This is a genomic window from Lysinibacillus sp. CTST325 (assembly GCF_054665055.1).
The window spans coordinates 1-115,343 of record NZ_BAAFHO010000007.1 but is presented as its reverse complement, the minus strand read 5'-3'; the positions used below and the strand labels follow the sequence as shown (position 1 = coordinate 115,343).

The 115,343-nt window shown below is 35.9% G+C and carries 112 protein-coding genes, 4 pseudogenes and 2 riboswitches (1 of these 118 running past the window's edge); of the genes and pseudogenes, 85 read left to right on the top strand and 31 right to left on the bottom strand.

Annotated elements, in window-relative coordinates; translation table 11 throughout:
* Positions 1-601 carry the 3' portion of a quinone oxidoreductase family protein gene (locus ACYQ73_RS16785; RefSeq protein WP_460013545.1) on the top strand. Its footprint begins 410 nt before the window's first position, so 601 of the gene's 1,011 nt are visible here — the last part of the coding sequence; its start codon lies beyond the left edge, outside the window; it ends in the stop codon at positions 599-601.
* 326 nt (positions 602-927) lie between these two features.
* On the opposite strand, the gene ACYQ73_RS16780 is transcribed toward ACYQ73_RS16785, so the two are convergent.
* Both ACYQ73_RS16780 and ACYQ73_RS16775 read right to left on the bottom strand, forming a co-directional pair.
* Positions 928-1,044 (bottom strand): YjcZ family sporulation protein, encoded by a 117-nt coding sequence (locus tag ACYQ73_RS16780; protein ID WP_460013544.1) that lies wholly within the window; start codon positions 1,042-1,044, stop codon positions 928-930.
* A gap of 287 nt (positions 1,045-1,331) precedes the next feature.
* On the bottom strand, positions 1,332-1,436 hold the full coding sequence (locus ACYQ73_RS16775) for a YjcZ family sporulation protein (protein ID WP_460013543.1): 105 nt from the start codon (positions 1,434-1,436) through the stop codon (positions 1,332-1,334).
* A 613-nt stretch (positions 1,437-2,049) separates the two neighbouring features.
* Between ACYQ73_RS16775 and ACYQ73_RS16770 the strand changes: the two genes are divergently transcribed.
* Together ACYQ73_RS16770 and ACYQ73_RS16765 are read left to right on the top strand one after the other, a co-directional pair.
* Complete coding sequence (locus tag ACYQ73_RS16770; RefSeq protein ID WP_460013542.1) at positions 2,050-2,547, top strand: S4 domain-containing protein; 498 nt, start codon at positions 2,050-2,052, stop codon at positions 2,545-2,547.
* Positions 2,548-3,098: 551 nt separating this feature from the next.
* A complete protein-coding gene (locus ACYQ73_RS16765) occupies positions 3,099-3,995 on the top strand; it encodes a hypothetical protein (RefSeq protein ID WP_460013541.1) in 897 nt (298 codons plus the stop codon).
* A 1,004-nt stretch (positions 3,996-4,999) separates the two neighbouring features.
* On the opposite strand, the gene ACYQ73_RS16760 is transcribed toward ACYQ73_RS16765, so the two are convergent.
* The gene (locus tag ACYQ73_RS16760; RefSeq protein ID WP_460013540.1) at positions 5,000-5,533 is read right to left on the bottom strand and encodes a CotG/ExsB N-terminal domain-containing protein; all 534 of its coding nucleotides are present in this window, start codon (positions 5,531-5,533) and stop codon (positions 5,000-5,002) included.
* A 235-nt stretch (positions 5,534-5,768) separates the two neighbouring features.
* Here ACYQ73_RS16760 and ACYQ73_RS16755 point away from each other — a divergent pair, with 235 nt between their 5' ends.
* On the top strand, positions 5,769-6,860 hold the full coding sequence (locus tag ACYQ73_RS16755; RefSeq protein WP_460013539.1) for a CotH kinase family protein: 1,092 nt from the start codon (positions 5,769-5,771) through the stop codon (positions 6,858-6,860).
* Positions 6,861-7,129: 269 nt separating this feature from the next.
* On the opposite strand, the pseudogene ACYQ73_RS16750 reads toward ACYQ73_RS16755, so the two are convergent.
* Positions 7,130-7,557: pseudogene (locus tag ACYQ73_RS16750) on the bottom strand (IS1595 family transposase); the annotation flags it as partial.
* 348 nt (positions 7,558-7,905) lie between these two features.
* Here ACYQ73_RS16750 and ACYQ73_RS16745 point away from each other — a divergent pair.
* The 6 genes from ACYQ73_RS16745 (at position 7,906) to ACYQ73_RS16720 (ending at position 14,855) form a co-directional block, all read left to right on the top strand.
* The gene (locus ACYQ73_RS16745; protein WP_460013538.1) at positions 7,906-8,577 is read left to right on the top strand and encodes a lipoprotein BA_5634 family protein; all 672 of its coding nucleotides are present in this window, start codon (positions 7,906-7,908) and stop codon (positions 8,575-8,577) included.
* 96 nt (positions 8,578-8,673) lie between these two features.
* The gene (locus ACYQ73_RS16740) at positions 8,674-9,381 is read left to right on the top strand and encodes an ABC transporter ATP-binding protein (RefSeq protein ID WP_460013537.1); all 708 of its coding nucleotides are present in this window, start codon (positions 8,674-8,676) and stop codon (positions 9,379-9,381) included.
* 2 nt (positions 9,382-9,383) lie between these two features.
* Entirely contained in the window at positions 9,384-11,363 is a 1,980-nt protein-coding gene (locus ACYQ73_RS16735) for an ABC transporter permease (protein WP_460013536.1), read from the top strand.
* An 85-nt stretch (positions 11,364-11,448) separates the two neighbouring features.
* Positions 11,449-12,147, top strand: coding sequence for a response regulator transcription factor (locus ACYQ73_RS16730; protein ID WP_460013535.1), 699 nt, complete (start codon positions 11,449-11,451; stop codon positions 12,145-12,147).
* Between the two features lies 1 nt (position 12,148).
* Entirely contained in the window at positions 12,149-13,387 is a 1,239-nt protein-coding gene (locus ACYQ73_RS16725; protein WP_460013534.1) for a HAMP domain-containing sensor histidine kinase, read from the top strand.
* Positions 13,388-14,039: 652 nt separating this feature from the next.
* Complete coding sequence (locus tag ACYQ73_RS16720; protein ID WP_460013533.1) at positions 14,040-14,855, top strand: DUF418 domain-containing protein; 816 nt, start codon at positions 14,040-14,042, stop codon at positions 14,853-14,855.
* 96 nt (positions 14,856-14,951) lie between these two features.
* Here ACYQ73_RS16720 and ACYQ73_RS16715 read toward each other — a convergent pair whose 3' ends face one another.
* The 3 genes from ACYQ73_RS16715 to ACYQ73_RS16705 form a co-directional block, all read right to left on the bottom strand.
* Positions 14,952-15,338, bottom strand: a complete 387-nt coding sequence (locus ACYQ73_RS16715) for a DUF3021 family protein (protein WP_460013532.1) — start codon at positions 15,336-15,338, stop codon at positions 14,952-14,954.
* 15 nt (positions 15,339-15,353) lie between these two features.
* Positions 15,354-15,869 (bottom strand): hypothetical protein, encoded by a 516-nt coding sequence (locus tag ACYQ73_RS16710; RefSeq protein WP_460013531.1) that lies wholly within the window; start codon positions 15,867-15,869, stop codon positions 15,354-15,356.
* Between the two features lie 81 nt (positions 15,870-15,950).
* Positions 15,951-16,418, bottom strand: coding sequence for a LytTR family DNA-binding domain-containing protein (locus tag ACYQ73_RS16705; protein WP_460013530.1), 468 nt, complete (start codon positions 16,416-16,418; stop codon positions 15,951-15,953).
* A 277-nt stretch (positions 16,419-16,695) separates the two neighbouring features.
* On the opposite strand from ACYQ73_RS16705, the gene ACYQ73_RS16700 reads away from it, so the two are divergent.
* Genes ACYQ73_RS16700 through ACYQ73_RS16685 form a run of 4 tightly spaced genes read left to right on the top strand, consistent with a single transcriptional unit; the run spans position 16,696 to position 19,062 of the window.
* Entirely contained in the window at positions 16,696-17,343 is a 648-nt protein-coding gene (locus tag ACYQ73_RS16700) for a copper amine oxidase N-terminal domain-containing protein (protein WP_460013529.1), read from the top strand.
* 11 nt (positions 17,344-17,354) lie between these two features.
* The gene (locus ACYQ73_RS16695; protein WP_460013528.1) at positions 17,355-17,597 is read left to right on the top strand and encodes a hypothetical protein; all 243 of its coding nucleotides are present in this window, start codon (positions 17,355-17,357) and stop codon (positions 17,595-17,597) included.
* Positions 17,572-18,507, top strand: coding sequence for an FAD:protein FMN transferase (locus tag ACYQ73_RS16690; RefSeq protein ID WP_460013527.1), 936 nt, complete (start codon positions 17,572-17,574; stop codon positions 18,505-18,507). The genes ACYQ73_RS16695 and ACYQ73_RS16690 overlap by 26 nt, the downstream gene beginning before the upstream one ends.
* Positions 18,508-19,062, top strand: a complete 555-nt coding sequence (locus tag ACYQ73_RS16685) for a ferric reductase-like transmembrane domain-containing protein (protein WP_460013526.1) — start codon at positions 18,508-18,510, stop codon at positions 19,060-19,062. It begins immediately after the preceding gene.
* 42 nt (positions 19,063-19,104) lie between these two features.
* Here ACYQ73_RS16685 and ACYQ73_RS16680 read toward each other — a convergent pair whose 3' ends face one another.
* A complete protein-coding gene (locus ACYQ73_RS16680) occupies positions 19,105-20,235 on the bottom strand; it encodes a sensor histidine kinase (RefSeq protein ID WP_460013525.1) in 1,131 nt (376 codons plus the stop codon).
* 104 nt (positions 20,236-20,339) lie between these two features.
* Positions 20,340-21,011, bottom strand: coding sequence for a response regulator transcription factor (locus ACYQ73_RS16675; RefSeq protein ID WP_460013524.1), 672 nt, complete (start codon positions 21,009-21,011; stop codon positions 20,340-20,342).
* A 165-nt stretch (positions 21,012-21,176) separates the two neighbouring features.
* Between ACYQ73_RS16675 and ACYQ73_RS16670 the strand changes: the two genes are divergently transcribed.
* Positions 21,177-22,067 (top strand): DMT family transporter, encoded by an 891-nt coding sequence (locus ACYQ73_RS16670; protein WP_460013523.1) that lies wholly within the window; start codon positions 21,177-21,179, stop codon positions 22,065-22,067.
* Positions 22,068-22,103: 36 nt separating this feature from the next.
* On the opposite strand, the gene ACYQ73_RS16665 is transcribed toward ACYQ73_RS16670, so the two are convergent.
* Positions 22,104-22,790, bottom strand: a complete 687-nt coding sequence (locus tag ACYQ73_RS16665; protein ID WP_460013522.1) for an ArsR/SmtB family transcription factor — start codon at positions 22,788-22,790, stop codon at positions 22,104-22,106.
* Between the two features lie 90 nt (positions 22,791-22,880).
* On the opposite strand from ACYQ73_RS16665, the gene ACYQ73_RS16660 reads away from it, so the two are divergent.
* The 5 genes from ACYQ73_RS16660 (at position 22,881) to ACYQ73_RS16640 (ending at position 26,042) form a co-directional block, all read left to right on the top strand.
* Positions 22,881-23,189, top strand: coding sequence for an antibiotic biosynthesis monooxygenase family protein (locus ACYQ73_RS16660; RefSeq protein WP_460013521.1), 309 nt, complete (start codon positions 22,881-22,883; stop codon positions 23,187-23,189).
* A 171-nt stretch (positions 23,190-23,360) separates the two neighbouring features.
* Positions 23,361-24,467, top strand: a complete 1,107-nt coding sequence (locus ACYQ73_RS16655) for a PA2928 family protein (protein WP_460013520.1) — start codon at positions 23,361-23,363, stop codon at positions 24,465-24,467.
* A gap of 138 nt (positions 24,468-24,605) precedes the next feature.
* Positions 24,606-24,923 (top strand): PadR family transcriptional regulator, encoded by a 318-nt coding sequence (locus ACYQ73_RS16650; protein WP_460013519.1) that lies wholly within the window; start codon positions 24,606-24,608, stop codon positions 24,921-24,923.
* Entirely contained in the window at positions 24,923-25,468 is a 546-nt protein-coding gene (locus tag ACYQ73_RS16645) for a DUF2812 domain-containing protein (protein ID WP_460013518.1), read from the top strand. The genes ACYQ73_RS16650 and ACYQ73_RS16645 overlap by 1 nt, the downstream gene beginning before the upstream one ends.
* A gap of 415 nt (positions 25,469-25,883) precedes the next feature.
* Positions 25,884-26,042 carry a DUF3951 domain-containing protein gene (locus tag ACYQ73_RS16640; protein WP_460013517.1) on the top strand — a complete coding sequence of 53 codons (159 nt, stop codon included), beginning with the start codon at positions 25,884-25,886 and terminating at the stop codon, positions 26,040-26,042.
* Between the two features lie 916 nt (positions 26,043-26,958).
* On the opposite strand, the gene ACYQ73_RS16635 is transcribed toward ACYQ73_RS16640, so the two are convergent.
* The 4 genes from ACYQ73_RS16635 to crcB form a co-directional block, all read right to left on the bottom strand.
* Positions 26,959-28,239: a Na+/H+ antiporter NhaC family protein gene (locus ACYQ73_RS16635; protein ID WP_460013516.1), complete on the bottom strand. Its 1,281-nt coding sequence runs from the start codon at positions 28,237-28,239 to the stop codon at positions 26,959-26,961.
* A 109-nt stretch (positions 28,240-28,348) separates the two neighbouring features.
* Positions 28,349-28,456: riboswitch (SAM riboswitch) on the bottom strand.
* 186 nt (positions 28,457-28,642) lie between these two features.
* Positions 28,643-28,990 (bottom strand): hypothetical protein, encoded by a 348-nt coding sequence (locus ACYQ73_RS16630; protein WP_460013515.1) that lies wholly within the window; start codon positions 28,988-28,990, stop codon positions 28,643-28,645.
* Between the two features lie 30 nt (positions 28,991-29,020).
* Positions 29,021-29,350, bottom strand: a complete 330-nt coding sequence (locus ACYQ73_RS16625) for a fluoride efflux transporter FluC (RefSeq protein WP_460013514.1) — start codon at positions 29,348-29,350, stop codon at positions 29,021-29,023.
* Positions 29,347-29,709 carry a fluoride efflux transporter CrcB gene (gene crcB / locus ACYQ73_RS16620; RefSeq protein ID WP_460013513.1) on the bottom strand — a complete coding sequence of 121 codons (363 nt, stop codon included), beginning with the start codon at positions 29,707-29,709 and terminating at the stop codon, positions 29,347-29,349. Before crcB ends, ACYQ73_RS16625 begins: the two co-directional genes overlap by 4 nt.
* Before the next feature lie 1,711 nt (positions 29,710-31,420).
* On the opposite strand from crcB, the gene ACYQ73_RS16615 reads away from it, so the two are divergent.
* Together ACYQ73_RS16615 and ACYQ73_RS16610 are read left to right on the top strand one after the other, a co-directional pair.
* The gene (locus ACYQ73_RS16615) at positions 31,421-33,163 is read left to right on the top strand and encodes an ABC transporter ATP-binding protein (RefSeq protein WP_460013512.1); all 1,743 of its coding nucleotides are present in this window, start codon (positions 31,421-31,423) and stop codon (positions 33,161-33,163) included.
* Complete coding sequence (locus ACYQ73_RS16610) at positions 33,160-34,893, top strand: ABC transporter ATP-binding protein (RefSeq protein WP_460013511.1); 1,734 nt, start codon at positions 33,160-33,162, stop codon at positions 34,891-34,893. Before ACYQ73_RS16615 ends, ACYQ73_RS16610 begins: the two co-directional genes overlap by 4 nt.
* 57 nt (positions 34,894-34,950) lie before the next feature.
* Here ACYQ73_RS16610 and ACYQ73_RS16605 read toward each other — a convergent pair whose 3' ends face one another.
* A complete protein-coding gene (locus ACYQ73_RS16605; RefSeq protein WP_460013510.1) occupies positions 34,951-35,322 on the bottom strand; it encodes a hypothetical protein in 372 nt (123 codons plus the stop codon).
* A gap of 174 nt (positions 35,323-35,496) precedes the next feature.
* On the opposite strand from ACYQ73_RS16605, the gene dacB reads away from it, so the two are divergent.
* Both dacB and ACYQ73_RS16595 read left to right on the top strand, forming a co-directional pair.
* Positions 35,497-36,930, top strand: a complete 1,434-nt coding sequence (gene dacB, locus ACYQ73_RS16600) for a D-alanyl-D-alanine carboxypeptidase/D-alanyl-D-alanine endopeptidase (protein WP_460013509.1) — start codon at positions 35,497-35,499, stop codon at positions 36,928-36,930.
* Between the two features lie 262 nt (positions 36,931-37,192).
* Positions 37,193-38,032, top strand: coding sequence for an MBL fold metallo-hydrolase (locus ACYQ73_RS16595; protein WP_460013508.1), 840 nt, complete (start codon positions 37,193-37,195; stop codon positions 38,030-38,032).
* Between the two features lie 560 nt (positions 38,033-38,592).
* On the opposite strand, the gene ACYQ73_RS16590 is transcribed toward ACYQ73_RS16595, so the two are convergent.
* Together ACYQ73_RS16590 and ACYQ73_RS16585 are read right to left on the bottom strand one after the other, a co-directional pair.
* Complete coding sequence (locus tag ACYQ73_RS16590; protein ID WP_460013507.1) at positions 38,593-39,174, bottom strand: hypothetical protein; 582 nt, start codon at positions 39,172-39,174, stop codon at positions 38,593-38,595.
* Positions 39,175-39,290: 116 nt separating this feature from the next.
* On the bottom strand, positions 39,291-39,980 hold the full coding sequence (locus tag ACYQ73_RS16585; protein ID WP_460013646.1) for a hypothetical protein: 690 nt from the start codon (positions 39,978-39,980) through the stop codon (positions 39,291-39,293).
* A gap of 469 nt (positions 39,981-40,449) precedes the next feature.
* On the opposite strand from ACYQ73_RS16585, the gene ACYQ73_RS16580 reads away from it, so the two are divergent.
* The 3 genes from ACYQ73_RS16580 (at position 40,450) to lepB (ending at position 42,958) form a co-directional block, all read left to right on the top strand.
* On the top strand, positions 40,450-41,385 hold the full coding sequence (locus tag ACYQ73_RS16580; RefSeq protein ID WP_460013506.1) for an LCP family glycopolymer transferase: 936 nt from the start codon (positions 40,450-40,452) through the stop codon (positions 41,383-41,385).
* A 495-nt stretch (positions 41,386-41,880) separates the two neighbouring features.
* Complete coding sequence (locus ACYQ73_RS16575; RefSeq protein ID WP_460013505.1) at positions 41,881-42,009, top strand: hypothetical protein; 129 nt, start codon at positions 41,881-41,883, stop codon at positions 42,007-42,009.
* Positions 42,010-42,400: 391 nt separating this feature from the next.
* The gene (gene lepB, locus ACYQ73_RS16570) at positions 42,401-42,958 is read left to right on the top strand and encodes a signal peptidase I (RefSeq protein ID WP_460013504.1); all 558 of its coding nucleotides are present in this window, start codon (positions 42,401-42,403) and stop codon (positions 42,956-42,958) included.
* Between the two features lie 166 nt (positions 42,959-43,124).
* Here lepB and ACYQ73_RS16565 read toward each other — a convergent pair.
* Both ACYQ73_RS16565 and ACYQ73_RS16560 read right to left on the bottom strand, forming a co-directional pair.
* Positions 43,125-43,331, bottom strand: a pseudogene (locus ACYQ73_RS16565) (transposase); the annotation flags it as partial.
* Positions 43,321-43,533 (bottom strand): annotated as a pseudogene (locus ACYQ73_RS16560) (IS5/IS1182 family transposase); the annotation flags it as partial. The pseudogenes ACYQ73_RS16565 and ACYQ73_RS16560, both read right to left, overlap by 11 nt.
* Positions 43,534-44,258: 725 nt before the next feature.
* Positions 44,259-44,358: riboswitch (purine riboswitch) on the top strand.
* A gap of 66 nt (positions 44,359-44,424) precedes the next feature.
* Here ACYQ73_RS16560 and ACYQ73_RS16555 point away from each other — a divergent pair.
* From ACYQ73_RS16555 to ACYQ73_RS16545, 3 genes are all read left to right on the top strand, one after another.
* A complete protein-coding gene (locus ACYQ73_RS16555; protein WP_460013503.1) occupies positions 44,425-45,615 on the top strand; it encodes an MFS transporter in 1,191 nt (396 codons plus the stop codon).
* A gap of 294 nt (positions 45,616-45,909) precedes the next feature.
* On the top strand, positions 45,910-46,194 hold the full coding sequence (locus ACYQ73_RS16550; protein WP_460013502.1) for a hypothetical protein: 285 nt from the start codon (positions 45,910-45,912) through the stop codon (positions 46,192-46,194).
* 488 nt (positions 46,195-46,682) lie between these two features.
* A complete protein-coding gene (locus tag ACYQ73_RS16545) occupies positions 46,683-49,289 on the top strand; it encodes a cation-translocating P-type ATPase (protein ID WP_460013501.1) in 2,607 nt (868 codons plus the stop codon).
* 347 nt (positions 49,290-49,636) lie between these two features.
* Here ACYQ73_RS16545 and ACYQ73_RS16540 read toward each other — a convergent pair whose 3' ends face one another.
* The 4 genes from ACYQ73_RS16540 to ACYQ73_RS16525 form a co-directional block, all read right to left on the bottom strand.
* The gene (locus ACYQ73_RS16540) at positions 49,637-50,122 is read right to left on the bottom strand and encodes a DUF3231 family protein (RefSeq protein ID WP_460013500.1); all 486 of its coding nucleotides are present in this window, start codon (positions 50,120-50,122) and stop codon (positions 49,637-49,639) included.
* A gap of 71 nt (positions 50,123-50,193) precedes the next feature.
* Positions 50,194-50,418 carry a hypothetical protein gene (locus ACYQ73_RS16535; RefSeq protein ID WP_460013499.1) on the bottom strand — a complete coding sequence of 75 codons (225 nt, stop codon included), beginning with the start codon at positions 50,416-50,418 and terminating at the stop codon, positions 50,194-50,196.
* Between the two features lie 99 nt (positions 50,419-50,517).
* Positions 50,518-50,805 carry a hypothetical protein gene (locus ACYQ73_RS16530; protein ID WP_274069030.1) on the bottom strand — a complete coding sequence of 96 codons (288 nt, stop codon included), beginning with the start codon at positions 50,803-50,805 and terminating at the stop codon, positions 50,518-50,520.
* A 151-nt stretch (positions 50,806-50,956) separates the two neighbouring features.
* Complete coding sequence (locus tag ACYQ73_RS16525) at positions 50,957-51,658, bottom strand: cupin domain-containing protein (RefSeq protein WP_460013643.1); 702 nt, start codon at positions 51,656-51,658, stop codon at positions 50,957-50,959.
* 533 nt (positions 51,659-52,191) lie between these two features.
* Between ACYQ73_RS16525 and ACYQ73_RS16520 the strand changes: the two genes are divergently transcribed.
* The 16 genes from ACYQ73_RS16520 (at position 52,192) to ACYQ73_RS16445 (ending at position 66,942) form a co-directional block, all read left to right on the top strand.
* Entirely contained in the window at positions 52,192-52,551 is a 360-nt protein-coding gene (locus ACYQ73_RS16520) for a BlaI/MecI/CopY family transcriptional regulator (RefSeq protein ID WP_049664645.1), read from the top strand.
* Positions 52,552-52,562: 11 nt separating this feature from the next.
* Positions 52,563-53,774, top strand: coding sequence for a M56 family metallopeptidase (locus tag ACYQ73_RS16515; protein ID WP_460013498.1), 1,212 nt, complete (start codon positions 52,563-52,565; stop codon positions 53,772-53,774).
* Between the two features lie 345 nt (positions 53,775-54,119).
* On the top strand, positions 54,120-54,341 hold the full coding sequence (locus ACYQ73_RS16510) for a transcriptional regulator (protein WP_460013497.1): 222 nt from the start codon (positions 54,120-54,122) through the stop codon (positions 54,339-54,341).
* 231 nt (positions 54,342-54,572) lie between these two features.
* Positions 54,573-55,364, top strand: a complete 792-nt coding sequence (locus ACYQ73_RS16505) for a nicotianamine synthase family protein (protein ID WP_460013496.1) — start codon at positions 54,573-54,575, stop codon at positions 55,362-55,364.
* Positions 55,365-55,385: 21 nt separating this feature from the next.
* Complete coding sequence (locus tag ACYQ73_RS16500) at positions 55,386-56,693, top strand: opine metallophore biosynthesis dehydrogenase (RefSeq protein ID WP_460013495.1); 1,308 nt, start codon at positions 55,386-55,388, stop codon at positions 56,691-56,693.
* A gap of 274 nt (positions 56,694-56,967) precedes the next feature.
* Positions 56,968-57,798, top strand: a complete 831-nt coding sequence (locus ACYQ73_RS16495) for a helix-turn-helix domain-containing protein (RefSeq protein WP_460013494.1) — start codon at positions 56,968-56,970, stop codon at positions 57,796-57,798.
* Between the two features lie 303 nt (positions 57,799-58,101).
* Positions 58,102-59,463 carry an NtaA/DmoA family FMN-dependent monooxygenase gene (locus ACYQ73_RS16490; protein WP_460013642.1) on the top strand — a complete coding sequence of 454 codons (1,362 nt, stop codon included), beginning with the start codon at positions 58,102-58,104 and terminating at the stop codon, positions 59,461-59,463.
* Positions 59,456-60,451 carry an ABC transporter substrate-binding protein gene (locus ACYQ73_RS16485; protein ID WP_460013493.1) on the top strand — a complete coding sequence of 332 codons (996 nt, stop codon included), beginning with the start codon at positions 59,456-59,458 and terminating at the stop codon, positions 60,449-60,451. Before ACYQ73_RS16490 ends, ACYQ73_RS16485 begins: the two co-directional genes overlap by 8 nt.
* 747 nt (positions 60,452-61,198) lie before the next feature.
* The gene (locus ACYQ73_RS16480) at positions 61,199-61,420 is read left to right on the top strand and encodes a transcriptional regulator (RefSeq protein WP_460013492.1); all 222 of its coding nucleotides are present in this window, start codon (positions 61,199-61,201) and stop codon (positions 61,418-61,420) included.
* Positions 61,417-62,676 carry a Y-family DNA polymerase gene (locus ACYQ73_RS16475; protein WP_460013491.1) on the top strand — a complete coding sequence of 420 codons (1,260 nt, stop codon included), beginning with the start codon at positions 61,417-61,419 and terminating at the stop codon, positions 62,674-62,676. Before ACYQ73_RS16480 ends, ACYQ73_RS16475 begins: the two co-directional genes overlap by 4 nt.
* A 13-nt stretch (positions 62,677-62,689) precedes the next feature.
* Positions 62,690-63,022, top strand: coding sequence for a YolD-like family protein (locus ACYQ73_RS16470; RefSeq protein ID WP_460013490.1), 333 nt, complete (start codon positions 62,690-62,692; stop codon positions 63,020-63,022).
* Entirely contained in the window at positions 63,015-63,362 is a 348-nt protein-coding gene (locus tag ACYQ73_RS16465; RefSeq protein ID WP_460013489.1) for an aconitate hydratase, read from the top strand. The genes ACYQ73_RS16470 and ACYQ73_RS16465 overlap by 8 nt, the downstream gene beginning before the upstream one ends.
* Before the next feature lie 727 nt (positions 63,363-64,089).
* Complete coding sequence (gene tlp / locus ACYQ73_RS16460) at positions 64,090-64,326, top strand: small acid-soluble spore protein Tlp (protein WP_460013488.1); 237 nt, start codon at positions 64,090-64,092, stop codon at positions 64,324-64,326.
* 616 nt (positions 64,327-64,942) lie between these two features.
* Positions 64,943-65,149 (top strand): hypothetical protein, encoded by a 207-nt coding sequence (locus ACYQ73_RS16455; RefSeq protein ID WP_460013487.1) that lies wholly within the window; start codon positions 64,943-64,945, stop codon positions 65,147-65,149.
* Between the two features lie 28 nt (positions 65,150-65,177).
* Positions 65,178-66,338, top strand: a complete 1,161-nt coding sequence (locus ACYQ73_RS16450) for a PD-(D/E)XK nuclease family protein (RefSeq protein ID WP_460013486.1) — start codon at positions 65,178-65,180, stop codon at positions 66,336-66,338.
* A 340-nt stretch (positions 66,339-66,678) separates the two neighbouring features.
* Positions 66,679-66,942, top strand: a complete 264-nt coding sequence (locus tag ACYQ73_RS16445; protein ID WP_402870515.1) for a hypothetical protein — start codon at positions 66,679-66,681, stop codon at positions 66,940-66,942.
* A 134-nt stretch (positions 66,943-67,076) separates the two neighbouring features.
* Here the strand turns inward: ACYQ73_RS16445 and ACYQ73_RS16440 are convergent, their stop codons facing one another.
* Positions 67,077-67,232, bottom strand: coding sequence for a hypothetical protein (locus ACYQ73_RS16440; RefSeq protein WP_166672163.1), 156 nt, complete (start codon positions 67,230-67,232; stop codon positions 67,077-67,079).
* A gap of 680 nt (positions 67,233-67,912) precedes the next feature.
* Between ACYQ73_RS16440 and speD the strand changes: the two genes are divergently transcribed.
* On the top strand, positions 67,913-69,421 hold the full coding sequence (gene speD / locus ACYQ73_RS16435; protein ID WP_460013485.1) for an adenosylmethionine decarboxylase: 1,509 nt from the start codon (positions 67,913-67,915) through the stop codon (positions 69,419-69,421).
* Positions 69,422-69,709: 288 nt separating this feature from the next.
* Here speD and ACYQ73_RS16430 read toward each other — a convergent pair whose 3' ends face one another.
* Entirely contained in the window at positions 69,710-70,186 is a 477-nt protein-coding gene (locus ACYQ73_RS16430; RefSeq protein WP_460013484.1) for a GNAT family N-acetyltransferase, read from the bottom strand.
* A gap of 145 nt (positions 70,187-70,331) precedes the next feature.
* Here ACYQ73_RS16430 and ACYQ73_RS16425 point away from each other — a divergent pair, with 145 nt between their 5' ends.
* The 3 genes from ACYQ73_RS16425 to ACYQ73_RS16415 all read left to right on the top strand — a co-directional run bounded on the left by ACYQ73_RS16425 (position 70,332) and on the right by ACYQ73_RS16415 (position 72,286).
* Positions 70,332-70,751 (top strand): GNAT family N-acetyltransferase, encoded by a 420-nt coding sequence (locus ACYQ73_RS16425; RefSeq protein WP_460013483.1) that lies wholly within the window; start codon positions 70,332-70,334, stop codon positions 70,749-70,751.
* Between the two features lie 410 nt (positions 70,752-71,161).
* Positions 71,162-71,500: a DUF4870 domain-containing protein gene (locus tag ACYQ73_RS16420; protein ID WP_370081126.1), complete on the top strand. Its 339-nt coding sequence runs from the start codon at positions 71,162-71,164 to the stop codon at positions 71,498-71,500.
* Between the two features lie 12 nt (positions 71,501-71,512).
* The gene (locus ACYQ73_RS16415) at positions 71,513-72,286 is read left to right on the top strand and encodes a MerR family transcriptional regulator (protein WP_460013482.1); all 774 of its coding nucleotides are present in this window, start codon (positions 71,513-71,515) and stop codon (positions 72,284-72,286) included.
* Between the two features lie 113 nt (positions 72,287-72,399).
* Here ACYQ73_RS16415 and ACYQ73_RS16410 read toward each other — a convergent pair whose 3' ends face one another.
* Positions 72,400-72,717: a hypothetical protein gene (locus ACYQ73_RS16410; RefSeq protein WP_460013481.1), complete on the bottom strand. Its 318-nt coding sequence runs from the start codon at positions 72,715-72,717 to the stop codon at positions 72,400-72,402.
* A gap of 332 nt (positions 72,718-73,049) precedes the next feature.
* Between ACYQ73_RS16410 and ACYQ73_RS16405 the strand changes: the two genes are divergently transcribed.
* The 4 genes from ACYQ73_RS16405 to ACYQ73_RS16390 all read left to right on the top strand — a co-directional run bounded on the left by ACYQ73_RS16405 (position 73,050) and on the right by ACYQ73_RS16390 (position 76,652).
* On the top strand, positions 73,050-73,634 hold the full coding sequence (locus ACYQ73_RS16405) for a hypothetical protein (protein WP_460013480.1): 585 nt from the start codon (positions 73,050-73,052) through the stop codon (positions 73,632-73,634).
* A gap of 269 nt (positions 73,635-73,903) precedes the next feature.
* Positions 73,904-74,965 carry a suppressor of fused domain protein gene (locus tag ACYQ73_RS16400; RefSeq protein WP_460013479.1) on the top strand — a complete coding sequence of 354 codons (1,062 nt, stop codon included), beginning with the start codon at positions 73,904-73,906 and terminating at the stop codon, positions 74,963-74,965.
* Positions 74,966-75,225: 260 nt separating this feature from the next.
* Positions 75,226-76,074, top strand: coding sequence for a metallophosphoesterase family protein (locus ACYQ73_RS16395; protein ID WP_460013478.1), 849 nt, complete (start codon positions 75,226-75,228; stop codon positions 76,072-76,074).
* 107 nt (positions 76,075-76,181) lie between these two features.
* The gene (locus ACYQ73_RS16390; RefSeq protein ID WP_460013477.1) at positions 76,182-76,652 is read left to right on the top strand and encodes a DUF4259 domain-containing protein; all 471 of its coding nucleotides are present in this window, start codon (positions 76,182-76,184) and stop codon (positions 76,650-76,652) included.
* 79 nt (positions 76,653-76,731) lie between these two features.
* On the opposite strand, the gene ACYQ73_RS16385 is transcribed toward ACYQ73_RS16390, so the two are convergent.
* Positions 76,732-77,427 carry a hypothetical protein gene (locus tag ACYQ73_RS16385; RefSeq protein WP_460013476.1) on the bottom strand — a complete coding sequence of 232 codons (696 nt, stop codon included), beginning with the start codon at positions 77,425-77,427 and terminating at the stop codon, positions 76,732-76,734.
* 73 nt (positions 77,428-77,500) lie between these two features.
* Here ACYQ73_RS16385 and ACYQ73_RS16380 point away from each other — a divergent pair, with 73 nt between their 5' ends.
* A complete protein-coding gene (locus tag ACYQ73_RS16380) occupies positions 77,501-77,953 on the top strand; it encodes a hypothetical protein (protein ID WP_460013475.1) in 453 nt (150 codons plus the stop codon).
* A 50-nt stretch (positions 77,954-78,003) separates the two neighbouring features.
* Here the strand turns inward: ACYQ73_RS16380 and ACYQ73_RS16375 are convergent, their stop codons facing one another.
* Entirely contained in the window at positions 78,004-79,155 is a 1,152-nt protein-coding gene (locus ACYQ73_RS16375) for an immunity 26/phosphotriesterase HocA family protein (RefSeq protein ID WP_460013474.1), read from the bottom strand.
* Positions 79,156-79,454: 299 nt separating this feature from the next.
* Between ACYQ73_RS16375 and ACYQ73_RS16370 the strand changes: the two genes are divergently transcribed.
* The 16 genes from ACYQ73_RS16370 to ACYQ73_RS16295 all read left to right on the top strand — a co-directional run bounded on the left by ACYQ73_RS16370 (position 79,455) and on the right by ACYQ73_RS16295 (position 98,572).
* The gene (locus tag ACYQ73_RS16370; protein WP_460013473.1) at positions 79,455-79,889 is read left to right on the top strand and encodes a GNAT family N-acetyltransferase; all 435 of its coding nucleotides are present in this window, start codon (positions 79,455-79,457) and stop codon (positions 79,887-79,889) included.
* Between the two features lie 10 nt (positions 79,890-79,899).
* On the top strand, positions 79,900-80,379 hold the full coding sequence (locus ACYQ73_RS16365) for a nucleoside 2-deoxyribosyltransferase (RefSeq protein WP_460013472.1): 480 nt from the start codon (positions 79,900-79,902) through the stop codon (positions 80,377-80,379).
* Between the two features lie 12 nt (positions 80,380-80,391).
* Positions 80,392-80,709: a YbjQ family protein gene (locus ACYQ73_RS16360; protein WP_460013471.1), complete on the top strand. Its 318-nt coding sequence runs from the start codon at positions 80,392-80,394 to the stop codon at positions 80,707-80,709.
* 638 nt (positions 80,710-81,347) lie between these two features.
* Positions 81,348-82,325 carry a helix-turn-helix transcriptional regulator gene (locus ACYQ73_RS16355; protein WP_460013470.1) on the top strand — a complete coding sequence of 326 codons (978 nt, stop codon included), beginning with the start codon at positions 81,348-81,350 and terminating at the stop codon, positions 82,323-82,325.
* A 168-nt stretch (positions 82,326-82,493) separates the two neighbouring features.
* Complete coding sequence (locus tag ACYQ73_RS16350; protein WP_460013469.1) at positions 82,494-84,182, top strand: AAA family ATPase; 1,689 nt, start codon at positions 82,494-82,496, stop codon at positions 84,180-84,182.
* A gap of 790 nt (positions 84,183-84,972) precedes the next feature.
* Positions 84,973-85,506, top strand: coding sequence for a TetR/AcrR family transcriptional regulator (locus ACYQ73_RS16345; protein ID WP_460013468.1), 534 nt, complete (start codon positions 84,973-84,975; stop codon positions 85,504-85,506).
* Between the two features lie 225 nt (positions 85,507-85,731).
* A complete protein-coding gene (locus ACYQ73_RS16340; protein WP_460013467.1) occupies positions 85,732-86,154 on the top strand; it encodes a DUF3995 domain-containing protein in 423 nt (140 codons plus the stop codon).
* A 657-nt stretch (positions 86,155-86,811) separates the two neighbouring features.
* Positions 86,812-87,621, top strand: a complete 810-nt coding sequence (locus ACYQ73_RS16335; protein WP_460013466.1) for a CPBP family intramembrane glutamic endopeptidase — start codon at positions 86,812-86,814, stop codon at positions 87,619-87,621.
* An 81-nt stretch (positions 87,622-87,702) separates the two neighbouring features.
* Positions 87,703-89,964, top strand: coding sequence for a sensor histidine kinase (locus ACYQ73_RS16330; protein WP_460013465.1), 2,262 nt, complete (start codon positions 87,703-87,705; stop codon positions 89,962-89,964).
* Positions 89,930-90,553 carry a response regulator transcription factor gene (locus ACYQ73_RS16325; RefSeq protein ID WP_460013464.1) on the top strand — a complete coding sequence of 208 codons (624 nt, stop codon included), beginning with the start codon at positions 89,930-89,932 and terminating at the stop codon, positions 90,551-90,553. The genes ACYQ73_RS16330 and ACYQ73_RS16325 overlap by 35 nt, the downstream gene beginning before the upstream one ends.
* A 306-nt stretch (positions 90,554-90,859) precedes the next feature.
* Positions 90,860-91,573 (top strand): response regulator transcription factor, encoded by a 714-nt coding sequence (locus ACYQ73_RS16320; protein ID WP_460013463.1) that lies wholly within the window; start codon positions 90,860-90,862, stop codon positions 91,571-91,573.
* A complete protein-coding gene (locus ACYQ73_RS16315; RefSeq protein ID WP_460013462.1) occupies positions 91,570-92,730 on the top strand; it encodes a sensor histidine kinase in 1,161 nt (386 codons plus the stop codon). Before ACYQ73_RS16320 ends, ACYQ73_RS16315 begins: the two co-directional genes overlap by 4 nt.
* Before the next feature lie 383 nt (positions 92,731-93,113).
* Positions 93,114-95,117 carry an alpha/beta hydrolase gene (locus ACYQ73_RS16310; RefSeq protein ID WP_460013461.1) on the top strand — a complete coding sequence of 668 codons (2,004 nt, stop codon included), beginning with the start codon at positions 93,114-93,116 and terminating at the stop codon, positions 95,115-95,117.
* A gap of 44 nt (positions 95,118-95,161) precedes the next feature.
* Positions 95,162-95,773: a histidine phosphatase family protein gene (locus ACYQ73_RS16305; protein WP_460013460.1), complete on the top strand. Its 612-nt coding sequence runs from the start codon at positions 95,162-95,164 to the stop codon at positions 95,771-95,773.
* Positions 95,774-95,993: 220 nt separating this feature from the next.
* Positions 95,994-96,833, top strand: coding sequence for a D-alanyl-D-alanine carboxypeptidase family protein (locus ACYQ73_RS16300; protein ID WP_460013459.1), 840 nt, complete (start codon positions 95,994-95,996; stop codon positions 96,831-96,833).
* Between the two features lie 470 nt (positions 96,834-97,303).
* Positions 97,304-98,572 carry a polysaccharide deacetylase family protein gene (locus tag ACYQ73_RS16295; RefSeq protein ID WP_460013458.1) on the top strand — a complete coding sequence of 423 codons (1,269 nt, stop codon included), beginning with the start codon at positions 97,304-97,306 and terminating at the stop codon, positions 98,570-98,572.
* 61 nt (positions 98,573-98,633) lie between these two features.
* Here the strand turns inward: ACYQ73_RS16295 and gltS are convergent, their stop codons facing one another.
* Entirely contained in the window at positions 98,634-99,818 is a 1,185-nt protein-coding gene (gene gltS / locus ACYQ73_RS16290) for a sodium/glutamate symporter (protein WP_460013457.1), read from the bottom strand.
* A 5-nt stretch (positions 99,819-99,823) separates the two neighbouring features.
* Positions 99,824-100,780 (bottom strand): formimidoylglutamase, encoded by a 957-nt coding sequence (hutG, locus tag ACYQ73_RS16285; RefSeq protein ID WP_460013456.1) that lies wholly within the window; start codon positions 100,778-100,780, stop codon positions 99,824-99,826.
* Between the two features lie 140 nt (positions 100,781-100,920).
* On the opposite strand from hutG, the gene ACYQ73_RS16280 reads away from it, so the two are divergent.
* The 10 genes and pseudogenes from ACYQ73_RS16280 (at position 100,921) to ACYQ73_RS16235 (ending at position 110,657) form a co-directional block, all read left to right on the top strand.
* Positions 100,921-101,808: a LysR family transcriptional regulator gene (locus ACYQ73_RS16280; protein ID WP_460013455.1), complete on the top strand. Its 888-nt coding sequence runs from the start codon at positions 100,921-100,923 to the stop codon at positions 101,806-101,808.
* A 1,099-nt stretch (positions 101,809-102,907) separates the two neighbouring features.
* Positions 102,908-104,143 carry an acyl-CoA dehydrogenase family protein gene (locus ACYQ73_RS16275; protein WP_460013454.1) on the top strand — a complete coding sequence of 412 codons (1,236 nt, stop codon included), beginning with the start codon at positions 102,908-102,910 and terminating at the stop codon, positions 104,141-104,143.
* Complete coding sequence (locus tag ACYQ73_RS16270) at positions 104,140-104,916, top strand: SDR family oxidoreductase (protein WP_460013453.1); 777 nt, start codon at positions 104,140-104,142, stop codon at positions 104,914-104,916. Before ACYQ73_RS16275 ends, ACYQ73_RS16270 begins: the two co-directional genes overlap by 4 nt.
* A gap of 12 nt (positions 104,917-104,928) precedes the next feature.
* Positions 104,929-105,972 carry a phosphotransferase family protein gene (locus ACYQ73_RS16265; protein ID WP_460013452.1) on the top strand — a complete coding sequence of 348 codons (1,044 nt, stop codon included), beginning with the start codon at positions 104,929-104,931 and terminating at the stop codon, positions 105,970-105,972.
* 144 nt (positions 105,973-106,116) lie between these two features.
* Positions 106,117-106,788: a CPBP family intramembrane glutamic endopeptidase gene (locus ACYQ73_RS16260; protein WP_460013451.1), complete on the top strand. Its 672-nt coding sequence runs from the start codon at positions 106,117-106,119 to the stop codon at positions 106,786-106,788.
* Positions 106,789-106,956: 168 nt separating this feature from the next.
* Positions 106,957-107,028: pseudogene (locus tag ACYQ73_RS16255) on the top strand (DUF2441 domain-containing protein); the annotation flags it as partial.
* Positions 107,029-107,562: 534 nt separating this feature from the next.
* Complete coding sequence (locus ACYQ73_RS16250) at positions 107,563-107,952, top strand: GntR family transcriptional regulator (protein ID WP_460013450.1); 390 nt, start codon at positions 107,563-107,565, stop codon at positions 107,950-107,952.
* A complete protein-coding gene (locus ACYQ73_RS16245; RefSeq protein WP_460013449.1) occupies positions 107,949-108,638 on the top strand; it encodes an ABC transporter ATP-binding protein in 690 nt (229 codons plus the stop codon). Before ACYQ73_RS16250 ends, ACYQ73_RS16245 begins: the two co-directional genes overlap by 4 nt.
* Positions 108,635-109,462, top strand: a complete 828-nt coding sequence (locus tag ACYQ73_RS16240; RefSeq protein ID WP_460013448.1) for a hypothetical protein — start codon at positions 108,635-108,637, stop codon at positions 109,460-109,462. Before ACYQ73_RS16245 ends, ACYQ73_RS16240 begins: the two co-directional genes overlap by 4 nt.
* A 13-nt stretch (positions 109,463-109,475) precedes the next feature.
* Positions 109,476-110,657 carry a hypothetical protein gene (locus ACYQ73_RS16235; protein WP_460013447.1) on the top strand — a complete coding sequence of 394 codons (1,182 nt, stop codon included), beginning with the start codon at positions 109,476-109,478 and terminating at the stop codon, positions 110,655-110,657.
* A gap of 510 nt (positions 110,658-111,167) precedes the next feature.
* Here the strand turns inward: ACYQ73_RS16235 and ACYQ73_RS16230 are convergent.
* Positions 111,168-112,037, bottom strand: a complete 870-nt coding sequence (locus ACYQ73_RS16230) for an SDR family oxidoreductase (RefSeq protein ID WP_460013446.1) — start codon at positions 112,035-112,037, stop codon at positions 111,168-111,170.
* Positions 112,038-112,181: 144 nt separating this feature from the next.
* On the opposite strand from ACYQ73_RS16230, the gene ACYQ73_RS16225 reads away from it, so the two are divergent.
* From ACYQ73_RS16225 to ACYQ73_RS16210, 4 genes are all read left to right on the top strand, one after another.
* Positions 112,182-112,565, top strand: coding sequence for a winged helix-turn-helix transcriptional regulator (locus ACYQ73_RS16225; protein ID WP_460013445.1), 384 nt, complete (start codon positions 112,182-112,184; stop codon positions 112,563-112,565).
* Between the two features lie 544 nt (positions 112,566-113,109).
* Complete coding sequence (locus ACYQ73_RS16220; protein WP_460013444.1) at positions 113,110-113,499, top strand: VOC family protein; 390 nt, start codon at positions 113,110-113,112, stop codon at positions 113,497-113,499.
* A 117-nt stretch (positions 113,500-113,616) separates the two neighbouring features.
* The gene (locus tag ACYQ73_RS16215) at positions 113,617-114,486 is read left to right on the top strand and encodes an alpha/beta fold hydrolase (protein ID WP_460013443.1); all 870 of its coding nucleotides are present in this window, start codon (positions 113,617-113,619) and stop codon (positions 114,484-114,486) included.
* Positions 114,487-114,588: 102 nt separating this feature from the next.
* Entirely contained in the window at positions 114,589-115,221 is a 633-nt protein-coding gene (locus ACYQ73_RS16210; protein WP_460013442.1) for an alpha/beta hydrolase family protein, read from the top strand.
* The last annotated feature ends 122 nt before the right edge of the window (positions 115,222-115,343 follow it).

Sequence of the window (115,343 nt, the reverse complement as noted above, 5' to 3'; positions counted from 1 at the left end):
ACAGGGATTTTTAGCCTATGCCTTTACACATAAAGCTTATCCTATTCAAGGGGGAGAATGGTGTTTAGTTCAAGCAGCAGCTGGGGGACTTGGTAGTTTAATATGCCAAATGACAAAGCTCCGAGGAGGAAAAGTAATTGGGGTAACATCAAAAGAAGAAAAGGCGAAATTTGTGCTTGAAGCTGGTGCGGATATCGTTTTGATTTCCACCAAAGAGAACATTCCTGAGAAAGTTAGAGAAATAACAAATGGAGAGGGTGTTCGTGTGGTATATGATGGGGTTGGCAAGGATACCTTTGAATCAAATTTGAATAGTCTTGGTTTAGGAGGTTATCTAGTGATGTATGGTCAGTCAAGTGGATATGTTCCGCCATTTGATATAATGAAACTCCAAGAAAAAGGGTCTCTATTTTTAACAAGAACAAATGGACTTCCGTATATGAAATATTGGCCCGAATATATGGAGAATTTCCAAAAGTGGGTAGAGAATGATAGTATTTCGATAAAAATAGACCATGTGTATCCCTTAAAAGATGTAGCCAAGGCGCATTCTAGAATGGAGGATAGAAACTCGATTGGAAGAATTTTGTTGAAGCCTTAAGTAATTGATAACGAAAAAAGGAATTCCATTTAATCAACAATTATTTATCACATTGTGAATTTAAAAGAGTGATCCTTGCAAATAATTATTTTATTAAAGAAAAGTCGTTTCGTTATTAGAGAAGCGGCTTTTTACTGTAGCTAATCTAGCATATCAATGATGTGGCTTTTTAAGATGCCTTTGAAAGTTGAGTATGACATAGATAGAGGAAATATTAAAAGGGCCACCGGAGGATTGTGACCCTGTTGAGATTTGGAGGGAAGGATAATTTTAAGTTTAAGTTTGTATTAACCTAATAGTTATGAGCATAAGAGGCGGTATTGGTATTAATATGTTCTCATGAAACTAGCGCCGACAATAATTAGAAGAATGAATAGAACAACAATTAACGCAAATGCTGAACCAGTGCCATAACCACTACCACTACCATAATATCCAGACATAGTTACTCCCCCCCCTTTCTATAATTTATTATATGTATCGTTGTCAATAAGAACTGCGATATTTATCTTAGGACGCCCTAGTAAAATGTTAATAAAAAGGTATTCATTATCAAGAACAATGTTAGGCGCTAACTATAGTCACATAAAACTAGTGTGGCTTTTTATTATGTCTAGGGGGATGAGTAAGAAGGGTCACCGGAGGATAATGACCCTGAGTATTTGAAGGTGTAAGGTTAAATTTAGTATTACCTTACAATAGTTATGAGCATAAGAGGCGGTATTGGGTATTAATAGACTCTCATGAAACTAGTGCCGACAATAATTAGAAGAATGAATAGAACAACAATTAACGCAAATGCTGATCCTGTACCATAACCACTACCACAAGACATAATTATAACCCTCCTTTCTTTAATTTATATTATGCATAGTATTCGAAAGCGATATTGATAATTATCTAGTTGATGTTTATGTATTTTTAGAAAAAAATGATGAAGATTTGGAAATAGCAGAAGGTTGGTGATAAGTTCGTTAACAAAGATGACTGTAATAACATTGTGAACTAAAAAAGAGCAGAGGGATAGATTTGTATCTGAATTCAAATTATCTGTTGCAGGTTAAAATTTAAAGGAGCACTTTAGTAAAAGTGATCCTAGAATAAGGAGGAGTTATGTTCATTTGCTATATCCTATTTTTCAATGTTGTGAACAAAAAAGGTTGACTAAAGGAAAATAATGAAGAGCTCTGCACCAATCATGGTGGGCTTTCCTGTTCGGAAAATCTGTAATGATAAATAAATTGGAAAGCAATATCCTCAAATTTTTTTCAAGGGGGTAGTGTGCCCATTTTTCTCATTACGAAGGAACCGAGCAACCCTGTAGTCTCAATGCGTCAGGAGGTCCTTGTGTAGGATCTCCTTTTTTATTTATACAATAAATTTTACATTGTACTGCGAGATATCCAATTAGATGCTTGCGTACCTTTATCTTAAGAGGTGAAGGATTAATGTTAAATATTACATTCCGCTGGAAGCTTTCTCAAATACCAGAACGAACTGTCAAGAAGCACTGCAAAATGTGTGGGAAATTATCTATTTTTACGGATACAAATGTACGAAGGCATAATGCAAATGGAAAAAATATATACCAATATGCAATTTATAAATGTGAGAAAAATCATACGTGGAACAAAAAGTTAGCAATTTATAAAACGTTCTCAAAGCATGTTGCTGAAGTTGAGGAACAGAACGAAGCATCTTCAATATTATCAACGATTCCGATAATCTGCTTAGTAGAACAAGGAATAAAGGTGATACACATTGTATTAGATGATGTGATTGGAAAACATCGAATTGATAAAGTGCTTGCAATCCAAATTGAGAATTGGAGTCGTTCACAGATCATAAAGAAAATTGTAAATGGAACGATTCAATTAAATGGTCAAATCATTAAACCTAGTGCTAAATTGTCAAAGGGTGAACGCATTTCTATTTTTATTGACTAAATAATGTACTTTCAAGGTCGCAACATGTGAAGGGAGACATTCCTTACACGGTTGCGACCTTTTACTAACTGATCTGCATCGTTGAGGCTTCGCTTCCGCACAAAAAACATCTGTTGCTGTCGCTGCGTTAGCACTACGCTTTCGCACAAAAAACATCTGTTGCTGTCGCTACGTTAGCACTACGCTTTCGCACAAAAAACATCTGCAGGCCTAAGCATAAAGCCGATTCCGGTCGCAATTATGTCGAGGGATTATCGATTTCCCTTAAAATGGTTTTTTTGAAAAATGATGAAACTTATTGTGGTAATTCTCGTCTATTAACCGAATCATCATTTTAGGAGGAAATATGTGGATAACAAAATAATCTAACAACTCAGTATTTTATGGATTAATTGATGATAAAGCTGCTCTTAGTGGCTTGAAAATAAACGATACTTGGTAAGCCTAGTTTTCTTACCGCAAAGGATAAGGATTACAATATGGTCAAAAGTCTAAAATATCAAAAAGTTTCAGTTGATTAAGGATAGGGAAAAATAAAGGGGGCTAATGCCATGAAAAAAATACTATTCACTTTCATGCTTTTAAGTTTCAGTATAGTAAGTGCATGCTCTGATAAAGAAGGGCCTGGGCCTAACAATTCTCAAGAGGCGCAACAATATAACATGCCGAACAAGTCACATGAAGAACAACCATCTAATACGCCGAATAAATCACAAGAAGAACAACAACCTAACGTGCCAAACAAGCCACAAGATGAAGAACGTCAATCACAAGAAAATCAGCAGAAACCCAAAACAAATACGGGAGACACAGTAGCATCTAATACACAGGCTGGGGCATTAAAAAATATTAAGGACCAGCTTAAAACTAATTTACCTATAATTTTACCAAAAGGGTTTCCGATAACAAATGGTACATTTTTAACTGCAACAACGAAGAAAGAAGCTAATCAAGTTGAAGTACTATTCTTTGAAAGTAAAGAGGTTTTGCCAATCAATGATAAGAAGCTTAAAAATTCACAGACAGCTATGATTATTGCAAGACTAGTAGTAAAGCAATATCCGAATGCTAAAGAAGCAAATGAGCAAATTTCATATCAGAACTTTAGTCAAAATGGTGGTCAAAAGGTTGATCTTGGCTATAACATTAAAGGTTATCAGGATGCTGGAGCGGGTTCGTTATGGACTGGTTGGAATGAGGGAAGATGGGCATTGGCGACACATACACGAACAGACAATCCAGAAGCAGGTGTAAAGCTTGCTAAACAGGCAGTCCAATTTTTAGAAACACATATGCTTCCTATTCCAAAACAAAATGGTTTTGCGCACTTAGATGTTTATAAATCAGGAAATACAATTGTTTGGCAGGACGAAAAACTTGTCTATACGCTTGATTCAATCAAAGAGCCTCTAAAAGCACTTGAAATTGCCGCAGGTTTTTATCATTAATAAAATTCTAAATTTGGTTCTAGATAAATTCGCAAAGACAGACGTTATGTAATAAAACTTTTTTATTTATGTTAAGCGCCTGAGGTTGAATCGACTCAGGCTCTTTTGTTGAGTATTGCCTAGAGCAACTTGCAAAAAGTACATTACACGTCATTGCAGTAGTGGTATTGCATGATTAAGTTAAGGTTTCGCCACATCAGAACGTATGCTGCAACATATGCTAATCCAATATATATATAACATGAAGTAGTTTATTAAAGAATGTGTATGTAAGGAATAAAGCCCACATTAGCCATCCATAAAGCGCAAAAATAAGCACTTCACAACAGAAAAAGTTCTTTCATGGGAGTTTAAGTGTAATAGTTCACAATCTTAATATTTATTTCTTCTATATGCATATCTTCTTTAGTTTTATTTATTACAGAAATACTGCCCTTTAGTTCAGGAAGAATTTTCAACTATAATCGAAATCGCATACATTTTTAGGTTACTTAACAACAGACATGGTAATGAATACTTGGTTCTAGATGCCAATTGGAGAGTAGTTATATAGGTAGCGATTTGCGGAACATTCCAAAATCATTACATGCAAACAATGCAAAGATCTCAAATATGGGTCTTAGTCTAAGTCTCTTCATTAAATAAACATATCCTTTACTAAATCCTAAGAAGGGAGGTGAAAAGTGTTAAATCCAATGCATTTTAATATAGGACATCAAATGTTTCTCAGTTTTCCTAGATACAAAGGAATAGGAGGATCCCATGAGGGTTAAATAATTCTGATAGATGTTATGTAATACACAACGATAACAATTCTTCCAGAAGAATATACATAAAAGAAGGAACCCATCCCAGCTGTCCCTTTCATTTTTCTTTCAAACTTGGACTTCGATAGGAATAACATATAAAAAGTTAACTAGTAAGAACTAGTTAACTTTTTATACAGACGCACTCAATAGTCCATTGAATAACATGAAGTGACATACTCTTCAGATAGCGAAAAATCACCAGAAGTTTTTAAAAAATAAGTCATTCCAAAAGGAGTTACTGCTCGTGCGTCGTTGGATTCGCGAAGTACGACATACCCTGCTCGTGCGTCGTTGAATTCGCGAAGTACGACGTACCCTGCTCGTGCGTCGTTGGATTCGCGAAGTACGACATACCCTGCTCGTGCGTCGTTGGATTCGCGAAGTACGACGTACCCTACTCGTGCGTCGTTGTTTTCGTGAAGTACGACGTACCCTGCTCGTGCGTTGGTGGATTCGCGAAGTACGACGTACCCTGCTCGTGCGTCGCTGGATTCGCGAAGTACGACGTACCCTGCTCGTGCGTCGCTGGATTCGCGAAGTACGACGTAATCTGCTCGTGCGTCGCTGTTTTCGTGAAGTACGACGTACCCTGCTCGTGCGCCGCTGGACTCGTGAAGTACGACGTCTCCTGCTCGTGCATCGTTCGTTACTAATAGGATCCTGGTGCATGAAGTGACCTAACCCTGAGTTGTTAGCCAATGCTACTGCATTCTGTATAAAAAGTGACATATTCCAAACCTCCTTTCATCTTTATTAGAGAAAGAAGGTAGATTCCTTTTTCAAAAAGAATCAAACCTATGCCTCTGCACATTTCTTTCCCTAATCGTAATATATGAGGTTGCACTAAAGATGTTAGAGTCAATCACATAGTTTTCGAAAGGAAAATATAAACTCTATATCTTTTTGTGGAATCTTACATTTTGTTTTAATACGAATAATTTAAAAATGAAAGGAAAGAATTCGCGTGGATAATGGCATAATAATACCTGAATATCATCTTTTTATTCATCCTTTAGATTTAAGTGAACTTCGGAAAGATATATGGTGTGACGATCCTATTGCTGCCAAGCTAACGATTAACAAAAGAAAGCATGATATTGATATCGCCTATCGTGGCTCCCATATCAGGGATTTTCGAAAAAAGTCGTATCACATTTCGTTTAATAAGCCAAGTACGTATAGAAATACCAAAGAAATTCATATCAACGCAGAATATAGAGATCCTTCTCTATTAAGAAATAAACTATCGCTCGATTTTTTCAATGAAATAGGGTGCTTATCGCCAAAGTCCCAATTTGTAAATATGAAATTGAATGGGAAAAATGAGGGGCTTTATTTGGAATTAGAATCAGTGGATGAGTATTTCCTTAAGAATCGACAACTACCGCAAGGACCAATATTCTATGCGGTTGATGGCGATGCTAACTTTTCGTTGATGAGTGATCTTGATAAAGAAATAAAGAAATCACTTAAAGCTGGCTATGAACTAAAATATGGGACAGAACAAGATGAATTTCATTTACAAAAAATGATTATTGAAATTAATACCATATCAAAGGCAGAATTTGAAAATAAAATTGTGAAATACATCAATGTTAATCAGTATCTTAGCTGGTTGGCTGGTGCTGTTTTCACCCAAAATTTTGATGGTTTTGTTCATAATTACGCATTATACCAAAATAGCGAAACAAGGCAATTCGAAGTCATCCCGTGGGATTACGATGCAACATGGGGAAGGGATGTAAACGGGAAAGTGATGGAGGAAGACTATTTACGAATCGAAGGATTTAATACGCTTACCGCAAGAATTCTCGACGTAAAAACATTTCGACGTCAATACAAAAACTTGCTAAAAGTTATTTTAAACAACCAATTTAATGTAGACTATTTGAAACCGAAAATACAAGGTATGCATAATTTAATAAGACCTTATATTCAAAAAGATCCATATAAAAAAGACGATATCCATTTATTTGATAAGGAACCAGAGTATATATTGGATTTTATTGAAGCACGGGCGAAATATATAAGAGGGAAATTAGATTCATTAGATTAAGTTATTGCATCATCTTACAAAACCCTCTTTCCATGTGATAAGGGGGTTGTTGTCCCTTGAATTAGCACACAATTATCTGTACTGTAAACTATAGTAAAATCGTTTAAGTGATGTTCTTCTTATGTGGTCATATTATTTTATTTTAGGTTTAGTTCATCAGCAAAGCGAGTTACTCGGAGATTATCTCGTGTAATAGTGAAGTCATTTTAGCTTCCTTTCTTCAACTTAGCTGCACCGTTAGTTGAATAACAGTAAACAACTGAATCCGCTTAAAAAGCATCTGATAAATGGTGCTCTTTATCTTTTCTTAATGCTTCAACAGTGAAATAGTTAGATTTTTGACAAGCTGAAATAAGCATTTGCTCTACCCGATTTTCAAATGCTAAGTTTTTATGTAACTAAAGCCACCGATACAGTAGAGGTAATTATCCAAATAATACATATCAACGCTTTGAAATTGTTCCATCCATCCTTTCAAACGGCGATGGAAGTTATTAACGTGTTGCATGTGGAATATCCCTTTTTTTACTCGGTGATTTTGATTAAGATTAACTGTTTCGTGTTTGAGGTTTTTTGCTGCTGTAAATTTTTTGTAATTGGTAGCTGTATCCGTACATAACAAAGAAGAATGGGCTATATAATCCCCGATAACCACATCAATTTCTTCTGCTTTTACACGACCTCTACCCGCCATCTTGAATTGAAATAAAGTCGTACCGTTTATAAAAATTTAATAAAACTCCATTTTGACTAAATTTTTTTCAAAATGGAGTTTTTTGCATTTGCCTTAAATAAAGGATGAAGGAAACTCTTTATCGAATAAAACGATACGAACTATGCCTTTTATGTTTGGATATTAATTATACTTTTTAGTGGCTTAAGGATGTTATTATCTACAAAAGCTCTTTCAATCTTAATTCCTTTTGCAAAATGTTTATTCTTACTAAAGAGTAAGAAAAGAGAATAAATAGTTAGACAACAGTTATTCAAATATGAAGAATATCTAGTCTATAATTTAGACATCAAGTAAATAAGGGGAAATAAAATGAAAAAAATCATTGGCTTAGTTTTAGTTATCGCCATTTTTATTGGTATAGGATTTGGAGTAAAACGTTTTATTGAAGGTCCGCCACAATCAGTCAATGGAATATTAGTTATCGGTACAGAAAAAGAAGTAAATACAGTTAAGCAGTTGTATAAAGATATAACTAAACAAACAGTTGACTACAAAATGAAGTTCATAGTAACAAAAAAAGGTGAATCAAATTTAAAGTATGCAGTTATTAACAAAACTACTGCTGAACAATTAGTTCAGAAAGGAATTATTAGGGCAAGAAAAGATCCAAACAGTGCGTCTATCATTTCAGAACCTGTTCAGGAAATTAAAGAATTATCCGGTTCACTGAATTTGTTCTATTCTTTTAGCGATGGGGTTATGGAATTTCACCAAATAGACTTGAATGGACAAATGATACCTGTACATTATGTTAAACACCAAGCATGGATCGGATATATTCCCATGGATCTTGTTATTCTAAATGACCAAACTTATGATGAATTAGCCGATTCTGAGTCTATGCTCACATTGTTTCAGTTAAATAGTGGTAGTAAATTCGATTATAAGGATAAAGAAAAGACAAACCAAGTTTTCAAAGAAATAGAGAGCGTCTATCCAAATAGCGAAGATAAAGTAAATTTTGTAGACATACAAGATTGAGTTTTAACTTATTTCAGCAATTGTCTTTTGTACCGAAAGCGAAGCGGCAGCTACAATTATGCCGAGGCATAATTGATTGAGGAGAGGATGGATCATATGGAAGTTGTACGAATGGAAAATGTAGTGAAAAGTTATGGGGAAGGTACTAACAGGGTAGATGCATTAAAAGGGATTGATCTTTCTATTCAGCAAGGTGAGTTTGTCTCAATTGTCGGTGCTTCTGGTTCTGGAAAAAGTACACTACTACATATTTTAGGTGGGTTGGATCACCCAAGTTCAGGAAAGGTGTTCATTGGGGACAGTGATATTTATAAATATACAGATGATGAGCTTTCCATATTCAGAAGAAGAAAAGTCGGGTTTATTTTTCAATTCTTTAATCTGATACCAGTTTTAAATGTCCAGGAAAATATTGCTTTACCTACATTATTAGATAGTGAATCTATAGATATGGAATATCTAAATGAAATTGTTACTATCCTGGGGCTTCAAGAACGTATGAATCACTTGCCTTCCGAGCTATCTGGAGGGCAACAGCAACGGGTTTCGATTGGTAGGGCGCTTATTAATCGTCCGCATTTGATTCTTGCTGATGAGCCCACTGGTAATTTGGATACTCGAAATACGAAAGAAGTTATGGATTTATTAAGATTCACGGCAAAAAAATACAATCAAACCATTGTAATGATTACTCACGATCTATCGATAGCATCGGCTTCAGATCGGATCATCACAATACAAGACGGTAAAATCATTTCTGATCAGCGACTGACTGAGAAAAAGTTACAGACTGGGGGACAATGATTTTGATTCATAGTTATCAGCAATTAGGTACAAGGTATTTAAAGAAGAATATGAAACGAACCATTTTGACCTTGGTTGGAATCGTACTCTCTGTAGCGTTAATTTCAACGATTGGCCTCTTTATGAAAGGATCACAACTTACCCAAATTGAGAATTCCAAGAAGTTAAGCGGAGTTTCTTTTCATGTTGGTATTTCAAATTACGATGAAGAGCTATTAAATAAAATCAAATTTAATCCTCAAATTGAATCGTTTGGTTTAATGTCTCAGGGAGACATTGTTCCAGTTGGAGATGTTTCTGTGCAAATGAATTTCGCGGATCATCACGCCTTGAAATTTTTATCCTATAGCCTTCTTGATGGCAAATTACCAACCAATGACCATGAGGCAGCTGTCGATTCCTGGGTACTTCCTTATATTAAAAAAGATCTTCAAATCGGTGATTCATTTGAACTGGATGGAAAAACATATCAACTGGTTGGTTTACTGAATAATAGAGAGTTTACACAGAAAAATAAAGAGGGACGATTATTAACATATAAAAGTGAGTTTGCTATTGGAGAAGGAAGGATATTAATTGAAATTATCGAGAAAGCAGACTTTAACGAGGTTTTAGACGAGCTTAAATCAATGACTGAAGACAATAACATTGATATTAATACTCAATTGATTCAAGCTTTGAAACCGGAATCGGATCATTCGGTTCTGGTCATTCTTGTTATTGTTGTCAGTATAGTTGTCATTTCTACAATTGTTGTCATTTATAACGCATTTCAAATCAGTGTCGTAGAGCGGATGAAGCAATTTGGCTTGTTGAGAAGCATCGGCGCTACGCGAAAGCAAATTAAACAAATTGTTATGAAAGAAGCTGTTGTGCTGGCTGTCATCGCTATACCAATTGGGATTATATGCAGTTTATTGGCACTTGCTATTCTCCAAACTATTTTCTTGATTGTATTAGAAAATGGTCAGGATATTTCGATATTCAATGTCGATTGGAAGATAATTTTAATCAGTTCTCTTCTTACCCTGATAACTGTTTTAGCGTCTAGTTATTACCCTGCTTTTTTTGCAGGCAAAATATCTCCATTGCTAGCAATCAGCAGCAGACTGTCAATTAAAAAAGAGGCAATCAAAAAACAAAAGAATACCGCTCTGAGAAAGCCTTTATCTTTTCCATTGAGCATGGCTTTGAAAAATGTAAAAAGAAATAAAAATCGTTATATGGTTACCATTTTATCAATTATTATAAGCAGTGTATTGTTTATTACTTTTTCATCGTTGATGGATATCGCATTTGCATCCAAATTTATGAATGATCCTTCCACTAAATCGGATCTTACAATCTATCTGCCAAATGACAATCAAGCATCTTCTGAGAACCTGCAAATTATAGATCAGTTAAAGTTAATTCAAAATGTATCCGAAGTTTACGAACAGGACTTAAGTTTTAAAATTGTATTGAAGGATACAGCTCAATCTCTCGCGACTGTTGAGGACATCCAGGAGACTTTTGGAAATAAACACTCCATTACAGTGGGTAATCACTTAGAAGAGAATAAAGCCAAGAAGGAATCCGTTCTCGTGACCAAAATTCTTGTCTATGCTTTTATTGTGGTCATTGCTTTAATTGGTAGTTTAAATATCCTCAATACGATTACTATAAGTATCATGATTAGACGAAAAGAACTGGCTGCACTAAAATCCATAGGCATGTCTCAAAGGGATTTGAAAAAAATGATTACCTATGAAGCACTGATTTACGGTTTTTCTGGAAGCTTGCAAGGCATTTTCTTCGGTTGTATACTTTCATATATTATTTATTTGGCTGCTTCCGGTGTCTTGAAGGTTGTGTGGACGATTCCCTATGAGGCTTGTTTCATTACGTTTGCTGCCGCTTTATTAATTAGTTATGTATCTGTTTTGTTACCATTGAGAAGAATCAAGCAAGATAATATTATAGATACGATAAGGGAAGAATAATACGAAAGGCCTGACTATTTATAGTCAGGCTATTCTGATTTGGCGGTAACTGCTAATATGGAGTGAGAGGAAGGAGAGGGTATATTTGAAAAAAATATTACTGGTTGAAGATGATGAGGCTCTTGGTTTAGCCATCGAGTTTTCATTAAGAAATGAAGGGTATGAGGTGATTAGAGCCTCTAGTGTAAAAGAAGCGAGAAACCAGTTTGATCATACTATTTTTAAGTTAGCTATATTAGATATCAACCTTCCAGATGGAAATGGCTACGATCTATGCATGCACTTTAAAAAACAAAACGATGCCATGTCTATTATTTTCTTAACCGCCCTTGACGAAGAAGCGAATGTAGTAATGGGGCTAGATATTGGTGGGGACGATTATATAACAAAACCTTTCCGAGTTAGAGAACTTATGTCGAGAGTAAGAGTGCAATTGCGTAAACAAACTAAGTTAGAAGAAGCTTCATTGATTTTAACATCTGAGAATATAAAAATTGATATGAACCAAGTCAAGGTTTATAAAAATCAAGAAATTGTCCCATTAACGAATTTAGAATATAAGCTTCTGTTAACTTTTATGCAAAATGCTTACAAAGTATTAAAAAGAGATGAAATTCTTCAGAAAATCACGGAAGATGATGAAGTTTTCTTTGATGAAAATACGTTATCTGTATATATAATGCGTTTAAGAGATAAAATCGAAGATAACCCAAAAAAACCACAGTTTATCATCACCCAAAGAGGATTAGGATATCGTTGGGATAAGGATGTGTGCAGACAGTAACATGATAAAAAATACTGAGATAAAAGGCTATATGATCGTAATGTTTGCTTTATTTTTTCTATTTGTAATCTATCAGTATATGACACATCAACTATTTTACGATCATTTAAAAAGTGATTCTATTACAACCTGGGGGGAAATTACCGCTAGATTGGTTGAACAAAATCCTGAGAATGAAGCAGAAATTATGAAAGTCTTAACAAGCAATTCTTCTGATTCCAATGAGTATCAGGAAAAAGGAAGAGAAATCTTTAGACAATATGGAGTATATGAAGATTTGGAGACAGAGCTTTTTCCACTTTTAAATAACCATATTTTTAGCCATAATCAAACAATTTTTTTAGGGTTGATTATTTTCGGTTGTCTATTGTTTTTGGCAAATTACATACAATACACTATTTTCTTCAATAAAATCAAACAACTTACTTCGACTGCCAAAAAAATAATCGAAGGGGATTACTCGGCTACAATAAATGAAAATAAAGAAGGCGATATTGCCAAACTGGTGGTTTCACTGAGTTCCATGAAAGATATTATTAGAAAAAGCATGAGTGATTTGCTTGAAGAGAAGAAGTTTTTAGGTCAAATATTACAAGACATATCCCATCAATTAAAAACACCACTTTCGACTATATCCATCTACAATGAATTGTTATTGAATGAAGACTTACCCCGTCAGCAGCAAGTTCAATTATTGCAAAATAATGAAGGTCAAATCACCAGAATGAATGTCTTGATTCAAAACTTGTTAAAAGTAGCGAAAATTGATGCTAGAGCTATTTCATTTGATAAAGAACCTTTAAACTTTGTGGAGACCATTAATGAAGTTTTGAATCGTTTGGAAACTATGATCAATGAAAAAGATTTGTCAATTGACTGGGACGAGCCGGAGGAAATAGTAGTTGTTCACGATAAATTATGGATGCAAGAAGCATTGATGAACTTGCTAAAGAATGCGATTGAGCATTCCAAACATGGTGATAAAATTACACTTCAACTCAAAGATAACCCCGTTTATACGGAGCTTGTGATTCAAGACTTCGGAGAGGGGATTGCAGTTGAGGAATTGCCGCATATCTTTAATCGATTCTACAAAGCAAGTAGTTCTAAAAAACATGATTCAACAGGAATTGGCTTGGCGTTAACAAAAGCAATTATTGAAGCGCATCAAGCTTTAATAAAAGTTGAAAGTGAGAAAAATGTTTATACAAAATTTACAATTACCTTCATCAAATTTTAGAATGTAAGAAGATGTTGATTCAAGAAGAATGAAAGTTCTTTTAAAACTGTACTTATTTTAGGGTGAAAAATAGCGGGATGTCTACTAGCGATGGCTATTTGGTTGAAATATTAAAGTTTATCTAAAACGAAAGATTCATAAAAAAAGTCATCTTTTCTAATTTAACTTGATTAGAAAGGATGACTTTTTTTGATATTTGGGAAAGCAAAATCTTAAATACATGCCTCAGTTTTTCCTGATCAAATTAAAACATAAAAGACCTTCTACAGTAATTTTACAATTTAGTAAGATTAAATGTCATATTGTAAGGGGACAGTCATTCATTTATCAAAAGATAACGTTTATGTTTAAAGTATTAAAAATAAGGAGCTGGCAAAATGAAAAAAACAGTAGCTTTTTTATGTATTAATGCTAAAAAATATAATTTTCTATTAGGGGATTCTGAATGAATAAACTAAATACGTATGCAAGAATAGACACTCTGGATTACTTACGTGGATTTGCCTTGTTGGGGGTACTTCTTGTGAATAGCTTTCAGGTTATGAGTTATTTGTCCAATTATAATGAATTACACTATGTATTTTATTCTATATTCAACAGGAAATTTTACCCTATTTTATTCTTCTTATTTGGATTTGGGTGTTATCTTTTTATGAATCGTTCCAAACAAAAAATAAACAATAGATACCTTTTGTATTTCCGCAGAATCGGTCTTTTATTTGTACTAGGACTGATTCATACATTATATGCACCGCCAGGGATTAACGATGTATTAATGGTGTATGCAGTACTTGGCCTGTTAATGGCAATATTTTTTAAAAGAAGTAAATGGAACAACTTAATAATAACGATTACACTAATAGCCTTATCTATAGTTACATCTTTTTGTCAACCGTATTATGGTGAGAGAATCATATGGCTAGAAATACTATCCGACATAAGTAAATGGTTTGCATTGATGATGCTAGGTTTTACGATGGGGCAATTTAAATTTTTTGAAAATATCCGTGGGAAATTAAAGTATATTTCGATTTTTTTAATAGTTAATATTTGTACTTATGTATTTTTATTTTATATAAAGATGTCAATTGACATTCCTCTTTCAGGAACTGAAATGCTAGAAGATTATACAGTTGCTTTTATGATGATGAGCAGTTTCCTTATTATTTTAAAATGGAATAGGGCAAAAATGATATTATCTCCATTAAAATTTTATGGACAAATGTCTTTAACAAATTATCTTGCACAAAGTGCCTTACTAATTGTATTTAGCTTCCTAATTGGTGTTACACCTATCAATTCATTAATAGTGTGCTTCATAATCCACGCTATTTTAATTACTTTTAGTATAGTATGGTTAAAGTATTTTAAAATGGGGCCCGTTGAATTGTTATTACGATGCTTCACTTATTGGGTGAAAGTTCCGAATAAGAAAAAAATCATTAAAGGAAGTTTTAATGAAGCTTAATTTACCTAATAAAAAATATGCTGAAAATTAATAACGTATAAATTCGTTTGCTGATAGGGTATTAAAGGGTCACTAGACTAAATGTGACCCAATGCTTTAAAAACTTCTTATCTGTTTTAGTAAGGTATTAAGTTCATTCGCCTCTTTTTTAGTCTTAGTAAGTGTTATGGTCCAAGCAAACAAATAGAGTAATAGAAAACCACCAAGAAAATCTATGCTTAGAAAATGATCGGACCACTTGTTATAGAAAGATATAGAGAAGACTACTAGAAACATCATGATAAAATGGATGACTAAAGCAAACAAATAGTTCATTTTTTCAATGTCAAAAATGATTGTAAAAATACCTGCACAGGCTGAGATTATGAACACACTAATAATCTCAGCTTCTGAAGAAATGAAATTTTTTCTCGATAGTAAAACTATCATATAAATAAATGCACCAGTGCCTAAACCTGAAAATAGTCTATTTTTTAATTGCAACGAAATGTCTTCCTCTCAAAATAAGATAGGTTTGTTTAATTCTTTTTGTACATAATAGGTATAAAGAATTCCCCCGAAGAAAAGTCCGATAGATAGTCCACTTATGGCAGAATAAATGATATTAAATGAAATGTCATTATAAAATGATGGCGAGATGCCTAAAGTTACATTTAAGAGATACTTCACCAAAAAATTTATTAGAATAACGATTAATGGAAGATAGCACTTCTTTCTGATGATTATTGATTCCAGTTTGAAGAACATTTGATATTTTTTGTACAACAAATAACCAATTAAAGTCCCAGGAAATATGAAAAAGAAATAGCTAATCAAACAAAATTCTAAGTGTGAAAATTGAGAAATCATTTTTTCATATCCCCATATCATAAATAGGAAAGGAACTAAAAACATTTTAGATAAATTGATTGGTCTTTCCTGGGAAATAGCGATACCTCGTTTTATTAAAATAAATAATAATACCCACACCCATAGTGGCGTTCCTAAAAGTACTTCTTTACTAATGTTATACATTCTTTATTGCCTCCTTTGATGTAATTCATAATGGCATCAAAGAGGGAATAAAGAAATACGTCTAAACATATGTGGTGAAAATCAATACATAAGTGGACTTTTGGAATATCTTGTTAGTGTCTTTTTCAAAGAAGATACATATTTTCTTGACACAATTACTTTCTCTTCATTCGATAGGATTGCTTCAAGATTACCGTTAGGTTTAACCGAAAATTTATTTAAAAAATGAATATTGATCATGATCGTTTTTGAGATTCTGATGAAGTTATTGGGAAGATCATGTTCCAATTTATATAAAGGGCTTTTAGTTTCAAAAATAGTATCATTTGTATAAATGAATATTTTTCGTTCAAGATATTCTAAATAAAATATATTGGAATAAGGAATTTTTTCTTGTTCGTTTTTTGATGTAGATTTTGCTAGTAAATAGTTGTCAGAGCTTTTTTCAAGAGTTGATGCGATATCTTGAATAAAAGATGTTACTTTGTGAATGTTAAATGTACATGATTCTTCTTTAAGTTTTTCAATAATTTTAATGTTAACCTTCATTTAAGACATATTTTCCTTTCAAAATTGTTTCTTAGTAATTTAAAGTGAATGTAAAGAGTATATCAAATGTTTCTCTGATTTTTATATAGTAGTAGGAAAGTTTTTACCAAGATAATGTATATAAAAGACTAATAAACCTATGAAATAAGCTATTTCTAAGCAGAGGAATCTGTCCGTAGAAATGGCTTTTTTGTTGTATGTAAAAATTTGTTTGAAAAATTCAGTCTTGTATCATTTTTGAAACCTACAATGAAGTCAAAGGAAAGGAGTAGTGTAGATGAAGATGAAAAAAATTAGTCTTGTTGCAGTTCTCATATTGGCAGGTTTTATAACGAATGACGTAATCGTATATGCAGATGATCACGAACATGAAGATAAAAAACATGAAAAGTATAAAGAATATAAGGACTATAAAGACGACGATGACGATGATGAGAAATATTACTATGACGATGAAGAGGAAGGTGATACTTATTACTTTCAAGACGCTGTAAGTGCAAAAGGTACTTGGAATATTTGGACACGAACAGTTGCTGCAGATAAAGAAGTGCTACCTTTTACAAACTCTCAAAAAGTCACGTTAAAGGTAGAAGGTACAAATAAGGAGCTAAGCCTTTTTATTGTACCAAAAGACGGGGAATTTTTTGTACCTGGAAAAGCTGTGGCACAGGTTCTAGGAGCAAAAGCAACCTTTTATAAAGAAAGTAAAATTTTGGATATCCAAGATGGAGCAAATGAATTAATTTACCGAGCTGGAACTAACGTTGTTTATGATAACAATGTGAAAACACCATCTCCTGCACAAGTATTTTACATGAATGAAGAATTATATGTACCTATTAGTACAATAACGAATGGCTTAGGTTATATAGCAGATTGGCAGGAAAGTAATCAAACATTTATCTGCCAACCAATTACAAATTAGGGGGGAGCATTTTGAAAGATCCAAAAAAGGCAAAATGGGTATTAGGGGCGTCAGGGATACTTCTATCTGCAGCGATATTAACCCAAATTAACAGCCCAACAGAGGCCGAAACTACACGCACAAATAATATTCAGGAAGTAGATCAGAAAAATATGACGGAAAAAGAAAAAGAACTAGTACAGCTGGATTGGACAAACTTTGAAATTACAAGTCAACCTGCTGTCAAAAGTGAGCGCAAAACGAAAAGAACTTAATGGAGTTGGTCGTGTGGATACACTAACTTTGCAATTAATGAACACTGAATTTTATATAGCTATGCCAAGTGTTCATTTCGAATGGAAAGAAAAAGCTGAGAAATGGCTACAATACGTAGCAAAAGAATGGTCAAGATTTCAATCACATAATGAATTATCACAACTTAATGATTTAGCAATTGGAGAAACGCTACGCATTAGTTCGTTACTATATGATTGTTTAATGCAAGCGGATCAATATTATCAACTTTCTAATGGTTTATTTTCACCGTATCTTAAACGCCAATTAGAACAGCATGGCTACAATCAATCTTTCCCATTTGATGCAGCTAAAAGCAAGGCATTTCAAAACAAACCTCTGATTGCAGAACAACCATTTCAATTTCTAGGCGATGAACAAGTAATGAAGGTAACACAGCAGGAAATTGATTTAGGTGGATTTGCCAAAGGGTATGCCATTGAAAAATTGGCGAATTGGCTTGAAGAAGAAGTATCTCCCGATTACGGACTAATAGACGGGGGAGGGGATATGAAAATGTGGTCATCTGGGGAAAAGACTTGGACAATCGGTGTTGCAGATGCCTTCGATATCGACAAGGAAATTAGCTCGATTAAGTTGAAAACAGGTGCCATCGCTACATCCAATCGAGTTTATCGAAGCTGGATGCAAGGAACATTGAAGAAACATCATTTATTAAACGGACAAACAGGTGAAATTGCCAATACAGAAGTCTTACAAGCTTCAGTCGTAACGTCCTCTTTATGTGATGCAGAGGTTGGTGCCAAACTGTGCTTTCTTATGGATGAGGGTGAATTGCAGCAATGGTTCGAAAATAATTGTCAACAAAGTGCCCGTTTCATTGTTAAAGAAGGGCAAGTAGCAAATTGGATGATGACGGGGGTGAAATAAATGATCATGAGTACGTGGGAATGGATTCGATTATTAGGGTTTTTAGCGTATTTCTACTTTACAATTTCCATTATATTTGGGTTGTTAAGAAAATCATCATTTGTCAAATCGCATAAAAATTTAGTTTATCATATACATCAAAATGCGGGATGGCTAGGATTAATCACCGTAATCGCGCATATGTTAGTGCTGTTAATCGACCATTATGAACCTTATAGCATAGCAGGGATTTTAATTCCGTTCTCAGCAAAATATCAGTCTCTACCATCGGCTCTTGGAACAATAGCATTTTATTTATTTTTAATGGTAATCATGACATCGGATTTATGGATTCGAACAATGAATCGCAACTTATGGAAAAAACTTCACTTTCTTGTGTTACCAGCATGGGCATTATCACTTGCTCATGGAGTGCTAATAGGAACGGATACAGAAAATACGTTGATTATTATGTTTTATGTAGTTTCTGGGGGGATTACGATGTTAGTGTTGGTAGCGAGAACAATAAGCCAGTTCATGAATAGAGTAAATATTTCAACGTCACACACTAATTAAAAGGAATCGGGGCTGTCGTTAAAAGCCCCGATTCCTTTATATTTAAATAGGGAATTCAATATGAAATGTAGTGCCTTTATCTACTTTACTAGTCGCATAAATTTTCCCATCATGCTGCTCCACTATTGCTTTTGCTATGGCAAGACCTAAACCAGTGCCATTGCGTTGACGAGCAGCATCACTTCGGTAAAATCGCTCAAACACTAAAGGCAATTCCTGTTCAGTCATACCAACGCCGCTATCAGCAACAGTAATTTTTACAGAATCTTTATTTTTTAAAAGCGTCAGTGTTATTGCTCCACTATTTGTATATCTTATCGCATTATCTAAAAGAATATAGAGCAGTTCTTGTAACTTTGAAGCATCACCAAACAGCTCGATGTTTTCTTGGATTTCAGTAGAAAACTGGATGTCAGGAGGCATAATCCTTTGGAATTTCGTGCCCACTTTTTTGAGTAAAGTTGATAACGGTATGGTTTCTTTTTGAATGGAAACCTGCTGCTGATCATGTCTTGCTAAGAACAGCAGTTTATCTATGAGTTCTTTCATGATTTCAGCCTCATCTTTTAAATCCGTAATTAATTCTTTTCCAAAAGGGCTTAATTGCTTTGCTTCCTCTACTTCTAAAATTTCAAGTGAACTATAAAAAATACTTAATGGTGTTCGTAATTCGTGGGATGCATCGGATACGAAATTTTTTTGTTTATCGAACGACCATTGAATAGGTACCATCGCTTTCCCAGCCATATAATAGGACAGCAAACCGATTAAGACCGTTGAAATACAAGTTAATAATATTAGTAAATACTTTGTCATTTGGAAAAAATGATGCTGTGACGACACCGATTTACCAACGATTATATAACCGGCTACCGTATCGTCGTTGAAAATTGGCTTTTTTAGAAGTAGAAAATGCTCTTCTTGCCATTCATAATGCTGTACGAGGTCCTCATCTGGATTTCTATTGCCAAATGCTTTTTCAATCTGATTTTTCAGTCCCTTGTAAGATTCGTCACCATGGACAAACTTATGATCCTTTGTGTAAATATAGTAAAAAAAACTGCGATTTGGATCATAGCTTAAAGTTTTAGTGTTGGCATGAACATGTTCAAAGAAATCGTGCTCTTGTCGAACATAAAAATCTTCTAATTCGTTTATTTGTTGATTTTCCATTAATTTTACGAGGGAAAAGTATAGAACAATAACGAATAGTGAAAATAGCAAAAAATAAAGTGTTGCATACAAAAAGGATAATTTTTTTTTCGTTTTATGAAACATTAGTTTTCCCTCAGTTTATAGCCAATCCCTCTAACATTTTGAATACGTGATTTGGATTGACCATCATCAATTTTTTTTCGAACAAGCTTGACTAAAGCATCTAAAGAATTATTCGAAACATCGTAATCGTAGCCCCAAATATAAATACAAATTTGTTCTCTCGTTAGTACACGACCTTTATTGATAAATAAATATTCTAACAGTAAAAATTCATTTTTTGTTAGGTCTATACTTTCATTATTGTACAAAAACACACGGGAATCTACATTCAGCTGTAATTGATCGATCTGGATGACCTGTTCTATCACTTTGTCTTTTCTTCGTAGTAATGCGCGAACTCTTGCTAACAATTCCTCTATTTTAAATGGTTTCACTATGTAATCATCTGCGCCGCTATCAAGACCTTTAATGATGTCCTCTGTGTCGTCCTTCGCTGTTAGCATTAAAATACTACCATTGAATCCAGTATTTCGTAGCTGCGGGCACACTTGAATGCCACTAAGGTGCGGCATCATCCAATCTAAAATAACAAGATCGTATTGTTCTGTAAGCGTATGGTCTAGCGCTTCCTGGCCATTCTCCGCTTCTGTCACATGGTGAAATTCTTTCTTTAAAATATGAACGATATTTCTTCTTAATCGTGCATCATCTTCTGCTAGTAATATTTTCAAGGTAGCTTCCTCCTATTTACTATATTCAACTAAGTATAAGCATAAAAAAATGAAATGAAACTGAAAAAAAGTTCCTTCCTCGACTATTTGTATTCCATACTTCGATAAGAGTTGAAGTTTTTCCTATCTATAATGTTCTTAAATATAGAAATAGGGGGACAAATAATGAATATTTATAAATTTACAGCATTGTTAGTTTTAACGACCTTTTTAATGGGATCATCGTTTGCCATTGTTAAATTGGGATTGCCTTATGCATCTCCACTGTTATTGGCTGCACTCCGATTTATACTGGCAGGGATAATGATGGCTGTCGTCGTGATAGTGTTAAAAAGACCTCATCCGACTTCAAAAGAAGGCTGGATGAAAATTTTAACGATTGGGGCATTTCAAACTGCTGGTGTAATGGGCTGTATTTTTTTAAGCTTACGGACAATTACGGCAAGTGAATCCTCTATTCTAACATTTACGAATCCGTTGCTTGTAGTCATATTTGCTACAATATTTACGAAAGCTCGTTATCGATTGTATCAATGGTGTGGTGTTTTCTTGGGGTTAATTGGTGTTACAATTACAATGGGTGTGCAAATTGAAGGAAAAATAGGCATTCTTTTTGGTATTCTTTCAGCTGTTTTTTGGGCAATTGCAACATTACTGGCTAAAAAATGGGGCGTTTTATTTGATACGTGGGTGCTATCGGCCTATCAAATGCTTTTTGGTGGTTTACTACTTTTATTGGCAAGTTTCATGTTAGAACAACCATTTTTTACTGTAAATATTCATTCAGTATTCATTTTATTATGGCTTAGCATTTTCTCGTCAATTGTTCAATTTGCCGGCTGGTACTATCTTTTACAAAATAGTGATCCTGGAAAAACGAGTGCCTTTTTGTTTTTAGCTCCTTTTTTCGGCGTGATAACAGGTTGGATACTATTAAATGAACCATTAAAACCTTCGCTAGTCGTAGGAGGGCTGTTTATTATTGCTGGTATTTACTTAGTGAACCGCAATTTTACAACGAACGCTAAAAAAATATCCGCGGAAAGTCGAGTATAGACTATCCGCGAAAAGAAGGCAGTGCACTGTGCTAGTTTAAACATCTAATTGAAAAACTTCCTTAAAGCCAGCCCTTCCTTTTTCAGTCACTTTTATGGCACGAATAGACGGGACGCGAGTCACCCAACCCAAACTTAATAAATGTGCAAGGATCCCTTGACCAAGAGCACCAGCAAGATGATACCGTCGTTCACTCCAATCTAAACATGCAGGGGAAAATGATCGACGCTTTCTTTTTAAATCAGCTAAATCAAGACCGAAATCCGTAAAAAATTGTGCACCATCAGATGTTATAAGAAACTGTTTTTCTTCCAGTTGTAAATAACCCGCGTTAACCAATGAATCTGTTAATTGAACACCTAGTTTACCAGCTAAATGGTCATAGCAAGTTCTTGCACCCTGTAATAATTTCATTTGACTAGATTGTTTTAAAGAACGTACTTCAGGGGGAGGAGAAATCGCTAAGAAAGATTCGAGTAAATGAGCAATTTCTTCGTCTGCTAATTGAAAATATCGATGACGACCTTGTTTCTCTACTTTCACAAGTTTACCATCTACTAACTTTGCAAGATGAAAGCTAGCAGTCTGGGGCTTAATGGCTGCCATATAAGCTAATTCACTGGCAGTATGAAAACGACCATCCATCATACTAGCAAGCATCGTAGCTCTTGAAGTTTCTCCAAGGAGCGAAGCAATTTCAGCCATATTTGGATTAATACTCATTTGTCACAATCCTTTCTGCATTCCATATTTCGGTTTCGTATAAGTATTTATCGTTTACAATAATACATAAAAAGGTGGGAGTAAACAGCTATGAAAACATATTATGCCGTAATTTTCACATCACAAAGAACAGACGACGATGGAGAAGGCTATGCCAAGATGGCAGAAATGATGGATGAACTAGCACAAAAGCAGCCTGGTTTTGTCCGTGTTGAAAGTGCTAGAAATGCTGAAGGGAAGGGCATTACTGTATCCTATTGGGAATCACTAGAGGCCATTCAGGCATGGAAAGAAAATTCAAAACACCTAGTAGCACAGCAATTCGGAAAAGAAAAATGGTATAAGCAATATAATGTGGAGATTTGTAAAGTCATAAAAGATTATTCTTTTATAATGTAATTAAATCGAACGCCATTTCCTATGGCAATTATCTGTAGCGAAAGTAAGTTGACGGCTACATTGTTTTTCTGCGCGAAAGCGAACGGCAGCGGTAGATGTTTTCTTTAGCGAAAGCAAAGCGACAGCTACAATTACGCTAAGGGGAAACGGTTCTGATAAGGAGGAGGAGAATTGGACAATTTTTTTCAACGGTATATAGATTCATGGCGTTTTAATGGTTGGTTTATCCACGATATCTTTTTAGGCATTGTCATTGGCGTTGGGCTTTTATTATTATTGTATGTTTTATTCAAACGCCGACTTAATCTTGCTCTTGTTATAACTTTTATCCTGTACGCTTTTTTAGGTAATCTTTTGATGATTGTTTTTGGCTTAGCTGGTCGAAGCTTCCCAATCAATTCCGAATCACCTATATATACAGATGATGCACAGAAAATTGCTGTCCAAATGGTTGGAGGATCTGAAAATAACGGTACAAGTAATGGGATTACGCAAATTATTTCACATCATCAAATTGTAGCAATTAATTTGCAAACAGGTGAAAAACAGTGGTCCAAATATTCTTCAAGTAAAGAGACACTGATTGGCAATTTTATGGGGGGACTTCTTGTTCATCATCGTGACGGTGAGTACGGGAAACTTTCATTATTAGATATGCAAACTGGAAAAGAAAAACTATCTGAAAAGGAATTTGCGAAAAAACATAAACAGTTAATAGATGTTTTAGAAAATGGTTCCCATAACATAGTCTTGTTGCAAAATAATCTTTATTTAGAGGGTGTTGATGGAAGATTTTATCGCTTTGATGGCAAAAAATTAAGCGAAGATAACAATGCCGAAAAATATCTTTCTACAAAATTTTTCATAGAATCCGATATTCCAGGTTATTTCGCTTCGCATAATCAACCGTTGGAGGATTATGGTGAGGTTCGAGAATTTAGTAGCAATGTATTAGCTGAACCTGCTATTCAAGCATACAAGAATCTAGAGCCAGCTGTATTAGATGTGGATCTGCAACAACAAACAGCTATTGTATCTTATCGACAAACGAAGCGAGAAAGTGCAGACAGTATCGTATTATCATATGACATGAAAAACCATCGCATTATTTGGGAAGAAAATATAGGTGTTGTGAACGCTGAGCAAAAAAATCCAGGTGTTCGTACATTAGAGAACTACTATGCGATTCAAGCAGGAGATGAGTTTTTATTATTAAATAAGGACACGAAAAAGGAAATGTTCAGATATCAGCTACGTTGGAATCGCCCAGTTCAGTGAAAATTAAAGAGCGTAGAATTATTTACCCCCTCCAAGTAACGACTTGTGAGGGGATTTTTTATAGAGTTGCTCTATATATCATAAAATGATATATTATTTTATGATATATCGTTTTGTGATATATTGGAGGTGTAGACAATGAAATCATTAGAGCAGTTAACAGATTCTGTTTTTTATATTATGGCTGCCTTAACGGAGCCTCGACATGGCTATGCAGTCATGAGTTTAATAGAGGAGACAACAAAGGGTACTTTCGTAGTTGGCCCAGCATCTCTTTATACAATTATTAAAAAACTATTAGCTGAACAACTTATTCAGCTACATGATGATTCGGATTCTCGGAGAAAGGTCTATGTCTTAACGGATAAAGGTCGAGAAATATTGCTCGAAGATATTGAAAGAAGAAAGGTCATGATTCAGTTGGCAGAGCAGGGACTACAAAGGGGGCAAAAATAGTGCGAAATAAGAGATATATGGCATCATATGGTTTAGCTTTTTCTGAGGAACGCGATATGAAAAAATTAAGTGAAAAAGCGGCAAAAGGGTGGCATTTAAAAAGATTTCGATGTGCTGGCTATGGGCTAGAGAAAGGTGAACCAGAAAACGTCATTTTTAGTATTGATTATCGTAAATTACCGAAGGATGAAGAAGAGGAGTATTTTGAGCTATTTGCTTGCGGTGGCTGGACACATGTTTGTTCAAGTGCAGATATGCATATTTTTAAGGCAGCTCCAGAAACTACACCCATTTATAGTGACGCTGAGTCTTCTATTGATAAATTAGCGCGTCTTGCAAAGCCTGTAAACCTAGTAGCATCCATTGCTCTTGCTTTAACGATGGTTTTGTGGGTATTTATGACATTTACCACTGGGACAATTCATCACATTGCAGAGCAAGGATTTACATATTCCTTTGTTTTTACTGTTCCAGCAGTGATGACTTCTGGTGGAGTTTACTATCATATGTGGAAAAAACTACGATTAAAATCAAAGCATATATAAAGAACGAACAGCTGAAGCTTATTAGCTGTTTTTTTATGTTGTTGAAAATTTGTATGTCAATGAAATTATGCTATTAAATAAAATGTGGGCGTTCGCCAAAATGAGGGGGTGATTTCCGTTTCAACTAGGGCGTTCGATGAGCCGCTTGGTCCAACATGATGTTTTATGTGCGAAATCGTAGTGCTACGAACACTGAATCACAGGGAAAACTTACTTAATGTCGAAGTATTATATGTAGAATATAGATATCTAATTGCTTTTAAAATTCAGGGTGTTTTAGATCGTTATATTTACAATCTGGGCATGTCCAATATTTAATGACAATATAATAGTACAGTTGCCTACATTAATTGGTAGTACATTTGCAAAGTAGGAAAACTATAACTTACTACTCGTTGAGAAAGGATAGGATGGAATGAATATTGGGAATAGCGTAACGCTTATTGTAAGTCTGATTTTTTCAAGCATTTTGGTTCGTACCATATATCGCGTTTTTGTGAAAAAGAAAGTACCTACTATGAGCTATACACCATATGATGACGCCATGAATGGGGGAGGTAAACATGACAATTAAGTGAGTGGATACAAACATCAAATAGTTGAGGTGCAGGCTTCATATAACTTATAGTATAAAATATGAGAATCTACTATTTTTTCAATAAGAAATAATAGTAGATTATTTTTATTTTATCGATGATAAGATTTGTGAAGGGAGTTTTATCCTGTATTTGGTATTATTTAATCGAGGGACAGTCAATAATTTTGTGTAATGACAATCCAATCTTTTCTTATAGATCAAAGAATGATTTTGTTTTTGGGAAGGTTAACCCTTCCAACAAATTTTCGCTTTGCGCATATCAGGACCTTACCCTGATACTTATAATTCAAACTTTGCTCGTGACTGAATTGTAACTTTTAATGAGTTTTCCGAAAGAATTCGCCTTCCTCAATTCAAATAAAAAGACACACCTTGTTAAATGTGATTTTTGTCATCTCGCTTTAAATAGTCTATCTATTATTGAATTCGTTATAGTAACAAGGCCTAATAACAATAAAAATATCCAGATAAAGTTCAAATGAAAATCTTCAACCATATAAATAAAGAGACCAACAATTACTGCAATTATTAAAGATTTATATGCTGTACTCATTCATCAAGAGCTCCTTTTTTCTTCTTACCAATTATTTTACATCAACTTCTTAGAAATTCCGAATATATGCTAAAACAATATCGGTTCAACCGAACAAGAATATTAACTTTATTAATGGTTGTGGAAGATTCGGTCCGGAATCAGTTCATGGAGTAGGAGAAGGTGCCTCTCACACCACTGTAAGTACGGTTCGGTATACGGCGGTTCAAATCAGTTAATTAACGCAGTTGTTCATAGCGAGCTTGCAGACTTGCTTCAAAAAAAATCCAATCGTTTTGATTAGTCTTTTTTCAAAACGATTGAATTATTTTAATGTACAATCAATTTAAGTGATGAAGTTTAGGCTGTCTTTTTTGCTGGGTATCCGATCAGGATAGCGATGATTCCACAGATTCCTATAAGAATTGGATAGAAAGAGTATTGTAGCATGCTCACAGGTGATATTCCTGCTACGCTTGCGGCTGCTAGGAATTGGGCCCCGTATGGTAGAATGCCTTGAATCGTACAGGAGAAAATATCTAATATACTTGCGGACTTTCTTGGCTCAATCCCATATTGTTCAGCAATATTTTTTGCAAGCGGACCAGCAATTAAAATAGCAATCGTATTATTGGCCGTAGACAAATTAGTTAAGCCCACTAGGCCAGCAATGCCAAATTCAGCACCTTTTTTCGATTTAATTCTTCGTGTTGCAAGGTGAAGTAGAAAATCAATTCCTCCGTTAAACTTAATAACTTCCACCATTCCAGCTATTAATATCGCAAGAAATGCCATTTCATACATGCCTGACATTCCTTCGCCAATCTTTTGAAAAAGACTCATTAAATGATAGCTGCCATCCGCTAGGCCAACAGCCCCGGCGAGAACAATCCCAGATGCCAGAACAAGGAAAACATTCATTCCAGCTAACGCTAAAATAATAACCAAAACATAGGGAACAATTTTTACCCAACTATAGCTTAAATGTTCAACTTGTGCCGTCTCACCCATTGTGATAACCCCTAAAATAATGCTCGTCACAATAGCTGCCGGCAACACAATCCAAAAATTCACCTTGAATTTATCCTTCATTTGTGCGCCTTGTGAACGAACGGCAGTAATTGTTGTATCTGAAATAAAGGATAAATTATCGCCAAACATCGAACCGCCAACAATCGCTGCCATTACTAAAGCCATGGAAAGGTCGATATGCTCGCTTATCCCAACTCCGATTGGCGCCAGTGCAACAATCGTCCCCACCGATGTACCCATTGATAGGGAGATAAAGCAGGCAATGATGAACAAGCCTACGACAAGCAAGTTTGGTGGAACGACCGATAAAGCAAAGTTAACAGTGGATTCCACTGCCCCCATGCCTTTTGCTACAGCTGAAAAGGCCCCAGCCAAGAGAAAAATAACAACCATCAGCATGACATTTAAATTTCCTGCGCCTTTGCAAAAAATATCAACCTTTTTCGCAAACGATTCTTTTCGATTCATCGCCAGAGCTACAGCGCCTGAAATGGAAATGGCTACAATGACAGGGAATGCGTAAAAATCACCTGTAATAACCCCTGAGCCAATAAATAAAATCAAAAAAACAACAAATGGGATCAGCGCCCATGGATTCTTTTTCTTCATGTCTACCTCCAAAAAATAAAATTGGACACGTCTATTGTCCATTCTTTTTTACGAAAAAAAGGCCACTTCTTGTAAGAACAAGAAGAGGCCTTATATCTATAAAACACTCCTCTTATCTACCAAGCCTTTGCCTGCTGGATTTGGCACAGTAACTTACATCATAAGTTCCGCTGCCGAGATTTCATCGGGCCAGTCCCTCCATCTCTCTTGATAAGAAGCAAATATATTATTTTTTTTCACAATAATAAATATTATAATAAAAAGTCGATTTTTGCAACATATTTTTAATCAAGCTTGATTAAAAAGCTATATAAATTAAGGGAATTGAACAAGTAAGAGGATTAAAGCGTATTTTTGGTTCTGCTGTTCAAAGGGGAAAAAAGAAGGCGCCCTTGAGAGGCGCCTAAAACATTTGTGGTAAAAATTCCGTCATAAAGCGTTGATTTTTACGTAGCCATATTTTTAAAATCATACGATGTGTTAGGAGGCGTTGTCTTTTTTGTGGTCTAGCCTTTGCCTCTTTTAAACTTTGTAGTAGAGTACATGTTTCTGTTGCAAATGCTTGAGGATCGACGAGGACGTCAAGCTTATAATCAATTAGCTGTGCAGCCTGTACCTTTGCAAGTAATTGTGCAAAGCGTGTATTCATTTCTGGAAAGTTTTCTTCTAGTTCTAGGTCGATTAAAGTATATAGTGTTTGTTCAATTTCAGCTTCGAGTGCTTGTAATTGTTCAATGGATGGCTGTGTCAAAAAATCACCTCAAGTTTTTCAAAAATGCTGCTACACAAGGTAAAAACCAAGAGCAGCGAAAAGTAAACCGAATAAAACTGTAGTGCCTATATAAACAATCGCTTGTCTCCATTTTTTCTGCTCAAAGAGCTGCAAACATTCAAAACCAAATGTTGAAAAGGTCGTATAGGCTCCTAAAAAACCAAGCCCTATAAAATGCCAAATCCAATCAGTTGGATGTAATGCAAATAGAAAGCCAAGCGCAAAAGAACCCGTTATATTAATAAAAAATGTTGCCCATGGGTATGTATGGACAATCAATTTTCCTAGATAAAATCTTGTTAGTGCACCCAAAAAGCCACCGATACCAATAATTATCATACGATGCGCCCCTTTGCTACCTTAAATCCTAGCCATGCAGAAGCTAAACCGCCAAAAACACTCCCTAAAATATAAATAACCACTTGTAGCCATTTACTATCCTGCAAAAGTAATAGCGTTTCTAAAGAGAATGTCGAAAAGGTTGTAAAGGCACCAAAAAAGCCAGTACCAATTCCTAAAATTATAGGCGTACGCTTTGTAAACGTTGTAAATAGCCATGCTAAACAAAAGCAACCAATTATGTTTATACAAAGTGTCGCAAATGGAAAACCACCGTTATTTGAAAGTGCTAGACCAAGGCTATATCGACAGATGGCACCCAAAAATCCGCCAATTCCAACAGCTAAAAATGATTTCAACGTAAAGACTCCTTACTAAAATGTCTATATTAAAAAGTGTATCATGAGATCCACACTTTAGATATATTTCTATAGTTATATGGATTCAAAATTTAAAATGACATGATTTTTTTTATTATATCGTCGGCTAAGATTCTTATAGTTCCTGCCACAATACTTCGTAGTTAATGTCCATATATCATCTCTTAATATGTATATAACTAACAAGGAGGCATTAATCTCAGTAGTTCTGATCGAGAAACTCTTTAGTATTCAAATACTATTACACCGCCGACTGAAAATCCGATAACGGTTACTCCATTGACGGAAAACCCGCTAACGGAAAAACCGTCACTACTAATTAATAATAAATTACTAAATAATAAATTACTAAATAATAATTATTATAGTAATAGACCTGATGCCTTTAGAAGCACACTGTAAAATTCAAAACAGTAAACGATGTTTCAGTTTGGCGTTCGTGTCTCTTATATTCAGCTTGCACCGATGGATGTTGGAGTGAGCAAAGGTGGGCGTCATTTTCACACCCTTAATGGAAAACTCGCAGGAGTTAGCTATTCTTTGATTTTATTGGGAAGATGGGCGATAAATTAAAAATGTTGGGTGATAAATTAAAGTTGGTAGATAAATTTAAAAAGTTGGTAGATAAATAAAAGAAGTTGGTAGATAAATTTAAAAAGTTGGTAGATAAATTTAAAAATTAGGGCGATAAACCTTGGAATTGTTCCGATAAATCAATAAATTGTTCCGATAAACCATAGGATTATTCCGATAAATCCAAAAAATGTTCCGATAAATTAGTTTGGACCCTATCAAACTAGCTTTGTTCGATAGAGTCTTCCAGCAATGATTCAATAACACGTTTTAATTAAAAAATAGAAGATTGTTGACTTTCACTCTTCTTGTAAATAAAGACAGTTTCTATTATTTTGTTTAACTGCGTTGGAGTAGTAATAAAGATCAACTATTTAACATATCAATCGTATTGTCTATTTGTAGGAATCAAGGATACTACTTACCGATTTTATTTCCTTCATCGTAAATAGAACTTGATTCTTTTTAACCTTAATTATGAGGCATAATTGATTATGTTTGCATACCATTCCTTTGACTTTTCAATATTTCTTACTTTTAGCTTTACGAATAAGGGCATTTGATAAAATTCATTCATGTTTCTTTCCTCCTTTAGGTTCATACAAACTAACCATAAAGGTTTACGCAGCGTGAAAGTCAATACTAGTATTTAAGGTACCCCGTTTAATTTATTCCTAGATTGTAATTTTAGCGATTCACTGCTTTAAAGCGTTAATTATTTCCTGAAAAACGTAAAAAATAACAACGAGTTAGTTGACAAATATTTCTAAAGTGTGATAATCTTCAAGAACACTATAACAATTAAGTAAAGGAGGGCATGACGATGTTAATTTTACCAGTATCATATCAAAGCACAACTGCATACATTGTCCATGTCTTCTAACTTTTTTATTTTGCGATGCAAATAAAGGGCATGGGTAACTCCTGGCCTTTTATGAAGAGACACATGCTCTTTTTTGGGTATGTGTCTTTTTTGTTGCAAAAAAGGGTTGTAGTGATCATGAAAAAGGAGTGCATGTGTATGCGAAACAAAGTACAAAAAATGATTTTCATCAAGGTATTTCTGGATAGTGGGTAGCACAGCTTTAACAGCACTAGAGAAAGAAGGTTATAACGTATGTTTGATGTTTTAAGTAAATTAAGCTGGTTTTTTAAAAAATACTGGAAGCAATATACAGTAGCCGTTACGCTATTAATGATTGCGAGTGGCTTAGAAGTTGTTCCACCGTATTTACTAGGGTCAATTATTGATATATTGACTGCTGGCGAAATGACACCAGCTCTTTTAACGAAGTATATTTTGATTTTTGTGTGTATCATGATTGGGGGTTATGTCCTTAATTTTGTGTGGCAATTCAGATTATTTGAAGGGGCTATTAACCTCGAGAAAATTTTACGTCGAAATCTTATGCAGCATTTTTTGCGTATGACACCAACGTTTTATGAGAAAAACCGTACCGGAGATTTAATGGCACGTGCGACGAATGATTTAAACGCAGTGTCGTTGACGGCTGGCTTTGGGATTATGACACTCATTGATTCCACAATTTATATGGGCTTTATTATTTTTGCTATGGGTTTTATGATTTCGTGGAAGCTTACTTTTTTTGCAATGCTGCCAGTGCCGATCATGGCCATCCTTATTCAATATTTAGGGAAAATTGTGCATGAACGCTATATGAAAGCGCAGGATGCTTTTGGAGAGCTGAATGATAGTGTTCTAGAGTCGGTTGCAGGTGTGCGAGTTGTACGGGCATACGTACAAGAAAAAAAGGACGAATCAAATTTTGCGGAAATGAGCGAGATTGTCTATGAAAAAAATATGCATACCGCAAAAATTAACGCCTTATTCGGACCGATTACAAAAGTCGGTACTGGGATTAGTTATGTTGTAGCGCTTGGCTATGGTGCTCATTTAGTAGCAACAGAGGCTATGACAGTTGGGCAGCTTGTAACGTTCAATGTTTACTTGGGGCTAGCAGTTTGGCCAATATTTGCAATTGGGGAACTTATCAATGTCATGCAGCAAGGTAACGCTTCTCTTGATCGTGTACAAGAAACGCTAAACTACGAGGCGGATGTTCGGAATATTGCGAATCCACGAACGATCGCGACACCGAATGCGATTGGCTTTGATGATTTAACATTTCAATATCCGATGAGTCAGGTGAAAAACCTCCAGGAAATTTCGCTGTCGTTGAAAAAGGGTCAAACACTTGGGATTGTTGGTAAAACAGGAGCGGGTAAAACGACCTTCCTACGACAATTATTACGTGAGTATCCAATTGGCGAGGGTCAGCTATCGATTGATGGAGTCGATATTACTTCACAAACGAAGGAGCAGTTACTCGACTGGATTGGTTATGTTCCACAGGATCATGTTCTATTCTCACGTACCATTCGTGAAAATATTTTATTTGGGAAAGAAGATGCTACACAGTCTGAATTGCAGCAGGCGGTTCGTGCAGCATACTTTGAAAAGGATTTAAAAAATTTACCAATGGGCTTAGAAACACTTGTTGGTGAAAAGGGTGTATCTCTTTCAGGTGGTCAAAAGCAACGTGTTTCAATTGCGCGTGCTCTTATTAAAGACCCTGAAATTTTAATGCTTGATGACTCGCTTTCTGCTGTAGACGCCAAAACAGAGGCAAGAATTATTGAGAATATTCAGCGAGAACGACAAGATAAAACGACAATTATTACAACGCATCGTTTATCAGGAATTCAGCACGCCGATTTAATTATCGTGCTAGATGAAGGCCAAATTGTAGAGCAGGGGACACATGAGCAGCTTCTTTCACAACAAGGATGGTATAAAGAGCAATTTGACCGTCAGCAGCTAGAAGGAGGTGCCTCATGAGTACGAGTCAACGTTTAACACGCTATGCAATGTATTTTAAAAAACCGATACTACTTGGACTATTTTTCTTAACAATCGCCGTCTTTACGGAGCTTGTTGGGCCATTTATTGCGAAGCATATCATTGATAATTACATGACAATTGGCTACATTGAATTAAAACCAATTACTTGGCTACTAGTTGTCTATTTACTTTTAGCAATAGCTACAGCTGTTTTACGCTATTTTATGTATATCTATTTACAAATGGGTGCCAACCGTGTTGTACAAAAATTACGTAAGGATGTATTTGAGCATATTCAAACATTACCAATTCAATACTTCGATAATTTACCAGCAGGGAAAATTGTAGCCCGTGTCACGAATGATACTGAGGCTGTTCGTAATTTATATGTTCAAGTACTTTCAAACTTCGTTACGAGTTTAATTTCTATTGTGGGTGTTTATATCGCACTCTTTATTTTAAATTGGAAAATGGCGTGCCTAGCATTGGCTATGGTACCAGTCGTTTATTTATGGATGATTTTATACCGTAAAGTTGCTTCGAAATATAATGATGTTATTAGAACGAAAATTGCCGATATTAACGCAATGATTAATGAATCGATTCAAGGGATGACGATTATTCAAGCATTCCGTCGTGAACAGCAAATGACGAAGGAATTTGATGACATGAATAATGAGCATTATGCATATGAACGCAAGCTGCTTTTCCTTGATTCTGCAACATCCTTTAACCTTGTTAATACATTGAGACTTCTTATGTTTACGATCTTTATTTTCTACTTTGGCACACAGTCATTTACGGCAACGGAAGTTATTTCTGCGGGGACATTATATGCCTTTGTTGATTATTTAACGCGATTATTTAATCCAATCACGAATATCGTCAATCAATTTTCTCAGCTTGAGCGCTCACTTGTTGCTGGAAAGCGTGTCTTTGAGGTGTTAGATATTAACGGGGAGCCAGTATCTGAAAAAAGTTTACCTAGATATAAAGGAAATGTGGTGTTCGAAGATGTTTCCTTTGCTTATAAAAATGATGAATACGTATTGAAAAATCTTTCATTTGAAGCGCACCAAGGTGAAACCATTGCTTTAGTAGGACATACAGGATCTGGGAAAAGTTCTATTATGAACTTATTGTTCCGTTTCTATGATCCATCTAAAGGGAAAATTACGATTGATGGAATTGATATCACTTCTGTTCCACGTCAAACAATGCGTGAACATATGGGTATTGTTCTACAGGATCCATACTTATTTACAGGTACTATTGCTTCGAACGTCAGCCTGAATAATCCAAAAATTTCACGAGAAAAAATAGAAACCTCATTAAAGGCTGTTGGTGGTGAACGTGTTTTAGCGAACTTACCAAATGGCTATGATGAGCCTGTTATTGAGAAGGGGAGCACACTGTCATCTGGACAGCGCCAGTTAATTTCCTTTGCACGTGCGCTTGCCTTTGACCCGGCTATTTTAATTTTAGATGAGGCTACTTCTAATATAGATACGGAAACAGAGGAGATTATTCAGCATGCGATGGATGTGCTGAAAAAAGGACGTACAACATTCATTATCGCTCACCGACTTTCTACTATTAAAAATGCAGATCGTATTCTTGTTTTAGATCGAGGTAAGATTGTTGAGCGTGGTACACATGATGAGCTATTAGCACAGGGCGGCATTTACGAAAAAATGTATCAAATGCAGGCGAATTCATTGCAATAATTTATTTAGAGAATGGTATAAATGAAGCCCCACTTTATGAAAAGTGGGGCTTTCTATTCAAGATTTTACATTTTTAAAGACATTGACAACAAAGAACAGCACTGAAATGGCCACTGCGATACCGCCACCAGATACAAAGAGTTCAAATAACCAGCGTGGTACATCTATATAAACCATCATCATACCGACTAAGAGGAATGGCAATCCGATATTGTAAAACCAAAATTGTGCTTTGGCTAATCCTGTCTCGGCGGCATCTTTATATACGGAATAAAGTAAGCCGATAAAACCAGTTGTTAGCCAACCTACTACACCAATATGTGCATGCGTCGACTTCCATTCGAGTTGAATTGTATAATGCATAAACAGTCCAAAGGCCATAACAATCACTAAATATAAAACTGAAATCTTTATCCATTTAGCACCCATTCATAAACAACTCCTTTCCCGAAATGACTTAGCTAGCTAATACAGTTTATTCTTGTCGAATAAAAAAGATGACAGATTATCTTTTGTAAAATAAAAAAGTGTTTTATTGTAAAATGCTAATTTTTTCCGTAGAATAAAACCATGAAAAGTAGAAATTTGCCAATTGGAGGGTCTATGAAAAAGAAAATTAAATTTTTAATAATGATTTTAATGGTCTGTTACTCGACCATCATCTTTGTTGAGAAGGCAGGTGCTAGTGAGCAAATGATGACAACAAAAGTGAATAGCATTATTGCGAAAAATTGGAAGAACAACGAGTACAGCATTACTGTACGAGATGTAGAAACAGGTAATGTGCTCTACAATAATAATGGTGAAAAAATGATACGTCCTGCTTCTACGCACAAGCTTTTAGTTAGTGCCGCTGCATTGGATTTATTAGGACCTGATTATCGCTTTGCTACGAAGACATATGTCGATGGATCAATTGAAGATGGTGTACTTTACGGTAATATTTATTTACAGGGTGGGGGAGATCCAACGCTTTTACCTAGTCATTTAGAGTCATTCGCCAATGGCCTGAAAAAAATGGGTATCTCTAAAATTACGGGTTCTTTAATCGGGGATGATACTTGGTTTGATGCAGATCGCTTACCGAAGGGTATTGTACCTCAAGAAGAGGATCAACCTTATGCTTCACGTATTTCAGCGTTAACGATTTCGCCAAATGATCAATATGATATTGCAAATGTGCAAGTGAAAGTGACGGGCTCAAAGGTTGGCACTACAGCTAATGTACAGCTTGTACCGTTTGCAAGTACTATCCCGATTGTTAACAAAACAAAAATTGTTAAAAAGGGCGAGAAAAGTACTGTGAAAATGACAAGAGAATATGGTACAGATCGAATCATTGTAACGGGTAACTTACCAGCAGGTTCACAGAAAAGTACATATGTAACTGTCTTTAATCCAACTTTATATACACTCGATGTATTTCGGGAAAAATTAGTAGCAAAAGGTATCCAAACAATGCCTCTTGAAACTGGGAAGGTACCTGAAAATGCACAGCGAGTAGGTATTTCGTATTCAAAGCCATTAACTGAGATTAACTTTAAATATTTAAAGTTAAGCATTAATGGCATGGGTGATATGTTGACAAAACAACTTGGACGAGAGCTACTCGGGGAAGGAAGCTGGTCGGCTGGCATCCAAGCAATTCGTACATATGGTAGTGATAATGGGCTTACTATGGATCAGTGGGATTTTGAAGACGGTTCAGGTTTAAGTCATCGAAATCGAGTTAATAGTATGCAAGAAAGTCTTTTATTATATAAAGTTCGAAGTAAATCCTGGTATAACTCATATTTAGATGCATTACCGCATGCAGGAAGAAAAGGCAGTCTTGTTGGTGCAACTTTAGAAAATCGTATGAAGGGCTATAGTGTATCTGCTAAAACAGGCTATATTTCTGGAACATATTCTTTGAGTGGTTATGTAAAAGGAAAAAGTGGCAAGTGGTATATCTTTAGTATTTTGACACAGGCCAATAAAACTTCAGCTATCCCGACTATTGATGAAATCGTCAAACAGTTTGCAAATGAAATGTAAGCTTAATTGCTTGAATGCGTATGTGCAAAGACGATAAAAGTAAACATCTCGGTAGTTCGCTTTTGTGATGATGAAAAAAGCTATTCTACAAAACAATAAGCTATTTTTAAGCTGAACTAATTTTTGTATTAGTTCAGCTTTTATTTATTAACGGTGTAGGTTAGTTCAATATTTATGATTTGCATTGTTCTAGAAAAAGATTAACCATAAAGATCACACATCACTCTGTTTTGTTATAATTAACAAAAAAGGGGGATATTATATGAAATTAACCATTTTAGTAGATAATAATACTTTAATTGATCGCTATTTTTTAGGGGAACCTGGGCTTTCTTTTTTTATTGAAGAAGATGATAAACGTTTCCTTTTTGATACCGGATATTCTGATGTCTTTATAAAGAATGCAGATAAAATGAGAATTGATTTAAGAAATCTCGATTATGTTGTTTTGTCGCATGGGCATGTGGACCATACATGGGGACTGACGCATTTAATTAGACTACATATGGAAGCAAAAAATGAAGAAATCCTACACAATACTCCTAAGATTATTGGACATCCATTGGTTTTTAACACTAAACTATTTGATTCTGTAGGAGAGATAGGGAGTATTTTATCTCATGAAAAGTTAAGTAGACACTTTCCGGTCCGATTAACTAAAGAACCATTATGGCTAACAGATCGACTAGTATTTCTAGGGGAAATTAAAAGAATATTTGATTTTGAAGGAAAAGATTCTATAGGGCAAGTTGTGACAGATCAAGGGAGTGTTAACGACTTCGTTTTGGATGACACAGCAATCGTTTATAAATCTTCAGAAGGGTTAGTTATTATCGTTGGATGTGCACATTCTGGGATATGTAACATTATTGAATATGCCAAAGAGGTATGTCAGGAAGAGAGAATAGTTGATATTATTGGAGGATTTCACCTATTAAATCCGACGAAAGAGCAGTTAGATAATACAGTTCGTTATATAAAAGATCTTAAACCTACTAAGCTTCATGCTTGCCATTGTACAGATTTACACTCTAAAATAGCCCTTTCGACAGTTGCTTATTTAGGAGAAGTTGGAGTAGGATTACAACTTTCATATCTATAGTTTTAACTTAGTTAGCTAATAAAAGCGCTACCATTATTCCGCTAATGAAGGCATGAGTTTGAGATACAGCTACGGAAGTCAACTTTTCTTATGAAGCTAAAAAAGCAGGTTTATTCAATTCAAAAAGAGGGCTATTATCAACTTTTAAGCAATAAAAACAATATCTGCTTTCTCACGCCTACAAACTTTCCTGTAGTTTCAAAATATTGGACAATTATCAATTTGGGCTAGAGAAATTGGTGAAATACCTATTATTTCAGATTTATTAATTAGAGATGTATAAATAAGACTATTCTCGACTTTTCGACAATCCGCACAATACGCCATCGCACATCAATCTAAGGGCTTGTGCGTAAAAACACACAAGCTCTTCTGTTATGCTTCCTTCATCACCTCAGAAGTAACAGTTAACCTAATTTGTTAACGTTTCATACCTAATCAAAATCAAATCTGTAAACACTTTACACAATACCAAACAAATGATTATATTCAGTTATTCAATTAGCGGGGAGCTTTAGTTGAACAAGACGAACACAATCTTTTTGCTATTTTACCTTAATTTATCCTTCATTATCGTAAGTGTTCCTTGTAAGATTGAGCTTTGGCATATAAGTACCTCCACCTGCTACCATTTCTTTTGTTTCAACATCATAAATTGCATATCTACCTCTAAATTCTTTGTCTGTGTCTTTAAAGGAATAAAAGAAATAAACTTGTCGATCAGGGCTAACAGTCTGATGGTAGTTAATATCTATATCAGGGTAGGGACGAAGAATATTTCCATCAATAGTTATATAATTTAATCCTTCTACCTCATTAAACAATAATTTTTTTCTAATATTTACAGATTCATCAGGCATTTCTTTAAAAAGTACAGTATCCAAATCTCTTTGCTGTTGCTGTTGCTTTGGCCTCTGCTTATATCTTTGATAAAACTCCTGATGAATAGGATACTTTAAGTCTCTTAATGCCTGGTAAAATTCATCTACTGTTTCATCAAAAATTTTTTCCTTATTTGCAGGATATAAATATTCAATTTTTTCTGAAGATGTAGTTTGTGAATAAACAGCATTTCCTAATAACATGGAAAGACTGAAAGAAAATATAAACGTATACAAACTAATTAAGAATAGATTTTTCATGTACGTTACTCCTTTTTAGAAGTAACGTACCCTAAATGTTCTTTAACTATCCTGCGCCGTTAGTAAAAAAGCGTTTCAATTTATTATAGAAACGCACCTGTTAATTTAACAATACATTATTCATTTGGATTAAATTCAATTGATTTTGCTTGATACATTTTATCCTTAAACATGTACGTAATTTGAATATCCCCAATACTCCCACCTGCTGGAGAAATTTGACCCCCAATTTTTGCAATAAGTTGTTTGTCATTTATTTCAAAGTTGATAAGATTGCCAAAGTATATATCAGGAAATAAATGATCAGGTTCAATTTTTAAAGGTTTGATATTAATTGTAAATTTCTTTTTTCCAATACTAATAGTGGCTTTGTTAGGTAATAACTCAGTCTTTACGTTTTTTATCACTATTGCAATCGGGTCATCAACAAGCACTTCAACAAGCTCCTTTTTTATTCTTTGATTATGGATATGGAAAACGTGAACTTCTCGTTCTAATATTCCAGTACCAGTACCCTTGGTCAAAATGATGATTAACTCATTTTTTCCATCTTTATTGATGTCCTCATCGATAATTTGAGGTGACCATGTAGGACTTGTTGTATTGATCCAATAAGGTCTTTTAAGGACACCACCTTGAAAAACAATTTTAAAATCTATATATACTCCATTCATCCTTTTAGCATAGAGGGTAACATCTGCTTTATCAGATTTTGTAATTTCCTCATATTCATTTATCATTGCTTTAGTTTTTGATAAAGTGGCAAAAAGAGAAATGGCAATAATTAATATAAGAACTTTTTTCATAAGACAACACCTCATATTAGTGTTCTCTATAACTGACTGTTCATTCCACGATACTGTTTTATCTTATTCTCATCAACATATCTCAGACAAAGAATTTGAGAAGTTAACTAAATATCCTATGGGCCAGCCTTATATACAATTGGATAGTGTCAGTCCTTGATAAACAATCTGGCCTGATTGTTGAACACAAGTTAAACAACACTCTTAAACTAACATGCTTCGTTAGTTGAATAACGGATAGAAAAAATAAAACATAGTGGAATCAAATAAGATTTTTTGTCATAAAGTTAGCTGACACTAAATAAATGAGGGGTATTTACAAATAAAGGAATAGAATGTCGTGCATTTAGTAAATACTAGTGTACGTCTTTTTTTCGTCCAATATGCATATAATTAGACCATATTAACTTTTTTCCAACTTAAAACGTCAAAAAGAGGGGTAAATTTTTTTGCAAGAGAGGACTTATGTATGGAAAAAAATATGAAACGCTCTAAGGAAAAAAAGAGCAAGAAGAAAATTTGGCTATGGATAGTAGGTAGTTTATTAACAATTTTTTTAATTTTTATAGGTACTGCTTATTATACAATCCAAAAAACGATGAATAAAATAAATACACCATTACTTGAAACGACAGGTGATGAAGATAAGGAACAAAAAATAGTTACGAAAAAAGACCCGTTTTCTGTGTTAATGCTTGGAGTGGATGAACGTAAAAATGATAGTGGCCGTTCAGACACGATGATAGTCATTACCGTGAATCCTGAAAAACACACGATGAAGATGCTCAGCATACCTCGAGATACTCGTACAGAAATTATTGGACATAATTCCGTCGATAAAATCAACCATGCCTATGCATTTGGGGGCGTTCCAATGGCGGTGAATACGGTAGAGCATTTTTTAAATATACCAATTGATTATTATGTGTTTATTAATATGGAGGGCTTCCTGCAAATTATCGACACGATTGGTGGAGTAACAATTGATAACGACATGGATTTAACTTATAACTCCTACCATTATCCGAAGGGTGAGATCACTTTAGACGGTGATAAGGCACTGATTTTTTCACGTATTCGTTATGAAGATCCCCGTGGTGATTTTGGTCGTCAAATTCGACAACGTCAAATTATTGAAGCGGTTCTGAAAAAAGCCTCTTCGACGTCTTCTATATTATTAAAGGCTACAGATATGCTTGATGTAGTAGGAGACAATGTCCGTATGAATTTTACAATGAAGGACTTAATCCAATTACAAAGTATTTATAAAAAAATGGATGGTAATATTGATCAGTTATCATTTAAAGAGGGAAATGGCAAAAAGATTGACCACATATGGTATTTCATCCCTGAAGAGACAGAGCTAGAAAAAATAAAATCGGAATTAAAAGCCAGTTTGCAATAAATGCTTAGGAGTGACAACTTGAGTATGATAGCTGTAAATCTTTTGACAATGAAGGGAGGGAGAACAATGAATGGGAGGACCCAGGTGCTTAGGTATACAGCTCTAAATAATTGCATGCAAAGCTATGTGCCTAAGCGTAAGGTTCAAAAAAGTCGAGTCAGTTCAGCTATGCGACATTTACAACTATGGTGTTTAAAAATTTTCATGTAAAAAATAAAAAAATCATTCAGGTAGGGTGCATGCCTAGTTGAATGGTTTTTTTACTTTTTTCAGCAGGTGTCCAAACACGCTGAAATAGAGGAACTCAGTCTAAGTACGTCGCGTCCTGTGGCATTACCGGAATGATCGACATCGTGTATGGCTTCATGTAGGCCTAAGCACAAAGCCGATTCCGTACGCATATGCCGGGGCATATTTGATTTTTTGGGTTAGATATTTGAAAAATCGGAAAATTGACGTATAATTTTATTAGAAATGGTTGAGGGAGTGATTGTGATGATTATAGGCACAATTTTATTAGCAGTTGCTTTACGTGCGGGTATTGTTTTAACAATAGACTTGTTTAATAGCAGCATCACTCTACTACACAAAGTAACCATTCATACTCGAAAAACAAAAGAATAGGATGCATCTAGGCAAAGTTATAAAGTAACTTTGTCTATTTTTGTGGCTCTCACCAAAAGTTAAGATGGCATTTGTTAATACGTATAAGCGGATTTTGGACTGACCGGATTAGTTTCTTTTGGGCCTAAGCAATCTTGGGTTGACCTGATCCGTTTTCTGTTTGACCTAAGCGTTTCCTTTTCACATGGACTGCAGCATCATAGATGAGACCCTGGAGCTCAAGAGAAGTGGATCTAACGACGCCTGTGGGAAAGCGTCTAGTTGGAACAGAAATCAACCTCACGTTATGCTGATGAGTCATTTTGGTGAACTTGGAACAATTTATGTGATTAATTCGTCAATATACTGTAGAAAATGTTATACTATAAAAAAACAGTATCGGGGAATGAGCATGCAAGAAGAGAAAACAAGTTTCAAAAAAGAATTAATATCTTATCTTAAAATTATTGTGATTACAGCTATAGTCGTTTTAGGCTGTAAGCAATTTTTATTTGCACCGATTAAAGTGCAAGGGGCTTCTATGTACCCAACTTATCATGACAAAGATATTATTATTGTAAGTAAAATGAGCAAAATTGAACGCTTTGATCAAATTGTTTTTCAATCACCAACAGAAGATGAACTGTATATTAAACGAGTGATTGGCCTGCCAGGTGATACAGTTGAAATGAAAGACGATGTTTTGTATGTAAATGGCAAAGCTTATAAAGAAGCTTATGTGAATCGTCAAACAGATGATCCTAATCAATTACGTATTACAGAGAATTTCACGTTAGAGCAATTATTAAAAGAAAAAAAGGTTCCTGAGGATATGTATTTTGTACTGGGGGACAACCGTTTGAAAAGTTCCGATAGCCGCCACTATGGTTTAATTTCTAAAGATGCCATCTATGGTGAAGCTAAATTAACAATATATCCGTTTAGTCGTTTCCATATCGGTCCAAAATAAAATAAATTAGGATTTTTAGTGAAAAAAGAGGCAGCGCTTGAGGAGGGCACTGAAAAATTTACGTTTTCATAAAAGCGAACCTTTTTCAGATAAAGATAAGGCACTTCTTGTTCAATTTTGAACAGGAAGTGCCTTATTTCTGTCTCTATTCCTTATTCATTTTCGTTTAGTACTTCCGTTTTAAATTGACAGCGAATATCGTTGTAGCACCTTGAATTTCCATGCCAAATAGACCCGCAGTCGATGCCGTATCGTACCCGTGTCTGTTTTTTAATTCACTATTCTTCGCTTCTACTTTGTAGCGATTTGCGGCTAATTGCTTAAATGCTTCCGTATTTTGAAATGCCTCTTGTTCGGCATGCGTATCCGACTTTTAATAATAAGTACTTAAACATACGAATTGGAGGAATGGCATTACGTCCATTGTCTACACAATATTTTGTTTTTAACTCTTCTAAAATGAATGAAAAATCAACAAGTTCATTGATTTGGCGAAGTATATTATCTTTTGGCACAACAATATCGTAGATTGCCATATATGGACTTAAATGAAGGGTTTCTTGATTTGAAATCATCGGGGGCACCACCTGAACATTAATTCTTTTATTATAAAGAAAAGCGTGACTAAAAAAATAGTGTGATACATTGCGTTGTTTGGAGAAGCATCGCTCGACTCCTGCGGGAAAGCGAGACAGACGAGACCCCGCACGAAGCGAAGGAGGAGGCTCGGCGCTCGCCCGCGGAAAGCGAGCGGAATGCTTCGGAAAACAACAGTAGAGTCACAGTGCCAAATGAAAAAGGCGAGGTATTCAACGATTAAATCGTTGAATACCTCGCAATGTGAGAAGATATAGACTTTTTCAGTGCCCTCCGCCTGAGTTGCCTCTTTTTTTCACTTTTTTAGTTCGCTGATAATGCTTTACAAACTTTATAAGTGGGGTAATAGACACAAACTGTTGAATTTTCAACAGTTTCTTTTATGGGGATTTGCTGTTTGCTGAGACTAGGAGAAATGATTGCTTGTTTATCGATTGAGAGCTCTTCTATTACTGGTTCTACACCATAAAACAACAATAAAAAATAGCATACTAAACCTAATATACGCAAACAATCACCTCGCAATGTTCTGTTATATTAGTATGTATGGTCAAACCTAAAAAAATATAAGTAAAATCTAAAATTTCTCTCTTTTGAAATGATTTATTATTCGGTAAGCGTTTGCATTTCATTGATCGAAAGTGATATAGTGAACCGATTTTATGAAATAAATGTTGTCATGCAAAATTCAATATGCTACTATAGCTAACGTAAATATTTGATCTGTATAACCTCAATGATATGGATTGAGGGTCTCTACCAGGAACCATAAAATCCTGACTACAAAAATTTTGCTTTATTTTTGTAGTCAGGATTTTTTTCTTTTATTCTCTCTACAAAAATGAAAGCGTTATAGAAGGGTGATTATTATGAATTGGAGAGTGTATATTCTTGCCGTTACTACCTTTGCGGTAGGATTGGTGGAATTAATTGTAGGTGGTATATTACCAACAATTGCAGAGGATTTAAATGTGTCCTTAGCAACTGCAGGACAATTAATTACAATATTTGCTCTTGTCTATGCAATATCTGCGCCTGTCCTTTTATCATTAACCGCAAAAGTGGAAAGGAAGCGCCTTTATCTTATTTCTTTATTTATTTTTACTTTAGGTAATCTGATGACGTATTTTAGTACGACATTCACGATCGTCATGATTGCTAGAATTTTCACAGCGATGAGTACTGCATTGGTCATCGTTTTATCCTTAACGATTACAACAAAAATTGTTGAACCAAGACATCGTGCAAAAGCTTTAGGGCTTGTTTTCGTAGGTGTCAGTTCTGCACTTGTCATCGGTGTGCCAATGGGGATATTTGTGGCTGAAGCATTTGGATGGCGAGCTGTGTTCTTAGGAATAGCGCTTCTTTCAACTGTATCTATGATTCTTATTGCGTTACTACTTGAAAAAATGCCTGTTGTAGAAGTTGTTCCATTAAAGGCTCAAATTAAATCATTAGCCAATTTAAAAATCTTAAGTGCACAATTAACAACACTATTTATGCTGGCTGGTCATTATATGCTTTACGCATATTTAACACCATTTTTAGTAGAAGCATTTGATATGAGTGCCTCATGGATTAGTATTTGCTATCTAATCTTCGGAATAGCGTCTGTCAGTGGGAATGCTCTAGGTGGTTGGCTAGGTGACAAAATTGGTACTGGTAAAGCCATTCTATTGATTGTATCTACCTTCGCCGTTGTATTATTTAGTATTCCTTACACGATTGTCGCGTTACCACTCTTTTTAGTCGTAACAATTTTATGGGGTGCACTTAGCTGGGCTCTTACACCTCCATTACAAAATTATTTAATACAAACTGATCCAAAAACATCTGATATTCAACAAAGCTTAAATACGGCTGCATTACAAATCGGTATATCTATAGGTTCAGCTGTTGGTGGAGCTATGTTTACTGTTACAGGATCTGCTATGCATTTATCTAGCTTCGGTGTCATTTTAGTTTTATGTGCGCTAGGCTGTGCATTTTTCTCTCTAAAAAGAGCGCCAGTTTCACATGAGGCTGAGCTAGGACTGAAATCGGCTCACAACAACTCATAGTCAAGAGTGGCTCATCGGACGCCCCCAGGAAAGCGCTGGTCGGAACAGAAATCACGTCATGGTGATGGCTAGAGTTTCTGGTAAAATTAGGTCTATCATCGAAAGTTGGGGTAGCATTTTGCAAAAACGTATGTCATGTGAATAAGTTGATTGGAACGGAAATCAGCCACACCTTATGGTGATGAACCTTTAGAGCAGAGTCTTTTTGGATTAAATATCCAGAAAATGCTACTGAAAAAGAAGGACAATTATATAGGGAGATAGAATGTAAGTTTAGAGGAGGTTGGTAAATACATGCAGATAGATTTAACAGAATTTAAAGGATCAAATGTGAAAGTTGTCGCAACGATTGACCAGACGCTTTATCGAAATGTGGGTGCTATTATTTTATATGAAGAGGATTCACACACTTTATCTGTACGAAAATTAAAACGAAAAATCGCTGATCAATATATACCAACAGACGAACTCGAAAACTTTATGTTCGACTCTCAAGCAGATGCTATAAAATTTACTCATAAGCTTACTAGAATGAGTGCACTCGATTATTTATTAGTTGCAAATAAAGAGAGACAATAAAATAATATAATAATTGCAAGACTGGCCTATAGGGGGTCTACGCATGTGACCAAGGGCATTTGGAGTAGCCATATTCCAAATGTCTTTTTTTGTGCTCACATTTGCCTTAATGGTCTTCACGAATTTCTACAGTGAAGATGAAGAAATCCCACTGATTCAAGCTTCACTTTATAGTATATTTTCACCTATAAACAAATATTTAATTTCTATATCGATTATTATCATACTGGAATAGGGCAAGGAATAGATTGTTGTAGTTAAAGTATTTTAGGGGCTCGAGTAGATAGAGAGTCTGATGATTCAATACTATTTTTAGGATATATAAGTTTCTCTCTGCCTAAGATAGATAATTCAAAGGGGTCTACTGTTGGGAATCTAACTTATTAACTAATAACAGTATTTTCTCCTGAATTCAGTCAGTGTGAAGGAATTCGGGATAGGGTGGCTGCTGTGAGTTACTTAATAATTTCAAATGGAGGGGGAATCGAATGTCAGACTATCATCAACAATCATCAGCTGAAGTTATGAAAAATTTGAACGTGACAGATCAAGGATTGAGTGATTATGACGTTCAAAAGAGGCAAGAAGTGTACGGCTATAATGTATTAAAGGAAGGAAAAAAAACAAGTGCATTCGCCGTTTTCTTTGGACAGTTTAAAGATTTATTAGTCATTATTTTAATCATCGCTGCTTTCGTTTCATTTCTATTAGGAGAAGTAGGAAGCACGATTGTGATTATGGTTGTCGTTATATTGAACGCTATCCTAGGCACTGTACAGCATGTCAAGGCAGAACAGTCTTTGGATAATTTAAAAGCCTTAACCTCTCCGATTGCCAAAGTAATGCGAAATAATCAGCTCATAGAGATTTCTTCGGAAGATATAGTCGTTGGAGATCTTCTGTATTTGGAGGCTGGCGATTATATCAATGCGGATGGGAGATTATTAGAAAGTCATAATTTGCATATCAATGAAAGCTCGCTGACAGGTGAATCAATCGCTGTAGCGAAAAGTATTGATCCTATTAAGGAAGGCAATGTAACGGTTGCTGATAAAAGGAATATGGTGTACTCTGGAAGCTTTGTGACAACAGGTCGTGGGATTGTCATGGTGACAGCTATCGGGATGCAAACGGAAATCGGCAAAATTGCAAATTTACTCGATACTGCGAAAGAGAAAAAAACACCTTTACAAGTAAGTTTGGATCATTTCGGAGAAAAATTAGCTTTAGGGATTACGTTAATCTGTTTAGCTATTTTCGTGATTGACCTTGTTAGAGGGCGTGCGCTAGTAGAATCGTTTATGTTTGCTGTTTCACTTGCCGTCGCAGCAATTCCAGAAGCATTAAGCTCCATTGTTACCATTGTGCTAGCTTTTGGAACACAAAAAATGGCAAAGGAAAATGCCATTATTCGAAAGCTTTATGCTGTTGAAAGTCTTGGAAGTGTATCTGTCATTTGTTCAGACAAAACAGGAACATTAACTGAAAATAAAATGGTTGTACAAGAGGTATATGTGGATGAAAAAGTTATTCCACATGATCAGCTACACACTGGAAATACAGTTGAGAAAGATCTTATGTTAAAGGCAATATTATGTAATGATGCTGTAGAAAGGGACGATAAGGAAATCGGTGATCCTACTGAGATTGCACTTGTGAAACTAGGGAAGCAATATGGTTTTGACGAAATGCAGATAAGAGATCATTATCCAAGAGTGGCCGAAATCCCTTTTGATTCAGATAGGAAGCTCATGAGTACTGTAAATAATATCAATCAGCAATCTATCATGATTACAAAAGGAGCATTAGACGTCCTTCTCCCTAAAATTATAAAAATAAAAACTTCAAAAGGTATAGTTAATATTACAAAACAACAACGCCAAAAAATCGAAGCGGTAAATCGTGATTTTTCTATGAATGGATTAAGGGTGCTAGCAGTTGCCTATAAAGAAGTAAAGGGAAATCAAGCAATTGATGCAAAAGCTGAAAAAGATTTAATCTTTGTTGGTTTAGTCGCGATGATGGATCCGCCAAGAAAAGAGTCTAAAGGTGCGGTTGAAAAATGTATAAAAGCTGGTATCAAACCGGTGATGATTACAGGGGATCATAAAATTACGGCAACGGCTATTGCCAATCAAATCGGGATTTTAAATGATCCCTCTGAAGCGATTGAAGGGCATGAAATAGAAGGCCTAACAGATCAGCAGCTTCAAGAAAAGGTTAATGATTTTTCTGTTTATGCCCGAGTAACACCAGCTCAAAAAATTCGTATCGTTAAAGCGTGGCAGGAAAAAGGACATGTCGTCGCCATGACAGGAGATGGTGTTAATGATGGCCCTGCCTTAAAACAGTCTGATATTGGTGTGGCGATGGGCATCACCGGCACGGAGGTAGCGAAAGATGCGTCCTCTATGATATTAACAGATGATAATTTTTCAACGATTGTTAAGGCTATTGCAAACGGTAGGAGTATCTATACGAATATTAAAAACGCTATTTTGTTCTTATTATCTGGGAATGCAGGTGCCATTTTTGTTGTTTTATATGCAACAATATTAGGTTTACCAGTCCCTTTTGCGGCTGTGCATCTATTATTTATTAACTTACTAACGGATAGTTTACCGGCGATTGCAATCGGTCTAGAGCCGAATAATAAAAAAACAATGAAGGACAAGCCCCGAAATATTCATACACCATTATTAAATAAAGCATTTACTACGCAAGTGGTACTCGAAGGATTACTAATTGCAGTTTCGACAACTATTGCCTTTGAAATCGGATTGTCAACGGGAGATACTTTAACGGCGAGCACTATGGCATTTACAACATTATGCTTGTCACGATTAGTGCATGGCTTCAACTCCAGAGCTAAAGAATCGATCTTTGCCATTGGAATATTTTCGAATAAATATACTTGGCTTGCATTCTTAATCGGTTTCTTAAGCTTACACGCAGTATTGTTTATTCCAATGCTTACAAGTGTCTTTGAGGTTGCCACATTAAGTACCGCACAATTAGGCTTTATTTATAGCTTGTCTGTGTTACCGTTCCTCGTGAATCAGTGGTACAAGCTGTTGTTCGTGAGAAGCCGATAATAATGAGTAAAAAACATTGAAGCTCTCGTTTTGTTGAAAACGAGAGCTTCTTTAGTGTTGAAAACAAATTTTTTGTGAATGTTGTAGTCTTTAAATTAGGGTAATTTCCGTTCCAGGCTACTCTTTCCTTTGGGCGAGCGTACATCTGATGTTGTTGACGTTTCGTTTTATCACTATAGATTAGAGTAACATGCCAGAAAATACTATGTGAAGTGGTTGATTGGAGTGGAGACTGGGCGCCCCCAGAAAAGCGCCCAGTCGGAACGAAAATCAACCACTTATTTTGCCGAAGACCATACTTTATTTAATATGATATCTTATTTTCATTGACACAGGAGCTTCTTAAATTAAATTGTATTAGGAGCTAGTAGCCAGCCTTTGTCATTACTAAGCCGTACTAGCTTTGCGCCAAGCATGGCATACCTCATATGAAGTTCTCCATATTTTGCAGTATGCTTCTTCTTAACGGATATTTCTAAAGCTTGACTAACTGAAATAAGTGAAGAAGCTATATTCATCGATAAAATGGTGCTAATTTTTGTATCATTAATGGCTTTTTTTCCTCGGGTATTGCCCATTTTCAACTGTCTGTAGTCGATTGATGTAGTAGGGGCAAGCACCCCGTTTTCCTTTAATAACACTGTTAGCTGTTTATTTTCCTCTTTTAAACATTGCACAAAATCCACGATAATAGCCTTCAATTTTTTATCAACGGCATGCTTGAAAAATGCATGATTTGAAGCTATATAGCCATTATTAACGCCGATCTGTGTCCATATCTTAAAAATTTCCCTATAGCGTAGTGATGCTAGATTCCCATTTACCAATTCCATAGTTACACTTCCTAACTCATGTTCTCGTTCATTTATTTGAGATTAGGATGTGTTAATAAATGAAATTCTAATCAATTTTTACAATATAAGAGCTGATAACTAAATGTTAAGGGATGACATTTGTTAAAACGTCTAGCATGTATATAAGTTGATTGGAGTGGTGACTGGGTGACTCCTCGGGGATTAGCGTCACAGATGAGACCCTGGAGCGAGCAAATATAGGAACGAAGGCTAAAACCATCACGTCCTGTGATAACGCCTTCGTGACCAACATCCTGTTGCCCCAAGCGGCTCATCGGACGCCCCCAGGAAGCTCTGCTCTGCGCGAAAGCGAAGCGTCAGCGGCAAAGCGCCCAGTCGGAACGGAAATCAACTCCACGCTATGAGCAAAAGGCCTATTCCTTTAATTTCTTACTTTTAAAGCTATTAATGGTTGTTTTTAATGCAGCAAAGTTTCCAATAGCTGCGTAACCATAAAAAAAGCCCATAAATATTCCTGCAATAAGATTATGTCTATGGCTAATAAAAATAGAAATAATCAAGCCAATAGCAAGGGCGATCGCGGGAACATATTTAGGCTGAACATGCATAAACACCTTAATTAGCTGTGTAATAAGTAACACAGCTGGCACGGCTATTACAGCATCCCAAAAATTTGTATGGATCACTGGAAATAATTCCATTTTCTACACCTCTTTTAGTAATAACGAAGCTATGACTTAAAATATAGATTTTCCTTTTTATTTATTTTTATGCGATGAAAGGTGTAGAGCTTATGATGTCGAGTCATACACTCGTATGAACGATTACGATTTTTCGTTTCTTCACTATTGCTTAATAATATGAGCCATAAGGATTCATATATGGATTCATATTTGGATAGTGATATGGATATGGTGGATATGGGTTCATAAATCGTGAAGGTTTATACTTATTTTTATGTTTATGATGAGGGTCTTTTTGCTCCTTTTGATCTTTTTGCTTTTCAGAAGTTGCTTTTACACGGTTGCAGTCTTTAGGTGGACCAATATATGTTGACGGTACAATAGGCGCGATTGTTTTCTTCCACTGATCTTCATCTAAACAATACGTGTGAGCCATAACATTGGAAGGTGTAAATTTCAATATATCTGAACCTAAAATAACTTCAGGTGTTGGAGCATCAAAAATAGCTAGTAAATGCGTGTCATTCTCAGTAGCTATTTCATAATGCCACCATCCTTGCGGTACATTGGCGACTTGGCCAGGCTGGATAGGGTAGTTTTGAAGCTCTTTTGTAAAGGGATTAAATATAGAAACAATGGCAGCACCAGAAATACAATAAACAAGTTCTGCTGCATTTTGATGATAGTGAGGCTCTATCACTTTATTCTTACTTAGAAAAATATCAAGCAAAGATATATTTTCTAACGTATTTAATTGTTCTACACCTAGAATATTTATAAAATTCCGATCATCTCTTTTAAAAAGAGTATTGTCATTTACATCAGAAGTGAACTGGGTTGATGACGAAGTATAGTCAATATTCGAGCTAATAATTACATCCTTTCTAATTAATTTTCAATACATGTCTTAAGCACAGAATATGTACAAAGGCTATTTTAGGCATACACGAACGCCCATTGTCTTCATTCAACAAATGTTTTCTGTGCGAAAGCGAAGCGACAGCAACAAATGTTTTCTGTGCGAAAGCGAAGCGACAGCAACATGGGCTGTAGGGAGGCAGAAAAGTGAGTTTAAGCCTGTCTTCGGACGTTTTTTTATTAGCAATATTCCTAATGTGAAAAAGAGTGCTAGGTTCTCATTGAATTCAGATTTGCTTTAGAACCTGCACTTAAAATTGTGTAGTGTGGCCGAGGCAAATTAAAAGAGCCAGCATCGGAGAAGACTTTATTAAACTTTTATTGAATTTTAAATGGTTTAGACACAGTATCCGTATATTTATGCCCTAAAAAAGGATTTTCTTCAACAGACTATCGCAATAGTCTTGACATTTTCGGACTACCGTAGTAGTATCAATGTGTGGCAAACTATTGCAATAGTCCACTATAGAAAAGGAGCATGCGCGTATGCAAGTTAAATTGTTTGATTCGGAATTACAAGTCATGAATATTTTATGGGAAGAAGGCGATTTGACAGCTAAACAGCTCTCACAAATGTTAAACGAACGAATAGGTTGGAATAAAAATACCACCTATACCGTCATAAAAAAATGTATAAAAAAAGAGGCCATTGAAAGAATTGAACCTAACTTTATCTGTCATCCAATCATCAGAAAAGAACAGATACAAGAACAAGAAACGACGGAATTGATTGATAAAATATTTAATGGTTCTAAATCTTTACTATTCGCATCCTTACTAGACAAGAAAAAAATGTCCGCGAGTGAGATCGAAAAATTAAAGCAAATTGTTAAAGATCTTGAGTGAGGAATTATGATATGAGTATTTTCAACATGAGTGTAGACGCATCTCTCCTCCTCATCATTGTGTTATTGATGAGAATGTTAGTAAGAAATAAAGTGCCAAAGCAAACATTTTTAATCCTTTGGGGAATCGTTGCATTTAAACTACTCATCCCCTACTCTTTTTATTCAAAGTTGAGCATACAGCCTATGCTGAAGAATTTATTTATTACGCTCACTCACTCAAATGATTCGGAAAGTATGCACAATACAATTGCAATCGCACATACATCAAACACGTTCTATGATCAGCTTTTGCTTGTGATGACAAACGATTTCGTTCAGTACCTTTGGGCATGTGGGGGTATCGGGGTTTTGCTATTCTTTATAGTGGCTTATATTAGATTTTATAAAGAATTTCAAACAGCCATCCCAGTGAAGAATAATGAGTATCTCGTTCAATGGCTAAACGATCATAAGTTAAAAAGAACGATTCAAATTGCAGTATCAGATAGAATTAAAACCCCGTTAACATATGGAATCTTTAAACCAGTCATCTTATTGCCGAAATCAACAAATTGGGAAGACGCTGCAAGTATTCAGTTTATTCTCACGCATGAATTAATTCATATTAAACGCTTTGACGTTTTGTGGAAAGTAATTTTAACGATTATGGTAGCTTTGCATTGGTTTAATCCATTAGTTTGGTTTATGTATTTTTTAGTAAACAGAGACATTGAATTGTCTTGCGACGAAAGGGTTATTAGACAGTTTGGAGATAAGGCAAAGTCAGCATATGCACTATCTCTCATCAATATGGCAGATGAAACCTATACGGTTACGCCGCTTTGTAATCATTTTAGTAAAAATGGGATTGAAGAAAGGATAGTGTCCATTATGACCTTAAAGAAAAAGTCAGTTTTAGGAACAGCATTAGCATGTACATTAGTCATTGGAGGGATGACTGTCTTTGCGGCAACTGGCCAAGAGCCACCAACGTTGAAAGAAGGCAAAGAACGAAATGCAGTTATTGTTACTGATGCATCAAATAGTACGACGGAACCACAGGTAATCGCAACAAATAAAGGCAAAGAACGAAATGCAGTTATTGTTACTGATGTATCAAATAGTACGACGGAACCGCAGGTAATCGCAACAAATAAAGGCAAAGAACGAAATGCAGTTATTGTTACTGATGCATCAAATAGTACGACGGAACCGCAGGTAATCGCAACAAATGAAGAATAAATAAGTTGCTCCAAAGACTAGTCCTGAAATCCGGGACTAGTTTTTTCACTTACTCCATCATTTTTTCATAATAAAACTCAAATGCCTTTCACTTTGTTGGTCTTGCCAATAGCGGCATAATTGATTACCTGTCTTAAGCGCAGAATATGTACAAAGCTATTATAGGCTTACACGAATACCCACTTGATCGATCCTCTAAAAACCTCCTTAAAAATTAGCTGAAATTCCCTCTTCTAATCAAGAACGTATGTACGTATGATGAGAATACAAACATTTGTTCTGTTTTAAAAACAGGTCTGTTGTGCTCACTGCATATAACAGAGCTAGTGAAAAGGAGCAACGAGGATGAAAGTACAGTTAATAAAAGCAATGCAGCGTCAACAAGTAGTTAGCATGATGTATGTAGCCAAATCTGGTGTTATTACGAAAAGGCGTGTGAAAATCATAAAGATTGTTGGTGATTCCTTTACAGCATTTTGCTTTACGAGGCAGGCAAAGCGTACGTTTATTATTAACAATGTTCTAGCAATAATGCCCGTTACACATCGAAAGCGTGAGGTGATATGAATTACGACACCTGCCACACAAGGACATTTTTTCTAGTCCACTCAACTACCCATAATTTACAAAAATGATAAAAAATCTGATACTATATGCGTTTAAACAAAAGTAGCCTCCAATTTGGAGGCTACTTTTGTTTAAATAGTTAACTTCCATATAGAGGGAAGCGTTGAAATAGAATTAAAGGGTACCGCATATATTGAACTTTAATCCTCAAACATAGGAGTGAGGCAAGTCATGGATATAGATGTGTTTCTAAAGAAATTACATTACTTTGATAAAAAATTTAAGATATTTATCAATCAAAACCACAATCATTTACTAGTTGAGTATTCAGAGTTGTGTGGAATAATTGATGAATATTCTTCCTTTATTATTAATCATGACAATCAAAAACAATGGAATAATTTAGAGCAATCAGTCGAAATAGTATCATTAGTCGAGAATCTAAGAAATAACTCTTCTATTTGTGTCCAAATTATGGAAAAATATAAAGCTTTATTATTAAGTCATGAAGAAGAGGAAACCACTAATTATTTTCTTAACATTGAAAACTGCATTGAAAAAGAATTTGGAGGTTTTCAAATCACTAGCCAGTCAAAGGTACTCTTGGTAGGGTCCGGACCTTTTCCTATAACATTATTAATGATTGCGGAACGAACAGGCGCAGAAGTTTTTGGAATTGATATTGATGATGAAGCGATTCAGTTGGGAAAACATGTAGTAAATAAAATAGGAAGTCATTTATCAATTCAAATTGACAATAAGTCAGTACGGGAACTCGCAGTTATTAAACAGATTAGTCATATTATATTTAGTTCAACTGTTAGCTATAAATATGACATACTAGACCAATTATATGATTTAACAAATAAAGATGTGCTTATTGCTATGCGTTATGGAAATGGTTTGAAGTCTCTTTTTAATTATCCAATGCAGAAAGTAGACGAAACCAAATGGCAGATAATAGAGAAAATTATTCACCCTCAAAGTGTATTTGATGTTATTTTATATCGAAAAGTACAATGATAAATAGATGAGGAGAAGATTATGACCTATTTTAATAAGGTTTTACTGTTAGGAACAGGGCCCACAGTAATTCAATTAGCTGTGAATTTCAAGAATTATTATAATGGTAAAGTAGCTATTGCTGGTCGAGAATCTTTACGTTCCAAAATTTTCTTTGAAACTATCGTTCAGCATCAACTTGCACTTAAGGTATATATACAAAATATACAACATCAGTCTGTTGCAGGAAAATGCACTATTGATGCGTTTTTTAAGGGTTACCATACAATATCTGGCGATTGGGATACCATTGTACTGAGTGTTACTACAGATTCTTATATTTCAGTATTAGCACAAATCGATACCAAAGTGTTGGAGGAGGCTAGCTGCTTTATATTAATTTCGCCTACATTTGGCTCTAGTCATTTAATAACTAATTTCCTAAAGAATTTATCTCCCCAGGCTGAGGTAATTAGTTTTTCCACATATTATGGAGATACTAGATGGTTAGGGGAAATTCCATCAAATGAAGTATTGACGACAGGAGTAAAGAAAACAGTTTATATTGGTTCAACTTACTCAAAATCGGATAGATTAGATAAATTATCTAAATTTTTTAATTGTTTAGGGATTCATTTGAAAAAAGTAGCATCTCCCCTTGAGGCAGAAACAAGAAATATTTCTTTATACGTGCATCCTCCCTTATTTATGAATGATTTTTCATTAAAAGCAATATTTGACGAAAAGAAAATAACAAAGTATGTGTATAAGCTTTATCCTGAGGGTCCCATTACTTATACAATGATTCGTCATTTATTAAATTACTGGAAAGAAATGATGGCTATTGTAAAACACTTCAATATTCAACCTCTAAATCTATTGAAATTTATGGTAGATGATAATTATCCATTACAGCCAGAAAGTATAGCCAGACAAGAAATAGAGGATTTTAACAAACTTGAGTCCATACATCAAGAGTATTTGCTCTATATTCGCTATGCATCCTTATTAATTGATCCATTTTCTAAACCAAATCAAGAAGGTCGATACTTTGATTTTTCAGCAGTTCCTCTTAGAAGGATTTTTAAAAATCATGACGGGGAATGGGATATTCCTAGAATGCCAAAAGAGGATTACTATCGTGTGAAAATCATTCAAGGGATTGCTAATGCCTTGAAATTGAAAAGTCCAACGCTGGATCATTTTGTACAAACCTATGAAGAAAAGTTACAACAAGTAGAAGCTTTACCTGAGAACAAAGTATATTCGGAAGCCTTTCAAGTAAAATCCTTTTCACAAGAAATAGAGATGATATGTAATGAATTAATTTTAAGTAAAGAGCAAAATTAATAGGTGTTATATAAAGACTAACGATTTTGAATAAATCGAGATACAATGTGATGAAGAATTTAAATACTGGAAATGTATGTGGAAATTAACAAGACTCTTACAATATCGGCTAAATCATCATTCAGTAAACCTGAATTAGATAATAATGCATATAGCATTTGTGATTTGTGTATTGCATTTGTTGCAAACCTTGCTAGACTATAGTTAATAATGAGAATCATTATTAACTATAGTCTTCATGTACAATGTTTGGATAGGGAGCAGGTGCACTATCATGATAGATTTGGATAAATTAGCCGAGATATTTGCTAGAGGTTTCTATGATATAGAAGGTGTTCACCGTTTAGTCATCCAGCCGAAAAGTATACTACGTGAATTTAAGGCTGTCCGGCATGGATTTCTTTTTGTAATTCGTGGAGAGGCTAGAATGAGTGTGAATGGAACTGTCTATGAATTACATCCAGGCGCAGTAATTCATGTGGCCCCTGGTATGCAACTGGACGCGCAAGTAATAAGTCAATCAGAGTACGAGTACTATTTACTGTTTTATAGATTTGACAAATTAGACGAAGTATATGGCGATCATGCATGCGGCTCTCATTTCAAACTGGAAGCGGGAGCAAATCCGAGAGTACTAGAATTACTTATCATGCTTCATCAGAATGCCAATACACTTAGAGGTATTGAAAAGCTTCGTGTCAAGGAGTTATTTTTAAGTGTCATGCATCAAGTTTTAGTGGGGTGTAAGCATCGAGAGAGTGGCAGTTCACCAAGTGAAAGGGTGATAGAGGAGGCTATTGCATACATACACCGGTATTATATGAATCCGTTGACACTCGACGAATTGGCGGAGCTGCATGCAATGAGTCCCAAGCGTTTTTCCTATTTCTTTCACAAACATACTGGATTTCGTCCAATCGACTATCTTATTAATTATCGTATGGAAAGAGCGAGTGACTTACTTAAAGTAAGTAATTTTCCCATTCACGATATTGCTATTAGTGTTGGTTATACCAATCCGCTATATTTCAGTAGAGTGTTTAAAAAGAAATTTGGTGTGTCTCCCTCTGTATACATACATAATTTAGATAATCATATAAATTGAGTTACTGATTGATAAATTACGCCTGCAACTGGTGATGAACCGGGAGTGCAGGCTTTTTCTCTATTGTCTCATTCTTTCCTTCCAGCTCTATTTTACATGTCGGCTAAATCATCATTCAGCAAACCTAGATTAGATAATAATGCATATAGTATTTGTGATTTGTGTATTTGCATTTGCTGCAGACCTTGTTACACTGTAATCGATAATGAGAATCATTATTAACTAATAGCCTTTTAGAGGTAACATCTGATCAGAGTATTTCATGGGCGCAAAACTATTTTTATATAGGAAGGATTGGTAATGTTGACTGTAAATAGACAATTATGTATTGGATTAGTCTTATCTGCTTGGTTGAAAGGAGGCGACTGGCGGCGCCCAGACAGCGGTGTGGAAAAAATGGATTCAATTGATCCTTACATTGACTTGGCAAAGATGGCGGAGAGGTCAAAGCTCGATTTTCTTTTCAGGGCGGATTATCTTTTTGTTAGTCCACAGATGCTTGGTGATTCCGCTAATTTCGGTAGTCCTGACCCTACTATGATATTTGCAGCGATTGCTCGTGAAACCGAGCGGATCGGGTTAGTTACGACTATTTCTACGACTTTTAATCCACCGTATGTTGTTGCTAGACAGCTTCAGTCTTTGCATTGGCTAAGCAATGGACGTGCTGGCTGGAATATTGTCACTTCTATTGAAGGTGCCGAAAATTTCGGTGAGTCACCTATGCCTTCATCACAAGAAAGATATGCAAAAGCAATTGAATTTACTGAGGTCGTACGCAAACTCTGGGGAAGTTTTCCGAATGAAGCCATCGTTATTGACCGTGAGTCAGGTATGTTTTCTGATTTGGATAAGATTTCTCCAATTAATCATTCAGGTGAGTTTTTTAGTGTTAAGGGACCACTTACTTTGCCTGCCCATAAATCGGGACCCATTCCTTTATTTCAAGCAGGTGCGTCGGATACAGGACGAAATTTTGCCTCTTCAATAGCAGATGCTATTTTTGCAGCGATGCCAGACCTTGAATCGGGAGTGGAATTACGAAATGATCTGAGAAGAAGAGCTATCGAGCATGGGCGCGATCCGGACGCCATAAAAGTTTTGCCAGGTTTATATTTTTTCTTGGCTGAAACTCGCGAGGAGGCCCATGAATTACATAAGACCGCACACGCACATTTGACTATTGAGCGCAGACATGCGTCGCTTAAATCCGTACTAGGTCTTGATTTGAGTAGCTTTGCTTTGGATCATCACGTAACTTCGGATATGCTACCCGATCCAAATCAGCCGGTCCGTAGTCGAACACATGCCGAGCTGTTGCGCCGGTATATTACAAATCATCAGCCTACAGTGGCAGAGGTATTAGCAAGGCCAGAGGTTGTCGGGTCTGCTCACTGGGTTTCCGTTGGAACGGTTGAAGACGTATTGAACGATATAATTGAGCGATTTGAGGCTGGAGCTATTGACGGATTTATAGCTATTCCGGGTGGTTCAGAAAAATCTTTGAAAATATTTTTTGAAAAGCTGATGCCGCAATTGGTTGAAAGAGGTTTGTTCAGAAGTGAATATACAGGTGTCACCTTGCGTGAGCATTTAGGGATTAATAATACTGATCATTATGATAGGGATACTGCTTTGAAAGGGGTTCAGGTGAAGAATGAATAAAAAGTTTATACTAGTTGGCATGATAACATTATTCATGATTGTTTTGGCTGCATGTGGAGGAGGAGACAAACAGAGCAAATCAAGCTCAACCTCCAGCAGCAACGGAGATCCAGCCCAATCTCAAGCGGACAATACAGGAACAAGCGAAACAAGAGCGATTGAGTATCTCGGTGAAAAGTATATCATTCCACAAAAAGTAGAAAAAATTGTAATTACTGGGGCTATGGAAGCGATGGAAGATGCGGTAATGCTTGACGTTCATCCAGTAGGGGCAATATCGGTGGGCGGAAAGTTTCCAGAAATATTTGCTTCGGTAACGGACAAGGCGGAATCAATTGGTGAAAAAAGACAACCTAACCTTGAGAAGATATTGCAATTAGAGCCAGACGTTATTTTAGGTTCAACCAAGTTCCCAAAAGAAGTAGTGGAGAAATTGCAAAAAATTGCTCCCACTATTTTGGTGTCGCACGTTTCTACAAACTGGGAAGACAATTTGAAATTAATGGCTGAATTAACTGGCAAGCAAGGTGAGGCAGAAAAAATTCTATCCCAATATAAAACAGATTCACAAGTAGTAAAAGCATCGTTAAAAGAAAAGCTTCAAGGTAAAAAAGTCGCTGCTGTGCGTATTCGCGGAGGGCAAACTTACATTTTTGCGAAAAATGTAGACTTTAACCCTTTTTTATACAATGACATTGGTTTAGAAATGCCAGATCAGATAGGCATGGCTAAATTGCAAGATGCAATCTCTGCCGAGCAATTGGCAGAAATGAACCCAGACTATTTGTTTGTGCAATTCGCTTCGAATGATAACAAAGATGCGAAAAATGCATTCGAAGACTTGAAAAAGAATCCAATTATCCAAAATATTAATGCCTTTAAACACGATCACGTATATGTCAATGTGGTTGATCCGCTTATGGAAGGAGGTCCTGTTTATAGTCGAATCAAGTTTTTAGAAAGTGTGCAAAAGCATCTGAACAAGTAATGGAATGGAGCAGGGAGGAATGAAATCGTTATGAAGCCATAAGTTTGTTCTAATTATCGTATGATGCATTCTGTCCAGTGTGACAATAATCGTGTCTCTTTTCTATGATTCGAGATCAATGAGTTATGAGATGATATGATAGGCGTTTTTTCATTTTGATTCAGAGAACATGGGCCATTTAATCATTCAAACTTCGCGCCTTCTTAAGTCCCGAAAAGTTTACAATACCATTTGTATTAGGGAAAATTGGATATGTATGAATCCATTAACTCCTGAGATATTGGGGAATTACAGGACTATAAATCAGCTTTAGATCAATAAAAAAGACTGATCTAAAAATTACCACTTCTAAAATAGAACGTTTGTGCGTATAATGTATACGAACGAACGTTCTATTTGTGTGTGGAGATTAAAAACAATGAAAGATCGGTTAATAAAAGCGATGCAACACAATCAGTTAGTAAATATGATGTACATTACAAAGTCTGGAGTCATTACAAAAAGGTATATCAAAATAATTAAGATAGTCAATAGCGTACTTTTATTCTCGATAATGTTCTTGTTATTGTTCCATGTCTATAAAGAGAGAGATGATACAGAGCTGAATGTTTTTATTAAAAAAGGTAGATGCGATTCAATTTGTGGAAGTTGATCCTTTACCGGTAGGGATATAGGTAAAAATTGAAAGTCTAGATATAGTGATTAGCCAATTTTAAAAATTGCGAGAGGTAATGGGAGGAAACTACAATGAGAGAGCAACTGATTAAAGCTATACAGCGCAAACAATTAGTGAACATGATGTATGTAGCAAAAGATGGTTCCATAACAAAAAGGCGTGTAAAAGTCATTAAAATTGTTGGTGATTCATTTCAAGCATTTTGTTTTACAAGACATGCAAGACGTACTTTTTTGATCAGTAATGTTCTAGCCCTTATTCCTTTTGTTAGTAAGGGACGTGAAGTTGTATGAATTATGAGAGTATGCCCAATAGACCTATTATGTGTATCGATATGAAATGCTTTTACGCCAGTATCGTAGCGATGTTACATGGGCTAGATGTTTTAAAAACGCCAGTTGCAGTAGTAGCAAATTTTGACCAGCCAGGTAGCGTAGTGCTTGCTGCATCCCCCTTAATGAAAGAAAAATTTAGTATCAAAACTGGCAGTCGTCGTTATGAAATACCTAAACATCCTGACATTAGATTGTTTGAGCCTAAAATGAGTTTCTTTATTCAAATGTCGATGACGATTACAAAATTAATCTCTAATTACGTCCCGGTTGATGCTATACATGTGTATAGTGTAGACGAAAGCTTTGTTGATTTAACCGGCACTGAAAAGCTTTGGGGTTCACCTGAAGAAGCGGCTAAGGAAATACAAAAGGCCATTCTTGACCAATTTAATATACCTAGTGCAGTAGGTATGGGACCAAATATGTTAATAGCTAAATTAGCTTTAGACCTTGAAGCAAAGAAAACAGGTTTTGCTAGATGGACTTATGAGGATATTCCAAAGAAATTATGGCCTGTACGACCTCTATCGGAAATGTGGGGCATAGGAAAACGAATGGAAGCAAATCTAAATGCTATGGGAATACAAACAGTTGGTGGTTTGGCTAATACAGACCTAAGAGAATTAGAAAAGCGCTTTGGTGTAATGGGCAATCAACTCTATTATCATGCATGGGGAATCGATTTATCCAAATTAGGGGAGCCGTTAATAACAAACGGAGCTTTAAGTTTTGGGAAGGGACAAATGCTAATGAGGGATTACCATACACGAAAAGAAATCTCTGTAGTGCTCCTTGAAATGTGTGAGGACGTAATGAAGCGCACGCGGGATGCAGGCTACGTTGGCCGTACAATTAGTATTGGTCTTTCTTATAGTCGAAATGCCATGACCAAAGGGTTCCATCGGTCTAAAACAATTGCAGTGCCAACAAGTGAAACTCTTGTGATGTATAAAACTTGTCTTGAATTACTGGATGAACATTTTGCAGGGGAGCCAGCTCGTCAATTATCTGTCCGAATAACGAACCTCGAAAGAGAGCATAGTATCCAATTAGATTTATTTGACGAACGCAAACCACAGCGTCAAATTATAGGACCTACTATGGATGCCATACGCAATCGGTTTGGAGCAACATCAATATTAAGAGCAGTTTCTTTCACAAAAGCCGGTACAGCTATTAATCGAGATCGCTTAGTTGGTGGTCATTTGGCATAGGAGTGATTAATTAATGATACAAGACAGAGGTAATATTAAATGGGCATCGATGATGTTGCCGGAGCATTTGGAGCTTCTTAGAGAGTACAAACAAGAGCGCACAGAACAGCCAAGAGAATTGGCTGAGTGGGAACTAGAAGAACTACAAAAAACAATTAATCAAGCTTTTAATCAGCAATTGGACATAAAATTAGAAGTGTGGAAGGACTACCAAATCACACAATGGACTGGAATAATTAAATCGATGAATACTAATGAACTCATACTTGAAACACTACTTAAAACGAAAAGTATTCCAATCCAAAGTATTCAATCAGCCCAACTGGATGCTGATTACTATGATTAAAGCCGACGAAAGACAATTACTTCATAAGTATCTTTTGTTAGAGCTAGCAGTTAAATCATTACAGGTTGATTATTGTAAAGTAGAGCAGTTTAAAATGAAAACGGTATTTCTTCCAATGATGGATTCATTGCTAAAGGATCTAAGACAAGAATACTTTAACCTCAAACGAGAACTTGCACAAAAACGTATACGAGTCGTAGGTTGGCAACCAGTAGATGAATACTTTAGTGACGTGCAAGTTGCCACTGCAGGTAATGATGTAGTACTCCGTTATGCAAATCAAGCTCTTAAATCACAAGTAGAAAAGCTGTTGACTAATCATATAAGCAATAACAAATGACAGGTATTAGTCTTGTTTTTTGTATAAAAAGCCACTAGTTTGAGCTTTGTTGTCTACTATTCATTGATTTCATATAGAAACTGTTTCTCTTTTTCTAAACCTTTTTTAAAATATTTGAGAAGATATTTAAGAAAGTCACAACTGTAGCTTTGTAATCAAGATTGATTATTTATAATAAAGATCGATAATTTGTAATAAAGATTGATTAAAATCATCTCCCCTCTGTATATTTCTTAGAGGTTAGATGATTTTTATTGGATATTTATGTTAATGTAATAGTAAAGATTGTGAAAAAATGTACTTAAACTCCCATGAAAGAACGTGATCATCTTTCATTTTCTGTGGTGTAGCGCGGGTTTTGCGCTACATGGATGGCTAACGGGGCAGGTTAAATCAAGCCCTTAAAACTGAAGTGGAGCAATTGCTCATTCAGCTTTGTCACCTGTGTAAACAAATATAAATTCAGATAGTACATTTTGGGGGATATTGGTTGTTGAACTTTAATTATAACCAAAAATTATAAATAAAGTATTCTTCTCCTTATCGGAAAATGATGCTTAACGAGCATCTTGACCTCGTTAGGTCATTTCAACAAGACTATTCATCGCTTGAAAAGCGAGATGCGATTAACTAAAAAAGCATGTACATTCTTCTTAGTAAAAATTAGCACACATAGGAACAACTAAATTAGCCAACCTAAATTTATGTCAAATTTCAGGAGGTTACCATGGCTAATTCAAGACACTCAAAACCAGATGATAGATCCAATAACGTTGAACGAATCCGTGATATCGTTAAAAACACTGAAGAAAAACTTCATGAAGCGGAAATTAGTTTGGAGTTTGCAGACCCTATGCAAAGTGAAATGATTAAAGAAAAAAATAAGCGACGTCAAAAGTCAATTGAAGGATTAAAAGAAGAAATGAAAGATGAAATGGCGGCTCGTAAAAGAGGAGAAGTGTAGAATTGGAGACTAGGAAGAGGAACTAACCTTATCTCCATTCTTTTTAATGATAAAAAAGTGCTTGCCTATAAAAGTAGATGGCTTAGAAGTTCTGTATTGGACTTCTACATAGCCATCTGCTTTTATTATGAGGTTGTAAATGACTTATTACAGCCCATTTTAGCTAATGTTTATTCTGAATTTTCAGAACAAATATTGACTAAGGAAAGGGTATTGTTTAGAATGTGTTTTAATTCTTATAATAGGAATGCATTACGTTAATCGGAAAGTTGGAGTGTGGACTTTAAAAGAAAGGTTCTATATTGAAAGGGTGTTGGATAGATGAGCTTTATGCCGATTTGTATTCACCATTTTCGAACGAGCAAATGGCAGAGATTCCACAGACTTCTTCAGAGCAGGTTGATGATGCTATCAGAAGTTAGCAGAAGATTGCTTGATGACAACTTAACGTGCGAGAATTTTAGAGAAATTAATATTATTGCTCAATGAAAAAAGAAATGAAGCAGCTAAATTAATGGTCCTTAAATCAACATACCGTGTAGACCAAATGCCGTATAGAGGTGAATGACAGAAACAATATTAATCGTATGGAATCAAAATTAATGGAGGATTCATGATGGTACTTAAATATGAGAGAAATAACAATGGTAAAACAACAAATGCTATGCGTATTGCATTGGCATTAGGACAAGGGAGGCAAAATATTTGTTCAAATATTCAATGCCTTGGTTTGCATTTTGATGGCAGAATGGTTGAATATACTTTTTCAACAGCGTGTACCGCAACGGAAAGTGGCTCGGCAAGTGCAGCAATTTTAAAGTAAATAATTTTATAATTAGAGGGGTTTAAGGATGAATATTTTTAAGGTTTTATCTTCTAATGATGGTTCTATCAATGAGCCTAATGTAACTTCGTTTCTTGCTTATTTGTTAGACCCTAATGAAAATCATGGTTTAGGATCAAGATTTGTAGAGAGTTTTTTAACACCAATTGTATTAGCAAATAAAGAGCAATATAACGAGCTTATCTACAATAATCGGATTCGAGATTTATCTCGAAATTCGAAGTATGAAGTAAGGGTTCAAGCTGAAGTAAAGGTCATAAGCTCAACGAGTGAAAGTGCTAAAAAAACAAGGGATATAGATATTGTAATTGAACTTTTTGACCAAACATTTTCTGATAGTCTTCCAAAATTTTCGTTTTGTGTGGAAAATAAAATTAACGATGGAGCTATTCAAAAAGGAGATAATCAGCTTTTTGAGGAAATCATCGGATTAGTTAATTTTTATAAAGTTTCCTCATTAGAGAAAGAACAACCTTTAGTTTCCTTTATATTTTTAACACATACTGGAAGTAAGAGAGCTTTAAATGAATTTAATGAATTATTATCTACTATAGAAGTAGAAAGGTTATCAGTACCTTGTTATCATCTGTCTTGGGGTGAAGAGGAACTAGATGGCTTGGAGATTACTATAGTTGATTTGCTCAGTAAGATTCTTAAAGAAGAAGCCATAGGAAAAATTGAACCGATTTATGATTATACGAAGCATACAATTAAGTCATTTATCTCTTTCATTTACTCAGGCTTTAAATCTTATAAAGAAGAAAAAAACCTTTTATTCGAGAAATCAGACTATGGAAAACCAGTCATTCAATACATAAAAGAATTTTATGATAGCTCACCGTTTGAAAAAGACATAAATCATGAGGATTTAAAAAAATGGGTAAGTGATATAGTGAAAGTAGCATCAGGCAAAACATTAAAAAATGCAAACTTTGACCGTTCGTACATTGTAAACGATCGAAATAGAAAGCACTACGGTGTGAATAGCGCACATAAAGAATATAAAAATTTATTTTATTATCCAGATGAAAACAATAAAAGAGTAATTAGAAAGTTAGACCTTTCTAATCCTCCTAAAAATGTGATGATATATTGGAAAGACGACAACAATCCGGACGGTATGGGATGTGATTTGCTCACGGAGATATTTGTTGAGGCAGTTAAATGAAAAAGGGATTAATTAGTAGGTAATGCTACTACACCAATTTTTGGAATTTGTACCACGTCCAACATATGCGGCATTGTAAGCTGTTGTGTGGTTGGAGATGAATTAACCTACTATAAAGCACAACTATAATTAAAAATTTATAGTTGTGTTTTTTATTGAGTATTAAAAAAAACACCCTTTAAAATTTTACGTCAATAATCGACATGTTGATTGTACTCATTGCAAAACTTTGTAAATTAATAGTGCATATTGTTACTACCTTGTGAATATAATAGCCACATGCAAATTAAGCTTTTAATTGATTTATTAAGGAATTAGGATGAAACAAAGGAGTGTAAAATTGTCGATTTCAAATCCTCAATACGCATTTTTAGAGGTTGATTTTCATAATCCTAATTTAACTCAAGCAGAACTGAAGGTTGAGAATATTTCTGAAGGGGTACGGGAAAATAATGAACTCGTAGGAAATACAAAAATAGCATCGAAAATAATACCACCTAATGTATATATAAAATTAAACTGGATAATAGGATTGCTCTTATTGATACCAATAGATATTTATTGTATTACGGCTTTGGTGGTATCTGAATTCTTATCAAAATAAAAAGTTAAAACCACCATTATAAGGGCTAACCCGATGGAAATCGAAAGAGATGGATCTAGGTGATGTTTACATAATAAGAAAAGCCCAATACACACCTTCTTCTAAGGTGAATATTGGGAGTTAGTTTATCACTATTAACGTTTATTTTCATTTTGAATACTACTGAAATCTACTTCCTCACCGAACTCTTCTCTGTTTTCATTTTTACGTTCTCTGTTAGCATTTTGATTTTGATTCTGCTGTTTTTTGTTGTCTTGAGTTTTATTATTTTTATGTTTATTATTACCCATGATCATCTCACCTCCACCATTAGTGTGAGAGAAAGATGATTTTTTATCCGCATAACTTACAATTAATTAATGAAATATATGTGATGAAACAAAAGGTATGGATAAAGTAACATTTTCACCTCCACAACACTAACCACGAGTTTAAATTGAGCGGATCAATTTAAAAACTTCATACGGAATGTAGACGGTGGGGACAGCGATGTTCCCAAGTGGTTTAAACTACTTACGGTGTGGAAGCAAGAGAGCTACCATGAAAACTTACCAAATAGAGGAACACTTCTGAATAAAAATATTATGTAAACTATTAGAAGGAACTTGAAAATTTTATATGAAGTGGAATAATTCAATTAGAACTTCCAAAAGATAAATATTAAACTATAAAAGTGATAATTTACTAAAACTTGCGAAATTTCCATATCTATTATATAGTAAAAAGACTATTTAAAAAAAGGGTGAACTTTTTGTTAATTGTAGAATTCTAATCTGAATCAACGTTATAGCTTATTTTGTCGAACAAACCACCTATTTAGGGGTGTTATTTGTTGTGCAAAAAAGCAAGATTAGAATTAGTTGGCTTCGTATAAACATTTAGCGCGACTAGTTTTAGTCGCGCTTTTTCTATTCGTTGATTTAGACAATTTTAATTTTTTTCTTATTAAAATTGAGAGGACGAATCTACAATGCAAAAACAATTACAACAAATTACAGCTGATATGCAGCTTGAAGAACACTATCATACATTAGAAAAAGCCCTACTTGCTTTATATTTCCATAAAAATTGTACAACTAAATCTTTAGCTCATACGACAGACTTACCAATACCTATCGTTTCAGCAATGAAGAAAGAATTTGCCAAGCAGGGTTGGGGTAAACATAGTTTAACGAAAAAGGGCCAGCTTGCAATCTCGCAATATTTTCAACTCTCAGGTGCCGATGCTAAACTGTATCTTCAGTTAACGACAGATGAAGCATTTCGTACAGAATGGATTACACAAAATATAAGCGAATTAAACACTATTTATGAAGCAAGACCCACTGCTGACGTGGCAATTGATCAAGCAAAATGTACAATTGAGACAGCCTTAAAACGTGCATTGCTCGCACTTGACTATGCGATGCTACTCAATAAGCGTATTTTGTGTTTAGGTGATGATGATTTCATCAGTATTGCATTAGCATTTTTACTAAAGAAGATTGCTCCAAATTCTACCACTAAAATTGTTGTGTTAGATATTGATAGACGAGTTTTATGTATGATTAGCAAAATAGCTAAGGACTATGAGCTTCCGATTAAAACAGATTATTATAACGTTCAGGAGCCTTTGCCTAAAACATACGTCCACCAGTTTGATTGCGTATACACAGATACACCATATACCTTGACTGGCGCACAGCTTTTTTTATCACGTGCGATTAACGCATTAAAGCCTGAAGCAATGCGACATGTGTTTTTTTCTTATGCTAAACGTAGCTATCAAAAGCAGTGGCAGCTACAGCAAAGCTTATATGCTATGGGCTTCGTGATTGGCAGTATTCAATACGACATCAACACCTATGAAGGTGCGCAAATTTTAGGAGCTACAAGCCAATTATTCGTATTACAAACAATAGAGCAAATGACTCCTTATATCCCTAATCAGCGTAAATTTACGCGACCCATTTACACAGGAGAAATAGAGAGAAAATCCGTCGTTTATCAGTGTAGCCATTGTCAGCATGCCCTTACAGTTGGCGCTGGCTATCCATACACTACGATTGCTCAACTTCAATCTAGTGGTTGCCCGAATTGCAAAAATAACAAGTTTTCACAAATTAAGAGAACCGTACAAAAGACACAAACTCAGCATGCATTAGGGCATCATATTTTATTAGAGTTGCATGATTGCGATGTTGAGTTACTGAATGACGTGCACCAAATTAAAAAGATTATGTGTCAAGCTGCTCATAAAGCAAAGGCAACGATTGTAACCGAACATTTCCATCATTTTTCACCTTATGGGGTTAGCGGTGTAGTCATTATTCAAGAATCACATTTAACGATTCATACGTGGCCAGAGTACGGTTATGCGGCAATAGATGTTTTCACGTGTAACAGTAAATTAGCTCTACAAGAGGCTGTTCAATATATTACTGAGCAATTTAATGCAGGGAATGCCACACAACATTACCTGCATCGAGGTAGACCATAAAACTTAAAATGAAACAGGAAAAGAAAGACAAATTGTTTTCTTTTCTTGTTTCTATGTTTTCCTTGATGAGAGTTATCATATGAATTGCAAAATAAGAACTAGAGGAACAATTATTAGTATCGATAAAAATATTATGTTAACTAAAAAAGAGATTCAACTATTGGCAATGAAACGGAAAAAAATCTATTAAATAGGACCTAAAAAGAGGATTACAAGTTGTCATTAGACTTTAGAAAAGGGGAGAACAAAAAAATCACCCATGTCATGACGAGTGATTTTGAAAATCTATTAGATGGTTAAGTTCATAACAATTTGCTCGCCAATACGTCCCATTCTTCTTTCCCCGTTATCGACAAAGCCAACTTTTAAATACAAATTTTGAGCCGGAATATTTTTATGATTAACGACTAAAACAACTTCATTATATTCTTTAAATTCCCTCTTCATAAATTCAGACAATGCTAGCATCCCTTTTTTGGCGTACCCATTTCCTTGTTGTTTATGGTCAATAGATAATGCAGTAAGCAGCATAGCTTTTGGATTATTAGAGTACTCTTTTACTCTTTCCGTTGCGTGCAGGACAAAAAAACCTACAGGCACACCGTCACTCAGAATAACAATCGGATATTGACCAACCATCTCTATAGAAATCTCTTTTGGTAGGGCAGTAAATTGACTTTGGTCTTCCGGAAGCTCAAAGTCATTCAAAATATCCACATATTCTTCTGAGAAATGTACTAATTCAATGGTGTTCGTTTTTTGCATAAAATTGCCTCCTTTTTTATTATTCTAATACTAGAACAAATGTTCGTCAAGAAGCTTGCTTTATAAATGGTATGTAATCATCTTTAATTTGATGGTTAAATATAGTTAATCAACACTGAATTAGAAAAATTAGGGGGAATGAAAAATGGTTTTACTGAAATATGACGTAGAGGAAAACGAGCTAACAATGTTAAAAGAAGTTTATCAATCAGTTGGATGGATGAAACATGACGAACGTATAATAAAAAAAGTTTTCAATGCAAGTACACATCAAGTTTTCGCAGTAAAGGATCATAAAATTATAGGGTTTGCGAGAGCTCTTTCAGATGGAGTATTTAATGCTGCGATTTATGATGTTGTAGTACATAAAAATTATCAAGGAAGAGGGATAGCTAGAACTCTTTTAGAGGACATTATTCACCAATTAGAGGATGTTTCTTGTATTCAGCTAATTGCAACGACAGGAAATGAACCTTTTTACGAAAAGATCGGCTTTAAAAAATTGAAAACTGGTATGGCCATATACAAAAATCCGCAACTAACAGAGGAGTATTTGGAAAAGTAATAATCCTTGTGGAGGAAGATAAAAAAGCTGTAGCGTACGGTATCGCTACAGCTCATTTTGACTTGCTTAGGTTAGTCAGTAAAGAGATTATATCATACAATACGACAAACTAAAAATAACAACAGCTATATTTGATGAAGTATTTAAATCACTTGTTTTCATTAAAATTCTCCACAAACAATTCTAAATGAAATTTCACTCATTATCCTTTCGCTTCGCTACCTTATTTGAATTTAATCTCCAAAGCATAGATACAAAATCAAAAAAATCCAAACGCGAATTCTGATTGTAAGTATTTAATAAAAAATTATCATTTGTCCTTGAATCTCCAGTAGCGTCACCTTTTATGATGGATTTAGTTACTCACTTTAAAAGGTAACAATCAAATATGCTATTGGAGGAAAAGCACAATGAAAAAAGAGAGTTTATTAAACAGAGGATTGGCAAGTTTAATGCATCTGTTCTCGCTATTATTAACCTTTATTTTACCTATATTGGTATACTTAGTATCAAGGAATAAGAATAAATATTTTGCTGATCATGCAAAAGAAGGGATGAACCTTCACTTTACTTTCTTCCCCGTTTTTTTGTTATTAACTTTTATGTCTAAAAAATGGAGCGCAGTTTCAAACCTTTCTTTTGCACTTATTATTCTTGAAACAATATTAATTTTAATTGCAGCAATTTATACTTTAAATGGAAAAAAGTTTTCTTATCCCGTTATACGATACTTTAAAGTCAATCATTAAGGAGAGAATAATTTGTCGGAGAAAGGTATGTTTACGATAGGTGAACTTGTGCAAATGTCTGGTGTTAGTATTAGAACACTTCGATATTATGACAGCATAGACCTACTGAAACCAAGTGATTATACAGAGGGTGGACATAGATTATATACTACAGAGGATCTATCTACTTTACAAAACATTAAGTCATTACAGTTTCTAGGCTTGTCGCTAAAGGAAATTAAAGACATACTGCAAAAAAACACTGTTAAAGGTGAAATTATCTTAAAATCTTTAAACGATCAAAAACAGTTATTTGAAGCAAAAAAACTTGAAATTATAAATATATTATCTGATATAAACCACCTTATTGAAACAGTGAAAGATGAGGAAGTCATCAATATCGAGATATTTTGTGCTATGCTTCAAAAATTAATGTTTGCTGAAAATACTGAAATATGGTTTAAAGAACACTTTTCAGATATAACTGATGAATTATTTAGTATAAATAAATCCGAAGAAATCGATCTAGATAAAAAATGGACTAAAGTTTTATCAGAAATTAAACATTTAACACTTACAAAAGCCATACCTTCTTCAAAAGAAGCTCAAGAAACAGTTAAAACACTTCTGCAACTTATGAATGAAACCTTGAAAGGAAATTTAGATTTGGTGGAAAAAAAGCTACCATCCACAGAATCATTCAACTTTCCGAATCCTTTTACAGAAAAGGAGCAAATATTTTTAAAAGAAGCGATAAGTATATATCAAAATAATTGTTACAACACCCAGGCAACGATAAAGAATTGATATATGAAAACCCGCCAATGAAAAAGCCAGTTGAAAAATTACTAGTATGAAAATTAAACCCCAATTGTATCTAACAATTGGGGTTTAATGAAAAGCTTAATCAGTAATTAATTTCATTTTTCTAAAGAAGATTTTGATTGTTTCATCTGTGTTGCTACGAAACAAGTTATTATGACAATTACTGATAAAATCAAAAACTCCTTATGTAATCCAAAGGCAATGGCTTCTTTAATGCTTTGTATTTTTGAGTTGGAGAGTGACGTATCATGGTTATTATTGAAAGATGCAACTGATATTCCTCTTAACTTCCAATCAACCTCTGACTGAACTACTACTGTGTATGTTGTCGTAGCAAAGCCCATTCCTGCCCCAATGAAAGCTGTATAAATCATAAATAACCCAATAGGAGTTTCAATTGAAGCTGACGACAATCCAAGACAACCGATAAAAATAATAGTCAATTATGATAGTCTTTAACATTGAACATTAACTAAATGCCATATAAAGCCTCAAACTATACACCACATACTTTGACAATCACAGTTTATATCCTCTCGTACATACCTATAGAAAAAATCAGTAAATCACATAAGAATACGATTCAAGACATATAAATAAAGGTGGTGTAAAAACATAAGTCTAAAAGTATTGTGTTGATGAAAATTAAGGAAATATTCATTTTTTTCTAAGAAAAAAATGAACTTTGTTAGATATACTTATAAAAAAAGGAAATTTATGAAACCGTTTGAATATTTAAAACGTATTGGTAGTAGGAAAGAATATTGAAGTGGGTGAGGAAATGGCATACACCATTTACATAGTATTAACAAAAACAGGTACATTATTATCAAAAGCTATAGGCATGTATACTGGAAAAGAGATGAATCATGCGTCCATTGCTTTTGATGAGGAACTTTTTGAAATGTATAGCTTTGGACGTAGACAATTAAACAATCCTTTAAGTGGGGGTTTTTTGCAAGAGGATGCAGAAAGAGGGCTATTTGAAACAGCTGATTGTGTAATTTATCGTTGTAAAATATCTCATTATCAATACTTAGAGATGATGAAAATCGTACGTTATATGTATTGGAATCGTGATCGCTATAAATATAATTTTATCGGGCTCTTTGGCGTTATGATGCAAAAGGAGGTGCGAAGAGAGCGTGCTTATTTTTGCTCACAATTTGTAGCGACTCTTTTAAAGGTTGGCGGGCTGAAAGTTTATCAAAACCCAGCATTAATGACACCCCATTGTATCGCACAATTGCCTTATTTAGAAAAAGTATATGCTGGGAAGCTGGCAGATTATTTACAAAGTGTGCGTTCACCAGCAATGTTATACGGTTAAGGCGAAACCTTGAATCATTCTAATTATTTTTTATCCTCGCTATGATAACGCCTCGGCGCATCTAGATATCCGTTGAGGCTTCATATTTAGGCATGTCTCTAACAGATTGTCATAGAACTTAGTAACTTTTACTCAATATCCACCACCGATTAATGAAAAAAATCTAGTAAGATTAGAGGTGCTAAATTAGGTATTATTCTCTTTGGAGTGTGCTATATACTTTATAGTATAATTATAGATAATTTAGAAATACATAGGGGGCGTTGTTGATGAGAGAAGAAATAAATGCATCTGGCTGGGACGCGATTGATCAAGAAGTATTAAAAGTTTACGGGGACCAGGAGCCTAAGCATTATGGAACCGTGATTCCATATTTATTAGGAGGCGAAGATCCGCTTGAAGGAATCAGTGCCTATAAGAGTGAGACACCAGTTCCACACTGGCATTTTGTAACTTATGGATTTTCCGAGTTATATGAAAAAGAATCAGAGGATGCTGAATACAGCGGATATGGGTTTGAGTTAACATTTCGTCTTGCTCGAAATGAAGATGAGGAGGAGCCACCAGCGTGGGCGTTAAATTTGCTGCAAAACATGGGAAGATATGTTTTTGACAGTGGCAATGTTTTCAGAGCAGGCGATTATTTGGATGCTAATGGTCCAATCTGCGAAGGCGCTGATACGCTTTTAACGGCGCTTGCATATACGTTAGATCCCGAATTGCCTGCCATTGATACACCAAATGGACAAGTGGAGTTTATACAAATGGTAGGAATTACAGGCGATGAGCTTGAGGCGATGCAAACTTGGAATACTATTGGTGTACTAAATGCAGGTCTAGAATATATCCCGAGCTATGTTACGGACTTATCTCGTGCATCTCTTTTACAGATTTCATCCATTGCCGAAGCGGTAGAAAAAGGAATGGCGGAAGAAGGCTCGAACACCGGCTATTTATTTGTGGACCAACTAGCTTGGGAGCAGGGAAAAAAGGGATTGTTCAGCAAACAGCCTATTAAGTTAACGCTTGGGGCAAAGCAAGCAGGGATAATCGGTAAACTATTACTCGGACGGATTTTAAAAGGGAAAAGGCTAACCTTAGTTGGTCGAGAAATCCGAGTTGTATTTGAGCCAGGAGAAAAATGTGGGTATAGCGTGGAGGAAGCGGATGCTACCATAACTTTAAATGAAAAGGCAGTTATGGAACTCAATCAAAACTTGATGCCACAAGAAAAAGAATTTGAATTATCTTCTATACCGGGGCTTTCACTCCAAATTGAAAAAACGTATATTAAAGATCAGCAAGGAAACATTGTGGAAACAATCGGATGATAGAATATAATCTTCCACTAAAACGGACAGTATATCCAAATGATGTAACTTTGGATTCGTATAAAAGTGGGAGATTTTTTTATTATTTTGGGACGTAACGTGAAAGTTGGGGATATATCGGTTTACTCGAATCAACTGTAAGAAGCGTGAACGAGGTACCGATTTTATGTCACTTGCAACCTGGAGAGGTATAGATAGCTATTCACATGAAAAGATGAAGTATTACTTTGGTACCTTTCTGTAAGGGGTGATGTGTTCAAATGAAGAAACAGATGAAAAGAGCATTAAAAATCGTTGATATTGCCGAAGAGCCTTTAGAGAAAATACCATACATTACCGCTACATCAAAGGGAACAGGGATTTCTTATGAATGGCTTCCCGTTTATTGGGGAGAGATGCTTGAACTGCCGGAGGAGTTGGATGCACTAATTATTGCTTCTGATTTACAAGGAATTGTAGGTCATGAGCAAGAGCAGGTAGAAGAAGCCCAAAAGTTACTGGGTGAGGAACTTGCGGAAGTGCTTTCCCTTTTGTTTCAAATCCATTTACCAGATTTGGACCCAGACAAGGTGATGGTTTGCTTATGTGGAGATTTATACACTGATCTAATCAAAAGAGGTGCTAGCGGTAATCCTTTGCCTGTATGGAGAGCTTTTCAGAGTCATTTTGGATTTGTCACAGGTATCGCAGGAAATCACGATCTCTTGAAGAATGAGGAACTAGTGGAATTAGAATCTACCTCAGGTATCCATTACTTCTCGGATGGGGGTACGATTATGCATGCAAATCTTGCAGTTGCAGGACTCGGAGGAATCATCGGTAGGGCGGATAAACCAAATCGGATGGGAGAAGCCGATTATTTGGCAAAACTCAGAGACATTATAAGACAAGTTCCCGACATCCTGCTACTTCATGAAAGTCCGAAGATTAGCGCACAAGGTCTACCTGGTAATCCACATATTTGGAATGAACTACAGAATGCTGCTGAGCTTTTGGTCTGCTGTGGCCATGTTCATTGGGATACACCACTTGTTGAAACGAATGATGGGCTACAGATTTTAAATGCGGATGGTCGTGCTTTTATATTTACTGCTGCAACTCTAAATTAGAAATGATTTACTGTCTATGATTCTAGCTTCTTCCGTAGTTATTTGGAAAGCAAAGGGTAAGGCATTTGTAAGAAGTGTTATATTTTAAATATGAAAGGAGTCTTAAAATGGGGGCATGGGGATATAAGCCATTAGAAAGTGATGAAGGCTTGGATGTAGTGGACTTTTTAGGGGACTATATCCATAGTAATTTAGCATCAAATCATTTAGAGCTGTCTGAGGTTATCAATGCGATGAAACGAGAGGGGTTCTTTGGAGAGAGCTTCGATGAAATTGATTTCCTTTTCGATATAAGTGCAATGGCGCTTGCAGAGCTTTATGTAATGTATCTTAATACAGGGAAATTATATGATGCAGAAGACGAATTTGAAAAAATACATTCAATAAATGCGGATGAGGAATCATTGAAATTTATATTAAGATATTTAACTGATATTAGAGCTGAAGTTCCAGATGCTGATGGTATTAGGGAAATCGTTGAATTATGGCGTGAATCAGAATGCTGGATTGAATGGAAATCTAACTTGGAATTGCTAATTAATAGAGTTAAAAAGGAAATAATCTATTCCTTAAAATAATATTGGTATAGGATACTCAGTATGTATAGTGCTAATTTCCTCCCTTGAATATTTAGATATTATCAAGAGAGGAAAAGCTTTACAAAGAAGCAGAGCTACGCAATAGCATATTTATCTCGTCTACAGGGATGATTTTATTTCCCCCGTATACGATGTTATAGTGAAATCCCCATTCTCCTAATGCAATAAGATGATGTTGTTCATTTTTTCTTTTGATGAGAGCCCATGTTCCTAAATCGCTTTCCGTACTTGCATTTATCAATATCCATTCGTTGTAATGGAACACATATATATCCCTAAACATCTGAAAAGAATCCAAATGACCAGAACCGACTGAATCAAACCAAATATCGCAAGCTTCTTTTACGAGAACTACATTCAGAATTCTGATTTCAATCCACGCGCATTCTTCATTTCTAGACAAAATTTGCTCAAAGCTGCAATGAACAAATGCTGAGGAATTGATTTCACTAGGATGCTCTTCCCATCCGTTAAAGTATGAGAGAGCAGGCATAAATAACATCCAAAAGCTTTCACCTACTGTCATCTGAAAAGGATAACGGACCATTACGATTCTTCTATCTCCTTTGAGAGGTGGATTGTTTGATCGTGTCCATATTTTTTTATCAAAAGAAGGTAAATTGCTGGCTTGAAAATCGGACCATTCAATGCCCGTCTCAAATCCTACGATTTCGAAATTATTTTTGTTTAATTTTATTTTCTCAGGTATTTTATTACATGCCCGACATGGAAAAGCTATACTGTTATCATTCATTATAAATCCCCATTTCATTCTGTATTATTAATTGTAAAAGGAGAGATTGAATTTGTATTAAGAATTTTGGATTATGACATCGATTTTAGAACTAGTTCATTATCCCGACGAATGGAAAGATGAATACATACCTCATCCGAACTTTAAAGCGATTATGGATGCTATTGGTATTCGTGCACCAATCGAGGATATTTTCGAACGTTATTATAACCAGCCTGTACATAACGGTCATGTACTAGTGTTTTCTAATCAACAGAAGCCAGGTACGTGTATTGTTTTTGACACTTATCGAGACGCAACGGATCAGAGCGATATGATTAGATTCGGATGGAGAATCAGTGGAAAAGAAACTATTGAATCAGTAAAACAATTATCACGGCAACTTTATGATGACTGCGAAGATGTCACCGTATTTTACAAGGAAGGCCAGTCCGTTCTCTACGAGGTACTGAAAGAAGAAAACTATCCACGTAAAATTTATGATAAAAAGGTATTTAAACAGCAAATCAAAAGGTACATAGTTTGAGATTACTGTCCTGTCATCTCAAACCACACTACATGTGTATACCCATTTCTTTATTTACGGGAAGATAAGTAATCCAAATACTCTAACCGAGTGAGCCCAGCTGTTCGACGGTTGAATTCATCGTATGTAATATCCTCTGGAAAGCCAAATTCCGCAAGTGCCTGCTTGCGCTCCTTAGCATATAACGGATGCTCTAGTGAATGTAACATTGCTTGTTCTCTGCTAGTATCAAACCATTCGGCGTTGATTCCTGCACTTACGCCATAATTAGAAAAACGACTTGCCGTCTTAAAAGAAATTTCTTTTTCTGACTTGCTAATCGTTCCTGTTCCCCAGGAAAGGCGGTAGCGTAATTCTTTTCCATAATCGATGTTTATACCATAACCAAGTGGTAATAGAATATCTGTTTCGGTTAGCGTTTTGTGTCCAACCTTTTCGTAGCCACCACGCATAAAATGATCGTCCATAACAATCAAGGTTTGTTCAGATAAAGGAGCTGATGTAATATGCTCTATCCTTGGTAGGCGATTTGTTGTTTTGAACAGATAAGGTCGAATAAAAAGTGGCATCGTCATTACATCATTCCATAGACAATCTTCCGAAAACAAACCATCCTTTTGCATTTGGCGTAAATCTCCGATGACAAGCACATAGCCATCTGTGAATAAATCAATTTCAACTCGGAAAATATCTCCTGGAACAACTTTATAGCGCAAGCTTTTTTTGCTTGTCAGTTTGTTCAGCTTCCGATCATAATCTGAGGGCAAATTTGATGGATACTGATGTAGCCACTCTACGATTTCCTCTTTACTTGTTAGATTCTTTATAGTTGTTAGTGGCAGTTCGAAAAAGGTCTTCGCATTGCGAGCGATGATGTAGCCGGATGGCTGATCCCCGGTACGCACGCCAGCGGAGAAAACAACCCCGTTCGCTTTAACACTGGAAATATGGGTATAATTCATTTTTTTCTCTTTACCACGGGCAGTTTGAGGAAGAATTACTTCACGATTTCGTGTCGCAATTTCTACATCGGATTCTTGATATGCTTGCTCACTAACTGATATACGTTTTCGAATGATATCACCATCTATGTAGATGAAATAACCATCTCGTATTTCAATCGTATCCCAATGCTCTTCTACGGGATGTAGTCCGAAATAAGGACGGAGCGAATTTGTCAGCCAACTATTTATGGTAGCCATAAGATTACCTCCAATGCGATAAAATTAATTAATGAATTATATCAAGTATACTGAATGCTTCTTGCAACGAAAATAGTTTATATAAAAACATCCATGGAACAGTTAAATTCGATTATTTAGTATGATCGAATGGGAAAGAAGATAAGCATAAATCATTAGCACTGTATGAAGGTCGGTATAAATTTTCTTCAATTTTTGATTAAAACTTTTTCCAGAAAACAAACAATACTGCAATGTTCAACCTTATAGTTCAACCTTTTCTGCTATAATGAATGACTGTAGAGATAGGGGTGATAAAAATGCATATCGTCACAATTGAAGGCGTACCATATGATTGGTTGAAACAATTACAGGAAATTCATGCACATGTATTTGATGGGGCAAATCTACCTCTTGAAAAACTTGAAAGTAAAGAAGGACTCATTTGTTTATTAGCAGTAGAAAATGAAGATATCATAGGCTTTAAACTAGGCTACATACATCCTGATGGCGTTTTTTATAGCTGGTTAGGTGGTGTCCATGAAAAGCAACGGGGTCAAGGAATTGCCAGTCAATTAATGAGGCGACAGCATGAACATCTACAGGTACTTGGCTTTAAAAAAGTTCGTACATATGGTAGAAATGAGCGAAAAGCAATGCTCATCACAAATCTTAAACACGGATTTGATATTGTTTCAACTTTTGTGGATAAAAAAAATAGACATAAAATAGTGTTTGAAAAAACATTGGAATAGGAGTTTTATTATGAAGGCATACTTAGCAAATGGATTATTTTCTTTAGGAGATCGTTTAGTCAACGAGCAACTCGCTGCGGCAATTAGAGAGGCAGTACCAGGTATTGAATTATACGTACCACAGGAGAATGATGCGATAAATGATAAAACGGCATATGCTGATAGTTTGGCGATTGCGCAAGCGGATTTAGAGATGCTGCAAAATAGCGATGTATTAGTAGCCGTTTTAGATGGCGTTGAGATTGATTCAGGTGTGGCAGCGGAGATTGGTGCATTTGCGATGTTGAATCGACCAATCGTAGGCGTATTTACAGATGTTCGTCAACAAGGCCGGGACAATATGCTGAAAATAGAAGCACTTGTAAGGGACGGAATTGAAAATCAGTTTGTTTATCGTAATTTATTTGTGATTGGCTTAATTAAGCGCACGGGAGTGATTACGACTTCCATTGCTGAAGCAGTTAAAGCCGTTGAAAAATATAAAAAATAGGAGGAATATTGCATGTTACTATCAACAACAGATATTGTTGCTGGAAAAGAAATTGTAGAAACTATAGGTTTAGTAAAAGGTAATTCGGTACAATCGAGAAATATTGGCCGCGATATGATGGCTGGACTTCGCAATATTGTTGGAGGAGAGATGAAGGAGTATGCAGAAATGCTCGTTCGATCCCGAGAAACTGCTACGCAAGCGATGGTAGAAGAAGCCAGACAACTAGGAGCAAATGCAATTGTTGCGATAAGATTTTCAACATCATCGGTCATGGACGGCACATCAGAAGTATTAGCATATGGAACTGCAGTAAGAGTAAAGGAATAATCTGCAAAAGAATTCTATCAAGATTTTTACTTGTGTTGAAAAACAAAATGGTCAATGGGATTTTGTGAATGTTGCCCTTAAAATGAGAGTAAGACTACTCACTTTGGCACAGATATAATGTTGAAATTAATTCTATGTGAAGTAGTTGGTTGGAGTGGAGACTGAGCGACTCCTTGGGGATCAGCGATTAGAGGAACGGAGGCTAAAACCATCACGTCCTGTGATAACGTCTTCGTGACCAACATCCTGCTGCTGCCGCTACGTTAGCGCTACGCTTTCGCGCAAAGAACATCTGTTGGCCCGAAACCCTGCAGCGAAGCGAAACGGCTCATCGGACGCCCCCAGGAAAGCGCTCAGTTGGAACGGAAATCAAACTTTAGCTTTGTCTAAGGGTCATACTTTATTCAATGGACACATTATTTCATTGACATAATAATGAAGGACTTCAATCACCAAGATTGAGGTCCTTTTTATCTGCTAATACGGAATTAACTGTAAAAATAAAGTGAATTATAACAAAAGTATAGTATGTCGTGCCAATAATACCAATAAAATAGAAATTTAGTAGTTAAAAGGACTAATAGTGTCCAACTCTTTTTGTATAATAGAGAAGTAACTTTGAAGAGAGAGTGGGATATATGGTAGATTCACAACAAAATAAAGGCTATCGCGTCATTTCGATGTTTGACAGACTAATGGATGGTCAAGGAATTAACAAAAAACAAGAAGCATTTACACATAATGTTGGTGAAAAAACCATACAACGGGATTTGCATGAAATTCGAACGTATCTGGAAAAAGCTAAATTGGATTGCCATTTAGAATATGTGCGGACAGAAAATGTGTACAGGCTGACAAATATAGGGGAAAGTATTTTATCGAAGGAGCAAGTTTTAGCGATTGTTAAAATTCTCATCGAATCAAGAGCACTGCTAAAATCAGAAATGAACGATATTATAGATAAGCTTATTTCGATTGTTGCGGCTGATAAGCAGGAGTTTATTCACAATATCATTTTAAACGAAAAACATTTGTACGTAGATTTAAATCATAAAAAGTCTCTATTGCATTTAATTTGGGATCTTTCAGAGGCGGTCCAAAAAAAGAAAATCATAAAAATTGATTATTTGCGTGAAGGCGAAATAATTCCTACAGAAAAGATTTTAAAACCACTCGCCGTCATTTTCTCAGAATACTACTTTTATTTAATTGCTTATGATAATAAGCACGAAAAGGATTTGCCCATTGTTTATAGAGCCGACCGAATTCAACATTTTCTTGAGCTTGATAAAAAATTTCAAATACCATATGCCGAACGTTTTCAAGAAGGAGAATTTCGCAAACGTATTCAGTTTATGCATGCTGGCGAGCTAATGCGTATGAAATTTATCTTTAAAGGAACATCTCCGCAAGCTGTGTTAGATCGCTTACCAACAGCAAAAATATTATCCAAAAAAGGTGGGCAATATTTATTTGAAGCAGAAGTTTTTGGACATGGCATTAAAATGTGGTTGCTGAGCCAAGGGGCAAACATTGAAGTGCTAGAGCCAATTGAGCTTAGAGAAGAGATGATTGAAACGATTCAATCGATGCAGCAAAATTATCGCTACATATAAAAAATAAGGAAAAAATCCGCGTAGATTCTAATCGAGGCGGATTTTTTCCTTCTTAGAATGCATGAATTTTAAAAAAATATTACTCAGTGAATTCTAAAAATTCGCACATAGGTATTCTTTTCCACGCTATAATTGAGCATATACTGAATGGATAAAGGGTGGAATTAAATGACATATAATCATGGAGAAAAAGATATATTGTATCCAGATGGTACATTATTGTATCGTGGCGGTGTGAAGAAAAATGACTTTGGTCATGACATTTATGATGGAAAGGGTACGCTATTTGACCAAAAAGGGGAGCTTTTATTTGAGGGAGAATTCGTCAATCATATGAAGCAGGGTAATGGCATCATGTATTTAAAAGGCCAAATGATTTATCAGGGCGAATTTATTCAAAATAAAAAACAAGGTAATGGTATTTTATATAAAGAAGGTCAAATATATTATGAAGGACATTTTCGTAATGATTTAATGGAAGGTTACGGGATTTTGTATTATGAGGAAGATGTTATAGCTCCCTTTAAAGAGCTTCGTGTACAGTATCCGCATTTAAATAAGCCACAGTATGAGGGTGATTTTGTTCATGGCATGAAGAAAGGCAAAGGAACACAATACTATCCTAGTGGTTTTTTACAATATGAAGGTGATTTTATTTGGAATCATATGCAAGGTGCTGGAAAGCTTTACTTCGCACCAGAATCGCCAAGTGCTGAAGAGCTTGCAAATGGTGTAACATCCCTTCAATATGGGGGTTATTTCTTTGAGGATATGAAGCATGGAAAAGGTAAGAACTATTCTAGTCAAGGTGTGCTAGTATCGGAGGGGCAATTTAAAGAGGATGCTATGACGGGACATGGTACTCTTTATTATACTAATGGACAGGCTTCCTATATCGGAGAACTTGTAAATGGAGAAAAGCACGGTCGAGGAGATTATTTTAATGAAGAGGGAAAAATTATTTATAGCGGTGAATTTATTAACGGTGAACGTTTACGAATAACACCAGAAATAGAGCGAGAAATTGAAAAATTACAGAAGCAGCTGGATGGACTTGTAGGACTTCCAAATGCCAAGAAGGAATTACATAATCTAATTAATTTCATTAAAATTCAAAGCTTGCGTGTCGACCATGGTTTAACAAGCTTCCCAATCACCTATCATCTAGTGTTCTCTGGAAATCCAGGTACAGGAAAAACAACAGTGGCACGTATCATAGGCCAAATATATAAGCATCTTGGTGTACTTTCAAGCGGGCATTTTGTGGAAACAGATCGTGCAGGCCTAGTAGCAGGATATGTTGGCCAGACGGCTTTGAAGGTCCAGGAAGTTGTGAATAAAGCAAAAGGTGGCGTGCTTTTTATAGATGAAGCCTATTCACTAATTAATGATAAACAGGATGCATTTGGTAAAGAAGCGATTGATAGTCTATTAAAGTCGATGGAGGATTTACGCGATGACTTAGTTGTGATCGTTGCTGGTTATACAGAGCTTATGGAGGAATTTCTTCTTGCCAATCCAGGCTTTAAATCCCGCTTCAATCATTTTGTGAAGTTTGATAATTTTAGCACAGATGAGCTTTACGATATTTTTGCCATGCTATGTAAAAATAATGATTACCAGTATGGTGACGTATTTGCACACCATATGAAGGAGCAATTGCATCAAATTCCAGTCGAATCAATTCCAAACTTTTCGAACGGTCGTTATATCCGAAACTTATTTGAAAAGCTCGTGACTATTCAGTCAAACCGCTTAATTCGACAGAAAGCTATTACAAGAGAAGAATTAATGGAGTTTACAGAGAAAGACATTTTACTTGGTATAGCGGAAAATCTATTCGATAATACATTTTAACTTCTTTCAGCAAATGTCTTTAGTAGCGAAAGCAAAGCGTCAGCTACAAATGTTCGCTGAGACAGAGGAACTCAGTCTAAGAACGCCACGTCCTGTGGCAATTTATCTGTGCGAAAGCGAAGCGACAGCAACACGGTTTTATCTGTGCGAAAGCGAAGCGACAGCAACACGGTTTTATCTGTGCGAAAGCGAAGCGACAGCAACAACACACGACTGAGTGACCAACTTCGTGTTGGCCTATAGCCTCCGGCGGATGTCACGGGAATCGGAAAGGAGTTCAAAAAGGATGTTAGTCTAAAATCATCGCATCCATGCGATAACGGCTAACTGACCTGCATCCTGCTGCTGACGCTGCGTTAGCACTACGCTTTCGCGCAAAAAACATCTGCAGGCCTAAGCACAAAGTCGATTCTGGACGTAATTATGCCGAGGCATAATTGATAAGTTGTCATTGAGGTCAAGTAAAAAAACTTGGCCTTAGCTGTGAATAAATATGAATCAATAAACAAAAAGTGAGTTGAAATCTTAGTAACCACTCTCCGTGAATATTAACGTTCTTTATTTAAGAGGAATTCAAAGTAACCCCAAAAAAGGAGATTAAAGATGAAAAAACTTTTAGCTATTATATTAGTATGCGCATGTATTTTACCAAGGGTAATGACTATAAATGTAACAATCAGCAATAACATAAAAGTTCCTAAAAATAACAGATCGAATAATTGACAAAAAATGAAAGTAGTAGTAATCTAACACAAAAACATACGCTACCGTATCTAAGTGGAGAGATGACATGCAATTAACGAGGGAAGATTGGATAAAAGCAGGCTTACAACAATTAGCTGATGAAGGAATACATAAAGTTCGTATCGAAGCACTTGCTCGATTACTAAAAATAAGTAAAGGGAGCTTTTATCACTATTTTCGTGACCATCAAGAGCTGTTAGATTCTATGGTCGACTATTGGGAAATACATGCAACAAAGCTGATTGTTCAAAGTATGGAGCAACAGGAGGCCTCCTTAGAACAGCTATTACAAATTAGTTTTAATCGAGATAAAAAGATGGAAATTGGTATTTATACTTGGGCTAAATATGATCCTGTTGTTGCAGCACGTTTAGTGGATATTGAAGAACAAAGAATTTCTTGTATTGCGAAATTGTATCAAAAAAAGGGCATAGACAATGCTGAATCGATTGATAGAGCAAGACTTGCCTATTTAACGTATGTAGGATGGATGACAAGGTTTGAAGAAAATCCTAATTTTAATATTGATAGAATGGTAGAGCTTTTAACTTCTTTCAGCGATTGGCCAAATATCTGCTGAAATAGAGGAGCTCAGTCTAAGAACGCCACGTCCCGTGGCATTTATCTGTTGCTACCGCTACGTTGGCACTACGCTTTCGCACAAAAAATATCATGCCGAGGCATAATTGATTATTCGATAATAAATGTCCCTAATAAGGTTAAAAAACCTGAAGGGACAAAATTTTCACTATAAACATACGCTTGTGTATGTTTTGTTTGAATTAAAACATTGAGGGGCGAAAAAATGAAATTACGTTTAATATTAGTAGCTGTAGGGCTTCTGTGGTTTATCAGTTTGTTGCATATTTATTGGGCTTTTGGAGGTCGTTGGGGTTCTGCCGCTGCTATCCCTGTAAAAGAAGGAGAGCATAGACCTGCTTTTACTCCTAAAAAATGGGGAACATTATTCGTGGCTATTCTTATTCTACTGGCTAGTGCCATTATTGTTGTTCAAGGAGGTTATTTGCAGGTGTTCCAAGCAAATAGTTTATCTAAAATCGGAAGTATTGTTTGTGCTTTCGTTTTCATTATTAGGGCCATTGGTGATGTTAAGTATGTTGGATTTTTTAAAAATATAAAACGCTCACAGTTTGCTAAATATGATACTTGGCTTTACAGTCCATTATGTCTATTTTTAGGATTGATCTATATTATTCTATTGTTTTAACAAATATAAGTTTTAGATGGCAGCTAGCCTTAAAGCCTTCATTTAATGTTACTTTTATAGGTGAATTTAGGGCTTATCATCAAAAGTTGTGGATGACGTTTGTTAAAACATATGTAATGTATATAGGCTGATCTTCGTTCCGGCTGGGCAACTCCTTGGGGATTAGCGATAGAGGAACGAAGGCTAAAAGCATCACATCCTATGAAAACGTTTCGTGACCAACATCGGTGCTGTTGCTGTCGCTTCGCTTTCGCACAGACAAAGCGCCCAGTCGGAAAGGAAATCAACTCCAAGTTATGGGGATGAGGCGAATTTAGTATCATATTGATATATTTGGTTTTTTGTAAATATATTCAATATAATTAATAGAGAGTGACTGATATGTGGAGGAAGTTATCATTGTGCTTCTTCCAAGGTGCATAAATTCTAAATTTCATTTCACCTTGGTTGTAATTATTGAACAAGTTGTCAAGAAAAAGACGTTTGAGCATAACAATCGTGCAATACGGGTTCTTTGCGTGAACACGCAAAAATGATGCGTGTGTAAACCTAAAATTGACGGAAAATACGGATTCTGTTGACAGTGAAGTCCGCTATGATCAAGGAGCGTACTAAGAAATTAACGCTCATTTCGAGATTAAATGGAGGGGTTTTGTTATGTCTGTGGTTTACCGTAAATTCGTCGATTTTTTCAACTTGTCCGATCCGACTTACGTCCAGTTCGTCCGAAAGTTTGAAGCCAAGACAAAGAAAGAAATCGCTTTCTACTTGTTTCTTGGTTTGTTGCCAGGTCTGATTGCATATGTGTTCATCTATCCGCTTCGCGAGTCGATGATGGCATGGACCGGTTTATCGGCTCATTATGTGCAGTTATATGTGCTCATCCTATTGAGCGCCGGCTGGCATATGCTTGTTCCTTTCCTGATGCTGCGGTACAAGGACGGACTTTCATTCAAGGAATCGCTCGTATACTTAGGCTTCGCCAGACTTGATCTGAAAGGGCTGCTGCTTGTATTTCCGATTTTGACGATTCTGTTCACACTTTTATCGTTGCCTTATGTAAAATACGTCTATCCGCCATTGTTTGAATGGCTGAATGGATTCCCAGCTTTCCATATGGGTGAATGGCATGTTTTTTATCAAGGATATTACGACCCGAACTTTCCGTTTCTGATACTGCTAATTGGCCTAATCGGCAACTTTATCGGCGAGGAAATTTATTTTCGAGGCTATTTGCTACGTAAAGTTGGACGCCTTAAACATGACTGGCTATGGATTGCGATCATTTTTCAGTTCTATCACATGTGGCAAGTACCAATCAATTGGGCGTACGTTCCGTTAGCTGTAATTATCCCGGAAGAAATCTTAGTTAAGTTGCGCAAAAATATTTATGGCGCTATCCTGTTACATTTGTTCGTGAATTTTTTGTGGGGGATGATAAATATGTATTTGGTCGGCGTACGATAAATCCTAGCGTGTCGTAGGTTAGGTTTTCGCTCGACTTATTGCTTTTTTAAGAGTAACACACTCGAAGAGAGGTGATGCAATTTGCCGGAAATTGCACGGAAATACAGTTTGGCGGTATACAGTTCAGCTTTGTTATTCCTGCTTGTTGGGGTTTATATACATGCTACTACATTAAAGAACCCATATACTGGTTTAATGTTCCGTGAAGATGGGGGCACCTGGGTTGTCGCATCCATTGATCCGGCCGGCAAGGCGAGAGGATGGGACGTCCACATCGGTGACAAACTCCTGTCGGTTGGCGGCCAACAGCCGGAATTAATGAAGCTCGGTGATCGTGCCTATCTGAAACGATTGGGGGTACTTCAGTTCGAGCGAGAGGACTTGGTTCGCTTCGAATTGCGCAGCGAACCGGGGATGACGGATGTGTATAAGAGTTTGTTTGCAGCCTGCGCGGAGCTAGCTCTGCTCGTTATCGGACTGGCTGCTTATCGGAACAAGCCCGAGTCCTATATGGTTCGCCGCTTTTATGCGCTGAACGTATTCATGGCGGCGACGCTGCTATCGGTTTATTCGACAGAGACGGCGCTTACTGGATTGATATTGCCTGTCGTTACAAGTTGGTTGCCTTACCTGTTGTATGCTTTCTTCGTTGCCTTCGTGTTCCGCACGGTCCCAGGTTGGGTTGGTTCAGTGATGGCTGCCTACAGGGTACTGGCCGCCTTGTTCTCCGTGTACGTCTTATTTGTTTTCTCGCTGGGAACCATCCCGGGATGGACCCGGAGCGCTCTTCATACCGCGCTGATTGGCATATTACTTGCCATATTCGTCATTGCTGTCGTATATTGGCGCGCGATGGATCGCGCTGAAAAAAACCGGTTGCTGACATTTGTTACCGCGCTGACATTTGGTTTGATGCCGTATCTGTTTCTGTATGCGCTCCCAGATCTGCTATGGGGGGAATACATAGCGTTGCCGGAAATGACATTGGTAGGTCTTATTGTCCTACCAGCTTCCATACTAGCGTTGTGGGCCAGACAGAAGCTACTCGACATCCGCTTCTATCTTCCCATTTTAGCTATTCATGGTTTGTATGTAGGGCTTGTGATCATCCTAATTGCCGCGCTTATCCGTTCAAGTGCTTCTCTGACAACACTTACATTGTGCGGCGCGTTCGTTATTCTCACACTGCTACATCGATTCAATCTTGACAACTTCAAACGTCAGCGGGAGAAACGGGAAGTTCGTCTGGATCGTCAGCGGCTGGAGATGTCGATTAGGCTCGCCGAGCATCGCAATAGCCGCGATCTACTGCGAATGCCTGCAGAGCTTGTCCATAGTGTGACAGACATTGAGGGTCTTTGCTTTGTCTGGAATCGGGGAAGTGAGGCTATTATGTATGGAACAGGGCCATTTGCCGAGATGCTGGAGTTAACCAATTTCCGTCAATTTGACCCGAGTGTTTTTGCACAAGTGATTGATCTTATGCAGCCCGACGGAACGGTAATTGGCTATTTGGGACTTGGTTCAAAAAATAATAATACGTCCTTTACACCAGAAGAGCTCGGCTTAATCGAAAAAGTAAGGATGGAAACTGTCCGTCTGCTGATGGGTGCTGCCTTACTCGATGAACTACGAGGAGCGAGAAGTGGGTTACCAATGAAAACTTCGGAATACAGATTGCTAGAGGCACAGCAAGCAGAGCGAGTTCGAATGTCATATTATTTGCATGATCATGTTTTGCAGAATCTAATCTTTCTTGCCCGCGATTTGGAAGAATTACACGATACAGAACAAAGTGACAAGCGGTTAACCGCCGTCTGGTTAAAATGTTTGTATGATACGCAACGTGACATCCGAATGCTGTGTGATGATTTATACCCGCACATCATCGATCAGGCAGGGTTAGATGCAGCTCTGCTCTGGCTCGCACGTATAGTTAAGGAGAACGGAGGCCTAACCATCAAGCTGGAAAACAAACTGTCAGAGACATTGCCTGCGTTGTACAAAATGACGTTATTCCGGATTGTGCGAGAGCTTGCCAATAATGCGGTCAAACATGCGAGAGCACAGAAGCTGGAGATTTGGTTATGGGAAAAAGATGATACGTTCTGCGGACAGATTAGCGATGACGGCATTGGATTCGATCCAGCAATTATGAGCGGTATTCGGACCGATTCTCAAGGATTCGGACTTGTCACAATCAGCAGTCAAGTTGCCCAATTTGGAGGCGGCATCGAAATTGACTCGGAAGCTGGACGTGGAACGATTGTCCGCATTAGACTACCGAAACAGAGAGGTGAAGCAAAATATGGAGCAACCGATCAAGGTGCTGCTACTAGATGATCATCCCCTTGTCATGGAGGGATTGAAGAATCGGCTAGAGCGTGAGCAAGATATGCTGGTCGTAGGGACTTTCAGTGAACCTCACGAGGTGCTAAAACGTATCGGTACATTAAAGCCAGACGTCGCCGTTATTGACATTTCGATGCCATATATGACGGGATTCGACTTGGCGATAGAAATAAAGCGGACTTACGATACGGCAATCAAGTTGATCGTGCTGTCAGGTTACGTCTACGATGAATATGTGCATAAAGCTTATGAGATAGGAATTCACGCTTATTTATCTAAACAGGTGACCTATCCACAAATTATAAACGCCATTCGGCAGAGTATGCTCGGGTTGCGGCTCGTACCGGAGAAAATGACTACATTACCGAGAGCTGACCAATTGACGCCGACAGAGAAGGAAGTACTAAAGCAAATTGCGCTGGAAAAGACAAATAAAGAAATTGCTAGGGAGTTAGCGATGAGCAAGCGCACTGTAGAGTATCATATGGCGACTATTAACCGAAAGCTTGATGTCAAGACGAGGGTCGGTGCAGTAGCAAAGGGCTATGAGATGGGATTGCTAGAACGCTTATATGACTAGTTTGAGCAGCGAAGGGAAGTGCTCCTAATTATTATACTGTCATTTTTGTAGGTGTTGGGGATTGACAGTGAAACCATTTATATAATTCCACATCCGTATTTTTTAAAGTATGTTCAAGCGAGCGCCAGTTGTCACAAAAAGTGATGCTGGTGTTTTTTTTATAACCGAGGATCAAAATATTTCCGTTATTCGCAACAAGCACAATAACTATATCAATCTTTCATTTACCTTACAATATCCACATCTAAAAGGAATTGAAGATTGATACATAGAATACATTAAAGGATATGTGAAGGAGGATAGACTATGGCCCAAACTATATTGATAGTTGATGATGATCCCGATATTGTCGACTTGTTAAAGCTTTACTTAAATGCAGAAGGATATATTACATTAGAAGCGTTCGATGGCAAAACAGCTTTCAATCAGTTAAAAAATCAGGCGATTGATCTTGCCATTCTAGATATTATGATGCCAATCATTGATGGTTATCAACTTCTACAAATGATCCGTCAACAATATAAAATTCCAGTTATTCTGCTTTCTGCCAAAAGCCAGGACTACGATAAAATAACAGGACTGAAATTAGGAGCAGATGATTATATTTCGAAACCATTTAGTCCTTTAGAATTGACAGCTAGAATTCAAGCCCAATTACGGAGGTATTATGAATTTAATGACCCATTATCAGCTCAACAACCCTCTCAGCTAAAGTTGGGTGATTTACTTTTGTCGCACCACGAATGTGTGCTATATATCAAAGACAAACCGATTCCGCTCAGTGCTCGAGAATATGAACTGTTAAAACTCTTGATGAGTGAACCGGGACGTGTCTTTACAAAAAAACAAATTTTTGAACGTGCATGGAATGAGTTTTATATTGCTGATGACAATGCAATTATGGTCCAAATCAGCAGACTTCGTGAAAAAATTGAAGAATGTCCAAGGAAACCAGTATATATAAAAACCATTCGCGGCCTCGGTTATCGGTTTGCCAAGAAAGATGAGCTGATTCCATGAAATCTCCGAATCGGCTTCGGCGCTTATTAATTATTACATATAGTTATTTCTTCATTACAATTGCACTTATTGCTGCCTTTTCATTGTTTGTATTAAATGAGCAGATTCTTAATTATTTTGCGGACATTGCCCATAAAAACGGTACAGTCCTATCATCTGAAACGGATAAGATCATGGATGGCAAAGATTATCAAAACAACGAACAGATCTTTTACAAAATGCTCTTGCAAACCCTTCTGCTTTTTCTCTCTTTATTGACGATTGCTGTTTATATTTTTGGAAAATGGACGGCCTCCAGGCTTACCACTCCACTTCGTTCAATTGCAGATGGCATCCAAGATATTGCTCGAGGTCAATATAATAAGCGACTAAAATTTAAAGCAAGTTATGAGCTTGCCCAAATCCAAGATGATTTTAACGCCATGGCAGAACAACTGGAACGAATTGAAAAGGAAAAGCAGCACCTAGAAGAGAACAAGCAACGTATGCTCGTGGATTTATCGCATGATCTAAAGACACCGATTACTACAATTAGAGGTTATATTGAGGCGATGGAATTAGGGTTAATTAATGATGAAGAGCGAAGGCAACGAATTTTACGCATAATTTCTGATAAGGCTGAGCTTGTATCAGAACTCATTGACGACATTTTTGAATTATCTAGACTGGATAGCCCTAATTATCCTTTTGACTTTCAAATAGCAGATATAGCCGAATTCACGAGAGAAATCGCTGCAGAGTATTACGAAGCATTTGCAGAAAAAAATTTTATGTTTCAATTTGAGATTCCTAAAGGTGAAGTCATTTTTCCATTCAACTATACATGGTTATACCGAGCTGTATCTAACATTCTCTCAAATGCATTAAAATATAATCCACCAGGAACAACCGTACGATTGAAGCTTTTAACAACGGAAAAAGGGGTTGAAATTCATATTCAAGATGACGGGATCGGCATTCCACTGGCAATTAAAGAAAACGTATTTGATGCTTTTGTGCGCGGGGATCAATCGCGCAAGAGTGATGGTGGTACAGGGTTAGGACTAGCGATTGCCAAACAAGTTATCGAAAAACATGGTGGAAATATTAAGTTGGCAACGAATGGTGAGACGAGTTTTATACTCTTCTTGCCAAAAAAAGTTCTGACATCTAACTAATTTATTCTTCAAAAATATCCAAAAATAAATGTAAGATTATTGAAAGAAAGATGAAAGCTGGTTGAAAGAGTCATCCTGTAACCTACAATAGAATATTTATGAAATAGATTGTAGGTAGGGGGATTGAAAAATTGGAAGTATTAAAAAGGAAACTCAGTTATTTTGTTAGAAGGCTATACGCAAAACGAATTCGTATAGAGCCATTGTCATTAGGTTGGAAAGGTGCAGCTATCACTTTAAGTACGATGGCATTCCTATTGATTTTGATTCAAGGGAAGTTTTTATTAGTTCAGCGTAGTTTTTTAGATTTCACTATTGGAATGTTCGTATTTATTTTTTCCGTAGTGTTAATAAGTGGTTTTATCACTCTTCTATTGCATGGAGTGAAAAAAATTCCTAGTCGATATATATGGATACTCTTTAGTTCCCTAATATTTCTGTTGTTCTGCATTTTCGCTCCTTTGGAAGTAGCTATCCCATTTATTCTATTAGTAGCGGTTGTTGTTTCTTTGTGGGGTGCACTATTATACAAATGGTTAAAGGGTAGTTATAAAAATGCAAAAAAATATCAAAAAGTTAGCGTCCTCACATGTTTATCTATATTAACTATAGGGATTGGAGCATGGAGTTATTGGTTGATTCATCCCGGGGAAGCGAACACCCCAGTAGTTGTATTAAAGGAGCTGAAAACATCGAAACGGTATGACAATACTTTGCTTAGAAATCCAGCGAAACCGGGCAGCTATCCAATTAGAAAGCTCACATATGGCAGTCCGAATACTTATCGAAAAGACTTTAATCAAAAAAATTCTTTGACAACTAAAACAGTAGGCGCTAGCGATTTTGTAGAAAAGTGGTCTTCTGTTCGCACGAGAACACTTGGTTTTGGACCTGAGGCAATGCCGTTAAATGGTCATGTGTGGTACCCAGAAGGGAAAGGAGACTTTCCGTTAGTAATGATTGTTCATGGAAACCATTTAATGACTGATTATTCTGATCCAGGTTACGAATATTTAGGTAACCTTCTTGCGAGTAGGGGCTATATAGTTGTATCTGTAGATGAAAACTTTCTTAATGTTTCTCCCTACGATGATTTGTTTTTGGTTAGTCCGCTAAAGAATGAGAATCCGGCGAGAGGGTTATTATTGCTGGAGCATTTACAAACGTGGGAAGAATGGAACAGTACTGAAAACAATCCATTTTATCAAAAAGTGGATATGGAACACATTGCACTAATAGGGCATTCCAGAGGTGGAGAAGCTATCGCGATTGCAGCTGCTTTTAACGAAATGCAACATCCACCTAGTAACGGAAATATTCAATTTGATTATAATTTCTCAATCCGAACGCTTATTTCTATTGCTGGAATAGACGGTCAATATATGCCTGCTGGGAAACCACTTCCGTTAAAAAACGTAAACTATTTGGCACTACAAGGGGCGCATGATATGGACGTAAATAGCTTTGATAGCTCTAATCAGCAATATCGGATTTCCTATACGAATAAAGATGATTATATGAACGCGTCAGTCTATATTTATGGAGCCAATCATGGGCAATTTAATGAAGAATGGGGACGAGGCGATGTAGCTGGCACAGCTAACCAACTCTTTAACCTAAAACAAATTATGCCTCGTGATCAGCAAGAAACCATCACGAAAGTATTGATATCTGCTTTTTTAGATAGTACGTTGAAAGAAAAGAAACGATACAAGGAGATTTTTAAAGATTTAGGTTATGCTAAAGAATGGCTTCCTGACACACTGTATATCAATAATTACTACGATTCGCAAACATCTTTTATTGCTACGTTTAATGAAGATATTGATCTAAACACGACCACTGTCCCAGGCGGCAAACTGTTTGGAAAGAATTTGAAGGAATGGGAAGAGGGAAAAGTTAAAATGAAAAATGATGAGGCAGATTATAGTGCCGTTCGTTTAGGTTGGAATTCAAAAGACAAATTATCTCCAGCTTTTTATACATTAACTCTCCCCGAGAATGGATTAGAGATAGGGCAGAACAGTTCTATCGTATTTTCACTTGCAGATAATAGAAAGGAAGAAAAGGAGGGAAATCAGGGGGAACTAATTGATTTTACAGTTACTGTAGAAGACAGCAATGGTAACCGGGCGAGCCTGCCTCTTAGCTATATAGCCAAATTGACACCTGCCATAAAAGGAAAGTTACTGAAAAAACCTTTTTCCAATATAGGTAATACAACGGAACCAGTGTTTCAATATTATGGATTTTCATTGAACGATTTTAAAGAAGTAAATCCACAGTTTGATCCATTGAAGTTAAATAAGATCCATTTCCAATTTAATTTAACCAAGCAAGGGACGATACTAATGAATAATATTGGGATTAGAAATGAAAATATATAAAAATATTAGTAATAACTAGGGAGAAATTATAGGGGGAAACAATATTGAAGAACCAAACGATATACTTACTCCGTCATGGTGAAACTGAATTTAATACACAAGGACGATATCAAGGAGAGCTCGATTCTCCATTAACAGAAGTGGGTGTACATCAAGTACAACAAAACGCACAAATGCTGAAAAGTTTAATTGGAAATCCTAATGGGTGGAAAATTTTTTCGAGTCCATTAGGCAGAGCCATGCAGAGCACTGAAATAATTTGTGAAACAATTGGATATGATTTGAAGAATGTTGAAAAAGATGATCGTTTAACTGAGGTTGCAGTGGGACAGTGGGCTGGATTAACGATGAAAGAAATCGAAAATTCTTGGCCAAATCTTCTTCATCATACAGACGTATATAACTGGTATTTTAATGCGCCAAATGGAGAAGCTTATGACTCAGTAGTGAACAGACTAAGTGCCTGGCTAGAAGACATTCAACATATACCGAAAGTGATAGCTATTTCACATGGTCTAACTGGTCGTATTTTACGAGGAATATATGCGGATTTAATGAAGGAAGATACACTTAAGCTAGAAGTATCCCAGGATGTATTTTTTAAATTAACGAATAAAGACATTACGAAAATTTGTTCGGATTTCGATGATTTTTAACTTATTTCAGCGGGTGTATAAACACCCACTGAAATAAGTTAAGCCTCCGGCGGATGTCACGGAATCGGAAAAGAGTTCTTTGTGCAAGCACAAAGCCGATTCCAGACGCAATTATGCCGAGGCATAATTGATTGTCAAACCTTAAGAATTTTCTTCGTAAATTTCCTCCAGGAATATTCATAAATGCCTCCTATTATAATGTGTGGGAGGCGTTTTTTTTATGAAAAAATTTGTCTTATTTTGTTTTATATGTGCGGCTGCATACTTTTTTTATTATACGAACAACACTACAACGGAACAAACGCCAGTAGAGCTACCTTCGTTGCATAGTAAAAATGCTTTGTTGCTGAATGAAAAAGGAGATGTATTATATGAAAAAAATGCAGATGACATTATTTATCCTGCATCATTAACGAAAATTATGACAGCGATTGTTGCCATTGAAATGACTACGGATCTGCAGAAGCAAACAATAGTTAAACCACAAACGATTTCTAAATTTACTGCTCAAAATGCTTCCATGGCGGGCTTTAAGGCAGGAGATTTTGTAACGATAGAGGATTTATTATATGGTACACTGCTTGCCTCTGGGGCGGATGCTACAGGAACACTTGCGGATGCGATGGCAGGTAGTGAAGAAGCATTTGTGACATTAATGAATAATAAAGCGCATGAATTAGGGTTGAACGATACCCATTTTATCAATGCCAGCGGGTTACATGATCCCGCTCATGTCTCCAGTGTCCGTGATATAAGTAAGCTATTTCGTTATGCCATTAAAAATCCTACCTTTTATCAAATTTTGACTTCGAAAAGTTATATGACTCATGTCCCAAATGAATTAACGATAACAAGCTCACTATTAGCGAAAATACCAGGAGGGGAAGGTGCGATATTAGGAGGAAAAACGGGCTATACACCTGAAGCGGGTCTTTGCTTAGCCTCTATTATCGAAAAAGATGGAAAACAATATATTTTCGTGACGACGAATGCGAATGGGCAGGCTTGGACACCGCCATTCCATATTGAAGATGCTCTTACAGCGTACGATGCGCTGTAAGAGGAAAAAATATGAAAAAATAATAACTTTTTTAACGTTTCATTCGTCATATTTATAGGGTGCACTGCACAAGTACCTGAAAAAGGCGTCTTGGGGCCTTTGACAAATGAAAGTTGGCAAAATAGCTAACATAGTATTCATGCTTGGGGATACGATCGTTCATTATCATTTAAGAGGGGAGGTATTAAGGCCCATTGTTTTCATCATCTATTGCCAGCGCTACCACGGGGGATTTTTGATGAAGAAAAGGCGAAAATGAATTTAATAAAGTATCAGTAAACAATTTGATAATATGCAGTTCTTCCTATCTACAAAAAGCGTTAATAAAGAATTTATAAATTACAAAAACTAGTTGATTCCTACTATTTCCTGGAATAATTTATTATTCTATAATTAGAGTCGAATCCTATACTTTTATGGAAAAAACATATGAGAAAAGACATCTGTGAAGAAAAGGGCGGTGTAGAACAATGAAAAAACTTTTACCGTATGCTATTATTTTGACTTTTTTAATCAGTTTTGTGTTTGTAGGTAATACTACTTCTGCAAATGCTGAGGGTACACCAGTTATTCAATCAGTAGCTAATAACACAACAGTTTATGTAGAACCTTCCCTAGAAAGTGCCGTAATCGGTCAAATAGCGAAGGGTAGTTATGTAACAGCTACACCAGTAAGTGAAGAATGGACTCGAATTAAGGCGCAGCAGCTAGAGGGATATGTAGAAACGGCAGCATTAGTAAGCCTTACATCCGAAAAATATGTAGTGACGAAAAAAGATGGAACAACTTTATTTACATACCCTAGTCCAAGTGCACAAAAAGCAGGACAGATTTACGAAAATAGTATGATCTTTGTATATGGATCAGCACCCGGAGGTTGGTCATTTGTCCAATATGGCCATCAAACAGGTTATGTTGCAACAAATTCTTTAAAGAAACCTGTTGCGACAAAAAAACGAGTAAATGCTGCTAATGGCGCTGTGCTTCGTTTAACTGCTAGCCCAAGTGGCGAGGTTCTTGGTACACTTGCCAATAAAACAGTCGTTCAGCAATATACGATACTAGCAGGCTGGGCCTATGTAGAAGCTGGTGAACAAGAGGGCTATGTGAAAGCTTCAGAGCTGGCAAATATCCAAATAACTGATAACAAAGTATACAATAAAGGTGTACCAGTAACGAAAGGGGAAAAAAAGCGTGTGGCTTTAACATTTGATGATGGGCCAGATGCAAAAGTTACCCCACAAGTTTTAGCGATTTTAAAGAAATATGATGCAAAGGCAACATTTTTTATGGTTGGGCAAAATGTCTCTAAAAATTCAGCAGTCGTAAAGCAAATTTATGAGGCTGGCCATGAAATAGGCAATCATACATGGGACCATGCAAAGTTAACAGCCTTATCGACAGCAAATGTTAAACAAGAGGTTGATCGAACTAGCAATGCAATTTATGCTGCGATTGGTCAGTATCCAACGGTTTTCCGTCCACCATATGGTGCAACGAATGATAAAGTTCGATCTGTCATGACGATGCCTACTATTCTATGGTCAATCGATACGCTAGATTGGAAACATCGCAATGCTGATAAAATATTAACGTATGTGAAAGCGTCAGCAAAAGATGGCAGCATTATTTTAATGCATGATATTCATCAAACGACAGCAAATGGTTTGGAAAATGTCATTCTATACTTGCAAAAACAAGGCTACGAATTTGTAACTGTTAGTGAAATATTACAATAATCAATAAGCAAAAAAATAAGCCGTGCAATTGTCATTATTAGACAGTTGCACGGCTCATTGATTATTTAAATAAATTGATCGTCGTAATAATAATTGGAATACCGAAGACGTCGATTAAAAACGCTCCTACAATTGGTACAACAAGAAATGCTTTTTGAGATGGACCGAAACGTTGGACAACTGCTGACATATTGGCCATCGCATTTGGCGTTGCCCCTAAACCGTGACCAGCAAAACCGGCAACCATAACCGCAGCATCGTAATTTTTTCCAAGAATCTTAAACAATACAAAGATACTAAATAAGACAATGAAGAATACTTGTACGAAAACAATGATGAATAGTGGAAGTGCTAAATCAGCAATTTCCCATAACTTAATACTCATGAGCGCCATTGAAAGGAAAACACCTAATGTCACATCGCCGATTAAAGAAATACTCTTCATGTTAATCGCTTCAGGTTTTACTTTATCCATAATATTGCGCACTAGTACAGCTACAAACATTGAACCAACATAGCCAGGTAGTACGAAACCAGTAGCTTCTGAGAATAATGTTCCAACATATGTACCTACAGCCATACAGAACGTAATTAATAGTACTTGTGTAAAGAATGAATCGGATGTAATTTGTTCATTTTTATTTTCAAAGTCAACTTCTTCTGTTTCTTGTTCATTTGGCGTTAAATTATATTTACCAACTAAGTACTTTACGATAGGACCACCGATTAAACCACCAGCCACTAAACCACATGTAGCCGCAGCCGCACCGATTGTCATGGCTGATGAAATACCTAAGTCTTCTAATGTTTGTCCAAATGCTGCAGCGGCACCATGGCCACCTTCCATAGAAACAGCACCGGCCATCATACCGATTAATGGATGAATCCCCATTAGCGATGCAAGAGATACACCAATAACATTTTGCATTAATGCTAGGAAACCACAAGCCAACCAATAAATAATTAATAATTTTCCACCAAGCTTTACAAGTTTAAAGCTTGCTCCTAAACCAATTGTTGTGAAGAAAGTAATCATAAATAAGCTTTGTAATGACGTATCAAGAGAAATTTCTAATACGCCAGTTGTCTTTAGAATAGTGGTTAATGCGGCGAATAGTAAGCCACCAACAACAGGTGCTGGTATACAAAAACGCTTTAAAAAACCGATTTTATTGATGAGCCAGCCGCCCAATGCGAATAGTGCAACTGCTAGAAATACTGTTGTAATTTGATTAATTTCGATCATGAACCTTATCTCCTAAGTAAGTGATTTAGTGCTTCATAAACAAAATAAGCACCTAGTTTAACTGTTCGTCCATTCTCATCTAGTGAAGGATTTACCTCACAAATATCAAAAGAATGTGTATTTGGATGTGAAGTTACTTGTTGAAGTATCGTACGTACAGTTTTTGGATCTAATCCAAATGGTGATGGAGCACTAACACCCGGTGCAAATGCAGCATTTAGTACATCCATACAGAGTGTTAAGAGAATATAATCATGATTATCCATAAATTGCTGAAGGTCATGCATGATTTGCGCATTATTTTCTGGCGTCATATTTTCTTCTAACACATAATTCACATGCAACTCATCGGCTTTATCAAATAGCTCTTTTGTATTGCCGAAACGTTGTATGCCTAAAACAAAGTAGTCGGTATGCGCATCCTGTTCTAAAATCTGACGGAACATTGTACCAGACGATGGTTGCTCATCGTATGGTCGTAAATCAAAATGAGCGTCGATATTGACGATCCCGATTTTCGCATCTTTAGGTAACGATGCACGAACACCTAAATAGTGTCCGTATAATGTCTCATGTCCACCACCAAGCACGACACATTGTATTTTTTTATTTAGCAATGTTTTGACAATTTCACCGAGCTCACGCTGTGCTTCTTCTAAAGCGTGGTTAAGACAAAGAACGTTACCAACATCTATAATTTGCTGTTCACCATTAAATGTCCAAGGTAAGCTAGATAATGATTCACGCAGAGCATTAGGTGCACTTGCTGCCCCTACACGCCCCTGATTACGACGTACACCTTCATCACATATAAAGCCCACAATTCCGGCATGCTGATTATCTGAAGCGCTTACATCATTAATAGGAATTCTTTTCACTTTTTGATGTAAACGGAAACTACTCGTATTAGTAGTTGAATCTATACGACCTTTCCATTGTTTTTGATCTGTCATTGTATACATATCTTTATCAACTCCATTTCCAATATTATTCTAGTGAAAATATTGTTATGAATAAATTATATATTCACATAATTATTATTGCTAATATATAATTAATATTAATCTATAGTTTAAAACTATAAATGTGGAGGGATGTTGCTGTGGATTTTAAACAATTACAATATTTTTTAGCAGTTGTGGAGCAAATGAATTTCTCGAAGGCAGCTGAAAAACTGCATATTTCTCAGCCTTCTCTAAGTAATGCTATTAAAAAATTAGAGCAAGAAATTGGCTCACCTTTACTTGAAAGGAATACAAGAAATCTTCAATTAACAGAAGCAGGCGAGCTTTTATATGAACGAGCAAACGTTATATTGAAAAACATGGAAGTTTTAAAAATAGAAATGGATGAGGTAATTGTACGTGGCACAAGCGAAATAACGATAGGCGTGATGGAATCGATTAAGCATTGGCTCCCAAAAGTCATTACAGAGTATAAAAAAGAATATCCAGAAATGATGATTCATTTAGTAGATATTTTAGGAAGTAAGCGTGTTGAAAAATCGCTTAAAAGCTATAAAACACATTTAATTATTACAAATCAGATAATGGATGATGAAGATCTCGAAGTTCACTGCTTATATGAAGAGCGACTTGTAGCTGTTTTACCATTACAGCATCCGTTAGCGGAGAAGGAGAAGCTGACGATCGCAGATTTAAGTGGTGAGCCTTTTATTATAAGTACAGAGGGCTTTCAAACGAGACATGACATTTTAGATGCATTTGAAAAGGCTGAAAAAAACATAGATATCCAATTTGAAATTGAACGTTTTGAAACGGCTGTGTCTCTCGTTCGTGAAAATTTAGGGGTTACCATTCTACCAGAAAATTATTTGAAAGGTCCTACAGCTAAAACTATTGTACAAAAAGAAGTGGATTGCCCCAATTTACGACGAAATGTTTATGTGGTGTACTTAAAAAATCGTCATTTGCCTTTGGCTATTCACGAATTGCTTACTGATATTATGAAGATAGGCAAAACACTTTAGACTATAGAAAGCTAAAACGACAACGCTTGAAAAAAGCAATCATATTCTTGGGTTATGTTAAAAATTCGGTTGTCCATGTTTTCTACGTAAATTATCAATATATAAGAGAGGGGACAATATGAGAAAAATAGTAATTGGTATTCTAATAGTCTGTTTATACTGTTTTCCTTTTGTTTATTTTTCGATGTACCAAGATTTTATTAACCGATCAATGCTCGGCTACTTAATAATGATTGTAATGACTTCACTTCTTGCTTTTTGCGGCAAATTTCTATGCAACTCAATTCCTTTTATTGTCGGTAATATTGTATCAGTAGTTAGTTCCTTTTACTTTATCGGTAGGATGGAAAATACGCTAGGGATAGGGTGGGATGGTGGATATTTTAAACCTTTTTTTACCTTCCTAACTATTGGTAATTGTGAGTGCCTTAAATTTAATCCCTCAGCTTTTCGCTATGAAGTTAGCTAAAGGACACAAAAATAAAGTTAAAGATTAAATGAGTTGAGATGAGTGACTTCTTTTAAATAGAAGTTACTCTTTTTTTATGTTACTAATTGTTTCTTTACCTAATTTACCAATTTTAATGAATGGTTTATCACCCAAAATTGTAGATGATATTTGTTAAAACGTATACCATTTATAATAGTTGATTGGAGTGGAGACTGGGCGACTACTCGGGGATTAGCGGCTTATTGGACGCCTCCAGGAAGCTTTGCTCAGTGCGAAAGCGAAGCGTCAGCAAATGTTTTCTGTAGCGAAAGTAAGGCGGCAGCTACAATTGTTTTATCTGCGCGAAAGCGAAGCGTCAGCGGCAAAGCGCCCAGTCGGAACGGAAATCAACCACACATTATGTAAGACGTTATTTTGATTTGAAGATGCATATTATGGCAAAATAGTGTTTTGACTTGTATTTTTTTATCGTAATGAGATTTTCTATCTGCTCAAAACACTGTCTTAAGTATGAATTTTCTCTATAATTCAAATTTTTGTTTAATAGACATTGATTTACAAGAAATATAGCGGTAACATTTAATGTAAGAATAAAAATGAATATTCATTCATTTAGCGTTTTGATGTTCAAACAAAGGGGGCTTTTTTATGAATTTTTCTTATAGTGAAAAAGTAGTGGAACTACAAGAGAAGCTGACAAATTTTATGGAGCAATACATTTATCCAAATGAGGCAGTATTTGCTGCACAGGTAGAGACAATGGAAGATCGTTGGGGAGCGATCCCACCAATTATGGAGGAATTAAAGAACAAAGCAAAAGAAGCCGGCCTATGGAATTTATTTTTGCCAGATAGCGAATATGGTGCAGGTTTGACGAATTTAGAATATGCACCTTTATGTGAAATTATGGGACGCTCTTTACTTGCTCCTGAAGTGTTTAATTGCAATGCGCCAGATACGGGAAATATGGAGGTGCTTGTGCGTTATGGCTCAGAACAGCAGAAGAAGCAGTGGCTAGAACCGTTATTACGTGGAGAAATACGTTCCTGCTTTGCAATGACTGAGCCTGCAGTCGCATCTAGTGATGCAACAAACATCGAGGCAAGTATTGAACGGGATGGCGATTATTATATTTTAAATGGACATAAGTGGTGGACGACAGGAGCTGGTGATCCTCGTTGTAAAATCGCTATTTTTATGGGGAAACATAAAGATTCTACAGCACCAATCCATGAGCAACAGTCGATGATTTTAGTGCCGATGGATACACCAGGAGTGAAAATAGAGCGTATGCTTACGGCATTTGGCTATGATCACGCACCAGAAGGACACGGTGAGGTGACGTTTACTAATGTTCGAGTACCAGTTGAAAATATTTTGTGGGGAGAAGGAAAAGGCTTCGCGATTGCGCAAGGTCGTTTGGGACCGGGTCGTATCCATCATTGTATGCGTCTTATTGGAGCCGCCGAACGTGCATTAGAGGAAATGTGTGTGCGTGTTCAGGAGCGACATGCTTTCCATCGACCACTCGCAGACCAAGGTGTGATGCGTGAGCGTATTGCTGAGTCCCGTATCGATATTGAGCAGGCAAGACTCTTAACGCTAAAGGCAGCGTACATGATGGACACAGTAGGAAATAAAGAGGCGAAGGCAGAAATTGCGATGATTAAAGTAGTGGCGCCAAATATGGCATTGCGAGTTATTGACCGAGCAATTCAAGCATTCGGTGCTGCTGGGGTAGGACCTGATACGACGCTTGCGGCACAGTGGGCAAATTCCCGAACATTACGATTAGCAGATGGACCGGATGAAGTGCATCGTAACACGGTTGCCAAGCTGGAACTGAAAAAGCATGCTAAAAAACAAGAGGAGTTGGTGAAATGACGGTACTTGATTTATTTAGCTTGAAGGGGAAGACGGCCATCGTAACAGGGGGAGGACGCGGTCTCGGAGCTCAAATTGCACAAGGCTTTGCAGAAGCGGGTGCCAACATTGTACTGTGCTCAAGAAAGGTCGAGGCATGCGAAGCGGTAGCCGCAGAATTAGCTGAATTAGGTGTACAAACATTAGCTCTTGCCTGTGATGTGACAAAGCCGGAGGATATAGCGAACGTAGTGTCAAAAACGCTTGAGTCATTCGGCCAAATTGATATTTTAGTCAATAACAGTGGGGCGTCTTGGGGTACTCCAGCTGTTGAAATGCCGTATGAGGCTTGGCAAAAAGTCTTCGATGTTAATGTCAATGGCACATTTTTAATGAGCCAAGCTGTTGGCAAAATTATGCTAGAACAAAAGAGCGGAAAAATTATTAATATCGCCTCGGTTGCGGGGCTTGGTGGTACATTACCTGAATTCATGGATACAATTGGCTATAACGCAAGTAAAGGTGCGGTTATCACTCTAACAAAAGATTTAGCTGTAAAATGGGGGCCATATGGCGTCAATGTAAATGCGATTGCCCCAGGATTTTTCCCAACCAAAATGTCAAAAGTCTTAATTGAGCGCGGACAAGATTATTTAATGGGTGTGACGCCGTTAAAACGTTTAGGAACTGAAAATGACCTAAAAGGCGTTGCATTATTTTTAGCAGCGGCTGCCTCAGATTATATTACGGGGGATGTCATAGTGGTAGATGGCGGTATGAGCTCAATCGTTTAAGGGAGGGATACAATGGATACGATACAAGTAAGGGCAAGTGAACGTATTGATGAAGTGAAATTACATTCATTTTTAAAGAGTCAATTTCCGGAGTTACCAAAGGGGAAGCTAGAAATTTCACAGTTTAGTGCCGGACATTCAAATTTGACTTATTGCCTAAAAGTAGGCGAATTTGAAGTTGTTCTTCGTCGACCTCCACATGGACCAGTCGCCAAAAAAGCGCATGATATGAAACGAGAGTTTACGATTTTATCAGCATTACATCCATTTTTAGCTGCTGTACCACAACCTTATGTGTACGTTGAAGATCGAGAGATTATCGGCAGCGATTTCTTTTTAATGGAACGCAAAAAGGGTATCGTACTTGATACACATTTTCCACCTGGTACTAAAAATACCAAGGATTTAGGGCGGCTCATATCAGAAAAGATGATTGATTCACTTGTTGCTCTTCATGCAATACCATATAAGGAAACGAAGCTAAAGGATATGGTAAAGCCAGAAGGGTTTATGGAACGGCAGGTACATGGATGGATTGAGCGCTATGACAAAGCGAAAACGGCAGAGCATGCTGAAGTAGCGGCATTGACAAAGTGGTTAAAGGATCATGTACCTTCTAATCATGAAGCAACCATTATTCATTATGACTACAAGCTTAATAACGCCATGTTTACAAGCGATTACTCTGAAATGATTGGTCTTTTTGATTTGGAGATGACAACTGTAGGGGATCCATTAGCAGATTTAGGTGTAGCCATGAGCTACTGGATGCATGCAGATGACCCCAAAATGCTATTATACGCATTTGGAGAACCGCCAATAACGACTTTACCAGGGTTTTATACACGTCAGGAATTCATTAACCGCTATGCAGAGAAAAGCGGGCGTGATGTTTCAGCCATCGATTATTATATTACATTTGCCTACTTTAAATTAGCGGTGATATGTCAGCAAATCTATTATCGCTATGTGAATGGTCAAACAAAAGACGATCGTTTTGCACAAATGGATAAAATGGTAGCCGCCCTAATTCATCAGGCTTCCAAGGCACTATAGACTAAGGTATAAATGACGGTTGCTTGTAAGGCAGCCGTTATTTCATTTTTTCTGTCAATGAAAATGAAGATGTTGTATTATATAAGGTAAGGTTCTTTCTTGATATTACCAAAATGAGAAATAATTAGATTTAAGGAGGCTGAAATGGAATTAAACTTGAGTGTAGAAAGTAAAGTGAAAAATAATGATATAAAAACATTAATAGGGTTTCTACTCATATTTTACTTTGCGTGGACAATTAAAGAATTATGGTTAATCGACTACATTTATTCGTTCGGTGAAATTATCTCTCCATTATTAGAGGCGTTGGTGAAGGGGTTCGTATGGATTGTTCCAACGTGGTTATACATAAAATACTATTTACATACTAACCCATTTGATTACTTAAAAATGAACGTTAATGTTAAGATGGGTTTATTTTGGGGAGTAGTTCTTTCACTGTTAGTTGGCTTATATTTTGCTTTTGAAACTTATATCATTAATGAGCAATCATTTCAATTTTCATTATCTATTGATGATTATCTAAATGGTTTTTTTATGGCTGGGCTTGCTGAAGAAATTGTTTTTAGGGGATTAATTTTACAAGAAATTAATAAAAAAATGGCTTTTTGGAAAGCAAATATTATGACTGCTTTATTATTTTTAGTAATACACTATCCAGTTTGGATTTACAATGAAATCTTCTTTCATTTTGGGACGCATGTATATGTTTTTATTTTAGGCTTACTCTTTGGGTTTGTGTATAAAAAGACTGGTTCATTATGGTCAGTTATTATTTTGCATGCACTTCATAATTTTTTTGTTACTATTATTTAGTAAAGAAATCAACTAACGGTACGATTCACGAAATACTCAAATCAAAACAGCGATGACTCCACAAGTTTTTGTGAGTCATCGCTATTTTTTTATCACTAGGCAGCAGAACCAACAATCATTGAGAAAATAGCCTTAGTTTAAGATCAATTCGGAAAAAGACATCCCTAAAACGAGCTTACTGAACTTTTGATAAACGGAAAAATTGAAGTGGTAGAAATTACTGATGATTTCTCATCTTAAATTCTGGAAAAGTGTTAAAAATGATGTGATATGTTTAATATGGGATTTGTTAAACGGTTGTGATTGTTCAATAAGAACAGTCGCTACTTGTGCTAACGAGGCAGTTTAGTTGTTCTACACTTTTGTAACATTAAGCGAAGTAAGGATGTGATTATAGAGAACTAGGGGTGTGAAAAAATGTTCATGATGGGTTAGGAGCACGCAACTTATTAAGTTTTTCTACTTAAACGAACGTGGCAGATTAGTTGAACAACAGGTTGTCTTTTCAAATGTTGAGATATATTTCCATGGATTTGATTGACATAAAAAGTGTATTAAGCATATAATACATTACGAAGAGTGTATTATATGCTTAATACACTTTTATATTTTTGAGAATGGTGTATTAAGTTGTTAGTACACCAAGGCCGATTAGCGGGGTAATGGTTAAATAATAAATCGGGTGGTTCTTTAAAAGTACTTAATCCACCATTATGTTCAATCTGTATTAAGTGCTTAATACACGAAAATATGATTTTCTGGGAGTTGAGTTAATTGACTGTAAAGTTTAATAATCGGGATCCAGTTTATGTCCAGGTTATCCGGCATTTTAAAGAGCAAATCGCCAAGGGGTATTTTGAACCTGGTCAGGAGATTCCATCAAGAAGAGAACTAGCCAACCAGCTGAAGATTAACCCAAATACCGCACAACGAGCTTATAAGGAAATGGGGGAGCAAGGATTGATTTTTACTGAAGGGAATATGCCGAGCTGCATTACTAAAGATGAAGCGGTCCTTAAAAGTGTCCGCGAGGAATTGATTATCGAAGCGGTTGACTTATTTTTAGGTTCTATTAAATCCATTGATGTGCCGTTATCCGAAGTGTTGGAACTAGTTAAGAGAAAGCATGATGCCGAAAGCGGAGAAGCGGAGGAATCGAAATGATCGAAGTAAAAAATGTCATGAAAAAATACGGCAGGAAACAGGTATTAAAAGGACTTTCTTTTACTGCTGAAAAAGGTGAAATTACTTGTTTAATCGGTATAAACGGAGTAGGAAAGACGACAATCATGAAAGCTATTATGGCGCTCACTCCTATTAATAGCGGTGAAATTTTGATTGATGGAGAAAAAATCAGGAAAGAAAGCTTTGAAAAAGTTACCTTTATTCCAGATACGATTACGATGTTGCCGCAAATGAAAATTGGTGATGCCTTCGCGTTCATGGCGGATTTTTATAAAAATTGGGATCCTCAAAGGGCAGAAGAGTTGCTGCAATTTTTTAAACTAGACCCTACTGAACGAATTGCCAATTTATCAAAGGGGAATATGGCTAAAGTCAATATGATATTAGGTTTGGCACTGAATGTGGATTACTTACTCATGGATGAACCATTCTCTGGTATTGATATTTTCTCCCGTGAACAGATTGCCGAAGTGTTTACAAGCCATTTAATTGAAGATCGTGGTGTGATTATCACAACCCATGAAATTAGTGATATTGAACACTTGATTGATAAAGCGGTACTTATTGAAAACGGTGAAGTATTAAAGGAATTTAGTGTAGAGGAAGTGCGTGAAAAGGAAGGGAAATCAGTCGTTGATGTCATGAGAGAGGTGTATCGTGGATGAAAAACTATTTAAAACTTCTTAATTTCGAAGTAAATCGATTTTTCAAATTGTACCTAACTTTAATAGGATTGATAATTGTCAGTCAGTTCATTGGGGCGATTGTCGTGTCAAAAGTATGTATGAATGACGCAGATCGGGTGATGTTTAAAAATCAACTATCAATGAGCCAATATATTAAGGAGTACGGGGTTTTTTCTTTTCATTATTTCATTGAGTCAGGTTGGTTTCTGATGCCAATCTTTTTTAGCATCGCCATGTTGATGATTTATGTTTTCTTTATTTGGTATCGGGATTGGTTTGGAAAAAACACGTTTATTTACAGATTATTAATGTTGCCAACTGAAAGAATTACTATTTATTTCGCAAAATTGACGACAATTATGCTGTTGGTACTTGGTTTAGTTACCCTGCAAATATTGTTAATCCCGATCGAAATACAAATTTTTAATAGTATTATACCAACAGATTTACAATCGCATTTTTCATTTTATAATATTTATAGTTTAAGAATGTGGCGCTGGCTGTATCCGAAAACCTTTACAGAATTTATCCTGATTTATGGAGTCGGGCTAATCTCTGTAGCAGTTCTATTCACTGCCATTTTAATTGAACGAAGTTACGGTTTAAAAGGCATTTATTTCGCAATCGTTTATGGAATGCTTTCGTTCGGAGTCCTTTTGGTACCAATACTAGTGAATGAATTTGATAGTGGCTATTTTTACGCACTTGAAGTCTTTCTAATGGAACTGGTAATGAGCATCATCGTATTAAGCAGTGCTATTTGGATCGCTAATCATTTGCTAAAAAATAAAATTAGGGTCTAAGGGGGGAATGACAATGAAAAAATATTGGAAAACGATATTGATTAGTTTCATCATCGTGACGACAATCGGTACTTACTATATTCAACAGGCAATGGCAAAGGGTGTATCCTTTAAAATCGAAACAACTAGCGGAAATAAGGGAGAAATCGACAATCTTATTCTTCAAGCGAGTTATCAGAGCGGTGATATTAATCGTGGGTTGCATATATCAAAGGATGGTTCGACTAATCAGAGCAAGTCTTTTATTGGAGAGTTGATAGGACGATATAATCCTTTGATGTTTCAAAAATATATTGAAGAACACCGTAATTTTATGCGTGGAAAAGAATTAAATCCTGGTCAGTATTTTGAAGACGAAGACTGTTTGATTTACACCACTTTTCAAAGTAATGGTCGAGATAAGGGCCTAGGAAATTTGTTCACCCTTCAAATCGACACACTTGATAAACATACAAATGACAGTTCTTCATTTGAAATCAATATGCCAGACCAAGTGAGATATGACTGGATCAATGAGAGAGATGTCTATGTAGAAGATGGAAAAATAAAGATTTTAGCAACTAGCTATCTCAATGGTGAGGAAGAGTTACATATATATACGGTTGATAAAAACAAAAAGGAATTAGAAAAGGACTCAATACTAGCAAAAATAGAGTTAGAAGAGAGAGGCCAGGCCAGCATCCATATAGTTAATGACAATAAAAAAGTACAAAATGAAAATTATATCTTATATATGGTTGAAAAATACAAATACGTAGATGATGATAAGCGTGAAACGATCTCTGGCAACATGTATTTTTATAACTATCTTAATAATGAAGTGAAGGAATGGACAATCCCAGCCGAATTAAAACCACATATGAAGTCAATGATTCTTCATGGAACAGATATATTCATTCCTGTTTATTCAGCCAATGGGTTAGAGCTGAACCGTTATAATATTGAAAAGAAACTATGGGAAGAGACTTTAAACTTTAAATATCCAAGTATTGAAAATGATAAAGAAGAACCTTTTTTACAGTTTACAGATGGTAAACTATATTTAGTAGATCGTGTTTCTGACGGTCATTTGTTCATTATCGGTGATTTACGTACAGGTGAATCATTATATGAAGGAAAAATCATCATCGAAAACAAAGAAAATCTAGATGCAGATTACTCACTATTTATCGTGCAATTATATAACATTAATTAAAGAACATAAAATTTAGAATACTTTTGGGATGCTTTACTGAAGAACATTGAGTTGCTTAGGCAGCTCTTTTTTATTGGACTAACTATGCAATTTATATCAATAAGGTAAATATGGATGTGAGGTTGATATTATGGACCAAATAAAAGTTGGATCCTGGGTTATTGAAATAGTTGTTAAGAACAAAGAAATTTTATGATAACTATCATTTAATCACAGAAGGATGTAACTGTGATTGTTGTGCAAATTATGTTTTAGCTTGTGATAGGTTCCCATAAGAGATTAAAAGACCTCTTAATTCATTTAGCATTAACCCTCGTAAAAGGGAGAGCTTTCTGAATATAGGGAGAATAAAGATGGCACTCATTTATATGGAAACAATTACCATGCATATCGTATCAAATGTAAAAACGGTTTATCGGAAGAAATAGCGAAGTACCAGTCCTAATGTGGGCTGGCACTTTGTAAGATACAATATCCATAATGCGATTCTTGCTGAGCAATTTGCTTTATCTACTTTGTATTTAATAATAAATGTGTCAGTGCTTGTTTTAGAGAAGTAGCTTGACGATCTAATAAGAAATCTAAATCGGTGTGAGTGGATTCTAATCCTCCTTCACGAATACCTTTCTGAGTCATTACTAACATTGGAAGGTAGGCTTCAGGTAATCCGGCACCTTTTAACATTTCTTCATATGAAGCATCGTCTACTGCTAATAAAGGAACTTCTTTGCCTAATGTTTCATTTAAAGTATCAACAAATTGCTGTTGTGTTAAATTTTCACTAGAAAGTTCATAAATTTTATTTTCGTGACCATCAGCTACCAAAACATTCGCTGCTGCCTCAGCCAAATCTGGGCGATATACCCAACCGATTTTTCCTTCACCAGCAGAAGTTACCCAAGGGGCACCAGCCATACAGCCTCGAATTGTGCCAAGTTCATTTTCTACATACCAATTGTTTCGTAGAATCACATACGGAATACCTGATTCAATAATTACTAGTTCACGTGCTCTATGCAGACCAGCAAGGAAGAAGTCATTTCCTTCTGCCCTCGTAACACTTGGGTAAATAATTTGTTTTACATCGGTTGTTTTGGCAGCTTCTACTGCATTTGTATGCTGACGCATAACTGTTTCAAAGTCACCAAATGTTGACATAATGAATAAACGATCTACACCTTTGAATGCTGTAAGTAATGTTTCTGGATTTTCAAAATCTGTTACACGAACTTCTAGGCCGTGCTCCTTATAGCTAAGGGCTTTTTCAGACTTGTCGTCACGCACACCAACAATTATTTCTTCAACTGATAATTTGGTAAGCAAGTACTCAACAATTTTAAAACCCAAATTTCCAGTTGCACCAGTTATTAAGACTTTCATAGAATCTCCTCCACTACAGTGTTATTTGTGATTTTTGTTCCTAATGCATATACTATTACCAAAGAAAGATTTATGTAAGTAGGCACAATTTAATAACATAGTCATAAAAATAGTACCTAAAGAAAAGGAAAAGGAGGTTTTATTATGGCACGTTTTAGTTATCAAGATGAAACGGTCTCTGAAGAAACAATACAAGAAATCTGTCCATTAACAGTTGCTCAAAATGCAATAGCAGGCAGATGGAAAATCGTAATTTTGTGGCATTTAAGCCAAAAAGAAATTATTAGGTTTAATGAATTATTGAGGCTGCTACCTGGTATCTCGAAAGGAATTTTAACTAGACAATTAAGAGAGCTTGAAGAGGACAATCTAGTACACAGAGAAGTTTATAAAGTTGTTCCACCAAAAGTAGAATATTCATTAACAGAACAAGGGCAAAAGTTTATACCTGTATTAGAAGCAATACAAGTTTGGGGTAAAGATTTACTAAATAGAAAAATACAGATGTATGAAAAACTTGAGGATTAATAATAAATAGGTATCGAGTTTACATACAATCTCTTGTCTTGTTGAGCTAACGGGAATGAAGTACCCATATTAAGAGAACTTGTTGGATGGGATAGAAGAGAAAAAGATTACCCAACATTATTTAAGCGTTGTAATTTCTGGGCTGGGGTAAGAAATGAAAGTAATAAATTAATTGCTTTTGCCTATGTATGTGGGATGGGCTTAGAACACGGTTATATGGAAAATATAATAGTTCATCCTGAATAGGGCGAGGAATTGGAATAGAGTTAGTAAAGGAATTATTGAGAGAGTCATAACGTTTTGGATTAGGAATTTTAACTGTATCATATGGGGGAAATAAAACCAATTTTTATAAAAAGTGTGGCTTTACAACTGGTGCAGGTGGCGTATGGCAATCTGATAAATAAAATCATATTCTTCTAATGGAGGCGATTGTTCAATAGAGCAGTCGCTTTTTCATTATCGGAGCACTTTAATTAAATAGAAGGAATGCTTCTTACTTTATAGAATACATGTAATATGTATTATTTTAGGAGGTAAAAAGATGATTTTTGAAATAACCAATCAAGTTCGTGTAACTGATTTTAAAGTAGGACATGAGTGGTATGAAGTACTGCTAAACAAAAAAACTGATTTCATACCACACGACGGATTTGCTGAATGGGAAATAATCCCTGGTTGCTGGTTGCAAGTTGCTGAAGGAATACCATCAGAGGAAAGTGGACCTTTACGTTTAGGGGTAACTGATATAGTAGCCGAAAGAGATAGATTAGTTAAAGAGTTGGAAATTGACGAATTTGAGATATACTCCCGTGAAGAAGTTTCTGCAAAATGGGGGACTTTTACTGACCCTTGGGGGAATCGACTTGGACTATTTGAGTATTTGGATAAGAAAGAAGAAAATGACCGTATAAAAACAATTTTGGGAGTTTAAATATTTTGCTTGTTGTACTAACGGGTGCAAGAGTTTGAGATCAAACTACCGAAGTCAAAAGTAGCTTTTCTTATTGAGCTAATGTAGAGGATAGTTTAAAAAGAAAGGGAGATAACAGTGGGATATTGGGAAAGGGAATTACTTAATACATCACGTGGGACCTTTGAAATATTTATCAAGGGAGAAGGGGAACCGCTTTGTATGACCCATCATTACTCTGTATTTAATCAGACAGGAGATTATTTTGCGGAGACATTTACAAAAACAAACAAAGTATTTTTAGTAAATTTAAGAGAGACAGGACATTCAGAAAAAGCAATAGAGCCTTATCAATTGAGTATGTTGGAATCGATATTCGATTTAGAAGCTATACGTGAAAAATTAGGATTTGTTAAATGGGGATTTGCAGGGCATTCAACTGGAGGTATGTTAGGAATAATCTACGGAATATATTTCTCAAATAGCCTAGATTTCAATGTAATTGTCGGAGCAGCTGCAAGAGAATATATGACTTTTTCAAAAGATTGTATTTATAATCCTGAACACCCTAAATTCAACAGAATGCAAGAACTGATTGAAATCTTAAAACGCCCAGATTTACCAACAGAAAAAAGAAATAAACTAAAAACTAAAAGGACAAAGCTATCTCTATTTGAGCCTGATAAATATGATGAACTTTTTTCTCTAAGTATAAGTAAGGAAATATCTGCAATTCGTTTGAACTTTTTCAATCGAGAATTGCAAGTATATGATGTGTCGAAAAAGTTAGGATTTATATTAACACCAACTTTAATAATATGTGGTAAATATGATGTACAGTGTCCAGTAATATATTCTATTGAAATGAATAATGAAATACCAAACTCAAAATTAGTTATTTTTGAGAGAAGTAACCATTATCCATTCTTAGAAGAATCGGAGCAATTTATGGATGAATATAAGTTATTTATAAAGGAACAAAATTCTCTAATGGGACAGTATTCTTGAAGAAGGAACATATAGCAAAGAATATGCGAGAAAGGAGTGAGTTTAAATGAACAATATTAATTTTAGAGGTAAATAGAATTATTAATAAGAGAGTGATCACTAATGACAAAAATAATAATGGAAGATCGCATAGTGAATAATATACCGATTTTAAGTATTTATCAAAATGAATTAAAGAAATGTCCATTAATCTTTTATCTTCACGGATACGGAGGAGACCGTGAACAAGCGTTAGATTTTGGATATATGCTTGCCCAAAAAGGGTTTTATTATGTTAGTATCGACTGCAAAGACCATGGTATGAGAAAATCGAACACCGAAACTAACAAATTTTCTAAAGCATTTCCACCACATACTGGTCTTGATTCTTATGTTCATATGCATGAAGTAATAGAACAGTCTGCATTCGATATACAAAGTCTCATTGAATATTTTAAAAGTAGAGATGAGATTGATAAAAATAAAATAGGAATATCAGGTTTATCTATGGGAGGATATGCTACATTTTATATCGCAGCTAATAACCCTAATATAAAAGTTGTGATTCCAATAGCTGGAAATCCATCTTTTACAAAAGCATGGAAAGATAGTATCCTATCGACTGGTACTTATGAACAATGGAGAGAACCAATTCAGAATGACGAGAAAGAAATATCAAAAAGAACAGAGTATTTCCGAATGATAGATCCATATGAAAAGTTGAGTAATTTTTCACCAAAACCATTACTAATATAAATGTCAACACCAATATGTACATTTTTGCTCGTTTAAGGGTGTACAAAATTACTCGTTTTCCGAGGTTAAATGATGCTTTAATCGGTATGAATCACCGACGATTGTGACAACGCTTGCGTGAT

What these genes read in the sequence shown, in the direction of transcription:
- ACYQ73_RS16465 (WP_460013489.1), top strand. Translation starts at nt 63,015, where the DNA reads ATGATTAAAGCCGACGAAAGACAATTACTTCATAAGTATCTTTTGTTA.
- ACYQ73_RS16720 (WP_460013533.1), top strand. Translation starts at nt 14,040, where the DNA reads ATGAATCGTTCCAAACAAAAAATAAACAATAGATACCTTTTGTATTTC.
- ACYQ73_RS16385 (WP_460013476.1), bottom strand. Translation starts at nt 77,427, where the DNA reads ATGAATGATAACAGTATAGCTTTTCCATGTCGGGCATGTAATAAAATA.
- ACYQ73_RS16610 (WP_460013511.1), top strand. Translation starts at nt 33,160, where the DNA reads ATGAGTACGAGTCAACGTTTAACACGCTATGCAATGTATTTTAAAAAA.
- ACYQ73_RS16390 (WP_460013477.1), top strand. Translation starts at nt 76,182, where the DNA reads ATGGGGGCATGGGGATATAAGCCATTAGAAAGTGATGAAGGCTTGGAT.
- ACYQ73_RS16745 (WP_460013538.1), top strand. Translation starts at nt 7,906, where the DNA reads ATGAAAAAAATCATTGGCTTAGTTTTAGTTATCGCCATTTTTATTGGT.
- ACYQ73_RS16740 (WP_460013537.1), top strand. Translation starts at nt 8,674, where the DNA reads ATGGAAGTTGTACGAATGGAAAATGTAGTGAAAAGTTATGGGGAAGGT.
- ACYQ73_RS16680 (WP_460013525.1), bottom strand. Translation starts at nt 20,235, where the DNA reads ATGGAAAATCAACAAATAAACGAATTAGAAGATTTTTATGTTCGACAA.
- ACYQ73_RS16210 (WP_460013442.1), top strand. Translation starts at nt 114,589, where the DNA reads ATGACAAAAATAATAATGGAAGATCGCATAGTGAATAATATACCGATT.
- ACYQ73_RS16760 (WP_460013540.1), bottom strand. Translation starts at nt 5,533, where the DNA reads ATGTCACTTTTTATACAGAATGCAGTAGCATTGGCTAACAACTCAGGG.
- ACYQ73_RS16660 (WP_460013521.1), top strand. Translation starts at nt 22,881, where the DNA reads ATGAAAACATATTATGCCGTAATTTTCACATCACAAAGAACAGACGAC.
- ACYQ73_RS16500 (WP_460013495.1), top strand. Translation starts at nt 55,386, where the DNA reads ATGACCTATTTTAATAAGGTTTTACTGTTAGGAACAGGGCCCACAGTA.
- ACYQ73_RS16590 (WP_460013507.1), bottom strand. Translation starts at nt 39,174, where the DNA reads ATGAAAAATCTATTCTTAATTAGTTTGTATACGTTTATATTTTCTTTC.
- ACYQ73_RS16300 (WP_460013459.1), top strand. Translation starts at nt 95,994, where the DNA reads ATGAAAAAATTTGTCTTATTTTGTTTTATATGTGCGGCTGCATACTTT.
- ACYQ73_RS16235 (WP_460013447.1), top strand. Translation starts at nt 109,476, where the DNA reads ATGAAAAAATATTGGAAAACGATATTGATTAGTTTCATCATCGTGACG.
- ACYQ73_RS16340 (WP_460013467.1), top strand. Translation starts at nt 85,732, where the DNA reads ATGAAATTACGTTTAATATTAGTAGCTGTAGGGCTTCTGTGGTTTATC.
- ACYQ73_RS16245 (WP_460013449.1), top strand. Translation starts at nt 107,949, where the DNA reads ATGATCGAAGTAAAAAATGTCATGAAAAAATACGGCAGGAAACAGGTA.
- ACYQ73_RS16370 (WP_460013473.1), top strand. Translation starts at nt 79,455, where the DNA reads ATGCATATCGTCACAATTGAAGGCGTACCATATGATTGGTTGAAACAA.
- ACYQ73_RS16380 (WP_460013475.1), top strand. Translation starts at nt 77,501, where the DNA reads ATGACATCGATTTTAGAACTAGTTCATTATCCCGACGAATGGAAAGAT.
- ACYQ73_RS16335 (WP_460013466.1), top strand. Translation starts at nt 86,812, where the DNA reads ATGTCTGTGGTTTACCGTAAATTCGTCGATTTTTTCAACTTGTCCGAT.
- ACYQ73_RS16535 (WP_460013499.1), bottom strand. Translation starts at nt 50,418, where the DNA reads ATGAGCCGCTTGGGGCAACAGGATGTTGGTCACGAAGGCGTTATCACA.
- hutG (WP_460013456.1), bottom strand. Translation starts at nt 100,780, where the DNA reads ATGTATACAATGACAGATCAAAAACAATGGAAAGGTCGTATAGATTCA.
- ACYQ73_RS16580 (WP_460013506.1), top strand. Translation starts at nt 40,450, where the DNA reads ATGGAAAAAAATATGAAACGCTCTAAGGAAAAAAAGAGCAAGAAGAAA.
- ACYQ73_RS16555 (WP_460013503.1), top strand. Translation starts at nt 44,425, where the DNA reads ATGAATTGGAGAGTGTATATTCTTGCCGTTACTACCTTTGCGGTAGGA.
- ACYQ73_RS16400 (WP_460013479.1), top strand. Translation starts at nt 73,904, where the DNA reads ATGAGAGAAGAAATAAATGCATCTGGCTGGGACGCGATTGATCAAGAA.
- ACYQ73_RS16625 (WP_460013514.1), bottom strand. Translation starts at nt 29,350, where the DNA reads ATGATAATTATTGGTATCGGTGGCTTTTTGGGTGCACTAACAAGATTT.
- ACYQ73_RS16510 (WP_460013497.1), top strand. Translation starts at nt 54,120, where the DNA reads ATGAAAGTACAGTTAATAAAAGCAATGCAGCGTCAACAAGTAGTTAGC.
- ACYQ73_RS16615 (WP_460013512.1), top strand. Translation starts at nt 31,421, where the DNA reads ATGTTTGATGTTTTAAGTAAATTAAGCTGGTTTTTTAAAAAATACTGG.
- ACYQ73_RS16780 (WP_460013544.1), bottom strand. Translation starts at nt 1,044, where the DNA reads ATGTCTGGATATTATGGTAGTGGTAGTGGTTATGGCACTGGTTCAGCA.
- ACYQ73_RS16585 (WP_460013646.1), bottom strand. Translation starts at nt 39,980, where the DNA reads ATGAAAAAAGTTCTTATATTAATTATTGCCATTTCTCTTTTTGCCACT.
- ACYQ73_RS16295 (WP_460013458.1), top strand. Translation starts at nt 97,304, where the DNA reads ATGAAAAAACTTTTACCGTATGCTATTATTTTGACTTTTTTAATCAGT.
- ACYQ73_RS16325 (WP_460013464.1), top strand. Translation starts at nt 89,930, where the DNA reads ATGGAGCAACCGATCAAGGTGCTGCTACTAGATGATCATCCCCTTGTC.
- dacB (WP_460013509.1), top strand. Translation starts at nt 35,497, where the DNA reads ATGAAAAAGAAAATTAAATTTTTAATAATGATTTTAATGGTCTGTTAC.
- gltS (WP_460013457.1), bottom strand. Translation starts at nt 99,818, where the DNA reads ATGATCGAAATTAATCAAATTACAACAGTATTTCTAGCAGTTGCACTA.
- ACYQ73_RS16700 (WP_460013529.1), top strand. Translation starts at nt 16,696, where the DNA reads ATGAAGATGAAAAAAATTAGTCTTGTTGCAGTTCTCATATTGGCAGGT.
- ACYQ73_RS16345 (WP_460013468.1), top strand. Translation starts at nt 84,973, where the DNA reads ATGCAATTAACGAGGGAAGATTGGATAAAAGCAGGCTTACAACAATTA.
- ACYQ73_RS16230 (WP_460013446.1), bottom strand. Translation starts at nt 112,037, where the DNA reads ATGAAAGTCTTAATAACTGGTGCAACTGGAAATTTGGGTTTTAAAATT.
- ACYQ73_RS16430 (WP_460013484.1), bottom strand. Translation starts at nt 70,186, where the DNA reads ATGCAAAAAACGAACACCATTGAATTAGTACATTTCTCAGAAGAATAT.
- ACYQ73_RS16315 (WP_460013462.1), top strand. Translation starts at nt 91,570, where the DNA reads ATGAAATCTCCGAATCGGCTTCGGCGCTTATTAATTATTACATATAGT.
- ACYQ73_RS16495 (WP_460013494.1), top strand. Translation starts at nt 56,968, where the DNA reads ATGATAGATTTGGATAAATTAGCCGAGATATTTGCTAGAGGTTTCTAT.
- ACYQ73_RS16530 (WP_274069030.1), bottom strand. Translation starts at nt 50,805, where the DNA reads ATGGAATTATTTCCAGTGATCCATACAAATTTTTGGGATGCTGTAATA.
- ACYQ73_RS16475 (WP_460013491.1), top strand. Translation starts at nt 61,417, where the DNA reads ATGAATTATGAGAGTATGCCCAATAGACCTATTATGTGTATCGATATG.
- ACYQ73_RS16485 (WP_460013493.1), top strand. Translation starts at nt 59,456, where the DNA reads ATGAATAAAAAGTTTATACTAGTTGGCATGATAACATTATTCATGATT.
- ACYQ73_RS16470 (WP_460013490.1), top strand. Translation starts at nt 62,690, where the DNA reads ATGATACAAGACAGAGGTAATATTAAATGGGCATCGATGATGTTGCCG.
- ACYQ73_RS16420 (WP_370081126.1), top strand. Translation starts at nt 71,162, where the DNA reads ATGAAAAAAGAGAGTTTATTAAACAGAGGATTGGCAAGTTTAATGCAT.
- ACYQ73_RS16550 (WP_460013502.1), top strand. Translation starts at nt 45,910, where the DNA reads ATGCAGATAGATTTAACAGAATTTAAAGGATCAAATGTGAAAGTTGTC.
- ACYQ73_RS16440 (WP_166672163.1), bottom strand. Translation starts at nt 67,232, where the DNA reads ATGGGTAATAATAAACATAAAAATAATAAAACTCAAGACAACAAAAAA.
- ACYQ73_RS16260 (WP_460013451.1), top strand. Translation starts at nt 106,117, where the DNA reads ATGGAATTAAACTTGAGTGTAGAAAGTAAAGTGAAAAATAATGATATA.
- ACYQ73_RS16635 (WP_460013516.1), bottom strand. Translation starts at nt 28,239, where the DNA reads ATGAAGAAAAAGAATCCATGGGCGCTGATCCCATTTGTTGTTTTTTTG.
- ACYQ73_RS16665 (WP_460013522.1), bottom strand. Translation starts at nt 22,790, where the DNA reads ATGAGTATTAATCCAAATATGGCTGAAATTGCTTCGCTCCTTGGAGAA.
- ACYQ73_RS16395 (WP_460013478.1), top strand. Translation starts at nt 75,226, where the DNA reads ATGAAGAAACAGATGAAAAGAGCATTAAAAATCGTTGATATTGCCGAA.
- speD (WP_460013485.1), top strand. Translation starts at nt 67,913, where the DNA reads ATGCAAAAACAATTACAACAAATTACAGCTGATATGCAGCTTGAAGAA.
- ACYQ73_RS16355 (WP_460013470.1), top strand. Translation starts at nt 81,348, where the DNA reads ATGGTAGATTCACAACAAAATAAAGGCTATCGCGTCATTTCGATGTTT.
- ACYQ73_RS16220 (WP_460013444.1), top strand. Translation starts at nt 113,110, where the DNA reads ATGATTTTTGAAATAACCAATCAAGTTCGTGTAACTGATTTTAAAGTA.
- ACYQ73_RS16770 (WP_460013542.1), top strand. Translation starts at nt 2,050, where the DNA reads ATGTTAAATATTACATTCCGCTGGAAGCTTTCTCAAATACCAGAACGA.
- ACYQ73_RS16545 (WP_460013501.1), top strand. Translation starts at nt 46,683, where the DNA reads ATGTCAGACTATCATCAACAATCATCAGCTGAAGTTATGAAAAATTTG.
- ACYQ73_RS16265 (WP_460013452.1), top strand. Translation starts at nt 104,929, where the DNA reads ATGGATACGATACAAGTAAGGGCAAGTGAACGTATTGATGAAGTGAAA.
- ACYQ73_RS16640 (WP_460013517.1), top strand. Translation starts at nt 25,884, where the DNA reads ATGAATATTGGGAATAGCGTAACGCTTATTGTAAGTCTGATTTTTTCA.
- ACYQ73_RS16650 (WP_460013519.1), top strand. Translation starts at nt 24,606, where the DNA reads ATGAAATCATTAGAGCAGTTAACAGATTCTGTTTTTTATATTATGGCT.
- ACYQ73_RS16775 (WP_460013543.1), bottom strand. Translation starts at nt 1,436, where the DNA reads ATGTCTTGTGGTAGTGGTTATGGTACAGGATCAGCATTTGCGTTAATT.
- ACYQ73_RS16480 (WP_460013492.1), top strand. Translation starts at nt 61,199, where the DNA reads ATGAGAGAGCAACTGATTAAAGCTATACAGCGCAAACAATTAGTGAAC.
- ACYQ73_RS16515 (WP_460013498.1), top strand. Translation starts at nt 52,563, where the DNA reads ATGAGTATTTTCAACATGAGTGTAGACGCATCTCTCCTCCTCATCATT.
- ACYQ73_RS16320 (WP_460013463.1), top strand. Translation starts at nt 90,860, where the DNA reads ATGGCCCAAACTATATTGATAGTTGATGATGATCCCGATATTGTCGAC.
- ACYQ73_RS16595 (WP_460013508.1), top strand. Translation starts at nt 37,193, where the DNA reads ATGAAATTAACCATTTTAGTAGATAATAATACTTTAATTGATCGCTAT.
- ACYQ73_RS16685 (WP_460013526.1), top strand. Translation starts at nt 18,508, where the DNA reads ATGATCATGAGTACGTGGGAATGGATTCGATTATTAGGGTTTTTAGCG.
- ACYQ73_RS16725 (WP_460013534.1), top strand. Translation starts at nt 12,149, where the DNA reads ATGATAAAAAATACTGAGATAAAAGGCTATATGATCGTAATGTTTGCT.
- ACYQ73_RS16765 (WP_460013541.1), top strand. Translation starts at nt 3,099, where the DNA reads ATGAAAAAAATACTATTCACTTTCATGCTTTTAAGTTTCAGTATAGTA.
- ACYQ73_RS16275 (WP_460013454.1), top strand. Translation starts at nt 102,908, where the DNA reads ATGAATTTTTCTTATAGTGAAAAAGTAGTGGAACTACAAGAGAAGCTG.
- ACYQ73_RS16425 (WP_460013483.1), top strand. Translation starts at nt 70,332, where the DNA reads ATGGTTTTACTGAAATATGACGTAGAGGAAAACGAGCTAACAATGTTA.
- ACYQ73_RS16375 (WP_460013474.1), bottom strand. Translation starts at nt 79,155, where the DNA reads ATGGCTACCATAAATAGTTGGCTGACAAATTCGCTCCGTCCTTATTTC.
- ACYQ73_RS16240 (WP_460013448.1), top strand. Translation starts at nt 108,635, where the DNA reads ATGAAAAACTATTTAAAACTTCTTAATTTCGAAGTAAATCGATTTTTC.
- ACYQ73_RS16540 (WP_460013500.1), bottom strand. Translation starts at nt 50,122, where the DNA reads ATGGAATTGGTAAATGGGAATCTAGCATCACTACGCTATAGGGAAATT.
- ACYQ73_RS16670 (WP_460013523.1), top strand. Translation starts at nt 21,177, where the DNA reads ATGAATATTTATAAATTTACAGCATTGTTAGTTTTAACGACCTTTTTA.
- ACYQ73_RS16455 (WP_460013487.1), top strand. Translation starts at nt 64,943, where the DNA reads ATGGTACTTAAATATGAGAGAAATAACAATGGTAAAACAACAAATGCT.
- ACYQ73_RS16225 (WP_460013445.1), top strand. Translation starts at nt 112,182, where the DNA reads ATGGCACGTTTTAGTTATCAAGATGAAACGGTCTCTGAAGAAACAATA.
- ACYQ73_RS16710 (WP_460013531.1), bottom strand. Translation starts at nt 15,869, where the DNA reads ATGTATAACATTAGTAAAGAAGTACTTTTAGGAACGCCACTATGGGTG.
- ACYQ73_RS16365 (WP_460013472.1), top strand. Translation starts at nt 79,900, where the DNA reads ATGAAGGCATACTTAGCAAATGGATTATTTTCTTTAGGAGATCGTTTA.
- ACYQ73_RS16350 (WP_460013469.1), top strand. Translation starts at nt 82,494, where the DNA reads ATGACATATAATCATGGAGAAAAAGATATATTGTATCCAGATGGTACA.
- ACYQ73_RS16505 (WP_460013496.1), top strand. Translation starts at nt 54,573, where the DNA reads ATGGATATAGATGTGTTTCTAAAGAAATTACATTACTTTGATAAAAAA.
- ACYQ73_RS16520 (WP_049664645.1), top strand. Translation starts at nt 52,192, where the DNA reads ATGCAAGTTAAATTGTTTGATTCGGAATTACAAGTCATGAATATTTTA.
- lepB (WP_460013504.1), top strand. Translation starts at nt 42,401, where the DNA reads ATGCAAGAAGAGAAAACAAGTTTCAAAAAAGAATTAATATCTTATCTT.
- ACYQ73_RS16605 (WP_460013510.1), bottom strand. Translation starts at nt 35,322, where the DNA reads ATGGGTGCTAAATGGATAAAGATTTCAGTTTTATATTTAGTGATTGTT.
- tlp (WP_460013488.1), top strand. Translation starts at nt 64,090, where the DNA reads ATGGCTAATTCAAGACACTCAAAACCAGATGATAGATCCAATAACGTT.
- ACYQ73_RS16575 (WP_460013505.1), top strand. Translation starts at nt 41,881, where the DNA reads ATGATTATAGGCACAATTTTATTAGCAGTTGCTTTACGTGCGGGTATT.
- ACYQ73_RS16360 (WP_460013471.1), top strand. Translation starts at nt 80,392, where the DNA reads ATGTTACTATCAACAACAGATATTGTTGCTGGAAAAGAAATTGTAGAA.
- ACYQ73_RS16270 (WP_460013453.1), top strand. Translation starts at nt 104,140, where the DNA reads ATGACGGTACTTGATTTATTTAGCTTGAAGGGGAAGACGGCCATCGTA.
- ACYQ73_RS16450 (WP_460013486.1), top strand. Translation starts at nt 65,178, where the DNA reads ATGAATATTTTTAAGGTTTTATCTTCTAATGATGGTTCTATCAATGAG.
- ACYQ73_RS16705 (WP_460013530.1), bottom strand. Translation starts at nt 16,418, where the DNA reads ATGAAGGTTAACATTAAAATTATTGAAAAACTTAAAGAAGAATCATGT.